Here is a 115,343-nt window from a genome sequence, read left to right on the forward strand (position 1 = left end):
GCCGAATTGGCCAAGGGCCGCAAGAATGCCTGCATCGTCGTTTGCGATATCACCCGGCCGGTTCCCAACGCACTGATCTTGAATGAAGTGCTGCCGATCCTCGAATCGGCCGGCATTCCGCGGGACAAAATCCTCATCCTGATCGCGACGGGGCTGCATCGGCCGAACGAAGGCGAAGAACTCGAACAAATCCTCTCTCCCGAGATCGTTCGTGCCTATCGCGTCGAAAACCACCACGGCCAAAACCTCGACGAACATGTGAACTTGGGAACGAGTCCGCGAGGCGTGCCCGTTTGGATCGACCGACGCTACGTCGAGGCCGACTTGAAGATCACCGTCGGCCTGATCGAGCCGCACTTCATGGCGGGCTTTTCGGGCGGCCGTAAACTCATCTGCCCCGGCCTGGCGGCCTTGGAAACGGTGAAAGTGTGGCACTCGCCGCAATTCCTCGAACACCCCAACGCCCGGGCGGGCACGCTGGAACAAAACCCCGTCCACGAAGAAAACACCTGGATCGCCCGCAAGGCCGGGTGCGACTTCATCGTCAATGTCGCCCTGGGTGAAGACCGAAGCATCCTGCACGTGAGCGCCGGCGACATGGAGGCCGCATTCCACGACGGGGTCGCCTTCGTACGGCAATGCGTGTGCGACACCGTTCCCGAACCGGTCGATATCGTCATCACCAGCTCGGCAGGTTACCCGCTGGACGCCACGTACTACCAGTCGATCAAAGGCATGGTGGCCGCCGAACCGATCGTCAAGCCCGGCGGCACGGTGATCATCGCGGCGGAAATCTCCGAGGGAATCGGTAGCCCCGAATTCTGCCGCATCTTCGAGGAAAACGACTCGATCGATACCTTCATGGCGAAACTCGAAGGCGGCGACTATTTCCGCATGGACCAGTGGCAATTGGAAGAGCTTGCCAAGGTTCTTCGCAAAGCCCGCGTGGTCATGGTCACCGAGGGACTTTCGGCAGAACAGCTCTCTCGACTGTATGTCGAATCGGCGCCCAGCGTCGCGGCCGCATTGGACGACTGCTTCGCCCGCTACGGACGCGACGCAACCATCGCCGTGATGCCGAAGGGTCCGTATCTGATCGCCGACGTCGCGAACTAAGGCGAAAAGCGGCCTTCAATCATCCGCTTCCTTTCGCACGACCACGATCCAACCGTTCGCTCGCAACGATTCGAGCCACCGGCGCATCCGCAGCGGCCGACGGCGATCTTTCCCCAACGGGATCCGCTCGATCACGTGCAATCGCGCCGCCCGGAGATCGACCAGCAGCTCGCGGCGGGTATACGCATGGACGAATACATTCCGCGCTCCCGCAAAGTGGAACCAGCGGTCGCCGAGTGCGCACTTGCCGCGCATCACCTCGACCAGGTGCCGCAAGAGCCACCTTCTTTCCAGGGAATCCCACAGGTTGAACCACACGTTGTGGACATGGAGAACGAGGATTCCTCCCGGTTTCAGGATGCGGTGGACATGCTCGAGAACCGCGCGGCGATTCGGACGGGGCGCGATCATCCCCAGGGTACTGAAAAGGCACAGCACAAAATCGGCAATATTATTTCGAAAACAGTTCAATTGCACGAGATTGGCTTGAACGCACGCCACGTCGAGACGGCGAGCGAGGGCCTTCTTCCGAACCGCTTGCAGCATTGTTCGCGACAGGTCGACACCGATCGCTCGAAATCCCCGCCCCGCAAGGGGTAACAGCGTTCTGCCCGTACCGCATCCCAGGTCGATTACCACCCCCGGCCGCGTGAGATACTTTCCGATCACTTGTTCGTCGAGCACGAACAGGTCGTTGGTCGCAAACGCATGGTCGTAAATATGGGGCAATTCGGGAGATTGGGCATACTCCCAAACGCCGTGGGGGACACCCGGCAGAGACCGATTTGCATCGTGTTCACCCATCGACGGCTCGATTCGCTGGTGGTTGATGGGGGTTCGCACCGCCAGTATAATCTGCTGTTTCGTACTGAGTTAACCAAAGCGTCCGGGGACGGCGCTTTCGGGAGGTCGGCTTCGTTAGCTCTTTCGAGGGATATCTCTGGTCAAAGGAGACGAAACAGTGGCGATTCGTGTTGGAATCAACGGTTTTGGTCGTATCGGCCGCTTGGTGGCCCGTCGCATCCTTCAATTGGGCGACAAATTTGAGATCGTCGGTATCAACGACATTACCGACAACAAAACCCTGGCGATGCTGTTCAAGTACGACAGCGTCCACGGCCGTTACCCCGGCGAAGTGAGCTACGACGACGCGAACCTGATCGTCGACGGCAAGAAGATTCCGGTCTCGGCCGAACGCGATCCCTCGAAGTTGCCGTGGGGTGATTTGGGTGCGGAAGTGGTCGTCGAAAGCACCGGTGTGTTCCGCGCTCGCGGCGGCGACGGCAAGCCCGGGTATGCATCGCATCTCGAAGCCGGCGCGAAGAAGGTCGTCATCAGCGCCCCGGCGAAAGACGATCCCGACCTGACCTGCGTGTTGGGTGTGAACGACAACCTGCTCACCGCCGAGCACAAGTGCGTTTCGAATGCGAGCTGCACGACGAACTGCCTGGCGCCGGTGGCGAAGGTTCTGCACGAAAACTTCGGTATCGTGCGCGGCTTGATGACCACCGTTCACGCCTACACGAACGATCAGCGCGTGCTGGACTTGCCGCACTCGGACCTGTATCGTGCCCGCGCAGCCGCCCAAAACATCATCCCGACGACGACCGGTGCGGCAAAGGCCGTCGGGTTGGTGATTCCGGAACTGAAGGGCAAATTGACGGGCATCGCGATGCGGGTTCCGGTCCCCACCGGCAGCGTGGTCGACCTGGTCGCCGAACTTTCCAAGCCCGCCACGGCCGACGCCATCAACGCCGCCGTCAAGCGTGCTTCGGAAAACGAACTCAAGGGCATCTTGGCCTACACCGAAGATCCGATCGTCTCCAGCGACATCATCGACGATTCGCACAGCTCGATCTTCGCGGCGCCGTTCACGCAGGTGATCTCCGACACGATGGTCAAGATCGTCTCGTGGTACGACAACGAGTGGGGCTATAGCTGCCGCACCGTCGATTTGATCGAGAAATTGGCCGCCCTGTAATTCGGCCCTGAATCAACACGGATTTGCACCATCGAGCGGGCCGTCGCTTGCAAGTGACGGTCCGCTCTTGCGTCTTCGGATCGACACGGCCAGAATCAGGAATTATGCGATTTGCGGCTTGCCGTCGCATCGCATCCGACACGGAACTTTTTACGAGGCACAAGCCAAGGCATGAATTTTCCGCTGTGGTGTTTGGCTATTCTGCCGTTGGCGTTCTACTTGGTGACCGTCGGCGCGTTGAACGGACGAAAGACGCCGGTGGTCGTTTCGGGAATGCGCGACTGGATGACGCTCGGGCTTGCTTTGGCCGGGCTGGTCATGGTCGGCCCGATGCAACTCTTCTTTCCGCTTCTGGCGTTCATCCACATGGGTGAGTTCGTGTGGGTGCTGATGCTCGCGATGTACCTGTTGCTGGTCGTCTTGGTGTCGCTGTTGGCACCGCCGCGGCTGATCATTTACAACATCGCTCCGCACGAACTGCGGCCGGTTCTCTCCGACATGGTCAAGCATCTCGACCCCGATGCCCGCTGGGCGGGTGACTGCCTGTCGATGCCGAACATGGGCATTCAGCTTTACGTCTCGGCTTGGACAAGCCTGCGAAACGTCTCTCTGATTGCCGTCGGCCGGCGTCAAAACTACCTGAGCTGGCAGCAGTTCCATCGCGAGCTGGCCCGCCGCCTGCAAGATGTCGAAGTCGCCCGCAATCCGCGCGGCCTGAGTATCATGGGCGTCGGCGCCGTCTTGATCGTGTGGACGGCCATCTTGGGTGTTTCACAGATTTCGGCCATCTTGCCGCAACTCCAGCTCGTCTTCCCCTGGAAGTAGCCGCCGCGATCGAGCCGATTGGCTTCCCCGCCTGCGCGCAAGTATCATGGGTTCGGCCGTACGCAACCGGCCGTGCTCGACCGCTTGGTCGTTTCTCCACTTCCATCGAGGAGCTCGCCATGTTGCGCATACCCTCGCTTGTGCTTGCCGCGCTGGTCGCTGCACCGGTCGTAGCCGGAACACCGGCTGAAAACCTGCTCAAGAAATCCGACGACTGGTTCCGCTCGGAAGCAGGCCGCGAAGCGATCGACAACATCCTGTCGTGGCAAACCGCCCGCGGCGACTGGCCTAAGAACATGGATACGACCGCAACGGCGTTTTCCGGCAAAGGCGAGAAGCCCGCGGGCACCTTCGACAACGGCGCCACGGTAGGCGAATTGAGGGCGTTGGCCAAGGCGTTTCGCGTTACCGGCGACGAGCGTTGTCGGACCGCCTTCGTGCGTGGCTTCGATCATATCCTCGAAGCCCAGTACCCCAACGGCGGATGGCCCCAATACTATCCGCCGGGCGACGGCTATCACCGGCACATCACTTTCAACGACAACGCAATGATTCGATTGCTGGAGCTCCTCCGCGACGTCGCCGAAAAGGACGAATACGCGTTTCTCGATGCGCCGCGTCGCGAGGCCGCCCGCCAAGCCGTCGAGCGCGGCATCGACTGTATTTTGAAATGCCAGGTGATCGTCGAGGGAACGCCGACCGTCTGGTGCGCGCAGCATCACGCCGAAACGCTAGAGCCGGTCCCGGCCCGCAGCTTCGAACCGGCGTCGCTCAGCGGCGCCGAAAGTGCCTGGATCCTCGAATTCCTCATGCGGTTGGATACTCCGAGCCCCGAGGTCGTGCGTGCGGTCAAGGCGGGCGTCGCGTGGTTCGATGCCGTCAAGATCGAGGGTTATCGCTACACGGGAAAAGGCACGGGCCCAGCCTTGGTTCCCGACCCCGACGCACCGACGTTGTGGGCGCGTTTCTACGAGATCGGTACGAACCGGCCCATCTTCAGCGATCGCGATTCGGTGGTTCGCTATCATCTCGAAGAAGTCGGTCCCGAGCGGCGGACCGGCTACGCCTGGTACGGGACCTGGGGCGCAAAAGTCCTTGAAATGTACGCCGAATGGCCCCATCACTGACGGATGGCGGACGCGCATCGCACCGCGTGCAACGGGGGTGTTCCGCACCGAAACCCTCACTCGACCACGAAGTCGCGCACGCTCTTGGTCGTGGAGCTACCGGCAACCAACTCGGCGACGATCGTGTACTTGCCCGGCACGGCGGGAATCGGAATGAGAACCGAAACCACCCTTTTCGACACCGGCATCAACTCGATCGTTTCCTCGAAGATCGGTTTCGCATCGCCGTCGTAGCGCACGCGTAATGTTCCGTGCCATTTCGATTGCAGGTCGTTGAGGAGGTACACGGCGACCTCGCGTTTTTCACCACGCGGCAGTTTTTCGTCCCACAAGTCGAGCATCACGCCGACCGGCGCAAAGGCATCGCGCACGTACTTCGCATAGTGCGGTTCCCAAACCAGATTTTCCACGTCGATCCAGTGGTCACTGGTGGCGCCGCCTTCGGGGCGAGGTTTGTCGCCGGGCCGGGAATAGCCCAACATGCAAAACTCGAGCACGCCCGCACACTTCCCCTTGGCCCGCCAAAACTCGGTCAACGCCGCCAAGTAGCGGGCATACAATTCCTGCCGCTGTTCGCGGGTCGAATTCGGACCGAGCAGGTTCTCGTAAACCTCGTGGGTGAGCGAGGTCGGATCGCCCTCGCGGGTGAGCCACAACCACGCATACTCGTTGATGATGATCGTTACATCGCGTTTCTTCTGCGGTTCTTGCAATCGCGGCGTGCCGTCGTGCCGCGCAAGTTCACTCAAGCGGAACGGCTCGCGGCCGGTCCAATCGCGAATGAACAAATACGGGTGCGATTCGACGCAATCGGTGTGGCTTTGCGGTTCGCCCCAACCGTTTTCCCAAGGCCGGTTCGACCGGTCGAGGTGCCGCACTTGCGAAAGTGCCTTGCCCGTTTCGGGCGTGAAACTCTCGTTCTGCGCGTCCCAGATCACGACGCACGGATGGTTCCACCGCTCGCGCATCCAGTCGCGATACTGCGGAACGAGCTTTTCGGCGACGGGATACTCGGGGCATCCGCTCTTCTCGCCGGAAAGCAGCCAAATAGGGAACTCGTCCTGGATCAGAATGCCTTCCTCGTCGGCGATGTCGTACCAGAATTCCGGCGGAAAACCGATGCAGTACCGCAGCGCATTCCAATGCATCTCTTTGCATCGCCGATGCAGCTTCCGAACCCATTCTTTGTTCCACGGCAAGTCGCCTCGCCGGTCGTCTTCGAAAAAGCGATACAGCGTGATATTGCTGCCTCGCAGCGGATACTGCTTTCCGTTGAGCAGCGCCCGCTTGAGAACGGGATCGAAACCGAACGACCGCATGCCGAAACGCACGCTCATCCCATCGGCCTCGGTGGTCACCGTCGCCCGGTACAAAAACGGATCTTCGGGCGACCACAAACGACAATTCGGAATCGATAGGACGACCTCGGCCGTCTCTTGACCTTCCGCGAGCGGAATGCGTTTTTCGGCGACGAGGCTCTCCCCGACGGCAGTCGTGATGCGGACGCCCAACGCCGATCGATCGGTCGCACCGTCGATTTCGGCAATCACACGGACCTGTTTCCGGTCGATGTCGGGCACGATCTGGACGTTACGAATCGCCGGCTTTTGCGTGAGGATCAATTCGACCGAGTCGTAAATCCCGGGAATATAGCGGTACTTTTCGAAATCCCAGCCCGAGGGAACGTCGGGCGGAATCGCCTCGCGATCGGCTCCCACGCGGATAATCAGCTCGTTCGTTCGCCCTTCCCCGCGAAGCGCCGGCTTCACGTCGAAATAGCCGGGCGTAAAACACGGCAGATGCTCACCGACGAGGCGCCCGTTCAACCAGACTTTGCTACCGTATTTCGCCTTGTGCAATTTCAACAGGGCGATCTCGGGCACCGGCCCGTCGATCGTGAATTCGCGGCGATACCAAAACGCCGTGCGACGCGAACTCTTCTGTCCGACCTGTTCGAACTTCGGTTCGGCCAGATCGACCAATCCCGGAACCGGCACCTGCGCAGGAAATTCGCCGGGGACCGTTTCCCAATCACCCTCGGCGATCTGCCATGTGCCGTCCAAGGAGATCTGCCGTCTTCCCCCGGCCGCCTCGACGGCAGCGTGAACCTCCGCAGCGATCGACGATACTGCAACCAACAACACGACGACCTTGACCGACACCGCGCGCATCGCGTTCCCCTTTCGTAGTCCGTTGCCTTCCCTCTCGCCTAGCGCACGCACACCGAAACATCAAGGCGCGGCAACCCAACGGATTGCCGCGCCTCGACGATGACATTCAGCAAATGGATCGGACATCCTTTGCCCTCGGAACGATTCAACCTGCCGTCGGGAAAAGGCTGCGCAGATACTTCTGATTGTCGACGTAGCATTCCTCCATGCTGCGTCCCTTCTCGGTGGCTCCCTCGATAATGAGCCAATCGTAGTAGCCGATCTCGCCCAAAACGTCGCGCACCTTCTTAAAGTCGATCGGTCCCTTGCCCAACAGGCACCCACGTTCCTTGCAGTGGATTTGGCAAATGCGATCGGCCCCCAGCGTGCGCAGCTCGGCGAAGATGTCGTAGCCGTTGTAGTGCATGTTCGCCACGTCATAGTAAACCTGCACGGCGGGAGAATCGACGCCGTTGAGGATCTTCAAGTGGTCGTCGACGTTCAGCGTGCTTTCGACGCCCAAGATGACACCGGCCTTCTCCGCCTTCGGGGCCAGTCGTTTGAGTTTGGCGATGACGGCCTCTTGCCGATCGGGCTTGCCGCGGATATCGCCCTTGCCGAAGAACGCCAACAAGACGATCTTCTGCCCCATTGCGGCCATGACTTCAATGCATTCTTCGACCCACTTTTCCGTTTGGGGCTCGGTTGCGAAGGGCACACCGTTGAGCACCCCCATCGCCAGCGAAGCAATCTCGACGCCCGTTTCTTTCGACTTGGCCAAGTACTGATCACGAACGGCCTTTTCCCTCAAGTCGAACGGCTTGCCGGGCTCGCTAAAGCTCACCTGCACTCCATCGAGGCCGATCGCCTTGGCGACGTCGAACGCCTCGATGTTCTGGCGTTTGCCGATCGACCAATCGCAGGCGCCGATTTTGTACAGTCGTTTTTCATCGGCGGCAAACAGGCGGACCAACGGCGACGCAGCCAATCCGACCGCGGCTCCCGCCGCCAACAACTCTCGTCGATTCATGGTGTGTGCCATGTCCCATTTCTCCTTGGTCGCAAACAGACTCGAACGATCGACGCTTCCGTCTCCGAAAGCGTGGTTAGTCTAATCCACCCGGATGTGGCGGACAATACTTTACCTGTTTTGCGCACCCGGGCCACATTGTCTTTCTTCGCTATCGGTTCGTCTTGACCGGTGTTCGGCGGTTCGCTAGAGTTCCGCCTCGATAGGCTCTTATTGGGTAAGATTTCGTCCCAGCGAACCTTCCGATTCGTTCTCCGGTCTCACGCCATGCCGACCGCCCGCACGGCCAACCAAGTCCCTACCGTCGCCTGGCAAGGGCTGCCGCAACGGCTGCGCGTATTGCACATTTGCGATAAACGCCGGACGGGTGGGTGGCTGGCCGACGCCCTGGCCCACGACAGCGCCGTCGAAATCGAACTGTGCGAAGCGGTCGGAAGCACGGCAGGCTTGAGCCGACTGCGGGACGAAGTCTTCGACGCCGTCCTCGTCACCCACGATCCAGGTGAACTCGATGCGCTTGATCTGACCGAGGGATTTCGCGCCGGAGGCGCCGACGAGCCGATCATCATCCTCGGCAGTCAATCCGAACAGGAAATGGCCGTCTACTGCTACGAGGCCGGGGCCGACGGCTACGTGTGCATTCACACCGGTACGACGCGGGGCCTGATTTGGATGGTCACCCGCGCCGTACAACATCATCGCTTGTTGCGGGAAAACAGGCGACTCGTCCAGGCCGAACGCCAACGGCTTCAGCGGGAACACGAAGAGGCCGAACGGCTGCTGCGCCAGCAACGGCAGCTGATTGCCGACGTGGGGACGCTGAGCGATCGTCTGCTCGATTCGCGCGACGAGGAAGCCCAAGAGACCGAGGCGGAAACGAGCCCCACCGAGGGCCGCGACGTTCACATTCCGGGCCTACCCGACGAATTGGTCGTCCACTATCGGGAACTGCTCCGCGCTTACGTGATCATGGGTTCGGGAAATCTGGCCGGCGAACTGGGGCGATTGGCCGAAATGTTCGCCGTCGCCGGAGTCGGATCGCAGCAAGTGATGCAGCTTCATGTGCATGTCGTAGGCGAGCTGATTCGCGGCCTGGGCGCCCGCAGTAGTCGGCACGTCATGAGCCGCGCCGACCTGTTGGCATTGGAGATCATGATCCACCTGGCCGAGGCATATCGGCTGCGTTACTACGAGCGCGCCCACCCGCCGCGGCAACCGTATCTACCCGGCTTCGAGGAATACTTCCGCCTGTAGCGGCATCGGCTCATTTTTCGCCGAACACGGCGAATTCCCAAATGCGGGCGATATTCCCGGGGGCGGCTGTAACCTCCAGACGCACGCGGTCGGTCGTCACCGTCGGCAGATCGACGATCCGATCCACGTCCTCGTTTCCCTCGACCGGCTCGCCCCAATCACGCCACGAGGTGCCGTCGAACCATTGCAGCTTGAAGGCTTCGATCCAAGCGCTGATTCGATCTCCCGGTTCCAAGTAGCCCGAGACGAGTCTCGCAGCCGTCAAGCGTTGCGGAGTATCGAACTTCAATTCGACGACGGCGGGCAGTTCGGCGGCACTCAGCCACCGACCGCCGTTGTCCAACAGGTCGATCTTGCCGTCGTTGATCCGCGCGGGCGGATTCTTGTCGGCGGCGTACGATTCGGATGTCGACAACGAGGCCTTCGGTGCCAGGTTTACACCGAGTGCGGCCACCTTTTCTGCCGGTTGCAGGTACTTCGCCACCTTTTCAGTGCGACGTCCCACCCCCTTGCGCATGAGGGCCTTGAGCTCCTCCAAGTGCTGCCGGTAAACGCCGCGAGGCGAGGTGTCGAACTTTTTGCAGAGCGAGGCCGCCATGCCGACGATCTCGCCCATGCACCCGCACGTCCGCATCACGCGAACCGTTCCCAACGCCTCGTGCGTCACGCTGATGCACCGTCCGGCCATGAACAAATTCGGCACATTCCGGCTGTACAAACAACGATACGGAATCCAGTAGGGCGTCGGATAACGGGTAAAGATCGCCTTCGAGATGAACGCGTCGCCTTCGAAGCCTTTGTTGTACCGCGGATCGGGAACGTGAATGTCGATCGACCAGCCGGTCGGTACGCACCCGTCGGGAAATTCACGGCCCGAAAGGATGTCTTCCTTCGTCAAAACGACGTCGCCCATCAAGCGGCGCGACTCCCGCGGACCGGCGATGTACGCCGCCCAACCGATCTTGTACGTCGCGTAGTCTTTGTCCACGTTCTTCAGCGCATCCCACGCGCCGTACATGGCGCGGAAGTTCCAATCACGAATGTATTCTCCTTTCACGATCGGATCGTGATCGAAACCGCTCTCCCAGAACCACGCGCCCAGGGCCTCGGGTCCTCGCTTGTCGGCGGGAACGTCGCCGATGGAGACATGCCTGCCGGGGAACGGCTTTTCGGTCAAGTCGAGCGCCCAGGGACACCGGGGAAACGACGTCGGCTTGCCGGTATCGTACACCCACCATAGGTTCGTGCAGCCCATGTGGCCGGGAACGGTCATTTCGAAGTCGGCCCCTGCCGCCGCACCGATCGTGCCGTCGCCGGTGCAGTCGGCAAACCACGTACCCCGGCAACGAATCCGCTCGGCAGAGACCGTCTCCTGGGCCAGTACCGCGGTGATGCGACCGCCTTCCGTCTCGACGTCGTAAGCACGATAGCCGGTCAACAAGGTCAAATTCGGTTCCGCCTTCACCAAGGCGAGACGTCGGTCGTCTTCGTAGATTTCGCCGGTATTTTCCGGCCCGTTGTGCGCCCGCTTGACGGGATCGAGCTCGGCGACCACGTCACCTACCCGCGGATACGGCTCGCAATTGATCGCGCCGTTCAACCACACCCGGACCTCGCTGCTGTTGTTTCCGCCGAGTACACGTCGATCCTGAATCAAGGCGACCTTCAGGCCCAATCGTGCGGCCGATACCGCAGCACACGTCCCCGACATCCCGCCGCCGACGACGACCAAATCGAACGGCCCCACGTCACGGGAAATCTCAGGCAGGCCCAAAATCTCGCGCCGCCACGCGTCGAGCGTTTCATCGTTCGGCGGCGGATTGTCCAAGTCGGCCGTGAAAACAATCGCATCGCACCGACCTTCGAAACCGGTCAGGTCGTGCAATCGAATCTCCAACGAGCGTTTGTCGGGATCGACGCGAATCGTCCCCCCGTCCTGCCAGTGCCATTCGGCACCTTCGATACCAAACACGGTTTCCAACGGCTTGCCGTCGACGAGCACCTGGAACCGCCCCGGAGCGCCGGGGGCGTCCCACGTAGCCACCCAGTCGCGGGTACGGACCCATACGCGGTAGGTACCGGGCCGGGGAAACGTCACTTCCGTCACGGCATCCTCGACCGGCTCGCCGAGACCGTGGGCCAGCAGATAAGGCGATCCCATCACGTGCATGAACTGCGTGTCGTGGCACCACCCTCCCCACGAATCAAATTGCTCGGCCTCGAGCAACACGACCGGGGGTTTTTCGGCGGCGGAGGCCGTTATCGACCATACGCCCCAGGCGATCACCGTCCAAACAGCCGTCCAAGCAAACATTCGTTTCATCGACGCGCTCCTGACAGATTCCGGAATCGATTACCCGCGTCGCAACCGCGAGGACGCTTCCGGCAAACTCCGGGCAACGACGGGAAGGCAAGCTACGGGGGGAACGGGTGCCGGTCGCTCGGCTCTCGGCAGGCCGAAGCCGTCCGGTGCGCACTTGCCGCACTCATCGACCGGCAAGACTAGGATTGTCCGACGATCGACGCGCGTCAATTCCCGAATGCGGCACACCGTTCATTTTGCCGCATTTTCTCACATTGCCTATGAATCGACGGCAGAAGCCTCGGCGATCTGTTCCCGAGGCAGGATTCCGAACCCGCCCCGCGGCGGGAATTCGAGTCGCCCGTGATCCAGCACGACGCCGTCGGCCCAATCCTGTGCCAGCAAGACGGCCCCGTCCAGGTCGAGATAGTCGGCCAACGGGGCGAGATTCGCCGCCGCCGAGATGCCCACGCTCGTCTCGGTCATGCAGCCGATCATCGTCGATAGCTGCAAGTGACGCGCGCGCAGCAACATCCGTCTTGCAGCCGTGGGCCCGCCGCATTTCACGAGCTTGATGTTCACGCCGTGGAAGTACGATACGCACCGGTCGATGTCGGCCTCGACGACGCAGCTCTCGTCGGCGATGATCGGCAACTCGCTTTGGCGGACGACCTCCCGCATGCCTTCCCAATCTTCAGCAGGCAGCGGCTGCTCGATGAATTCGACGTCCAATTCGGCCATCGCCTTGGCATTCTCGATCGTTTCCGCCGGCTTCCAGGCCTCGTTCGCATCGACGCGAAACCGCGCCTTCGTGTGACGCCGCAACTCTCGCACGATCGCCAGGTCGTCTTCCGTCCCCAGCTTGATCTTGATGACCGGCCAATCGGCGACTTCAAGGAGCTTCTCGACCATGCGATCGAGCGTATCGATGCCGATGGTGATGCTGCTGGCCGGCGTGCGATCCAACGGCAAGTTCCAGTAGCGCCAGATCGGTTGGCTGCGCAGTTTGCCCCACAGGTCGTAGCAAGCACAATCCAGAGCGTTCACGACCGACGGCATCGAAGGAAACAAGGCACACCACTTTTCCCACAACACGGCCGGATGCTTCACTTCAGTCCCGACGATCTCCGACCGCAACGATTCGATCTTGGAAATCGCTTCGTCGACGTGCTGTCCGTAGCATGCGGCCGGAACGAGTTCCCCGTAACCGGAAACCCCGTCTTGTGACAGCTCGACGATCGCCGCTTCGTAGACCTCGGTCGTGCCTCGGGAGATGGTGAACGGATGACGCAGCGGTAACGCAATCGGATGAATCTTCAAGTCCATGAAACTTCGTCTCCTATTTCAGCGTCGCCGGGGCATGAGCCCCCCTCGCCGAACCGCCGACCGATTGCCGCTTTCCACCAGCCCGCACCGGCGAAAACGACGACGATCGGACCGCATCGTGCTTATCGCGGCTAACGCGCATACCAGGCAATCAGTCGCCCCAACTCGTTCCGATACTCCACCGCCCGCAGCCGCTTGCGATAAGTCGCACTGCCCAAGGGCGCATGTCCCTCGCCTCGTTCGATCGTGATCACAGCCTGAACGACGTCGTCGGTCGCGACGGGACGTTCGAAAGCGGTCAATCGCAAGAACCACATGGCGGCGGCAAAACTCACGGCCACGGCGCGATACCGTTCCGTGAGAGCCCAGCCTTTTCGCCCGGCCACGGCGAACCGCTTCGTCTTCGCCAGCGATTCGAAATAGTCATCCAACGGTCGCAACACATCGGCCGAAAGTGTTCCCAAAGGGCTTTCGAGGTGCTTCCAATCGGCGGCCGGAAAGTCCGGGGCCAGCTCATGCATTGTACCCCTTCCTAGGGCCATTCGGATACCCAGCTTCGCCCAGCGGAATCGGCCTCGCCACGAATTTTCGAGCACGTACCGCGGATGTAAACGCAGATAGTCGGCCAGCACACGGCGAAAGATCAGCCGCGTCGCCCAACCAGGCGGCTTACGTTCCCGAAAGAAATCGGCGGCTTCCTCGTGCGATGCATCTCTCAGCAGCCGCAACAGCTCGGCATACTCGGCATTCGACAACGTCGCCAAACGACAGCCGTCCAGCGACCGGCAAAACGTCAATCCGGCCGCCAACCGCCGAACGATGGGAAAACGCCGATCGCACGTCAACTCTTCCAGCACCTCGGCGGCAGCCAGGAATCGCCGCCACGACACGCGGTAATGCCTGGTAAGCGGCGGCACCTGCTTCGGACGCGGACGCAGCCGGTCGGTCTTCACCATCGGCCGCCATTCGCTCTCCTGCTCGGCCAACGTCGGCCCCTCCTGGAGCGCGGCCGAGGGGCAATTTCGACGAACGGTCAGGTACGCAAACCGTTCGAGCGGCACGACCTGATAAGGAAACATCCGGCACAGTAAGGGTTTGGCCTCGGCCCCGAACTTGGCGTGAATGCTGCAGCGCTTTTCGTCGTTGAGGAACACACAAAAGCCGTCGGACCGATGCGCCAACCGGTAGACAGGAGGAAACAGACTCATCCGCACGAACAGCTTCTTGCCGCGAAAGCGAGGATCTTCTTCCCAGTGCTGATCCCGAATCCGGCGGTATTCCTCGTCGCTGAGCTTGATGATCACGCTGCGACAACAGATGCCGCATCCCCGGCAATCCCAGCGTTCGTCGTCGGCCAACAACCGCAGCGGCAATTCCATGGAATTCTCTTCGGCAAGTGACGACCGGCAAAAAACTTGCGTGCGGACGATCTCCCGTTCACGATTGTTTCATCGTAGCGTTCCGCGGGGCAGGGCGACAACTCGCGTGCGAACGCGGGCGAAATCACACTCCCAGGCCGACCTCGGTTCGTTTCCCCAAAACCGACACATTGTACACAACACACACCAGCTAGCCATATCAGAGGAGGACTTCCCGATGCGCCACCGTTGGTTCGATCGTTTCCGTCGCCTTCCGTCGATGTACTGGCTCATCGCGTCGGCAGCCGTCTTGCTGATCGCGAACGGCACAACGCCGCGTGTTTCGGCGGCCGAGCGGCGGCCCAACGTGATCTTCTTTCTGATCGACGATATGGGATGGACCGACCTGAGCTGCATGGGCAGCAAGCTGTACGAAACCCCGCACATCGACCGGTTGGCAGCCGAAGGAATGCGCTTCACCGATGCGTATGCCGCGTGTACCGTGTGTTCGCCGACCCGCGCCGCGGTGATGAGCGGCAAATATCCGGCCCGTCTGCACCTGACCGACTGGATCGCGGGCCACCGGCGACCGAACGCCAAGCTGCTGCCGCCCGACTGGCGAATGTATTTGCCCTTGGAAGAAACCACGCTGGCCGAGGCCCTAAAAGAAGCTGGTTATGCCACCGCCCACATCGGAAAGTGGCATCTGGGTGATCCGCCCTACTATCCCGAGCATCAAGGCTTCGACGTGAACATCGGCGGCGACCGGTACGGCCAACCTGCCTCGTACTTTTGGCCGTATGCCAACAAGCAGCGAAAGACACCGATCGAGGGTGGACACGAGGGCGAGTATCTCACCGATCGACTGACCGATGAGGCGCTCCGCTTCATCGACGCCCACGCCGAGGAACCGTTTTTCATCTACTTCGCCCATTATGCGGTACACACACCCTTGCAAGCCAAGGAGGAGTTGATCGCCCATTACCGGCAAAAGCTCGACTCGGGCATCGACACCGGCAAGCAACGTTGCGACGTGTACGCGGCAATGGTCCATAGCGTCGACGAGAGTGTCGGACGCATCGTCGCCGACCTCGACCGGCGGAACCTGCTCGACGACACGATCATCATCTTCACCTCCGACAACGGCGGGCTCACGTTGCCGCGATTGGACGGCATTCCGCCGACGGACAACTCGCCGTTGCGGGCGGGCAAAGGCTCCACCTACGAGGGCGGCGTCCGCGTCCCGGCGATCATTCGCTGGCCGAAACGCGTTCCCAAAGGAAGCGTATCGCACGAACCCATCATCACGACCGACTATTATCCGACGATCCTCGATTTGGCCGGGCTTCCGCCCAAGCCCGAACAACACGTCGACGGACTCAGCATCGTCCCCCTGTTCGACGGCGCCGAAACGCTTCCGCGCGACGCGATCTACTGGCACTATCCGCACTATCATCCCGGCGGGGCGACACCCTACAGCGCCGTGCGGGCAAGGGACTGGAAGTTGATCGAGTTCTTCGAAGACGGTCACCTCGAACTGTACAATTTGAAGGAGGACCTGCGCGAACAGCACGATTTGGCCGCCGAAAGGCCCGATCTCGCGAAGCGTCTGCGGGCGAAACTCCAGGCGTGGCGCGATTCGGTAGGGGCCCAGTATCCGCGGCCGAACCCGAATTACAAGCCGTCACCGACGAAATGACCGTCGATCCGAAAAATTCGAGCTCTTCCGTTTCGAAATCGCAGGGAACAGCCGACACGTCTCGTGCTTTCGGCACGAAACCCGAGAAGCGTCTGGAAGCCGACAAACGACGCCTGCTCGCCCAGCTGCGCAACCGCGGCATATCCGACGATCGTGTGCTCGACGCCATGCGCCGTGTTCCGCGAGAGGCGTTCGTTCCGCCGGAGCGACGAGCGTCGGCATATCTCGACAGTGCGCTGCCGATCGAGTGCGGACAGACGATCAGTCAACCGTACATCGTCGCGTTGATGACGCAGGAACTCGAATTGACCGGCAGCGAACACGTCCTCGAGATCGGCACCGGCAGCGGTTACCAGTGCGCGATCCTGGCACTGACGGCCCGATCGGTCGTGAGCATCGAACGCATTCCGGAACTGGCCGAGACCGCCCGTCGGCGCATCGCGGCGTTAGGTTTGGAAAACGTCGAAATCCTGTGTGCCGACGGCACGTTGGGCTGCCCTGAGAAAGGACCGTACGACCGCATTTTGATCACCGCCGCGGCACCGCGTGCCCCCGACAGCCTGCTGGCGCAACTGAAAGACGGCGGCATGCTTTTGGCGCCGGTGGGCGATCGCGATCTGCAACGCCTCGAGCGTATTCGTCGCCACGGCGACCGATTCGAGTCGGAATCGCTGATCGGCTGTCGCTTCGTGCCGCTGATCGGGCAAGAGGGTTGGTCGGCCGACGAGGTCTGATTCGTTGCAAACGTCGGGCGTTCGTAACGGGACGGCTGTTTTGCCTGCACGTCATCGGCAGGCGGTTGCGCCCGATTGCCGAAAGAAGAAGCGGCGGAGCCGCCTGCTCGAGACAGCACCGCCGCAATGCTTTTTTCAGACCGGCACGAGTCGGTTACCGCCGCGACGCCTGCAATGCAGGAAAACGACGGACCGATCGCCGATCGGCGTCAGACCAGCCGGGTGTATTGGCCGGGGATCGGAATCGGGTAGTCGCCGTTCTCGTCCTTTTGGACGGGAGCCGGCGTCTCCCACGAGAGCGGACCTTCGGGGAATTCCGTCGGGCCGTTGTTGACGATGTCGTCCCACTTGACGACCTTACCGGTGTAGTTCGCCACGCGACCGAGGACCGAGGTCATGCTGCTGTTGGCCGCATAGTAGCCCTCGTTGTAGCGTTCGCCGGCGCGCAACGCGTTCGACAGGTCGATCTGCTCTTGCTGGTGACCGCTGACGCCCTTCTCCTCGGTCTTCCACGAAGTACCGTCGAAGAACTCGATCGTACCGCCGCCCACGTTGCACACACCCTTGTCGCCGTGCGCGTGTTCCGACACCGAGTTGAAACAATTGCGCATGTGGCGGCACTGGCTGTACATCTTGGTGCCGTCGGCGAAGGTGAACTCGACGAAGTGGTGGTCGAAGATCTGGCCCGTGCCTTTGGCGTCGCCCAAGTAGCGGGCCGTGCAACCGCCCATCCCGTTCGCCTCGACCGGGTGCTGGTCGCCCATCACCCAGTTGCCCACGTCGAGGTTGTGGATATGCTGCTCGGTGATGTTGTCGCCGCTGAGCCAGCAGAAGTGATACCAGTTGTGGACCTGGTATTGGATTTCGGTCATGCCGGGCTCACGAGCACGATTCCAGATGCCGCCGCCGTTCCAGTAGACGCGGAGGAACTGGATCTTGCCGATCGCACCGTCTTGCAACCGCTTGACCGTATCCTTGTACCGCGGCTCGTGACGACGTTGCAATCCGGTGGCGACCATCAGGTTCTTCTCGTCGGCCAGCTTGCAGGCGTCGATCAACATGCGGTAGCCGGGACCGTCGACACAGCACGGCTTTTCCATGAACACGTGCTTACCGGCTTCGATCGCGGCCTTGAATTGGGTCGGCCGGAATCCCGGCGGCGTGGCGATCATGACCAGGTCGCAATCGACTTCCAGCACCTTCCGATATGCTTCCAACCCGGTGAAGGTCGTATCGTCGGTCACGAGAACCTGATCGGCGTACCGCTGCTTCAACGTATTCAACGAACCGCTCAAGCGGTTGTCGAATGCGTCGGCCATACCGACCAGCTTGTTGTTCTTGTGGGCGTTCATGAACTGGGCAGCCGCACCGGTACCACGACCGCCGCACCCGATCAAGACGAACTTGATCTCGTCGCTGCCTTGGGCATGGACGCTGCGGGCGAGGCTCAATCCGCCGAGTACCGACGCACCCGCCGTCACCGCCGACGACGTCTTCAAGAAGTCACGACGCGAAGGCTTGTTCTGATTCATCGTCAAACTCTCCCAAAGAAAACATTCAAACACGAAACACACGCGTGTATCGAAACGTCACACCACGCTGATGCAACGACTACGACAAAAAGCATCCTTTCCTTCGTTCGGCGATCGACGGGAAAGCCCACCGATTGGGGCGATTCCCGACCGAGGCGGGAATGGAGGAAACGACGAATCGTGGCGAGATTCCGTTGCGGAACCTCGGGCGGGGATGGAAATCGAAAGCTCCTGTCTCTCGAAGATGCAGGGCTTATTGTTGACACAAGCTACCCGTCTTTGCAAGGATTCGCACCAAGTTTTCTCAAACGCCGCAACACACGTCGCCGCGATCTCGCGTTTTGCGCAACGGCCGCCCCACCGGGTGCCGCATTTCCGTTTCTTGGTAAACTAGAGAAAATAGCCCGTCGGCAGCCTCGGCGGCGGAAGCCCTCGACGGCCGCCCTCCGACTCCGATAGATTGTGTGTACCGCCACTGACGCGGCGCACCGGCGCACGATTCGAATCGGCAGAAGAATCCGCAGGGAATGCGCACCGCAGAAGGCATGCCGGCCCGCGAACGGGGACGGTGGCCGAAATGTCGCCGTACCGGTTTGTTGATTTCCCGAATTCTTGAATGATCCATCACCGATTCGGCCGGCTGTCGCAGAAGATGCATACTTGGGACACACTATCGGCGCACGACGATGGCCGAATCCAATCATTTCGACGGTGCCCCCCGGACCGGCGCCACAAGGCCGCTCAAAAACGAACCGACCGCACCGATCGATGCGTCGGGAGCTTGAACGCGACATTACCGACAATGCAGAGATCACCGATCCCGCAACATTCGACGACTGCACAAAGCGTCTGCCGGTGTCCGCAAAACCGCACTCCGGTGCCGGAAGCCCGATCGTTGACGTCGGGCGTCGTGCAACGGACGGAACGACGCGAACCGGCTTGTCGGTTTCCGAGCGTGCTTGGAATGATGGTCGTGTCGTTGCTCGTGTTCGGTTGTCGGCCGATCGACGACACGGGAACGACAACCGGCACCGGCGAATCGGCCGCCGTTCCCAAGCGAATCGTCTCGCTGGCGCCGAGCATTACCGAAACGCTTTTCGCGCTGGGAGCGGGCGATCGCGTCGTCGGAGTGACCGACTACTGCGAATATCCTCCGGAGGCGAAAAGACTACCGACCGTCGGCGGCTACCTTACGCCCAACCTCGAGGCGATCGTCGCCCTGAAACCGGATCTGGTCGTGGTGCCGAAGGGCGAACAGTCGCCTGCCGAGGCCGTCGAACGGATCGGCTTGCCGATGTTGGTCGTCGAAAACCGGAGTGTCGAAGGTGTATTGGAAACGTTCGACGTTTTGGGCGAACGCCTCGGCGTTCCCGAGCGCGGACGCGCCTTGCGCCGACGTTGCGAGGCGCGCATGCAGGCAATCGCTCGCCTCGTCGAAGGACTGCCGCGACCGAAAGTCTTGATTACCGTCGATCGCACGGTCGACGGCAATCGGCTTCAAGACGTGTACGCTGCGGCGCAAGACGGATACCTCGACCATTTGTGCACGCTGGCCGGCGGTGAAAACGTGTGCCGCGCAACGGCCCGGTTTCCGATCGTATCGGCCGAGGGCATCTTGCAGATGAATCCCGAAATCGTCTTCGACCTGGTCGGCAAGGTGGCCCCGCGCAGCGACGACACGACCGAGCAGGCACGAAAGCGACGCGAAGAACTGTTGGCCGCCTGGCAACGTCTCGACCAAGTCGAAGCGGTGCGGACGGGCCGCGTCTATTTGGTCGGCCCCGACGTGACGGTCGTTCCCGGTCCGCGTTTCAACGAGCTTCTCGAATTCATGGCCCGGCGGATTCATCCCGAAATCGACTGGGATGCCCGACTCGATCCGACCTCGGCCACCGAAGTCCCGAACCCCGTTTCCGTCCCCTGACGCACGTTCGATGTCCGATTCGCCCTCGGCTGTACATCACGACAGCACGACACACGAACCGGCGATTGCGGTGAAAGGCCTCGCCGTTTCGCTCGGTCGAACCTCCATTTTGCGCGACGTGTCGTTTACGGTGCACCAAGGCGAATACGTGTCGATCATCGGTCCCAACGGTGCCGGGAAGACGACCTTGCTGCGGACCCTGCTTCGCCGCACGCAAGCGGAGCGAGGCGAAATTCGCATTTTGGGACGTCCGCTGGCAACGTTGTCGCAAGTGCAATTGGCTCGACGCATTGCCTACGTCCCGCAGGCCGAGACGACGGCCATTCCCTTTTGCGTCGAAGCGTTCGTGGCCATGGCCCGCTATCCGTACGGTGGTCCGTTCAAGACTCCCACCCGCGAAGATCGGCTGGCCGTCGACGATGCGCTACGGATCACCGACGTCGAACCCCTCCGGCACCGCAGGCTCGATACGCTCAGCGGAGGCGAACGCCGAAAAGTGTTCGTCGCCGCGGCCGTGGCCCAACAGGCTCCGCTGTTGCTTCTCGACGAGCCGACGACCTATCTCGACTACAAACACCGACACGAAATCCAAGACTTATTGGTGCGATTGAATCGCGAACAGGGCACGACCGTGCTCACGGTGACCCACGACGTGAACGGGGCCGTTCTGGCAGGAGGACGCATCATCGCCATGCGCAAGGGACGCGTCGTCTTCGACGGTCCGCCCGCTCGGCTGATGGAACCGGAACGCCTGCGGTCGATTTACGACACGCCGCTTACGTTGGTCGAGCACCCCACTGCGAAATTACCGTTGGTCGTGCCGCCGCAGCCGGGAGGTGCTGAATGAGGCGCGCCGACTGGATTCTGCTCGTGTCGGTTCCGACGGCGGTCGCCGTATTGGCGGGTGCGCCTTTGGTGGGCATGCACGACGTGCCGTTGCACGCCCTTTGGCATGACGACGGCACCGCGTCCCGCATCCTCTGGGAACTGCGGATTCCTCGCGTGTGGACGGGATTCGTCGTCGGCGCCGTGTTGGCGGCCGGGGGCGTCGCCTTCCAGGCCATGTTTCGCAATCCGTTGGCCACGCCGTTCACGCTGGGAATCGCCGGCGGCGCTTCTCTAGGTGCGGCGGTCGCCATCTTCGCCGGATGGTCGTTCACTCTGGGATGGCTCTCCGGCGGTGCCGCCTGCGCTTTCCTGGGGGCCGTGGCGACGATCGTGCTTGTATACGGACTCACGCGCATTCGCGCGGGATTCTCGACGGCCACGCTTTTGCTGGCCGGAGTGGCACTCAACTTTTTCTATTCCAGCGCCGTCATCGTGCTGCAATACCTGGCCGATCCCTCGCGCACCTACCGCATGTTCCGCTGGATGCTCGGCGGACTGGAAGGCGTCGTCGGCTTCACCGATCTGAAAAGCGTTCTCGTCTTGGCCGTGCCGTGTTTGCTTTGCCTGGCCGTGCTCCCGCGGGAACTCAACCTGCTGATCACCGGTGAAGAACTGGCGGCCGCACGCGGTGTAGCCGTCGATCGAATCAAAATCGTCGTGTTCACGGCCGTGAGTTTGATGGTCGCCGCCGTCGTGGCCGTCTGCGGACCGATCGGCTTCGTCGGCTTGATCGTGCCGCACGTGTGCCGATTACTACTCGGGCCGGACCATCGGCGGCTTTTGCCGGGAGCGATGATCGCGGGCGGCACGTTTCTGGTCATCTGCGACACCGTCGCCCGCACGGTCGTGGCCCCCACGGAGCTGCCGGTGGGCGTGATCACCGCCATGCTGGGCGGCCCCTTCTTCCTGCTGTTGCTGCTCACCCGCGGCGGGGAATCGGCCGTGTGACCGATCGCACGGAACATCGGTGGGACGGCCTTTCCACCCGACGGCCCCTCCATTCACCGCGCGGTTCCGAATTCACCGTGCATGCGCCGGAGGATCAAGCGCCCCTTTGCGATCGGCAAACCGATCGAGTAGGCTAGGAACGGTCGAGGAAGACGTCCCCGATCCGACCGGCCTGACCGCGGGACCATCATATTTTGGTCATCATCGCTGATATCCCACCTTGGAAGCGGGGAAGCGACCGCAGCAAAGACCGCCTCGGCGCGATGAGTACGCGCCGCCACGGGATGTCGGCCGATCGATAGATAGAAAATTTCGGTAACACTGCGTAGCGGCTTCTTGGGAAGGAGAACGATTCATGCAAAAGTTGTGGTTCTCAACCGCATTGTTGATGCTGGCGGCGTTGGTCGTCGGATGCCCCACCCCTCAGCCCAAACCGAGCGGCGAGTCCGGAAAACCGACCGCCGAAGAAGCGGGAACTGAAGTCGCCGAACCGGTCGAGCTGACGGAAGAACAGAAGGCCGCCGTCGCCCGAATCGAAGAACTTCGCGGCACGGTGACCTACGACGAGCAGGGGCGGGTGGTCGCCATCGACCTGTACAATCGGCAGACCTCCGACGCCGATCTCGAAACCTTCACGTGCCTGACCGACGTAGTCAAGATGGTTCTCTACGGGGCCGACATCACCGACGCCGGCATCCCCCACTTGACCAAGTTTCCCAAGCTGCGCGATCTCGTTCTCGAAAACACGAGTATCAGCAACGAGGGCACGGCCCCGCTGGGACAGATCAAGACGCTCCGCTCCCTGAACCTGCGGCGGAGCACGAATCTGACCGACGCCGGACTCGCCTTCCTCGCCGAACTTCCCGATTTGGAACAACTCGCGCTGTTGTACAACAACTTCACCGACGCAGGAATGGACCATGTGGCCAAGCTCAAGAATCTCAAGGTCCTCGACCTGCGCGGATGCATGCTCCTGACGGACATGGGCATGGAAAAGTTGACACCTCTCACTGAATTGCGGGCGCTCAAGTTGCGCAGCCAGGCTTCGCTTACCGATGCCGGCCTGGAACACATTGCCAAGCTCACGAAAATCAAGGATCTGTCATTGGAAGACACCGGTATCACCGATGCAGGGATGAAATACATCGCGAGCCTGCCCGACCTGGAAATTCTCGACCTGATGCGGGCGTACGGCGTCACCGATGCGGGGCTCAAGGAATTGGCCGGCTGCACCAAGATTCGCCGTCTACTCATCCGCGGTCTCTACATCGACGGTTCGTGCCTGGCCGAACTTGCCGCGTTGGAAAACCTTGAAGAACTTGATCTGGCCGAAACGATGGCCGGCGATGACGCCTTGGAGTCCGTTGCAGCGTTCAAGAAACTCAAAGTACTGAATCTGTGGAATACGCAGATCAGCGACGAAGGCCTGAAACACGTAGCCGGGTTGTCCGAACTGCGCGAATTGAACCTCGACGGTACTCCCATTACCGACGACGGCCTTGCCGCGCTGGCCTCGCTCGGCAAGCTCGAATCACTGGTCTTGGACAACGTCAAAGGAATCACCGATGCCTCGGTGGACGTGCTGGCCAAGCTGAAATCACTGAAGTCGCTTTCGGTGGTCAACTCGGGCATCAGCGAAGAAGGCGTCGCAAAGCTGAAAGAATTGCTGCCCGACTGCAAGATCAAGGACGTCTGATCGCCCACCGGCATATCCAATGGACGGTCGAACATCCGCGGGCCGAAGTCTCCCGTCAGACTTCGGCCCACTTTTGTGTGGCGTCTTCAACGGGCTTTCGGCCGGGAACGTCGTTCTGCTTCCCCGACTTCACAAGATCCGGCCTCTTGTAGCCGCGTGGGAGGCGAACACGTTCGCCTTGATGGAAAAACGGCGGCTCACTAGAATGCCCGGTGCCGTCAACCATGGAGGACGGCTGCGCGCACGGAGACCGCCTCGATGAGCCGGATTGCTCGCTGGTGTTACCTTTGGCCGGGCCTGTGGCCCCTCGTTCGGTCCACCTGCTGGTGGGGGGCGATCGTTGCGCTCGTCTTCGGTGCAGCCTTCAACTTGGCCTTGGCGGCTACCGTTCTCTGGCCCGAATTGCTCGCCCCTCGCGTGCGTACCGCGCTTTGGTTTGCCTTGGGAATGTGCTGGGGCCTCATGCTGATCGGAACGGCTTGGTGGAACCGCCGAGAAAATGCCCGACGGTCGGTTGATCCGAACACCGACCTGTTCCCCAAGGCTCAAGAGGCCTATCTGAAGGGCAACTGGTTCGAAGCCGAACGCATTCTCGCCCGGCTCCTGCGCCGCAACCGGCACGATGTCGAAGCAGCCCTGTTGTTGGCGACACTTTGGCGCCGGCGGGGGCGGCTGGACGAGGCGGGCCAACTGTTGGCACGGCTCCGGCGATTGGAGGCAGCAGCGGCCTGGTCGCTGGAAATCGACCGTGAACTCATGTTGATCGAGCGGGATCAATCCGAATCGCACGATTCGGAATCGCTTGATGCCCCTTCCACCGCAGAAAACACCGCCGCAGCGCACGAAGAGCAGCCTTCTGCCGCAGCGTGATTGCATCTTTCCCCACCACCCCATTTTTACACAAAACCGGTCAAGCCAGACCGAACACACAAGACAAACCGAGTTTTCCGGTCATTCCGGTTGCGAAGAAGAAAAATCCCGGTCGTCAAAACCCGTCCCGCCACGTAGAATGCCCATAGACCCGCTGAGAATTCCGCGGTGCCCCCGGCGGGCGGCCCAACGGAGCGGCGAGGGCCGTGAACCCTCCCGTCTCGGAAACCGTAATTAGAACAGATGATATTGTCCAAAAAATAACAACAGAGATGCCCGGACGGGCAACAAATTACGTAGTACATTTGGGAGGCATCCGCCGCATTGGGAATTGGTTGATGACGCGAGCCTCCCCTCGCCTTGGGGGTTCCCCGAGGAATTCGTAACCCGCAATCGGGTGTCGGCGAACTGCGAATCGCCCGCGATTCGGCCGATTTCGCCTGTCCCGTTTTCGATTGCGAACAATAGCTTGTGAAGGAGTTTTCGGATCCCATGTTTGAACGTTTCACCGACCGTGCGCGGAAGGTCATGCAGCTGGCCAACCAAGAGGCCCAGCGATTCAACCACGAGTACGTCGGCACCGAGCATATCTTGCTGGGGCTGATCAAAGAGGGGAGTGGAGTCGCTGCGAACGTCCTCCGCAACATGGATGTCGATCTGCGCAAGATTCGACTGGAGGTCGAAAAGCTGGTCCAAAGCGGCCCCGATATGGTCACGATGGGCCGGTTGCCGCTGACCCCTCGCGCCCGCAAAGTCCTTGAGTATGCCACCGAAGAGGCCCGCACGCTCAGCCACAACTACGTGGGCACCGAGCACTTGCTGCTCGGCTTGTTGCGTGAGCAAGAAGGCGTGGCGGCCCAAGTCTTGATGAATTTGGGCTTGAAGCTGGAAGACGTTCGAGAAGAAGTACTCAACCTGCTGGGACACGGCAGCGACAGCGGCGACGATCCGGAACGTTCCGGACGCACCGGCTCAGACGACGATGAATCGAGCGGCGAAACCCGCGGCGGCCGTTCCCGCACGCCGGCATTGGACAGCTTCGGCCGCGACCTGACCGAACTGGCCCGCCAAGGCAAGCTGGATCCCGTCATCGGCCGGGAAAAAGAAATCGAGCGGACGATGCAGATCCTCTGCCGCCGCACGAAGAACAACCCCGTCCTGCTGGGTGAAGCCGGTGTGGGGAAGACGGCCATCGTCGAAGGTTTCGCCCAACGTGTCGTCAACGGCGACGTCCCCGAACTGCTTCTTGATCGGCGGATCGTCGTCCTCGACCTGGCCATGATGGTCGCCGGAACGAAGTACCGCGGCCAGTTCGAAGAACGCATCAAGGCCGTGATGAACGAGGTGCGACGCGTCAAGAACGTGATCCTGTTCATCGACGAGTTGCACACGCTGGTCGGTGCCGGCGGTGCCGAAGGGGCCATCGACGCTTCGAACGTCCTCAAGCCGGCCTTGGCACGCGGCGAAATCCAGTGCATCGGGGCCACGACCCTCGACGAGTACCGCAAGTACATCGAAAAAGACAGCGCGCTGGACCGTCGGTTCCAGGTCGTGATGGTCGAACCCAACACGACCGACGAGGCGATCGCGATTCTGCGCGGACTGCGCGACCGGTACGAAAAGCACCACCATGTGCAGATCACCGACGACGCGATCGAGGCGGCCGTCGAGTTGTCGAACCGCTACATCAGCGGCCGATGCCTGCCCGACAAGGCGATCGACGTGATCGACGAAGCCGGTGCCCGCGTGCACTTGAAGTCGATGACCCGTCCGCCCGACTTGAAGGACATCGACGAAGAAGTCGAGCGGCTCAACAAAGAGAAGGAACTGGCCGTTGCAAACCAGGACTTCGAGAAGGCCGCTCATCTTCGTGACCAGGCCGACAAGCTCAAACAGAAGAAAGCGGCCATTACCCGCGAGTGGCGGGAAAAGACCCTCAAAACCGACGGCGTCGTCGATGCCGAGGTCGTCGCCGAGGTCGTCTCGAAGATGACCGGCATTCCGCTCACACGGATGACGACCGAAGACTCCATCCGCCTGCTCAAGATGGAGGAAGAGCTGCACAAGCGGGTCGTCAGCCAAGACGAAGCGATCAAGTCGATTTCGAAGGCCGTCCGGCGCAGCCGCAGCGGCCTGAAAGATCCCAAGCGTCCTACCGGCTGCTTCATCTTCGCCGGTCCCACCGGCGTCGGGAAGACGTTGCTGGCCAAGGCCCTGGCCGAGTTCATGTTCGGCGATGAGGACGCCCTCATCCAAATCGACATGAGCGAGTACATGGAGAAACACAACGTCAGCCGGTTGGTCGGGGCGCCTCCGGGATACGTGGGCTACGAAGAAGGCGGCCAGTTGACCGAAAAGATTCGGCGTCGGCCGTACTCGGTCGTCCTTTTGGACGAAATCGAAAAGGCCCACCCCGACGTGTTCAACATGTTGTTGCAGGTGATGGAAGAGGGCCGCCTGACCGACAGCTTCGGCCGGAACGTCGACTTCCGCAACACGATCATCATCATGACGACCAACGCCGGAGCCGAGGCGATCAAGAACGAATCGGCCTTCGGGTTCCAGAAGCCCGATGACGACGCCAATTACGAGAGCATGAAGGCTCGCGTACAGGAGCAGATCGAAAAGGTCTTCCGGCCCGAGTTCCTCAACCGTGTCGACGACATCATCGTGTTCCGGCACCTGACCCAGAAAGACCTGGGCGAGGTCGTGGAACTCGAACTGGCCAAGGTCCGCAGCCGGCTGGCCGAACGCGGCTTGTCTCTGGTCCTCGACGACGAGGCCAAGAAGCTGCTGATCAAACGCGGGAGCAACCTCGACTTCGGGGCCCGACCGCTGCGACGGGCGATCGAAAATTCGATCGAAGACCCGCTCTCGGAGGAATTGCTCCGCGGCGCGTTCGAAGGCGCCGACACGATCGTCGTAAAGGTGAAAGAAGTCGGCGACAAGAAGCAGTTCACCTTCGAGCCGATCAAGTCGGAGGAATCGAGCGAAGAAAAGCCGGAAGGCGAAGTCGCGGGCGTCGGCGGTGAAAACGGCGACGACTCGACCGCCTGATGCCGGATGAGCCGGCCGCCTGCGCCGGTTCGGCAAAACATGGACCGAGAAGGTTATCCCTCCTCCTTTTTCCTTGGCGGATCGTCCCCCACCGGCGATCCGCCAAGGTGTTTCTTGGAAGAACAAACCGGCATCTTCCTCGGTACACGTTCTCCACTCCTACGCGAAGACCTCCGGAGTAATCTATAATTAGGAGCATGGAGTTTATCGGGCTTGATTCTCCAATGTGGGTAGCAGCGAGAGTGGACGACGAACTTCTCTTGTTCGAGCCCCTAGCAGCAGGGACGTGTCCACGTGCTGACTTCGGCGACTGAGCTTACTGCTGTGAGGAAAAGGCATTGGCAACCATTCCTTATCAGCCCGTTGCACAAGCCGGTTTTGGGCATGGTTTGAGGTCGAATAAGGTCCGGCGGTAGTTTGGACCGCGCAAGGCGGAATATCGACAAACCGGCGTCACAAAGCCGAGCATGCGGCCCAATCGGCCGAATAGCGACGTGGTGTGAAGATAAACAGTCACAATGACAAAATAGAAAAGACAGACGACGCGAGTCAGGCTCCGCGGCGAGGCAAGGCCGAACAGCAAGCGCAGGATCACCGCCAGGTTGTAGCCCATCACCCGCACCAGGTACCATTTCCTGACTTCCGTCAGGCCCCGCAGCCATACCCGCCGACTACCGCCGGTATCGCAGACGTGCGCGAACGTCCGCTCGCAGACCACCGAGCGCTTCCGCTGAAGCCGTTTCCCGCGGGCTCCCAGGCAACGTCGACGGTTCGCGCGATACGCTTCCTCGTGCTCGCTCGGCTTGTCCGTCCAACGACGCTTGTGTCGAAGACGTTTTTCCGGAATGTACGTCCGCCAACCCTTTACGTGTTGCAGCCGCGAAAGTGTTTCCGCCTTGTGATAGCCCTTGTCGGCAACGACTTCCTCGGCCGGTTCGGTGTCCGCCTTGATCGCGACCTTGTCCGCCGCCTGCAGCGTCTGTTCGATGCTTGTCGTGTCGGGCGTGTCGGCCGTGTACACCTCCGCCGCCAGGATCATCCCCGATCCGAGTTCGACCGCGTGCTCCGCCTTGTAGGCCATGTGGGTCCGGCCGTCTTTCAGCTTGGCGATCCTCGCGTCCGGATCGACCGGCGATTCCCAGTCCCGGTTCGAAAGCCTCTTGTCTTGCCGCTGTCGGTCGAAACGACGCAGCTCGTCGTCGGTCGGTTCGTCAGCCTCGGGGTTCTCTTCCATGTAGATCTTGCGGACAAACTCCTTCCAGCTTTCTCCTTCCTCTTTATGTTGCAGCGACTTCAAGGCCGCATTGCCTTCCAGGAAGGTCGCGTCGACGCCCAAGGTCTTGCCGCGCAACAGGCCTTCTTTGCGGGCGATCTCGACGACCATGGCGAACAGCTCGAAAAAGACCTCCAGCGGCAGGCGTTGCCGCGTGCGGCTGAGCGTGCTGTGGCACGGCGTCGGTTCCGTGATCTCGCAGCCCAAAAAGATTCTGGCCGAGAGGCTGTCGGCACAGCGGGCGGCGATCCCGCGTTGCGAGCCGATGCCTTCCAGAAAGCCGAACAGGAGCATCCGGATTACCACGCCGATCGGTGTCGAGGGGCGGCCGGTTCGGGCATAGTACGGGGCACACAGTGCTTCTGCTCGTCGGTCGAAGTCGTGTTTCGCCAGAAGCGCGTTCAGCTTGCGATAGAACGCGGCACCCGGCGGTTCGGGGATTTCATCCCGGCGGATAAACAGCGTCGGCTGTCGAAGCCTTTTTCTGCGTCCGAGCATCGTGCCGTCAGAATCTTGGTCCCAGAGGCTTATTCCTTGTCGGTTCGTGCCGCTATTTTCTACAATCAGCCACTGGCTGCAAAGAGGTTTTACAACGGGCTGTTATCGACCCTCGATTGACGGAATGCGATGCATCGCCGTACTGGGAGTGCTTCTATTCCATTTCAACAAAGCCTTCCTGCCGGGCGGCTTCGTCGGCGTCGACGTCTTCTTTGTAATTTCCGGCTATTTGATAACCTCCATCGTTTATCGCGAGTGCCAATCTGGCGTTTTCTCATTAGCCAGATTTTACCAACGCCGAATTACCCGTATTTTTCCTGTTTTACTGGCAACAATTGCCGTCACATTGGCTGCTGCTTCTTACATCTACTCCCCGCAGGACTTTGCTTCTGCAGGCGCCGTCGCCACGGCGGCTAGCCTGTCTCTCGCCAACGTCAAGTTTATGCTCCAAGGCAACTACTTTGAGCTATCTCCCGACGCGCAACCGTTCTTGCACTTCTGGTCGCTTTCCGTCGAAGAGCAGTTTTACGTATTCTTGCCGCTCTTTCTGGTACTCACTACGAAATCACGGCTTACGGCCAAACAAGTACTAGGCAGCCTACTCGCAATCTCCTTGGCCAGCTTTCTCGGTTGCGTATTGCTAACTCAAACCAACCCAACCTGGGCGTTTTACTTGTTGCCGACACGAGCCTGGGAATTGCTGGCTGGCGCCGCCTTGGCCGTTTTTGTTGCTGAAAGAAAGACTCCCCTCAGGTATCACAGTTCTGTGGCACTGCTTGGGCTCGCCATGATTTTGCTTTCTTTCGCTTTCTTGCGCGAGTCAAATTCTTTTCCCGGATTTGTAGCCGCTCTACCGGTGATTGGCACAGTATTGCTGATCGGCTGGAATCCTGATTCCTCGCCATTCACCGAACGCGTACTTGCCCACCCTGCTCTAGTCTACGTCGGCAAGTTGTCGTACTCCCTTTACCTCTGGCATTGGCCCATCTTTTGCTTCGTGGACTACCACCTATTTGCAGCAAGCCCTCCTGTTCGATGGGCACTCAAGATCTGCCTCATGCTGCTAGTTTCAACCACCTCGTATTATGTCCTAGAGCAACCAGCACGTCGGCTATTGAATCGACCACACATGCGATCGTTCGCATATGCCGGTTTTGCTGTCGCCACAATTACACTCACGCTCGTAGGGTATTCGGTTCGTATGGATAACTACATCAACGCTTCCGTAGACACAATTGCACATGGTGGTCGAACTTTTTCAACTTCCCATCGTGCGCCACATGTCGTGTTAATGGGCGACAGTGAAGCATCAATGTACGGCATCATCATGAAGAAACTGGCGACACTGTACGGGATTAACGTGAATGTCATCAGCGTCGCCGGTGGAAATCCATTCCCGGGAAACCGACAATATGAGGAATCAATTCGTTTTCTCGCTGAAACGCGACCGGATGTAACCGTGTTTGTTGCGGCATGGGCCAGCAGGGTCGACACGGCTGGATTCGAAGACAACGTAAAAGTTGCTGTAGAAGAGATTCTAAAGTATTCCTCTCACGTCATCCTAATTTCGCAACCACCAATTCTTCCAAAGGACGCTTCGCGAGCATCTTTTCGCAAAACCGGTATGCATCCGGTTTGCGAGGAGGAGCGAAACACCGAGAAGCGAGAAAAAGCACGCCGATTTCTCGATTCTTTGGAATCCAAGCGCGTTCATGTCGTACACGTGGATGATTTGTTCCTGGACGAACAAAGAAATATCCGCTTTTGCGACGAACACGGCCACCAGCTCTTCCACGACCGCATCCATCTTTCGGGGTTCGGAGCAGCTTATGTGGAAAGTCGAGTGCTCAATGCGGTTCTTGCCATTCTAGAAACCAACAATCAACGCCAGCCGGAATCTACCGTGTGTGCCAAACGACTGTCCTCATCTGACGACAGCACGGTAGAGCGCAAGGAAGAATAGTTGCTCCCGTTCAGGAAAAACCACCGTTATCAGCCCGTTGCACAAGCGGGTTTTGGGCATCGTGTGAGGTCGAATAAGGTCCGGCGGCGGTTTGGGCCGCCCAAGCCGAAATTGTGCCATTCAAGCGAGAAACGTCAGCGGACAAATCCTTTTCCTACGTCCGAGCATCGTGCCGACAAAAAGGTTGTTTCTCGCCGTTTCGTGCGGCTATTCGCTACAATTGTCCGCGGGTCGCAACGAGGTTTTGCAACGGGCTGCTAGGCATTCCGGCGGCACGAACAGGGGGACACCAGCCGTATTTCGACCGCCCCTATCCCAACCTGGCAGTAATAGCGGCCGCAAGCGTGCACCGGGCGAGTTCTCGTAGTCTGTTCGGCTTGTCACCCCGACGCGATTGACATCAGACAATGCGTGAATGACACTGCAAGGCGCTCGGGCGGGGCGGTGAGATCCGCCGGCAAGTGGACACTTCGCCCCCGGCCGGCCTGCGGTGTGCAAGACTTTTTCGGCGAGAGTATTGTTTCGAAACCAATTGCCCACTGTTCAAGGGAGGTCACCATGCGAGCCGTGATTGTTGTACTCACACTGATTGTGTGGACGATGCCGGCGCCGGCCCCGGCCGACCAGTCAGCCCAGGAGCTGATCCGCACGGCGGGTGTGACCGGCGGCGTGATCGTTCATGTCGGCTGTGGCGATGGACAACTGACCGCCGCGCTGAGAACCGGTAAGGCCTTCGTGGTCCAAGGACTGGATACCGATCCAGTCAAGGTGGCGACGGCCAGAGAGCACTTCGCCGAGCTTGGCCTCAATGGCAGCGTCTCCGCCGCGCTCTTCGACGGCCGACAGCTTCCCTATGTGAACGACGTGGTCAACCTGGTGTTGGCGGAAGATTTGGGCGAGGTACCAATGGCGGAAGTGTTGCGGGTGCTGCGTCCCGGCGGAGTAGCCCTCATCAAACAGGGGGAAGCTTGGCGCAAGACCGTCAAACCTTGGCCCGAGCAGTTCGATGAGTGGACACATTATTTGCACGACCCCGAGGGCACCGCGCTTTCGCAGGATCGCGTGGCCGGACACCCCCGGGGGCTACGCTGGACTGGCGGTCCATTTTGGGTCCGCAGCCACGAGCATACGGCCAGCATGACCGCCATGGTCTCGGCATCTGGGCGAGTTTTCTACGTAATGGACGAAGGCCCGGTGGCTTCGATCCAGTTGCCGCCGGCGTTTTATCTGACGGCACGCGATGCGTTTAACGGGGTGGTGCTGTGGAAACGCCGACTGCACGACTGGTGGAATCCGCTGTATCCGCTCAAAGCCGGTCCGGGCTGGCTACCGAGGCGACTGGTGGCGGTCGGCGATCGGGTGTACATCGCACCGGGAGTGGGACAGAATTTGCTGTGTCTGGATGCGGTCACGGGCGAAGTCCTGCGGGAATACCAAGAGACGGCCACCACATTCGAGTTGATCGTCTCCGACGGCGTGATCTTCGCCGCAGTGGACCCTGAGTCTACACTGTGTGACTATAACCAGCAGAACGCGAACTGCTGGACCGAATCCAGGCGAGCCAACAATTACTGGGGCTGGCGGCCTGAGAGCGGCGAGCGCGTGCTAAAAGCCATTCGCGCCGAGGATGGCGAACTCCTCTGGCAGCATAAGATGCCCGTGGCCCCCATGAGCTTGGCAGCCGACAGCCGCATGGTCTGCGTCCATGACGGCGCCTCGCTGGTAGCCTTCGACCGTAATACAGGCAAGCAGCTCTGGAAGACGCCCTCGGTGGAAATGCCTTTGATCCCCACCGGATATGCGGGCCCGCGACTGATCCTCTGCGGTGACCGGGTGGTGTTTGCTCCCAAGGGCTGGATCGTCACAGTCTCCGCCCAGACCGGCGAGGTCCTCTGGGTGGTCAAGAACAAGCCCCAGTCCGGTCATTTCAGCCTGGAGGACTTCTACGTCATCGGCGACAAGGTTTGGGTGCTTGGCCGAAACAACAATGGAGTGTTTACCACTTATAGCCTGAAGACCGGCGAGAAGTTGGCCGAATACCGCAATCCCATTGAGTCCTTCTATATTCACCAACGCTGCTATCCCGGTCGGGCCACGGTGCGCTATCTGCTGCCGCCGATCATGGGCATCCAGGTTTACGACATCGAACAAAACGAATGGTACGACAACCACTGGGTACGCGGCGGTTGCATCTACGGTGTCATGCCGGCTAACGGTATGGTCTATGCTGTACCGCATGCCTGCGCTTGTTACTATCAATCGAAGCTCAACGGTTTCAATGCCCTCTCGCCCGAGCCGCAATCGGCCCAGGCACCCCCGGCCGAGCTGCGTCTGGTCAAAGGTCCTGCCTACGGCCAAGTCGGCAAGCGGGCCGAATATGCAGCATCCGAATGGCCGGTCTTTCGTCACGACAACACGCGCAGCGGCTATGTCCGCACCGAAGTTTCGCCGGAGGTGAAACCCGCCTGGGAGAAACAGTTCGGCACCAAGCTCAGCCAGCCGGTGGTGGCCGAGGGCAAACTACTTGTCAGCGCAGTCGATCAACACGCGGTGTATGCCTTCGACGCCCGAACCGGCGGGCCGCTCTGGCGCTTTGTCGCCAGCGGCCGGGTCAACTCGCCGCCGACGATCTATCGGGGCATGGCCCTGTTCGGTTGCGGCGACGGTTGGGTTTATGCCCTGAAGCTGGATGACGGCCGGCTGGTCTGGAAGTTTCAGGCGGCACCTAACGATCGCCAGCTGATCTCCTACGGTCAGCTCGAATCGGTCTGGCCCCTGCATGGCAGTGTCCTCGTGGAGCAAGATAAACTCTACTGTATAGCCGGTCGCTCGATGTTCCTCGACGGCGGACTGCGCATGATCATCCTCGATCCTTCCACCGGCCGCCTGCTGGCCGAAAACGTGATGGATCGCCGCGTTCCGGGCTCCGATCAGATCCTCGACGATCTGCTCATGGGCAAACACATGCCGGTGGCCCTGCCCGATATCCTTTCCAGCGACGGCAAATACGTATATATGAAATCGCAGACCTTCACACTCGACGGCCGACGCGTGCGAATCCGGCCGCTGCGTCCGGATACCCAGTATGACGAAGAGGTCCATTTGTTCGCCCCCATCTCCTTTCTCGACGATGCGTGGCACCAGCGCACCTACTGGCTGTTCGGCCGGGCGGCCGGCGAGGGCTGGGCTGAGTTCCAGTTGCCGCCCAAGCGCGTGCCCTACGGCCGGATCATGTGCACCGACGAAACCAATGCCTATGCCTATGGCCGCGATCCGGAGCTGCTATGCAACACTTCGGTGACGGAATACCGCCTGTACTGCGCGGGCAAGTATCCGACGCGCAAGGTGGGCGTCCGCTCGCTGGAAGGCCAGTGGATCAAAGGCAAGTATCCGGCCACGGTTCCGCTGGCAGGTCAGTCGGTGGACTGGAAGAAGCTTGCACAATTGCCGTCCGAGCAGCTTACGGCACTGGACTACCAATGGATTCACGAAGAGCCGGACGTAATGGCCCGGGCCATGGTCTTGGCCGACGATCGGCTGTTCATTGCCGGGCCGCGCGACGTGGTGGACGAGAAGAAAATGTGGGGCCGCTCAAATGAAAAAATCTTCCAGCAAAAAATGGCCGAGCAGGCGGCTTGGCTGCGCGGAGAGTACGGTGGGGTGATGCAGGTTTTCTCCAAGACGGACGGCAAGAAGCTGGCCGAAATGAAGCTGGATCGGTTGCCGGCTTTCGACGGCCTGATCGCGGCCGACGGTCGGCTGTATATGGTCACAGTCGACGGTGCACTGATTTGTTTTGAGGAAAAGTAAACGCTGGAGAGACTTGCGTAAAGAGTATGCCCGCACAATTGCTGCCAGCTGCGGAGGCGCAGTGCAGACAGTCTCGGATGCACAAGCCGACGGTGTTCCTCCGCAGGGTCGAACAGAGCCGCGATCGGTCTGTAGTTGAGAAGCACGGCTCGACGGCCGGTGTCGCATCCGCATGGGGCGTTTTGCTCCAACAGGCACGGTAATTCGAAGGGCGAGCAAATGGTATCTCCCCGACAGAGACCTGGGTGGTCAGCGATGCGGACTGCCGTCCAGCGTTGCCTGGCTCGCATTTGCCTGTTGCCCCTGAGCGGGGCGATAGTACTGGCGGCGAGCGGCACCGCACCCGCAACGAACGACAACCCTTCGGCGCAGGCACCGTCCACCTGCATGGTTTTGGCCGACAGTCGCCTGGAGGAACCCTTGCGGGCTATCCTCGACCAATACCAACGGCTTACCGGTGTCGGGCTGCGCGTGGAGTTTCTGGAGATCGCAGAGCTGACGCGTCGCCTGGAAGAGGATACAGCCGTGACTGGCGTGGTGGTTTGGATGGAGCGGGGCCCAAAAGTGCCCGAAGGCGTCCGCAGCCGCGCTGCTGCCCGGCCGGTCGCCTGGAAGTATCCCACCTTCGAACCGGTGCGCGCCGCGGCGTTGACGGCCGAGCCGGAGACAGCCCGTGTGGTTCGCTTTCTCGGAAGTCCTCAGGCGCACCGCCTGTGGTCCCAGTCCAAGGCAGGCTTTACCATCGTGCCGGACCGCAGCGCGGCCTCGTATGAGTGGGTGGTGGAAAACCGACTGGCCCATACCTATCCGATGACGGCCCAGCGCATGTTGGGCGAAATTGGCGGGATTCGCCAGGGAGTGCTGATCGATGTGGGCTGCGGCACCGGCCAATTGGCCGTTGAGCTTGCCCGGCGCTCGGAGTTCACGATCCACGGGCTGGATATCGATCCCGAGATGCAGCCGCGGTTCGAAAAGACGGTGCGCCGTGCCGGCCTGTCGGACCGCATCTGCTTCGTTCTGGGCGATGCCCAACAAATGCCGTTTCCCGACGATTTCGCCGACGTGATTGTCAGCCGGGGCACCCTGATCTTCATTCCCGATATCGCCAAGTTTCTGCGCGAAGTGGATCGCGTGCTTAAGCCCACCGGCGTGGCCTTTGTGGGAGGTCGTTATCTCTATGCCCCCCAAGCCCACAAGATCAGCACCGAGCGCCTGCGCAAGATTGTCGAGCAGTCGGGCGTCAAGGGTGCCGAGGTGATCGAGCAGCGTGGGCAGTGGGTCAAGATCGTCGGCCCCAAGGCCCCCGAAGCAGCACGCCATTTCCAGGCCGGACCGCAAATGCTGGCTGGACGCCTGGTTGCCGACTATGGGATCACCGCGGGACGCTGCCTGTTGGTCCATCGGAGCGACGGCGCTCTGGAACAAGCTCTCCAACAAGGCTTGATCGAAAGCACAGAGCTGCAAATCACAGCGATTTATCCGACCCAGGAAGCCGTCGAAAGTGCCCAGCAACGGCTGCGCGATGCCCGGCTCGACAGACGCGTGCACTGCCGCCTCGGTTCTATCGAAGAGCTGCCCTTTCCCGCAGAGAGCTTCGACCTGGTAGCCGGTGTGGGGCCGGTGCTGATCTGGAGTGATCGGCCTCGGGCCGTCAAGGAGCTATACCGCGTGTTGCGCCCCGGCGGCGTGGCGTTCGTCGGCGGAAGATACCTGGGCATGCCCCAAAGTCGCCGGGTCTCGACCGAACAGTTGCGCCGCAGCATCGAACGAAGCGGCGTCGCCTCCGCACGCGTGATCGACGACGATATGGGCCAGTGGGTCGAAATCGGCAAGGGCATCAGGTAACGCTGCCATACACGGCACAGTGGGCCAGATTGTGCTTCGCGAAATCGGCGATCCCGACTTGCGGTTGCTGTTCGTGTTGGCCCGCTGGGGCGGCCTGCGAGTGATTAGCGAGCCGCGGGAATTGACGTGGGATTGCGTGAACTGGGAACAAAAACGGCTTCGCGTTCCAAGCCCCAAAACGGAACGTTACGGCCACGAATCGCGAGTTATCCCGTTGTTCCCGGAGCTGGTTGAACCGCTTGAGCGGGCTTCCGAAGGCGAAACGTTCATCTTGCCGAAGTTGCGAACCACTACACTGGGCACCCTGCGTACGCGCCTACTGGCGGCGATCCGGCGGGCGGGGCTGGAACCGTGGCCGAGGTTGTGGCACAACCTGCGAGCGTCGAGGCAGACGGATTTAGAACAACGGTTTCCGTCGCATGTGGTGTGTACGTGGATGGGAAACAGCCGCGCCGTGGCAAGTCGCCACTATCTGCAAGTGCTCGATTCCGACTACGAAAAGGCGGCGCAAAATGCGGCGCAGTACACGGCGGAACCGCCTGGGAACATGCAGAAAGCCGACTCCGCCGGTTCGACGACAGTCGGCTTTTGTAAGAGTTTGCGGGTTGCAAAACACCCAAGTGACCCCGACGGGATTTGAACCCGTGTTGCAGGCTTGAAAGGCCTGTGTCCTAGACCTGGCTAGACGACGGGGCCAGCATGCAGTGGCGAAACGCCCACCGCGAAAGATCTAAATATATAGCTCCTCGAAGGTGGAATCGTCAAGGGGGGAGGGGCGTGACTTCCTTCGGATCGAGGTATTGCGCACAAGGTTTCGATTTTCGATTCGCGATCCTCAAGAAACAAAAAACGGAGGGCCGCGGCCCTCCGATGGTGTGCACTTCGGTGTCACGTCGAAGGACCGGGGTCTTTCGGTGCGTTTTCCATGCTCCGCTGGATGGCTTCGAAGACCTCCCGGCGGTGGACCGGCACTTCCTTCGGTGCTTCCACGCCGAGACGGACTTTGTCTCCGCGGATGTCGACAACGACGATCCGAATGTCGTCGTTGATGACGATACTTTCGTTTTTCTTACGCGACAGAACCAACATACCCGTCATCCTTCGCTGCGAGCGACATCGACCACGCCGGGGACACACCCCCCGCGCGCCGAGCGCAGACGGACCACATGTACTGTAGAATAGATCGGAACTTGCGTACAGTCAAGCAAATCACGGTTTGATTACGGAAAACACCCTAGCCCGCTCAGGGGGGCTTGCATGAACAACCCGACGACTTTTCGTTTTTGAGGGTAAATCCCCTGCCTGTCGCAACTTAAGCTGTTGCGGGGCAAGGCCTCGCAGCTCACCTATTCACCCTGCTTTAGCTCCCCAGGATTGATGGTTCGGTACCACGGTTATCTCGTCGCATCGGTTGCCAAAGTGTCGCGGACGCCGTGTCTAACATGGACACCTGGATTAGCGAGAATTGTGTTGATTTTCGGGGCTGCTTCCCAATAATGAACGGGCAACCGAGGTTCGCTCGCGCGGCACTCGGCGGCCGCGGTGGAGGATGGTCGTATTGTTTCCGGGAACGAAAGACAGGTGACGGCAATGACATCAATGTGGGCGTTCAAGTTCGGCCGAAATGTGGCGACACTTGCTGCGGCAGGATTGGCCTTGGCGTTGTGGACGACGGGCTGCACCCCGCCGCCCAGTGAAGCACCGGTCGAAGGGGTCACGGGTACCCCGGTCGACGACGGCGACAGCGAGTGGCGGTTGGAAAGCCTTCCACCCGAAGAAGAAACCGCGGCTCCCGCCGAAGAAACGGCAGAGGAAGCTGCTCCGGCTGAAGAACAGCCCGCCGTCGAGTTGACGGCACCCGAAAATGCCGAGCCGACGGAAGCCGAGGAAACCGAACCGGCGCCCGCGGAAGAGGCGGAAAAACCGGCAATGGAACAGCCGGAAACAGAATCGGCGGCCGAGCCTGCCGAAGTGACGGCGCCGGAAGCGACCGACGAGCAGTCGCCGGCCGAATCGGCGGAATCGGAAACCAGTGAGGCTGAAAGTGCGGCGGAGCAGCCTTTCGAGATCCAAGTTCCAGCCGGATTGCCGCCGGTTCCCGTACCCGACGACAATCCAATGACCACCGAAAAGGTCGAGCTGGGCAACTTGCTCTACTTCGATCCGCGGATGAGCAAAGACGGAACGATTTCGTGCGCCACCTGCCACGATCCGAAAAAGGGGTGGGCTGAACACACGCCCACCAGCACGGGAATCGGGAAGCAGGTCGGCGGCCGAAATGCACCTACCGTCCTGAATGCCGCGTATGCCCCGGCCCAATTCTGGGACGGTCGCGCGGCCTCGCTGGAGGAGCAGGCCGTCGGTCCCGTGGCCAACCCGATCGAAATGGGGAATACGCTGGAGAACATGGTCGAGACGCTCAAGGGAATTCCCGGCTACGTCGACCGATTCGAAAAGGTGTTCGGCACCGAGCCCACCGCCGACGGTTTCGCCAAGGCCGTAGCGGCTTTCGAACGCACGATCTTGGCGGGGAATTCACCCTATGATCGTTATCAGGCCGGCGACGAGTCGGCGATGTCGGAAGCGGCGGTTCGCGGCATGAACCTGTTCGAAGAAGTCGGATGTGCCGACTGCCACACACCGCCGTTGTTCAGCAGCTACGAATACTACAACGCGGGCGTCGGTATGGATAAAGAAAACCCCGACATCGGTCGGAAGGAAGTGACCGGCGACGATGCCGATACCGGCGCGTTCCGCGTGCCTTCGCTGCGGAACGTGGCCGACACGGCACCGTACTTCCACGACGGCAGTGCCGCGACATTGGAAGAGGCCGTCGCCTTGATGGCCGCCGGTGGAAAAGACAACCCGCACCGTTCCGATATGTTCGACACCGTTCGGGAAGCCAAGATCACGCCTGAACAACAGAAGGATCTGGTCGAATTCCTGAAAGCCTTGTCGGGCGACATTCCGGCGGTCGAACCGCCCGAGTTGCCGTAAAGCAAATTCATAATCCCCGGTAATTCACCCCAATCGTGTCCGTTGCGGCGACGGTGTGGTCACGCGGCTTCCGACAAGCCGAGGCTTTTCACCGACCGCATGCGACCGGCGACGCGGCACGATCGTTCGTCCTCCAACTCACGCCTTGGCCGTCATCCGGCGGTCAAGGCCTTTTCAATTAGGGGGCATTGGATGCGGCTGCCGGCTCTCAATCCAAGCGAACGATCGCCGGTGCGCCGACGAACAGCAGGCGAATCGAGACATTTTCTTCGGGCAGCTTCAGCCATGCCGCGGCCGCCTTGCGGTAAGCCTCCAGTTGCGGCCGATAGAACTCGACGCGATCGGTGAACACGTCGCCCGAATCGGGCGAGACGCCGTCGCTTTTGTAGTCGATGATGTCGGCGGCAACACGCCGGTCGCCGTCGAACAGGATCATCAATCGGTCGATCGAGCCGCGGCAGAGTTTGTCCTCCACCCGCACGGAAAACGCCGATTCGGTGCGCAGTTCCCAGCGGGGATTTCGGACGGCGTCGGTTACGTGGACGGCGCTGGATTCATGCCGGTCGGCGGGCGGCTTGCCGCGGTATGTTTCGCGGGCCAACACGCGGCGAATGAGCGGTTGCGCAAGCATCCGCCGAAATTGTCGCAAGATGTCGTCGATCTCATGGGCGGGAAACTCGAGGCGTTCGCCGATTTGTCGCAGGAGCGACTCGTCGGGTTCACCTTCGTCCAAGAAGCGAACTTGCTCGAACCATGCGTGCAGCAATGTACCGCGGTCCGCGGCACCTGCGGCGGGGGCCTGGATGTACGCACCAAGCGGTTTCGTGCCCGCGCCTTCGAGATGCGACGGCGAAAAACCTTCCAGCTCCCGCACGCGGCGGGACGGTTGCAGGCGGACGACTGCGGGCGCGGTCGGCGCGTCGGTCGGTGGTTGTTCCGGCGGCAAAGTGCCGTACCATTTCGGATCGCCGCCCTCGCACAACAACGCATCGGGCGTGCGGGGAACGTCGCGTGCCAGCGCCGACGCCAAAATGGCCGCCGCCGAGTCCGAGGCGCTGCCGTGCTGTTTGATCGATTCGATGCGACCGTTTTCGTCTTCCACGACGGTCGGGCGAACGAGCATCGTCACCGAACGGATCGCCCGCGTGATCGCCACGTAAAGCACGCACAACGCCTCGGTGATATTTTCGGCCAGTTTCCAGCGGATGGCCGCTCGCAGCTTGTCGGGCAAGTGCGGCTGAAGCTCGCTTCGAACGTACCGTGTTGCGACCTCGACGACGCTTCCGTCGTCGTTTTCACGATACATGACCCGGTCCGGGCGTCCGAGCAACGACCGGTCCAAGTCGGGCAGGATGACCGCGTCGAATTGAAGGCCTTTCGAGTTGTGAATCGTCATCACGCGCACGACGGCGGCCGACGGGTCGGCAATCTTTTCGGCGTCGATCTGGTCGAGAAAATCGTCGGCATGGAGGCCACCTTCGGCGTCGAAACGGTAGGCGCGTTCAAGGAGTCGTTTCAGGCTTGCCTGGTCGCCCTTGTCGACATGCGGCGCAAGCGCGGTTACCCAATCGCGCACCGTGCATCCCATGCCGTCGCGCTGAATCTTGCGGCGGATTTCGAACGACACACGATTCCGCCGTCGTTCCTGTTCCGATTTCGTGAGCGTGGGATAGTCGGCCAGACCGAGCAACGAGGCCAGCTCGGAATGGGCCGTCAAGAACGCCGCGGCGGTGTCGCCCGGATGTTCCGACAGTTGCAAAGCCGCCAAAATCAAACGTACGGCAAACGATTCGCTCAAAGGCGTTCCGCCTTCCTGACTGGTGGGAATGCCGAGCCGTCGCAGCCGACGGCAGATTGCGGGGATGTGCTCGTTCGCCCGCATCAACACCCCGATCGAAGCGCTCGGGGCCTTCTCGCGCAATTCCGCGACTTCGCGAGCCGTGGCGGCAATCAGCACGTCGACGTCGGTTTCGTCGTCGGTCGGCAGCGGAAAAGTCTTCAGGCACCAGTAGCCCGTCAGGTCGTCGCGGGCGGTATCGTGCTCGCGGAAACGTTCGTGCCACGCCGTGACCGATGCTTGAAAGGCGGCCGCCTTGTCCGGTGTGTCGCCCTCGATTTGTTGTCGAATGGTTCTGTTGCCCGGCAAATCGCCGAATACGGTGTTCACCAATTCGATGATCGGTCGCGCGGAACGGTAGCTTTTCTCGAGGGATTCCCCCGCCAGGCCGGGAAGCTGTTTGTCGATCAGGTCGAAGATGCGGGCGACGCCGCCTCGCCAGCCGTAAATCGCCTGCTTGACGTCGCCCACGCAAAAGAAGGAATGCTTGCCGTCGTGGGTGGAACACACGCGTTCTGCGAACGGACGCAGCACGCGCCACTGTTCCGGCGAGGTGTCTTGAAATTCGTCCAACAACAGATGCCGAACCAGACCGTCGAGGCGATAACCGACCCGATCGCGTGAAACGAAGCCCTGCCCCTGTTCCAGGGCGTGTGCCAACATGCGTGTCACGTCGCTGAACGACGCCCCGCGGGCATCCTGCTTGACTTCACGAAAGGCACGATCGAAGCGGGCCAACAGTTCCCGCGTGGCCCGGTTTTGCGAGACCACCAGATTGATTTCCAACGCCAAGGCGTGCTCGATGAGCGGCCGATAGACGACGGCGACCTCGTCGGGAATCGGTTTGTTGAAGTAACCGGCACCGGCCAGGATTTTGGGGGCCAAGCCCGTCGTGAGGAGTCTTGCCCAGTCGCCGGCGGTGATCTTTTCGATGTCCTTTTTAATGGCCGTGTTGAGACGCTTGTTTGCAAGATCGGTGTCCGCCAATCTTTGCAGCGAATCGAGCGCTTGGTCGATCTCGGCTTGCGAGAGCGCCTTGCGGGGCTGCAACACGTCCCAGGCGTCGGGGGCACAACGGAGGAATACCCGCTCGTAGATTGCCTTCGCCAACTCGTTCAATTGACGCGCCACGCCCCGTTTTGTCTTTCCCTTGTCGAGCAGGCCCATCCAGGCGGCCATGTTCTTGGGGGAATCGTAAGCCAGCGCGCGGGCGACGGCCTCGTAACGCAGCGATTCGAGCGTCACTTCGTCGAGAATCTGCCAACCGGGCGGAAGTCCCAGCTCGAGTTCGAATGCCTTGGCGATGCGGACGGCGAAGCTGTCGAGCGTGCTCACTTGCAGTCGATGCAGCTTCGCAAGAACCGTGCGGAGCAGGGCGCGGCAGGTCGTTTCGGTGAGGGAAACGCCGATCGCTTCGCCGAGTTCGGCGGCCTTGTCGGCGTCGGCCGCAGCCTCGGCCAACCGGCGGATCACCCGATCGAGGATTTCCCCCGCGGCGGCGCGGGTAAAAGTGGCCGCCAAGATCGATTCGGGCGGATGCCCGTCGGCCAAGATGCGCAAGAACCGGTTGCTCAGTCGGTACGTCTTGCCGGTTCCGGCGGAAGCACGAATCACCAGGTTGTCCATCTGCCCCGTCTTGGAAACCATCGGCAGTCCCTCGGGCGAGTCGGAGCCGTCGTTCACGCTGATAAGATGCAAGATCGGCCGCGACACATCAAGGCGCGCCGCGGCCGGTGCCGGCCGGAATGCGAGTCGGCGCGATCAGCGAATCGACTCTTCAGGAAGTTCCGTCTTCACGCCTTCGTCGATCGGCATGCGATCGGGCAGGGCGCCGGTTTCTTCTTGCAGTTTGTGCAAGAGTTTCTTCATCCGGGCGAGCACGTCGGCGTACTCGGGATCGTCGATCAGGTTGTGCCGCTCGTACGGATCGTTTTTCAAGTCGTACAGTTCGGCCTTGTGGCGATCGGGGCCGCCGTCACCATGCGGATAGTGGACGTACTTGAAACGATCCGTCCGCACACCGCGGACGTTGGGCGTGTAGGGGAACTGCTTTTCGTAATTGTACTCGTAGTACCAGGCCTTGCGCCAATCGACGTCTTTGCCTTCCAGCAGCGGTTTCCACGACATACCGTGCACCTTGGGCAACGGCGGCGCGTTGCAAATGTCGAGAACGCTGGGAGCCATGTCGATGTTCAAAACCATTTCGTCGACGATCGTGCCCGGTTTGACCAGCGGCGGATAGCGCACCAGCAGCGGCACACGAATGCTCGGTTCGTGCATCGTCCGCTTGTCGGTCATGCCGTATTCGCCCAGGAAGAAACCGTTGTCCGAGGTGAAGATCACGAGCGTATTGTCCAGCTCGCCCATCTCTTCAAGCGTTTTCAGGATGCGGCCGACGCTGTCGTCCACCGACTTGATCGTCGCAGTGTACGCCCGGACGAAGCGGGCGAAGTCTTCTACGGCTTCGGGGCGAGTATCGGGGAATTTTTCGCGGAATCCGAACAACGGGCCGTAGATTCCATGCCACGTGATCAACCGCTCCTTCACCCACTCGGGCTTGCCTTCCAGTTGGAACGCCGATTGCGGATAGCGGATATCGACATGATCGTAGATGTGTTCGTACTTCGGTTCGGGGGTGAACGGCGTATGCGGCGCCTTGTGCCCCAGGCACAACAGGAACGGCTTGTTGCGCGGCCGCTTCAACCAGTCGATTGCCAGGTCGGTCACGCGGTGTGTGTAGTAGCCTTTCAGTTGTACCCGCTTGCCGTTGATGTTGAACTCGTTGTCGAAGTACTTGCCCTGCCCCCGGTGACTGGCCCAATAGTCGAAGCCGGGGCGCGGCGAATCATCGTCTTCGCCCATGTGCCACTTGCCGATGTATGCCGTCTCGTAGCCGATGGACTGCAATTGCCGCGGAAAACTGGGCAAGTCGCGAGGATAATCGGTGAAGTTGTTGATCACGCCGTGCGTATGGGCGTACAACCCCGACATGAAACTCGCCCGCGAGGGCGAACAAAGCGAGGTCGTGACGAACATGTTCTTGAAGCGGGCGCCTTCGGCCGCGATTCGATCGAGATTCGGCGTTTTCAGGAACGGGTGACCTTCGCAGCTCAATTCGTCCCACCGCTGGTCGTCGGTAAGAATGAAGACCACGTTGGGCCGCTCGGGGGATGCGGCTTCGGCCGGGGCCGGCGCGGCCGCCATTCCCAAAAGGATGGTCAGTGCTGGCAAAGAAAACATCGCGAGGATACCTCCAACCTGGTGCAACAACGAGACCCTCTCGGGACCGGGGAAACGCAACTTTGCAGGATTCCGACGTGCCGACCGGGCTGCATAAAACGTCGGCGTCTGCTCGGAAAGGTAGTATACACGAACCGCCGCGGGTCGCCACTCGCCGAGGCCCGTTGGGGTGGTTTGCGGTGACATTGCAAAATGGGACGGCGCGGCAACTTTCCCTTGGCAGCGGCTTCGGCGCGGACTATCTTGGAAAGCATCGGATGCCCGCGCATGCCGTTGTCCGTGCGCGCCGAGCGCGCCGGAACGGTCGAGGGCAGAGGGTACTCGCTGTGCCGAAACGCTACGTCGCTTCGATCCTCGTTTTTCGGAGAATACGCAAATGAAACGTCGTGAATTCTTGGCGACCGCCGGTGCGGCGGCCGTGCTGTCGGCTCTTCCGTTCCGGTTCGCGAAGGCCTCGTTCAGCAAGCCGTACAAGGTGCTGTATTACACGCGGTCGGCGGGCTTCCAACACTCGGTCGTCGCTCGTAAGGACGGCGAACTGGCTTTCTCGGAAAAGGTTCTTACCGATCTCGGTAAAGAATACGGCGTCGAGGTCGTTTGCTCGAAGGACGGCAGCGTGTTCGACGGCGACCTGGATCAATACGACGCGATCGCCCTGTACGCGACCGGCGACTGGTTGAAGCCCGGCAAGGCTGACAACGCCGTACCGGTCACCGAAAAGGGGTTGGAAAACTTCTTGAATGCCGTGAAAGCCGGAAAACCGGTCGTCGGCTTCCATGCCGCGACCGACGCGACCGGCGGCCCCGGCCCGGTCTCGCCCTACACGCAGATGATCGGCGGTCGTTTTGCGGGCCACGGAAAGCAGCAAGAGGCCACGAACACCGTCGTGCCCGGCTTCCCCGGTTTGGAGAAGCTCGGTAAGTCGATCCGCATGCTGGAAGAGTGGTACACGCTGAAAGACATCGCCGAAGACATGCACGTGATCCTCGTGCAAGAGACCGAAGGCATGGAAGGCCAGCCGTACAATCGGCCGCCCTTCCCCGCCACCTGGGCCAAGAAGTACGGTGAAGGCCGCGTCTTCTACACCTCGCTCGGCCATCGGGAAGACGTGTGGACCAGCGACGTCATGCGGCAAATCATCGTCGCCGCCTTCGCCTGGGCGTTGGGCGAAGTCGACTTCGATCCGGTGCCGAATTTGAAAGAAGTGTGCCCCGGTGCCAATCAGTTGGCCAAGTAGCCGAGAAGCCCCGCTTGCTTCGGGGTGATCAGACTCGCAATTCACGCGCGATCGCGGCGATCGGCCATCGAGCCGGTCGCCGTGTCGTTTTGCGCCGCGACAGTTTTTTTGAATGCGTTACGGCACGGCGCGAAAGCGATAATTGAGAATTCGCGGTCCGCCGATTTCTTCCGCCCGCAACCAAAGCGTCTTGCCGATCAACTCTTGTCCGTTGCTCAAGCGAAAGATGGTCACCCGGCGCCCGGTTCCCTGCTCGGTGATCGTGGTCGTCATGCGGCGTCGGTCGGGAGCAAACAATTCGCAGCGGAAGCTCACCGGTACGGCGGTGTCGTTGACGAAATGCTGTTCGACTTCCAGCTCGCCGTCGGCGTTCAGGTGGGTAGTGACTTCGAGATAGATATCGCCCAACCCGACGTCGATATGGCGGAACACGCTGAATCGATACGTGCGTTCGGCCCGCACGAGAAAATCGATGCGGATCGGTTGCCGTCCCGACGTCGCATCGTAAGGAAGCGTGATCGTGATCGGTTGAACAGCCTGTTCCTGCTCGGTCAGCTTGAAGGGAATCACCGCCGGCTCGATCATCCAGCCTTCGGGGGCGACGATGCGGGCGGTGCCCGACACACCTTGGTTGAATCCGTTGGTGAAGATCAGTTTGTTCAAGAACGGACGACCGTACACGCTGGGAATGTTGTCCGACTCGAGTCGGCACGATTGCCGCCACTGAACCAAAGGGAGCTCGACGCCGACGACGAATCCCGGCAAGGGTTCGGCAACGACGCGTTGCCGGCCTTCGTGCGTCTCGATGGGGCGGTTTCGGCCCCAGACGTCGAATTGACGTGCGTCTTCGCCGAGATATAGCTCCTCCAGGGTCGGGCGTCGGTTCCACAAGACCATCACGGCCTGATCCTTTCGACGGAAGATGCGGTTTTCAGACCCGCCCGGCAACCGCATCGAGCCGACGTATCGACAACCGCTCAGCACCAAGGCGGTCGTGCGCCACGGCAAATACAGCTCCGTCGGTGTCCCATCGCCCAGGAACAACCCTCGTCGATTGTTGATCGGATCCACAAGGAAGCTGACATCGGCGCCGTTCATCTTGGCGGCCATCATTCGCTCGACCAGGTCGCGCACGCGCACTTCCAGCGGATAACCGTCGCGGTCGAGCGGATCGATCGCCGTCCAGGTCTCATGTTGCGTCGACCGGACATGCGGCAGATAGGTTTCCAGCTCGGACGCCGTCAGCGGCGGGTCGGCGGTGTACGAGAGGAAACGCCACACCTTCTTGCCTTCGTTGTCGGGAGGGTCGGCCATCCAATTCCACGCCATGCCCAAACGAACGTCGTAGACGACCTTGTCCAAGGTCTCTTTGATTCGGGCCAACCGGTCGACGACGTGCGGATAGCCGTTGAAGCTGGTGTCGTGATCGTGCCCCACTTGCCACCAATTGATGAGCGTACCGAAGCGGGAAAGCGTCCACTCGACCGACGGATACCACGTTTCCGGTTCCGCCGAAAACACTTCGGCCGCAAGCGGCGGTGTACCGTGCCCGAACACGTCGAGCACGCTTTGCGGCGGATCGCACAACTCACCGACGACCATGATTCCTTGGGCCACCAACCGCGACACGAAATCGGCCAGATCGTTTGTTGCGTCGGCGGGCGTCTGATCATCGATCCATACCGGGTATTTGATCCACGAAACCCCCGAGTTGGCAATCAAGAACGCCAATTCGCGCAAGGGAATGCGGGCCGGTTGCGCAGTAAACGACCAGCCGAACTCACCGTCGGAAGGGATCGGTACCGGTTCGATGACCGCCAAGGCGACATGCCGCCGGTACGTCGTTCCATCGGGCGCTCGCAAGGCCGCCGTCAGCCGGTAATATCCTGGTTCGTCGAAAGAGGGCTTCCACTTCGCCGTGCCCAGCATGGGCGGATGTTCCCGCAGCGTCGGATCCAACGTCAGCTCGCCGTGTGCAAACGCGGGTTCCAAATCCAAAGGTACGGTTTCTGCTGCAATGACGTTGCCCAGAATATCGACGGCCTCGAAATCGATTTCTTTCGTTCGGGCGTCGATGCCCGCGACGTTCGCCTCGAGTTCGATGTCGGCGGGCATCAGGTACACTTTGCGCGGTTGGTTCAAACTCATCGACAGCCGCGGCACGCGTCCGACCCAAATGCCGCCGAACAACACCCGCCCGGTCAGGTCCGCCCGCGAACCGGGAACCACGTGCAGCCCCAACACCATGCGGTCGGCCTTTTCATCGTCGAATTCGAACGGTCCCAGCCGCAGTCGCCGCCAGCCGTCCGTCTGCCGAACGGCCGCTGAGTGAAAACTCTGTAGCGGGGTCTCTTTGGCATCCACGACGTTCGCCGAGATGAACACCGAGTCGTATTTCAACTCCTCGGTTTTCACCCACACGTCGACAACGTAACCGAACATCCACGAGACTCGAATCGCATCGGTGTAGATGGCCGCTGCGCCGCCGTCCAATCGCACCTGTAAGCTGCGGACGCTTTCGGGCGAAGGTTCGTCGACGATTTCGATCTTGAGATAGGCGGGGTAGCCGTCCCCGGTCCGGCGGGTCCATTCGTCGGGCCAGGTGTCGTAGTTCACGTCGCGAGATTCATCGAAGGCGCAATGGTAGACCTCGACGGCCCCTTCGGGATGCGCAGGAGCCTGCCCGGTATTCGCGAAGACCAGCAACAGGGGTAAGATGAAATGCATCGACAAAGCCGCGTCACGGATGGACAACAAAAACGGCCGTCACTGCGGAGAGCGCGCACGCTTCCTCATTGGGGGCTATCGGCCGTGCGCGTCGGAAAAGTCGCCCGATTTCGTTAGGGGCGGTGTTTTTTGTGTGTTCAGCAAAATCGGCCTTTTCCGGCGGTGTGCCGAACGCGGCGGAGTGTGCATCGGAACGTATCGTCGTCGGCACCCGGGAACACGAGGCAGACATGCTGCGGATCAAAACCTCGGTCGACTTGGAAAGTACGAAACTGCCGTTGCGCGAGGCGATCGACCTGGCGGCCAAGTCGGGCGCCGAGGCGGTCGTCTTTCCGCTGACGCCTCCTTTGCGCCCCGAGGAGTTCGGACGCACGGCCGTCCGCGAAGTCCGAAAAATCCTCGAAGACCGCCGCTTGCAGGTGTCGGCCGTCCGCTTTCCCACGCGGTACGGCTACGACAGCCCGATCCGCATCGAAGAACGGATCGCCGGCACGAAACTGGCGATGGAGATCGCCTATCAACTCGGCGCGGGCAAGGTCATCAATCGCCTCGGAAACATTCCGCCCGAAGACGATCCCGCCCGCGCAATACTCACCGAGGTGCTCCATGATCTCGCTCGGCATGCCGAACGTGCCGGTGCGGCGCTGTTGGGCGAGACGGGCCAAGAATCGGGCGTCGATTGGAAGCCGATTCTCGACGAGTTGCCCGAAGGAGCGATCGGGCTCGATCTGAACACGGCGCACCTGGCCGTCCATGGACACGATCCCGCCGAAACGGTCCGCGAGGTGGGACATCGCATCTTTCATGTTCACCTGACCGACGCATCGGGCACGCGCGGATTAGGAGCCAAACGTCAAGTTCCTTTGGGGCAGGGCGACCTCGATCCGGCGGAAGTGCTCGGGCTTCTCGAAGAGCACGATTATCGCGGCTACTTCGCCGTTCAAACGGTGACCTCGCAAGTCGAGGGGGAATTGCGCGAGGCGGTCGCGTATCTGAAGCGGTTTTGATGTTGCATTGTGGTCAATGCAAACTGCGACTGCGATGTACCGGGGCGCGCTGCGCGTGGACAACGACGTGGCGGCGTTTTTCCGGAATCTGCGATTGGCGGCGAACTTCGTGCGTCGCCGGCTCGCCCACTTTGGTAGGAGTTGCGCGAATACTGCGTATGCGTGTTCTTTTTGGCTTGTTGTTCGTTCCTCAACGTGCCGGACTCCATTCTCGGAGCCGCAAGGAACCAAAAACCAACAAAATAATGTGACACCTTTTCTCGGCGTGCCATGAAAAGAATACAGGATCAAAATATTTGATTTCGCGCACCGAGGAGGTGTATACTGAGCATACGGTGAGGTTGGGCATCCCCTTAAGAGAGCCTTCTCGTTCGCCGCGGAGGCGATCCTGCCGATCGCGTTCCTAACGAGATCCCCTTTCGGTCGACGCGTCGATTCGTCGCCGGTTGTTCTTTTTTCTTGTTATCGGAGGTTTCGTCCATGCGCATCCGTTCACTGTCCCCCCGACGCGAAGGCGGCTTCACGCTCGTCGAGTTGTTGGTCGTCATCGCCATCATCGGCATCTTGATTGCCTTGCTGTTGCCCGCCGTGCAAGCGGCCCGCGAGGCGGCTCGTCGATCCCAATGCACGAACAATCTGAAGCAGATCGGCATTGGGTTACACAACTACCACGATACTTTGGGCGTGTTCCCGCCCGGTGGTCTGTGGTACACGAACAACGTCAGTGCCGCGAACTTCGCGAAGAATCGCGGCTCGATGTTGTTGCACCTGTTGCCTTACGTCGAGCAAAACCAAACCTACCAGCAGTTCAAACCGATCGACGCGTATGCGTTCCAACAGTTCACGACGCCGGTCAGCGGCCAACCGCCGTACATCGCCGGGACGATCATCTCGGTGTACCGATGTCCCAGCGACGCGGCTCCCGACCGCAATGACGAGAACGTCGGTCCCGTACCGAAAGACAATTTGGCCTTGTTCAGCTACGCAGCTTCGAAGGGGCCGACGCTTACCGGCGATAACCCCGCCGGGAGGTGCCCCGAGCGTGCCGCGTGGGCCACGTATGCCTTGAGTACCAGCGACAAGAAGCCCGCGGGTCCGTTCACCCGCCGCGGACGTGACTATTGCGCCCGCATGGCCGATATTCTCGACGGAACGTCGAACACGATCTTCGTCGGCGAGATTCGCGGTGACTCGGCGAAGACTGTCCAGCGTGGATGGGCCCATGCCAGTAACGGCCAAGGAATGATCAGTACGATCTATCCGATCAATTACGACACCAGTTTCAAAGATCAGTCGCAGGGGCCCTGCCACTGGTATGCGAACTGGAGCACCGAGTTCAGCTTCAAGTCGCAGCACCCCGGTGGTGCGAACTTCCTGTTCGGCGACGGATCGGTGCACTTCCTGCCCGAGACGATCGACCACTGGACGTTCCAGTATCTCGGCGGAAAAGACGACGGCCACACGGCCAAGATTCCGTAACGCTCGGGGAAACTCCACCTCCGAAAGGCCGAAGCCGGACCGCACAGGGCTTCCGGCTTCGGCGACGTTCGGGATCCCGTGCGGGCGTGTCTTTGGTGCGTGAATACGTGCCGAATCGGGATGTCTCGCGTGTAGACGCAAGTTTTTTTCGACGCGAAAGAAAGGTACATACGACGATGATTCATCGTGTGGCAAGTTTCACTTTGGTGTTGGCGGCGGTCGGAGGACTTTCCTTGACCGGATGCGGCAAGAAAGGACCTCAGCTCACGCCGCTGGAAGGTGTCGTCACGCTCGACGGACAGCCGTTAGAAGGGGCGACCGTACTGTTTGAGCCGCAGGAAGGCGGAAGGCCCGCGACCGGCGTGACCGATGCGCAGGGCCGTTTCGTCCTGCAGACCTACGAACCCGGCGACGGCGTCCAGGTGGGGATGTGCGCCGTGGCTGTCACGAAAGAAAAAGAAAACCCCAATGCCCCGCCGGTGGAAGAGGGCGAAATCGTGCCCATCGAGTACGAAACGCCTCCTCTCTACGCCAGCCCGAAAACGTCCGGGATTACGATCAACGTGCAGCCGGGCATGGAACCGGTGACGATCGAGTTGAAGTCGTCCGGTCCGCAGTCATGATCTTTGAAACGGTCGTCGATTCTCATTCGACGGCATGAAACGAGCAAACGCCCGCACGTACACGCGACGCGCGGGCGTTCTTATTTGGCATCGGCATCGAGATTACGCAGCAGGAAACGGCAATCCGCGGCAGCGATTCACCGTCTCGTACAGGGCCAACAGGTTTTCGACGGGTGTTTGGGCCTGAATGTTGTGCACCGAATTGAAGACGAATCCGCCGCCGGGCGAAAAGACCGCGATGCGTTCTTCGACTTCGCGTTTCACATCGTCGGGCGTGCCGAAAGGAAGCGTTTTTTGCGTGTCGACGCCGCCGCCCCAGAAGGTGATGCGGTCCCCGTACTTGGCCTTGAGCGTTTGCGGATCCATCCCCGCCGCCGAACACTGCACCGGGTTGAGCACGTCGAACCCCGCCTCGATGAAGTCGTCGATGAAGGCGACCACCGATCCGCACGAGTGGATGAACGTCTTCCATGGCGTGTTCTCGTGGACCCAATCGTTGACCGCCCGGTGAAACGGCTTGTACAGCTCGCGGTAGGCCTTGGGGCTGATGAACGGGCCGTCCTGCGTGCCGAAGTCGGTCCCGGTGACGAACACGACCGACACCCGATCGCCCACCGCCTCGTAGATTCGCTTGAGATTTTCGATGCCGATCTCACATTGTCGGCGAAAGACCTCGCGGACGTAGTCGATCCGCGTGACGGTGCTCATGTACCACTCGGCCACGTCGCGAATGCCTTTGGGGTGCTTCAAGAAGGGAGCCGGCACCAAGGCGATGTCGCCGAAGGCCGTTCCGCCGAAGTTCGCGGCGATCGCCTTGTCGGTCTCGCGGTACAACCGATCGGCCTCGGTCGCCAGGTATTGCAACTCGTCGTCGTCGATCGGCCCGAATTCTTCGAGGTTGTCTTTCGGATCGAGCTTGTCGTCGTCGATCGGCTCTTGGCGCACGATCGTGTCGAAATAGAAGCCGTCCTTGGGCATTCGTCCCGAAGGCGGCGCCGAACGATCGCCCTCGGGATACATCAACAGGTCGCCGTTGGGTTCGGGTTCGGTGTTGAAGTCGCCGGGGACCAACAGGGGCGTGCCGTCCCAAAAGGTCCACGGTTTCCAATCTTTGTTTTCGAAGCCGAACATGTTTTTGCGTCGTCCCAGCGGAACGACGTCGACCCCCAAAGCATCGATCAATTTTTCGTCGATCTCGCCGAGCATCTGGTACGGTTCGACGACCTTCACCGGCGTTCCCGGCGGATCGAGCTTGAGTGCCTGGCGTAACTTGTAGACGCTGGTCACATGCATGCCCGTGACGGGCGTGCCGCCGAGGTCGAGCGGTAGAATGTCCGGTTCTTCGTGGCGAATCGCCTGTTCGACACGTTGACGCGACGTCGAGGCCATAACAGAAGTCCCCCTCCGATGTTTGAACGTCCAGGCCTCGGTCCGTGACTCGGCAGAACGGCGTCACCCGTTGTCGGTCGCCTTCGCCTTGCGGCGGACGATTCTGCGTCGTTTGGGCTTCGGCTCAACCGCATCCAGTCGCCGCCCTTCAGCGGTTTTCGGGACGCTGGTCAGCGGATTTTCCGATCCCTCGAGGGGATCGCCCGGACGAATCGCATCCAGGCGTTCCTGCATCAGTCGGACGTAATTCTCCGAAATGTCGAACGCCAGGTACCGCCGCTTCAGCTTCTTGGCGACTGCGGGCGTCGTCCCGCTGCCGCCGAACGGATCGAGGACCAATTCATTCTCGCGACTGCACGCCTTGATGATGCGGCCCAAGAGCTGCTCGGGCATTTGACAGCCGTGCCTGCCCGTCCGCTCTTTGAACGTGCCGCATACCCGCGGAAAGTACCACACGTCTTCTTCGGGACCGAATCCGTCGACGACGTCTTGCGGCCGCAAAATCCACGTGTTGTCGGGCAATCGGCCTGTCGGATTCGCACGCGAATCGCCGTAGACCAGTTGCCGAGCCGAGGGTACGCGGATCTCATCCGGCAAGAACGTATAGCGTTTCGGATGCTTGACGAAGTAAAACAAATGCGTGTGGGAACGCGCGAAGTTCTTCTTGCAGTGCACGCCGAAGGTGTAATACCAAATGACCCAGCTTCGACACACCATCCGGTGTTCCCGCTGAATCATCACCTTCAAATCAGCGGCGTATTCGTCGCCGATCGCCAGCCAGAACGTACCGTCGGACTTGAGGACGCGACAGATTTCGCCGGTCCATTCGCGGCACCAATCGAGGTACTCTTCGTCGTCGCGCTGGTCGGGGTACACGTCGTATTTGTAGCCGATGTTGAAGGGGGGATCGGCAAACACCAGATCGACGACGCCGTCCTCCAGGCGACGCATCCCTTCGATGCAATCCATGCAGTAGACGGCGTTTTCTTTCAGCGCCATGCAGTCGCTCCGGCCGATGTTGTCGGCTGCTCGAAGATTCACGCTCCTGTTTCGGCGGTGCAATCCGAGACTCCCGAAACCCGACCATGCGGTCGGGCGGGGGACACCATCTGACAGCATACCCGAAAGCGTGCCTTCGCGCAAGCTGTCGGTACGGCATTTCCGGCATGAAAACACCGGGAGAGGCGTCCCCAACGCGCCGACGAGTCGGAGGAGGTATTCGGCTCACGTCGGAACTCATTCGACCAGCGGATCGCCGACTAAGGGCCAACCGTTCTCCGTCCAGCGCATCGGTCGCACCTGAAGAATGCGGTGTCGGTCCAGATGCCGCACGTCGTAGGTGTGGTGGATCATCCACCATCCTTCGCGCGTGTGCACGATGCCGTTATGACCGGGGCCTTTCCATCGCCGGTCGCCCTGCAACACGACTGTTCCGCCGCCGTCGAGCATCCGGCGGCCCGCGGCATCGACGTAGGGGCCGAGCACGTTTTTCGACCGGCCCACGACGACCTTGTAATCGCTGTTCGCACCGTCGCAGCAGCGATCCCACGAGGCGAACAAGTAGTAGTATTCGCCGCGGCGAATCACGTAGGCGCCTTCGATGGCGTGCGTCGGATGGTTTGGCCGCGACGCCACGGGCACGAGCGGCGCATCGGCTTTCGGCTTGCCCGAAGTCCGATCGAGTTCGATCGCCTTCAACCCCGACCAGAACGAACCGAAGAACAAATACCACCGACCGTCGTCGGCGACGACCAGGTTCGGATCGATCGCGTTGTAGTCGCACTTGCCGGGGAGCGATTCGATTACTTTCCCGCGGTCGATCCAGCGATAGTCGGGATCGTTTGGATCGATCGCCTTGTTGACGGCCAGCCCGATCACCGAGCGTTGACTGCCGAAGGTCGAAACAGAGTAGTACAGGTAATACAGACCGTCATGAAAACTGAGATCGGGCGCCCAGATTCCCGTACTGCCGGGCACTTCGCGGGCGGCCCAGGAAGGAACCGCCTTGGGGAAGACGCGCCCCACCGGCTCCCACGACCTCAAGTCGGTCGAGTGCAAGATCGGAATCCCGCGACCGGTGACGACCGCGTAATAGTCGTACTTCGTTCCTTCGGGCGTTTCCCGCGAGATCGCCACCGCCGTCGGGTCGGGCCCGCCGATCAGCACGCCGCCCGGCGACTCGGCAACGACGGGCGTGAATCCGGCAAACACTACCCACAAGATTCCCGGTGTGCACAGATGCAACACGCAGCGCAAGTGCATTCGACCATCCCCCACAACTTGTTTGCGAAAACCGCCGATGGGACAACCTCTGCCCACGGTATGATCGTCGCCCTATTCTGATTCGACGCCGAAAGGGCCGCAACCGGGCGAAACGCAGGTCGCGAACGCGGAGCGATCGATCGCCCAGATCGAACGAGCGGCGAGGCGGCAACTTTGCTTTGTCGGTGCGTCCGGGGCGATTCAGAAGCCCGCAGGATGAACATCAACGATCGTGAGGCGAAGCCGCAGCCGCCTCGAGGGGCGGTTTGGGCAACGCAAACACGGCCGTTCCGCCCTTCCAACCGGCAAACGGTCCCGGCGGTTCGTCGCCTGCGAACGGCTTTCCGAGCATGTCGACCGTCACGCGAGGATCGCGAGGAACAGCAACGCGGGCGGCTTCGTCGGGCAACGTCAGCGTCAACTGCCAGGTTTTACGATCCACAAGACATCGGCTCGACGCCGTGACGCTGTGCGCATCGAAACCGGTCAGGCGCCGCCATTGGTCGATCGTCAGGCGATAACCGTCGGCAGCTTGTCCGGGATTCGCAAACGGAATCGGATCGTCGCCCCGACCGCGTATTGTCGCTTCGATTCGTTCGAGCAGCTCGGGCAACTTCTGCCCCGCATCGCCGCACCAGGCCGTCAACGCGAACCGGACGTCCGACGGTCTTCCGGGGTAAACGTTCGCGTCGAAGCGATTGTGGTGCGCGGTCGGAGGGTGATCGGCGGGAAGGCAGACGGCCGTCAAGTCGCCCACCAACAAATTGCCCGCGGCCTCGATGTACGCCGCCCCGCCTTTGCGATTGGTAATCTTGCGGAAATAGAATCCGTAGCCGCTTCCGGCGATCAAATTCCGCACACAACGGACGCCGTCGGCATCGTGGCCGTAGATGCCGACCGACCAGGGACGTGTGGGGATCGTCTGTGATTCGTCCGGCTTGCCGCCGGGGTTGAAACGCGGCGGTCCGTTCAAGAACACGTTGCAATCGACCAGGCACGCCGTCTCGGGCGTGTTGTCGTCCATTTCGAGGAACAAGCCGCGTCCACGATTGTTGACGAAGATATTACGAGACACGCGGCAATTGCGCCAGGTGTTGTCGAGCCACACGCCCATACAGCGGTTGTCGACGAACCAGTTCTCTTCGATGCGCAGTCCGAAGGCCTGATGCGTCTTGATGCCGCCGGTTTCGTAGGCGGTGTTTTGCAGTCGATTGTTGTCGAAAAAGAGGTTTCGGCGGATGACGACGTCGCGGTGACCGCATCCCATCGCACCGACGGCTCCGTTTGCGCAGATGATGTTGTTCTCGATGCGGTGGAAGCCGGACTGTTCGCGGTCGGGTTCGGCTTGTGCGGGCCGTTCGTTGTCGTAGACGGAGTGCGATCGGCCGCCGCTGACGCCGAAGGTGAGTCCGACCGACTTCGCGTAGCGGATGATGTTGTCGGCGATGACCCAATGATGCCCGCCGCGCGTGCCGACCATTCCGCTTTGCGCATTCGAAGCCTTTTGCCAGAACTGGGCCGGAAATTGGTTTCCGCAGTGCTCGAACACGAAGCCGCGGACCTCGATGTATCCTAGCCCTTTTTTCAACGGTCGAAACACGCCGCGGCGAGTCGTGAGTTCGATCAAGTGCGCCGCAGGAGTGTCGCCTTGCAGATGGATCCAAATGCGGTTCGTCTCGGCATCGTATCGCCACGAGGCGGGCGCTGCGACAAGCTCGTCGTGCGACGATGTTTCCCGCAGCGGGCGGCCGTCGACAAACACCTGACCGAGCGTCCAGTCGACTTTTTTGAATGGATAGGGGGGACGGTTGTTTCGCTGTTGGTCCCAATCGTACGAAATACGATACGGATTGCCGCCGTCGACGTAGCCGGTGTCGGTGAACATCGTCGGATCGACTTCCGCCGAGAACAGCCCGCCTTGTTCGTTGCGCCATGCGGGTGTCCACTCGTCGGATCCCTTGACGATCGCGCCGTGGCGGACTTCGCTGCGATAGACGATCGGCTTGCCCGGTTCCCCGCCGCGTGGCGGCATCACCCGTTCACGATACACGCCGGGCAACACGTGGATCGTGTCGCCGGGCATGGCGACTTCGGCGGCCGCCTGGATGGTTGCGAACGGTTTTCCGCGTGAGCCGTCACCCTCGGCGGTCGTGTTCGCGTCGACCCACCAATCAGCGGCCGAGACCGCTCCGCACAGGAGGAACGCCCAGGCGACAAATGGTCCGATCGCACGGAAGACGACCAGCGGCGTTCGGCAACACCGCTGTTGCAGGAAGGCGGCAAACGTGTCGAAACGATGAGCGTGTTTCATCGATTGCATGGTCGAACTTTCATTGGCTCGGTAGGAAGGGACGATGGAGGACGTTCGAAGGCGAGATCACTCCGAGAGGGCGTCGGCGACCGTCTCCCAGGCGGATGTCTCGCGTCGTCCGCACTCGGCGGGCGACATTTCCGGGGGGACCAGCGGATCGACATCGCGACACGATGCCAGCAAATCGGAAAGCAACTGCCGGTATTCGTTTCGCTGAAGGCGGGCAAGCTCGTGATGCACGCGCAGGGCCAGCAGGTGATTCGTGAACATCCGACGGTGCGACACGACGAACTCGACCGCCGGAAGCATCGCCAACGCCAGTTCCGTACGACGATGCGGCTTCGCGGCGAACTTGCCGAGCATGTCGCGCAAAGAACGCCGGTTCGTATGCACCGCGATGCGCAGGGCACGATACGTTTCGTCGTCTTCCAGCGGATGCGGCGTCAGCCGGGTGAATACCTTATGCTGGAGGCAGGCGTTCAGCCGCGGGCGGTCTTCTTCGGCTCGGTGCTTCAGCCGCTTGAGCCGGTGCTTCTTGGCCTCGGAAAGCGGACCGTCGGCCAGGTCGGTGAACACGTCGTAGCCCAAGGAACCGTCGACGTATTCCGGGTCGTACATTGCCCGCAATGTCGAAGCCGTGACCAGTTGCGGCCACACGAATCGGTCGACGATACGGAACATCTCGGTGTCGTTGTCGCCGAAAATGCGCCAAAGAAGGCGCCGTCGGTGGTACAACACGGCGGGCTTGGCTTGGGGGCCGAAGTCGGCGATCCAGGCCTCCTCTTCTTCTCCCGGCCAAAGGATTGCTTGGGCGTTGAAGGCATCGGTGTGAAATTGCCGGTTCAGGCATTCGACCGACTCGCCGATTCGCATTTCGACGGCCCGGCACAGCATGGCGAACCAAAACCGGCCGAAGAGCGTCAACGGCAGATCCGCCAACGAGGTCGTTCCGCGATAACCGGCGGCATTGCGCACCTTGACCAACGTTGAAGCTGCCGCGAACTGCTCCATCAACTTGCGGTCGCTGGGGTCGAAGTACGCGCCGTTGTACCAATCTTCCAGGTAGCGCAGGTCCAACCCCAGATAATAACGCTGCCGCGGCTCGGGCTGATCGCGATCGAGCGCGAACCGCGCACGCCGCAAGAATTGGTCACGGCCGGTTGATTCGTCGGTGGGACCGTCCGGTTCGGTGTCGTAGATCTCGGGGGGGCATTCTTCCGGATGCGGGCGGATGCGGCAAACGTGCGTTCCCAACTGCCATTCAAACCGGTAAACGCGTTTCCACAACGATTCGAGATGGCGTTCGCGTCGCCACTTGCGGTAGTTCTCCATCAAGTCGAGGTCGGCGGCCTGGGCGACCGTGACCAGCCGCGACTGAATGAGACTGGGAATTATCTTCAGCAGGAGGCCGAGGGTGATCGTCGTACCGCCCACGCACAGCGGCAACAGCAACGCCACCTTCGCCGGATACGTCTCGACGCCGGGCAGGAGATTTCCCAGGTAACCTACCAACGCCACCGTGGCCGAGGCCACCGTGTACCGCAAGCTGCGCTTGTACAAGAAATTGCCGACCACATACAGCGCATCCATCACGCTGAAGAGTCGGCAAATCTGTTTGGCCCACGCGACGATCACCAGCTACGGCTCCCGGTATCGAGAAGACGGTCCGCCGCCCCGGAAAGACGATTCTCGGCGCACTGTACGACCGACGCCGAATGCGCGCGACGACGCCCCCTTTCAACGATCCATGATTTCCGGGATGACGGCGTTCGGGAACCTCGCCGGACGCGACGCGCCCGGCGAATGCCCCGCTTTATTGTTACACGTCACAAATGCGGACGCACTTTTCCAGTGAAGCCAACGGATCCGGACCGGTCGGGATGAACTCCTGACCCACGTAGCCGGTGTAGCCGGTTTCGACGATCGCCCGCATCACCGCGGGATAATAGATCTCTTGCGTTTCGTCGATCTCGTGACGCCCCGGATTGCCGCCGGTGTGGTAGTGTTTGAGGTACTGGGCGTTTTCCTTGATCGTGCGAATCAAGTCGCCTTCCATGATCTGCATGTGATAGATGTCGTACAACAGGCCGAAGCGTTCCGAGCCGATCATCTTGCACAGCTCGACGCCCCAGGCCGTGTGATCGCATTGATAATCTTTGTGGTTGACCTTGCTGTTGAGCAGCTCCATCACCAGGTTGACTTTGTGCTTTTCGCACAGGCCGATAATCTTCTTGATCCCTTCGGCGCAATTCTTCAGGCCTTCTTCGTCGCTGATGCCGTTGCGGTTGCCCGAGAAGCAAATCACGCTGGGGATGCCGTGTTTCGCCGCCGCCGGGATCAGCTCTTCGTAGGCCTTGATCAAGCGTTCATGCTCGGCCGGATTGTTGAATCCCTTGGTCAGTCCGGTTCCCGACTGAGCGATGGCGCAGGTCAGTCCGTATTCTTTCAGCACGGGCCATTCGTTGGGGCCCAACAGTTCGATCGACTTCAAGCCGATTCGCTTGGCCGCTTGGCACAGGTCTTCCAACGAAATCTTGCCGTAACACCAGCGGCAGACCGAATGATTGATGTTTCCCTTCAGCGGCTCGGCACCGAAGGCAGGCGTGCGACCGCCGCGGACGAACGCCGCGACTGCGGCACCCGAAGCCAGCATCGTTCCCAAAACGCCGCGACGCGAAAAGCGAGTCTTCATGAGTTCATCTCCGATGTGTAGTGAGGAATGTGCGGGACTGGATCGACTGGGAAGGGTGGGAAACGCTTCTTTTCTATGGTAGTCGCGTTGGCGAGTGAAGGAAAGCAAAGCCCGGCTTCTGCGGGTGCCCAACCGCTTGCAGAATTCGGAATTGGCATCCCGATCAAGAGGTGATTATCGTAAGGCGATACGAATCCGACTCGGACGAATTGCGTTCGAGCAACGTCTTGCACGAATAGGCACATAGGAACGGGGAGAGGACATCCATGACGTTCGTATCGATTGGCTTGCGGCAAACGTGCATGCGGCTGGTTTGTATTGCCGCAGTCGTACTGGCGGCGAGCTGGGTGCTTTGCGGAAATTCAACCGTCTTGTTTGGCGAGGAATCCCCTCGGCTGATTCCCGCCGACGAAGGCACCGTGCCGATCCGCTTCGATTGGGAACGGTTCGACGAATCGGTGCTCGACTTGTCGCCATACCTCCAAGCGCCCGCGGGCAAGGAAGGCTTCGTCCGCGTCGAAGGCTCGCACCTGGTGACGGCTTCGGGCAAGCGGCTGCGTCTGTGGGGTACGAACGTATGCGGGAGCGACTGCTTTCCCGATCACGACCAAGCCGAACGAATCGCCCGCGACTTCGCGCGGCTGGGTTTCAACATCGTGCGTTTCCATCATCTCGATTCGACTTGGGGCCGGAGCATCTTTCCGGCGGACAGCGACACCACCCGCACGCTCGACGAAGAAAACCTCGAACGGCTCGACTACTTCGTCTACCAACTGAAACAACGCGGGATTTACACGAACTTGAACCTGAACGTGTTGCGCCGGTATCGGCCGGGCGACGGCGTCCGCGACTACGAGTATTTGGGGATCGGCAAATCGGCGACGTATTTCAATCCGCGGCTGATCGAATTACAGCACGAGTATGCGCGCCGGCTCTTGACGCACCGCAATCGGTACACGGGCAACGAGTACCGGCATGAACCGGCGGTTGCCGTCGTCGAAATGGTCAACGAGAACTCGGTCCTCGAAGGGTGGGTGAATTGGCGCTTGGTCGGCAAAAACGAAGAAAGCCCGAGTACGTGGTCGCCGATCCCTGTTTCGTATGCCGCGGAACTGACCGAGCTGTACAACCGGTGGTTGAAGGAAAACGTCGCGCCCGACGTCTTGACTCGAATTCGCAACGAGTGCGGTACGGCCGAGGGGGAACTGATTCCGCGGTTGCGGCCCGACCAGTTCGGGCAGGCTTCGGCCTTGCGGTTCGGAACCGAAGCCCGTTTTTACATGGATGTCGAACGCCGTTTTTTCGAGGGGATGCGCCGCCTGCTGCGGGACGAATTGGGTGTCCGCTCGCTGCTGGTGGGAACAGCCGATCACAACGATCGCTACGCCGCCTATGCCCATATCGCGTCGAATATGGTGTTCGATTACATCGACGGGCACGGTTACTGGCAGCATCCGTCGTTGGGCGAGAAAACCCGCATTCAAAATACGCCGATGGTGAACGATCCGCTCGATTCGACGGTGGTGCAGTTCGCCCGCTCGCCGGTGGAAGGATTGCCGTTCACGATCTCGGAAACGAATCATCCCTTTCCCCACGAGTATGCCTGCGAAGGTTTTCCCATCTTGACGGTCTACGCGCTGTTTCACGATTGGGACGGCATCTATTGGTTTTCGTGGAGCCGGGGCCGGTACAACGATCCCGCGGCCGGCATTCGGAATCGGGGATGGTTCGACTTCAGCGTCGATCCGATGAAGGTCGTGAACACCGCGGTGTGCGGCCTGATTTGGCACCGCAAGGATGTGGCTCCCTCGCGGAAGACGGTCGTCCGTCGTTACGACGAGCAGACGATCGTCGAAGCCCTGCGGATGGACCGCAACGAGAGCCCGTTCTTCACGCCCGGCTTCCCCCGCAGCGCGGGCCTGGTCCACGCAACCCGATTTGCGCTCGACGGCCGACCGAGTGATCCGTTTCCGCAGGCGGCGCCCGAGAGCGAGATCGTCTCGGATACGGGCGAACTACGATGGCTCGACGCGGATAAGAACCGCGGGGTTGTTACCGTCGATTCGCCCCGCACGCAAGCGGTCGTCGGATATGTAGGAGGAACCCCCCATCGCACGACGTGCCTGGCGCCGCAGGTCGAAACCGAGTTTGCCGCGATCGTCCTGACCAGTCTGGACGATTCGGCGATCACGCAGGCCACTCGGTTGTTGTTGGTTACGACCGCCAAGACGTGCAACACGGGCCAAAAGTGGGAAGCCGATCGAAAGACGCTCGCCGAGTGGGGACGAGCCCCGATTCGAACCGTCCCGGTCACCGGCCGGATTCGCCTGGAGGGCATCGACGCCGCAGGCGTTCGAGCGGTTCCCCTGACCACGGTCGGCGCGCCCACCGACCGATCCATTCCGCTTGCTCGATCCGGCGACGGCTGGGAACTCGAACTGGAAGACTCCGGTACGTTGTGGTACGTGCTCGAAGTGAGCCGCTAGGCGCCGTTGCGGTTCTCGCCGACACCACACTCAGATTGCGGTAGTCCCCCGCCCGGATTATTCTGGACAAGTTAGGCAAAACAGGGCATCCTTGGCGAGAGCAGCATGTTTTCGGACCTGTTCGGTGATCCGCACCGGCGTCATTTCTTGTTGACGGTGTTGGTCGGCGCGGGCTTGGCCGCGTATGTGACCGGTTCGGTCCGCGCGCTGATGGGCTTCGACCTGGCGCTGATTCTTGCCCTCGTCGGGGGGTATCCCATTTTTGCGACGGCGGTCGGTTCCCTCTTTCGGAGGAAGATCACCGCCGATCTGGCCGTGGCCCTGGCGGCCTTGGCGGCGCTTTGGATCGGACAGTACGACGTCGCCGCCGAAGTCATCTTCATCATGCTCATCGGCGAGAGTCTCGAGCACTACGCCGTGGGTAGGACGCGGGCGGGAATCGCTTCGCTGTTGGCGTTGCGGCCCGAGACCGCACGTGTGCGGCGCGACGATGTGGTGATGGTCATTCCGGCCAAGGAAATCCAAGCCGGAGATGTCGTTCTCTTGCGGCCGGGCGACAAGATTCCCGTCGACGGTCGCGTTCTTACCGGGAATTCCGCCGTCGATCAAAGCACGATCACCGGCGAACATTTGCCCGTCGACAAGGCACCCGGTGACGAAGTGTTCGCCGGGACGATCAATCTCAACGGTTCGTTGGTAGTGGCCGTCGAGCGATTGGGGCACGAAACGACGCTCGAAAAGATCATTCATCTGGTCGAACACGCCGAAGAAGCGAAGGCACCCGCCCAGCGATTGGCCGATCGTTACGCCTCGTGGTTCGTGCCCATCGTGCTCATTGCAGCCGCCGCAGCGTACCTGATCACGCGGGACGTGAGCCGCTCGGTCACAATCTTGGTAGTTGCCTGTCCGTGCGCACTGGTGCTCGCAACGCCGACCGCCGTGGCCGCGACGCTCGGCGGCCTGGTTCGCAAGGGCGTGCTCGCCAAGGGCGGCGCCGTCCTCGAGACGCTCGGCCGTGTGCAGGCGGTCGTTTTCGACAAGACGGGCACCTTGACGCAAGCCAAACTCCGATTGGCCGAAGTAGCGGCCTTCGACGGCGTCGAGAAGTCGGACGTGTTGGCAACGGCGGCGGCCGTCGAGTCGCATTCCGAGCATCCGATTGCGCAGGTCATCGTCGAGGCGGCCGAGAACCTCTCGGTTCCGCCGGTCGAAGCATTCGAGGCCCTGCCCGGTTTGGGCGCCAAAGGCGTCGTCGACGGCAAGCTCGTGTGGGTGGGGAATCGACGACTCGTCGAACAATGCGGCGCCGCATGGAGCGAAGACGTTTCGCAAACCGCACAACGGCTGGCCGGCGAGGGAGGGTCGGTGGTGTACGTGGTCCAAGAGGATCGCGTCATCGGTCTGATCGCCGTGGCCGACACGTTGCGTCCCGAGGCCCCGACCGCCGTCGCGAGGCTTCGTCGCTACGGGGTCGAACGGATCGCGATGCTCACCGGCGACACCCGCCCTGCTGCGGCGATGGTCGCCTCGCGTTTGGGGATCGACGACGTGCGGGCCGAGCTGTTGCCCGCCGAAAAGGTCGAGGCGATCCGCGACATCCGGCGCAACTATCAACCCGTGGCGATGGTGGGCGACGGGATCAACGACGCGCCGTCGCTGGCGGCGGCCGACGTCGGAATCGCTCCGGCCGAGATGGGCGCCGACGTCACCATCGAAGCGGCCGACTTGATCCTCGTCGGCGACGATCTCCGCAAGCTGGCCGAGGCCGTCCGCCGTAGCCGCTTGATGCTCAAGGTTATTTGGCAGAACATCATCGCCTTTGCCTTGCTGTTCAACATTGCCGCGGTGCTGGCCGCCGCGATGGGCTGGATCAGCCCGGTGGCCGGGGCGATCATCCACCAGGTCAGTTCGCTGACGGTCGTCCTCAATTCACTGCGATTGTTGGTCGACGGTCACGAGATCAAGCATCGGTGGAAGCACTTTCGCGAAGACGTGCGACGGCGCCGCCCCTTGTGGGCCGGAGGGACCGTTGCAATCGCGTTACTCGCGTACGCCGCCTCGGGCGTATACGTCGTCGGCCCCAACGAGACGGCGATCGTTCGGGTGTTCGGAAGGTACGTCGGCGAGCCGGTCGGGCCGGGCTTGCACGTCACATGGCCGTATCCGTTGGGCAAGGTGGATCGCGTGCGGACCGCGTTGACGCGCCGCGTGCCGATCGGTTTTCGCGTGCAGGAAGGCTTGGCCGCCGAACCGCCTTCCTACGAATGGAACGTGCAGCATCGCGGCGGGCAATACACCCGCGTGCCCGAAGAAGCCGAGTTGTGGGCGGGCGATCAGAACCTCGTCGACATCAACGTGATCGTCCAGTACCAAGTGGTCGATCCGGCGACCGCGTTGTTTTCGGCCGGAGGAAGTGACGACACACGACGCCGCCTTGCGACCGATTTGCGAAACGTATGGTCGGCCTTGCTCGGATGGGTGCGCCGTCCGCCTGTCGAACCGAAGCCTGCGGCGCCGGTCCCAACCGACGCCGCACAAACCGCGACGGCTTCGGAGCCAGTCCCGCCGCAGGTGCTGCCCGATGTGACGAAAGAAAACCGCTGGGATCGTCTCGTGCGTGCCGCCTGCGAGGCGTGTTTGCGGGAAGAAATGGCCCGCCGCGAAAGCGACGCCGTACTGGCCTCGGATCGTCACGAGTTGGAAGACATGATCGCCGCCGCGGCACAGGCAAAACTCGATGCGTGGAAGACCGGCTTGAAGATCGAATCGGTGTGTCTGGGCGACATTCATCCGCCGCTGGAGGTCGTGTCGGCGTTCCGCGACGTAGCCGCTGCCATGGAAGAAAAAGAAGCGGCCATCAGCGAGGCGCTGGCCTACCAGGCCGAAAAGGATCGGCAAAGTCGGGCCGAAGCCGCCGCAACGAAAGCCCGCGGAGAGGCGGAAAAGACACAAGCGATCAGCGTCGCTCAGGGCGAAGCGGCACGTCTCGGGGCCTTGGCCGAGGCCTATCGAATCGATCCGCAAGCCGCCGAATTCCGGCACCGGATCGAGACCCAAGAATCGATTCTGTCGGGCAGGCGGAAGTGGATTCTCGATGCCGGCACCGGTTCGCGCCGCGTGTGGTGGTGGCCCGGTGCAACAGGGCTGTTGCCGCAACCGAGCCCCGTCGAACCGGAACTCCCACCGGACGCCTACAATCCGTGACGATACCCGATTACCGCTACCAACGTCGAATCGTGATAGTCGAGAACGTCCCATGAAACGGGTGTGGATCTTGTTGCTGTTTGGGATCTTCATCGTCGCCGGCGTGCGCAGCGTCGTCTTCGTCGACGAAACCCAATACGTGATCGTGACGCAGTTCGGCAAGCCGGTGGCGGTCCTCGACGATCCGGGATTGCACGTCAAGCCGCCCTATCAATCGGCGTTGCGGATCGACAAGCGGCTGCAAATCTACGATCCGCGGCCTTCCGAATTCCTGACCGTCGAAAAAAAGAACCTCGACCTGGACCTGTTCGTGTGCTGGAAAGTCGCCGATCCGATGGCGTTCTTGAATACGGTGGGAGACGTTTCCGGAGCCGAAGCGAGACTGCACGACATCGTCTTTGCCGCGATGGCCGCCGAGATCGGGCGCACCCCGCTCGACGAGCTGGTAACCGATCAGCCCGAATCACACCGACTGGCCGAGCATGTCGAACGCGTGGCGGAGGCCTGCCGCAAGCAAGCCTCGGAAAGCTACGGCATCGCGCTGGTCGACGTGGAAATCAAGCGGATCGGGTTGCCCGCCCAAGTGCGGGAAAGCGTCTTCCAGCGGATGCGGGCGGAACGTGCCCGCCTTGCTCGCCAGTATCGCGCCGAAGGCGAACAACAGTCGACGCAAATTCGCGCCGAGGCCGACAAGAACGCCCAGATCTTGATCGCCCAGGCCGAAGCCGAGGCCGCCAAGCTCCGCGGCGAAGGCGAGGCCGAGGCCGCTCGACTGTACGCCGAAGCGTACGCCAAGGATCCGCAGTTCTTCGAATTTCTGCGAACGCTCGAAGCGTATCGCAAGATCCTCGACGAAAAGACGACCGTTTTCCTGCGCGGCGATTCGCCGCTGTTTCGATACTTGAACGGCACGCTGGAATCGAGCGACCAGGAGGCCGTTTCGGCAGAGCCGGTATCGAACGAAACGGCCCACTGAGTTGCAAAGAGTTGAACAGCGCGTTGAACGCCATGTAGAAACGGAATACCGACCGTGCACCGGACGTATCATCCCGAACCCGTTCGACCGAAAAAGCCTTTCCCGTGGGCGGCGCTGGTGTTTTGGGGCGCGGTCGTCTACGCGGCAACGGGCGTATACACCGTCTCTCCCAACGAGCGGGCGGTGGTGCGCCGATTCGGTCGCGTGTTGTCCGAGATCCGGCAGCCCGGTTTGCATTTCGGTTTGCCCTGGGGACTGGATCGCGTCGATCGGGTGCGCGTTTCGGAGCAAAAGCGGGTGACGGTGGGCGGTTCGATCGTCGATCGCGACTTGGGGCGGCCCACCGATCAGCAGGCTGCCGAGTATCTGACCGGTGATCGAAACCTCGTCCAGATCACCGCGGTGGTCCAGTATCGGGTTGCCGATCCGAAGGCTTATTTGTACCATGCGGCCGATGTTCCCAAGATCGTCGCCGATGCCGCCTCGGCCGCCTTGGCCCGCGCGGTCAGCGGGAAGACCGTCGATGCCGTTCTGACCACCGAACGGCCGGTCGTCCAACAGTTCGTTCGCGACCGGGCCATGCAGGAGCTTCGCAGTTACGACCTGGGCGTCGAGATCACCGGCGTGACCTTGGAGCGGGCCGCCCCGCCTCGCGAGGTCCAAGAGGCATTTCGCGACGTCACCGCCGCACTGGAGGACAAGCAGCGACTCGTCCGCGAGGCCGAGGGCTACGCGGCAAGCCTGAAGCCGCAAACCGAAGGCCGCATCGAACAGATTTTGGCCGAGGCGACCGGCTACCGCGAAAGCGTCCTCGCCAAGGCCCACGGCGATGTCGAGCGGTTCGAATCGCTGCGAAACGAATTGGCCTTGGGGCGGGAACGCATCGAACGGCGTCTGCTGCTGCAAACCCTGGAAGAAGTCGTACCGCGCATGCAAAAAGTGATGCTTGACGACAAGGTCGCCGACCGAATGGAACTCAACGTGTTCGAGGCCCGACCGTGAAACGCCGGGGATGGCAAATCGCACTGGTTGCCGCATTGATCGTGTTGGCGGTCGTGCTTCAGCGTCGAAACCGGTTGCCCGACTCGCCCGAGCGGGCCGTCACCGCCTTTTTCGACGCCGCCGAGGCCGGGGACGATTCCGCTTACCTGCGGTTGACCGACGGCGAACTGAAGAATCGGCTCGAAGCGACACGGCGCGAGCAAGGGGCGGATGCTTTCCGGCGCGCTTTGAAGCAAACGGCACAGGGGCTCAAGGCCCTGAACATGATCCGTGCGCCCGAATCGTCGGAAGAACGTGTCGTTCTCGATGTGGACCTGGTCTACGAAGATCGCAGCGAGCGCCAGCGTTTTACGCTCGAAAAACGAAGCGGCGGCTGGATCATTACGGCCCTCGAATCCGCCGAATACTACCAGCCTGAGATTCCTTACGGTACGCCCGTGTTCGAGGTACCCTTGCCCCAGCGCAACGGCGCCGATGCCGCCGAAGGAGCCGACGGAAGAACGTCCGCCGGCAAGTGAAAAGACGCGCCGCACACTACGGCAACAATCGCAGAAGATGCGGCGTAAAAACGATCAAGCCGACGACGGCCGCGCCGCACGAGGCACACAGAACCGCAGCGCTGGCGACATCCAGGGCCGTGCGGATATGGTCGTCGTACTCTTCGGTGATGGCCGGGGCCAGCCACTCCAAGGCGCTGTTGAACAACTCGGCGGCAAACACGCCGACGATCGCGGTCGCCAGCAAACACCATTCGATCGGCGACACGCGCAACACCAAGCCGCAAATCACCACGATCGCGGCAACGACGAAATGCACGAGAAAACTACTCTGCCCTGCAATCCCGTACCACAAGCCGCGGAACGCATCCCCAAACTTGCGACTCCATGTTCGGACGGGTTTGATCGGCGGTTTTCGCATGACGGCAGTTCGTTGATTCGGTAGGCGGAAAGGGGGCGGTGGATGCACGGCGCGGCCTTCGCCCCTTCCGTCAATGGTAGCACATGCTGCATGCGCGCACACGCAGCCCCGCAGGTCGACGGTTTGCCGGGAAGTGCGCCGTATCCGGTCAGGCTCGGCTTCGAATGGGCGCCTCAGCGCCGAGAGAAGGGCCACCAGCCCTTGCCCGAACGGTCGTTCGATGTCGACGCGGGCTTGGTCGGAGTGCTGAAGCTTGGCCTGATGGCGATGTCGGGTTGTTCATCCGACGGTAGGGCGTCCTGTTCGACGTCGTCGGCGGCAGGGGCCTCTTCACTCGCCCCTGCGGCTTCGACCGGTTCGGTGTCCGACGCTTCGCCGGTGACGACCGGTGACGTCGGTTCGCTCGAAACCTCGTACGGCGGGTTGTCCCATGCCGCGGCCAAGGCGGAAAAGTCGGGCAGTGCACCGTCCGGCGGTGCGATACCCGGCGGTTCGGTGTCCGCTTCGTCCGTTGTTTCGGGCGATGCTTCCGGTTTTTCCACTTCGGTGTCGTCGGCGGCGTCGGGCGAAATCTGCACGTCGGAATCGCTCTCGCCGGGTTCCGGGGCGATCGACGGCGCCGAAACGTCGTCCGGCCCGTCGCCTTGTTTCGCTTCGCCGTCCACCGAGAATTCCTGTTCATTCTGCGGTGCAACGGCCGGCAATTCGGGCGGGGACGTCGCCGGTTCCGCTTCGCCGGGCGATTCGGCGTTCTCTTCCAAGGCGGCAGTCGCGGCCGGTTGCGGTTCGGTTTCCAAGTCGTAATGTCGCTCGCGCGAATGTGACGAGGCGACACCCGAGCCCACGACCATGTCGGAAAGCTGCTCCTCAGAGAGCGGCCCGACATGACATTTGTCGGTCGATTCGGAGGACGGCTTGGGCTCGTAGTCGACTTCGAAGGTCATGGGCCCGATCGTGAGGAGATCGCCGGGGCGGACGATTTCATCGTGGATTTGACGATCGCCGAGGAACGTACCGTTCAGGGCGCCCAGGTCGCGCACCCGCACCAAACCGCCCTCTTCACGCAATTCACAGTGCCTCCGGCTGATCATCGGATGCACGATCGTCAAGTCGGCCTCGCGGCTGCGGCCGATGACGGCCGGCAACAAGAGTTGCACCGACTTTTTGTCGGTCTTGCCTCGAACGACGGTAAGACGAATGCGCATGGTCAACGGAATCGCGTGGCAGCGAGGCGAATCTGGCAGGTACGGTAGGCCATAACAATCCGGCGGGGCGCCGATCGGGGGAGCATCTGTCGGGTGATTACGGCAACGGTACAATGCAGGGCGACCCACGCCGACACGAGGGATACGGTAGTCGGCGAGACCACACTCCCGAAACGGCAGGTTTCAATCGGAGTGAGGATTGACATTGCATGCAACATGCAATTGCCCTCACGTTCGGCCCCCCCCTGACTACCATAAAAAATTCTAATTCCCCCCTTGCCTCTCCGCAAGCAATAACCATCGAATTGCCAAGCGCTTCGGGCAAACGGACACAGCCGAAACGCCGGATTCAGCCCGTTTGTCCTGTGTTCAACACAAGCTGCGTATATTACACATACCCCCCATCTTCTCGCTGCGTTCGTTACCGAGCCTTCCCTCTTTGCGGCGTTGCCGTTTTCGATTGGTTCGCGAGCGGGGACGATCTCACCCAAGCCGGGTTAACGCGGCCGGATTCTTTTGGTAGTCTGCGGAAGGTCGGCGGAAGGATTTCGCGTGGATTTGGATCGGCACCGGCCGCGCGATGGCCCGTTGGGCCCTGCCGGACCGAGGGCTGACGGTACCTCGCTTTTCGTTCACAAGGCGTGAGTTTTCTCCTTCATTCTCGTCGCACGGAGCCGACACATGGATCAACGCCGCGTTTGGATGCTCTTGATCTTCAGCGTTGCCGTCGGCGTTCCCTATGCCGGGTCGGGAGTCGAATTTCGTGTCGAACACGAAATCTATGTGGGATCGAAACAAACTCCCTCCACCCGCAGCGTCACCCTCTTTCAGGGCGATTTGGTCTACGACTTTCTCGAATCGCCGCAAGAAATCATGGTATTCGACCTGAAGGCCGAACGTGTCGTGCTGCTGAATCCTGTCCGGCGCGAGATGACCGAGTTGGAATTCGACACGGTCGACAAACTGACCGCCGAGATGGTCACCTGGGCATCGAAGCAGGACGATCCTTACTTGAGATTCTTGGCCGATCCGACATTCGAGGTCGAAACCGAAAACGACGGGGCCACCTGGATTTTCGACACACCTTGGCTTACGTACACATTCGACACGGTCGAAGCCGAATCGAAAGAAATGCTTGCCCGCTACTGGACCTTCAGCGATCTGTCGGCGAAGGTGAATCCGTTGTTGACGCCGGGTAGTCGTCCGCCGCTTTTACGCTTGGAAATCAACAAGAAGCTGCGGTCGGCGAAACGGTTGCCCGTCTCGGTGCGATTGCGACAAAAGCCGAAGAACCTGCTCGATTTTCTCCCCAAACGGCCCAAGACGGTCTTTGCCGAACACCGATTCGCCGACGCGCTTTCGGTGGCCGACAAAGAACGCATTCGGCAAGTCGAAGAGTATCGTCGCATCTTCCGGTCGATACCGTTCAACGAATACCTGCAATCGCTTTAGCGGCGGTAACGGGCCGCGCAAAGGGGAATTGTCTGCGAAACCGGCAATATCGGTAGTCTTGCCCGGTCGGCGCGGCCTACAATGGATATATGAGCCGGTGACGATCGCTGCGATCTGGGCGGTACAGACCGCGTTGCCTTCCGCGGCGATTCGTCGAACTCTTTCAAATGGTGAGCCATGGCGTCGATACTTGGTGATGCGCGCGTTCGAACCGCCCTCGTGCGATTGATTGTGGTGTGCGCACTCGGTGGGCTTTGCGGCCCGGTGCAGGCGGTCGATGTTCCGGGAAGCCGGATAGCGCAGGCTGCCGAGGCATCTGAGGATGCGGCCGAATGGGTTCACCGGTTGGGCGATCCCGATTATTACGTCCGCGAAGAGGCGCAGCGTCGGTTGATGGAAATGGGGATCGCCGTCCGCCCCTTGCTGCGTCAAGCGCTGCAAAGCGACGATCTCGAGATCGCGACGCGGGCGGAATACATCCTTCAACGGCTCAAAATCGAATGGGTGAAACCGACCGATCCGCCCGAAGTGCAGCGCCTGATGGCGGCATACGGTCAAACGGAGTTGGCACGTCGATTGGAGATCATTTCGCAACTGGGCGAGCTGGGCGATTACCGCGGCCTGGCGGCGCTCGCACGGATCGCCTACTGTGAAACCGACGAAGGGGCTGCCTTCACCGCGGCTTACGAGTTGCTGTACCGGCGACCGGCGGGGCGTCGTGAGTTGGCGGCCTATTTGACGGCCCTAGGCGAGCTGCCCGATTTCCAGGCCGATTTGCCCGCGGCGGCGGTCGCTGCTTTTCAGCGGCTGCACACCGACGCCGACGGTATCGCCTTTGCCGAGGAAGTGCTCGATCGGTTCCGGCGGAACGAGGGCGGCCTTACCGGCGACGGAGTTCGCATCGATGTGTTGCTACTGTACGAAACGGCCGAGCAATTGCGCAAGGCCGGACGCAACGACGATGCCGAACGCTATGTCCGCGAAGCTCGGTCGCGGATGGGGACGATCGACAGCGAGTCTCTCGAAGCCCACCTCACGGCCGGTTACAAGTTGCGCGAGCGCGGCCTGATCGATTGGGCGGCGGGTGAATTCGAAATCCTGTGCAATTCCGACGAACTATTGGCCGGGCGATTCGGGTGTTCGGCACTGGCCGAAATGCGGCACGACCAAGGACTCGACGAAGAGGCCGCCAAGACGGTCGACGCCTACTTCGCCAAGTTCGGGGATACCGTGGAAAACCTGCAATTCGGCCGGGACGAACTGTTCCGCGAATTGCAGGCACGCGGCGAATACTTCCGAGCATGCAAGTATGCCGCCGAAGGCGACGCCGAAAAACAACTCGCGTCCTTACGGCGAGCGTTGGAAATCTATCCCTTCGAGATCGACACGTTGATCGCCTTCTATCGGTTTAGCGAGGATCGCCCCGACCTACGGAAAGAGATCGTCGACAAGATCGCCGCCGCCGTCGATCGCTATCGCGACGAGATCGAGTCGAACCCCAAGTCGCCGACCAATTACAACCAACTGGCTTGGTTGTTGGCGAACACCGAAGATCCCTTCGGGGAAGCGGTGCGTTTGGCCGAGACGGCGGTCGAACTCGAACCGAATACCTCGGCGTATCACGATACGCTGGGTCGCGCGTATTTCCGTCAGGGATTGCTCTCGAAGGCGATTCAATCGCAGGCTCGAGCCTTGGAGTTGGAACCCCACTCGGGACTGCTCCGAAAACAGTTCCGTGAGTTCGTAGAAACCTGGCAGAAGCGGTTTTCGGGACGGCCCTTGCCGCTCGATCTCGAAACGCTTTCGCCCGAAGTCGCCGAGTTCTTGCAATCGATCGATGCCGCGGCCGGCGAGGTTGCGGACGACTCGAGTTCATGAGCCGCGGGCTTGTCGGGCCGTTTGCGGCCGACGGCGGTTTGCTATAATGATCGGTTCGTCCGACGCGAATGCTTGCGTGCGGGCGACGGCGAGAAGCCGTGAACCGGACCACTCAGGAACCGAGCGATAACCGACGGAAAGAACAGAAATGGCCGTACCGCGAGAATACGTCGATCGTGCCCGGGAGCTTCGCGAGCAAATCGTCGAACTGCGGGACTCCCTTTGACTACGCCCGCAAACGTGAACGGGCCGATGAAATCGAACAGGCGATGAGCAGCCCCGACTTCTGGAACGACCAGGAGAAAAGCCAGGAACTCGTCGGTGAATTGAAAGGGCTGAAGGCGATTCTCAAGCCGCTCGACGAAGCCCTCGGATTGCTCGAAGAAGTCGATACCATGCTCGAGCTGGCCGAGGAAGACGAGTCGTTTGCCGCCGAGGTTCCCGAAACGCTCGACAAACTCGAAACGTTGCGGGAGCAGCTCGAAGTCAAGGCCCTGCTCAACGGTCCCCATGATGCGAACAACGCGATCATTGCGATCAACGCCCGCGACGGTGGAACCGACGCCAACGACTGGGCCGAAATGCTCTTGCGGATGTACATCAACTGGGCCGAAAAGAACGACTACGAAGTCGAGTTGCTGGACCGGCAAGACAACGAAGAGGCGGGAATCCAAAGCGCGACGATCGCCGTCCGCGGACCGATGGCGTACGGTTACCTGAAAGGGGAGACGGGCATCCACCGCCTCGTGCGAATCAGCCCGTTCAACGCCGAAGGCAAACGCCAGACCAGTTTTGCCGCGGTCGACGTATCGCCGGAGATCAACAATCAGGTCGAAATCGAAATTCGCGACGAAGACATCCGCGAAGACGTTTTCCGCGCCGGTGGGGCGGGCGGTCAGCACGTGAACAAGACCTCCAGCGCCATCCGGCTCACGCACCTGCCGACCGGCATCGTCGTGCAGTGCCAAAACGAACGGAGCCAGCACCAAAACCGGGCTACCGCGATGAAGATGCTTCGCGCGCGGCTGGCTCGGCTGGAAGAAGAAAAACGCGAGGCCGAAGAGGCCGCGAAGTACAAAATGCAGCCGAAGGTCGGCTTCGGCTCGCAAATTCGTAGCTACTTTTTGCACCCCGAGCAACGTGTGAAAGACACGCGAACGGGGCACTTGGTTTCCAATTTTCATGCCGTGATGGACGGCGAAATCGACGGTTTTCTCGAATCGTACCTGCGGTGGCGCGTGCAGAACGCCCCTGCGAGCTGACCTCCGTTGCGGAACGAGCGGGAAGTCGCCGGCACGGCTCGAATCTCGAAAGCGGGATTCTTCGGGCAACGCCGAACGACAGCGAGGATTCTCGATGCACGAATCACGCTGGGAGCAACTGCAAAGCGAATACGTCGGCCGGGAAGTGGTCGTCGATGCCGATCCGGCACGCTTCGGCCGATTTGCCGGAAAGAAGGGGCGCGTGGTGGCCGTCAACCGCAACGGCCGCGTACTCGTCCGTTTCGAAGGTACCGCCGACGCCGGCTGGCACGACTTCGACCTCGACTACGTAAAGGTGTACGAACCGCCGCGCCCGCCGGTCGATGCGGGACCGGTCGGTGCCGAGAGCGACGGTACGGAAGGTCTTCGCCCCTCGACGTTGGAATTGGCCCGCCGCGAGCGCGACGCGGCCAGAGCAAAGGAATCCTCCTGACGTCGAACGCGGCCTGCGCCGGCAACGGCCGTGTTGCCGAAACAGCGCGCGAAAGCCTCATTCGCGACTGCGCCGGATCAGTCGTCGCCCCGTTTTGCCCAGAGTGCGTCGAAGGCGTTTGAATCGGCGGCCCACATTGCTTCTCAACACCTGCTCCAATCGACTCAGCGCCCGGTCGACCTCGGCCGCCTGTTCGATGCTCAACGGATGCGCCCCGTAACGAACCTGGTAATAGGTTTCGACGATGCGAACAATGCCGGGCGTCAGGTCGCTTTCTCCCGTTTCGGCAGCCAGTTGAGCGCCGACCACTTCGATGAACCGCTGCGGCGTTTGATTGATCGGTCGTTTCATGCCGTAGCGGGCCAAAAGACGTTCGAGGTTGCGATAGAATTCGATCGCGATTCGGTCGGCGTCGGCCCAGCGCTTGGGTCGGAAACCGAACTTTCGGTACAGCCACAAGAGGACGCGATACTTGTTCCGCAACGCCCGCCATAACGTGATCAGTAGTGCCGCAACGATCAACACCGCCGATCCCATGAAGATCAGGCGTCCGCGATTTTGCGACGCGTAATGTATCCACCCGGCGCGAAACCGCGCCCACCATTCGCGGTCGAACGCCGATTTGACTTGCTTGGTTACGGTTTCGGCCAACGGGCGGTAGATGGTTTGCTCTTGGCGGCCCTGGTCCAAATCGGCGATGTAATGCACCCAAAGGTAGTCCAGCCAGTTCAAGGCGCTGCCCATACGCACGAAGATGTTGCGTCGGGCAATCTGCTCGTCGCGGGCGTAGGGAGTCGGATCCAAACGCAGCCAGCCGCCGCGCAAGTACCGGTCGCGGGCGTTTTCTCCACCGGCCAGCAGATACGAAGGAATCTTGTTCGGACCGAGGTAGATTTCGACCCACGCATGGGCGTGTAATTGCCGTACCTGGTAGTACTGGCCGAAACGGTTGAATTCGTCGGTCTTGTATCCGACCACTACGCGGGCGGGAATTCCGCGGCTGCGGAGCATCAACGCGAGTGCCGTCGCGAAGTATTCGCAATGTCCCTGCCGGTGAACGAAGAGGAAGTCTTCGATCGGATCCACCTCGGGATCGCGTTCCGGCGGATTGAGCGTGTAGGCGAACTCGTTCGAATCGCGAAATCGTGAAGTGAAATAGATCGCCAGCCGGTAGTGATCGTCGGGAGGAACCTCCGATTCTTCAGCCCATTGGGCCGCCAGTTCCCGCAGCCGACGCAACCCGAACTGCGTGGGATCCTGCGGCAATTGCATGTGGACCCAAATGTTGAACAGTTCGGTCGAAGGGGTGAGCGCATCCAGGTCTTGTCCGCGAAAGGCGGTCGTTCCCAGCTCGTAGGCGAACCGCTGGTTCGTCAGTTCGCGAGGCCGAAACAACCGTTGTCGCAAGGCGTCGTAATACACGCGCTGTTCTTCGCGGATGTTGAAGCACGGCCAGACGGCGAACAGTTCGGGGCGTTCGCTCGGTTCGATCGTGATTTGCTGAATGGTGAAGGGCTTGTCGGCGTCCGGGCCGATGGGGCCCGATTCGAGGCGACGATACCGGCGTCCGCCGGGGCCGTGATGGGCCCACAGTCCGCGGTAATACTGCGTCAACACCGCGCCGCGCAGATACAACGGGCTGACGGCGCGGAAGGTCTTGTTCGTGTCGGTACGGATGAGTTTCACCCGCATGATCGGCCGCGGATCTTCGATGATTTCGCCCAACTCGCCGAGCCGGACGGTCGGTGAGAACCCGACCATCGACGCGGGCCGCGTCTGATGCCCTCGCCACGGTTCGCCGCCGATGCGGGGAATGATGAAAAACATCGCCAATGTCAGCAGGATCGTGCCGAATCCCAGTCCCAGCATGCGGCGCCACAACGGCCAGCCCAGGCGAACCTCGGCGGCATCGCCGGAAGGAGGTGCCCCGAAGGTGCGCGTCGGCGGTCGCTTTCCGTTGCCTTCCGAAAGTTCACCGGTACTGCGGCAATACTCGTGCACGAACCGCAATTCGGTCTCGTGCATTTGCAGCAGCAGTAACGTGGCGATCCCCGTTCCCAGGTACAGCAGCAGCAAAAGCCCGAACAAGGCCCCTTGAACGAATGCCGCGGCCGAAACGACTTGAAACAGGCTCAGGGCGACCAGGTAGCGGTAGGTTTTCAACGTCTTTCGCCGGAATTGCAGAATGACCTGCAAGTAGACCAGCAAGTTCGCCGCACTGAAGACTTGCAGCGTTCCTTGGAAGGTGAACACCTGCCACACGACGACCGCCAGGGCCGCCAGCATGGCGACGTTGACCAACGTGCGGCTGAGGTAAAGCTTGCCGCCGATATCCGTCCACCACAGCGAGACGATCGACGCCAAGACGGCCAGAACGGGCAGCCACGGGTTTTGCGCACCGATGCCCAACATCGTCGTCGCCAACGCCGCCAAAATCGCAACGGCAATCTGCAACAAACGCTCGATCCGCGTCGTCCGTTCCGGAAACGTCTCGTCGAGATTCGTGTTGTCGGCGGGGACCGCAATGCTTGCCACGGGATGCTACCTGGTTCTTCGAACCGACGTTGAACTCGATCGCAGGAGCCTTTCGGCTACGGTTTCCTTTCGTCGCGGTCGCTCGACACGGCGACCGGCTCGGGCTCTTTCGTTTCGGTCGACGACGTCGATTTCGTTTGCCGTCGTCGCGGATTCGTCTCTTCGCGTATCGGCGAGAAGAATCGGAACACCTCCGATTGGGACGTATCGACGATTCGTAATCGCGGCGCGGGGACGGTGGCGGCCACGCGCTGCATGAGTCGATCGTACGCCTCGCCGACGACCGGCCGGGTGGAAACCACGATCACCTCGCCTGCGGCGAATGCCCCGTTGCCCGCCTTGTTCAGCAATTCGGGCAGTTGCGACCGTTCGGCCGGTTGGATCGTGGCCAGGGTTTCCATCGCCATGCCCAACATGCCGCTGGAGACGGGGCCGCGGATCCACGTCGCCTTGTTGCCGCCCAATCCCAGGGCGATGCCGGCACCGCCGCGCCGACTCAAGCCGTCGATCAAAGTGGCGGTAAGCCCGACGGCGAGTTCTACGGGATCTTTCGTATCCTCCGTGGGACGTTCACCGTCCGCGTCGCTCCAGTGCAAGTCGAGCAGCACGACGACGTCGCGGTTGCGGGGTTTTTCGAATTGGCGGACGACCAATTCGCCGTGCTTGACCGACTGTCGCCAGTGAATGTATCGGGCACTGTCGCCTTGCTGGTATTCACGCACGCCGAAGAAATCTCCCGTGGCCCGATGCGCCCGCGTCTCGCGCCGTGTTCGACCTTCGAAAGCGTGATGACTGGGAAACCAATCGGGACGCAAGGTTCCGATTCGCGGGAAGACGATCACTTCGTCGGGCAACTCGACCGTCCGCACGACGCGGAACAACCCGAAGGGGAAGCGTGTCGAGATGTGCACGGGGCCTACTCGATAGCGTCCTCGCCGCGAAAGTCTCGCTTCGTACGAGAGGGCCTGCCGTTTGCGAGGCGTCAGGTACCGAAACAAGACGGCGCCGCGGACGAGTTCGGGGTCGCCTGCCTCGGGACCGGTGAGAACGTCTTCCACCACTACCGACCACACGCCGCGCAAACGATAGCCGCTCTCGAGGTCGATCCGAACGACGAGCGGATCGCCGACGCACACTTCGCGCGGCAGTCGGCGGCGGACGGAGAGACGCTTCAGATTCGCCCTTGCCGTCCACCAACTCAAAAACAGCGGTCCCGATACCAGGCCGCCGATCAACAGCATCAAGTTGACCTGCCGGATTGTCGCCGCGGCGATCACCGCGCCGGCCAGCACGAGATAGTACCAGCCTACGCGGGTCAGTCGGGTACGCCACGTCGATTTGAGAGTTTTCGGCCGAGCCATGATGAGGATATCCGTTCACCGCCGCAGTGCCGACGAGCGATCGTCTACGGGCTGTCGTCCAATGCGGCGATCAATGAGGAACGGGAATGTCGTCGACCAAACGCTGCACGATCGCCTCGACCGCCTCACGCTGGCCTCCGTGCAGGTATCCGTGTGCGATCACCCGGTGCGCCAACACCGGCACGGCCAATTGTTTGATGTCGTCGGGCACGGCGTAATCTCGGCCGTTCAGCAGCGCCAAGGCCTGCACGGCACGATACAGGGCAAGCGATCCGCGGACACTCACGCCCACCCGCAATTCGTTGCAGTTTCGCGTCGCCTCGACGATGTCCATGATGTATCCGGACAGCGAGTCGTCGACTTTTACGTTGCGGACGAGTTTCTGCAAGTGATGGACTTCTTCGGCACTCAGGACCGGTTCGAGTTTGTCGACCGGTTCGCCGTCACGATGGTCGGAAAACAACCGCCGTTCTTCTTCGCGACCGGGGTACCCGATCGATACACGCAACAAAAATCGGTCGAGCTGACTTTCGGGCAACGGATAGGTTCCTTCGAATTCGACCGGGTTCTGGGTCGCAATGACCAGGAAGGGACGCGGCAGGTCGTAGCTGTTGCCGTCGACCGACACACGACCCTCCGACATCGCTTCGAGCAAGGCGCTTTGGGTTCGCGGCGTCGTGCGGTTGATTTCGTCGGCCAGCACGATGTTCGCAAAGATCGGCCCTTCATGAAACACGAACCGCTGTTCGCGGTTGTCGAACATCGAGCTGCCGGTGACATCGGCCGGCAGCAGATCGGGCGTGAATTGGATGCGCCGGAACTTGCCCGAAACGCTCCGTGCAATCGCCCGGCCCAACAACGTCTTGCCGACACCGGGGACGTCTTCCAACAGCAAATGCTCGCCCGCCAGCAAGGCCAGCAGGCACATGCGGACGACGTCGTCCTTGCCGAGGACGACACGGTTGATGTTTTCGCGCAGCCGCTCGATCTGTTCGACGGCGGCCGGAATAGATTCGTCGTTCATGGAAGCGACCGGCCCTTGATTTCGGGAATTTTTCATTTCACCCTTGACAGAACCGCCAGACCAATCGATCGGGGTGGTCGTTGAGGGCGAATGGGTCGTCGAGTCGGTTTTCATCGTCTATGGTCTCGCGAATAAGGATGCTACGCAAGTGTACGCCGGAACTCGTGATTGGGCGAATCACCCGATGAGGGGTAATCCACCCCCGTCGTACGACAAATGACTGTCGAGTCGTCAAAGCCGCCCTTGCCGCCGGATGTGGACAACGATTCATTTCGCGTGGTGGTGGGCCCGGTGCCGTGTTTCCCCCAACAAAACCGCTTTGCGGCGCGGGACGACCTTCGAATCGGATAACGAGAGAGCGGGAATCCCCTATAACTGCGACGGCACCCCCCCCGATCGGTTCGAGAAACGATCGGGACAGGACAGCTCGTTAGTTTTCGTTTCGGCTTTCCGTCGCGGGCAAATGCGCGGCGCTCCCAATGAACCCAACCCGGTGCCACGGCGCAAGGTTACGACTGATCGCAATTTTGCCGAATATTCGGTGTCGGAGGGCGAATCTTCGGCATAGGAACCGCAATGCGGCCGTGAAACGCGTCCTCATTTCGGCAACTTCGGCGAACTGCTCTCGATGTGTTGCTCACTACCGCAACGAGGAGTTCGCCTAGGACTTCCGGCACCATCGCCGTTATAATGGGGAGACAGGGCAGAAAACGTCGTGACAACACGTGCGGCCGTGGGGTCCTTGGAGTTCGCAGCACGGCCCGGCGTCTCATCGGTCTACTTTTCTTGAACGTATAGGACACGATTGTTCGGCGATCGCGGCAAACTGCCGACGCGCGAGAGCGATCGCGTGGTCGCGGCGGGTTCGGCGATCGAACGGACTTAAATCCCGGCAGGCATGACTCGGCTAAACGAATCGAGCACCGAATTAGACGGGCCGAGTTCGGATTCGTCGGTCGAAGCACCGAGCGAAATCTGGCTCGACGGCGGCGTGCTGGCGTGCGCCTGCCCCGAATGCGGTGCGCCGATGTCGATCCGGCTTTGGTTGGCGTTGGCCGATTGCTTTCGCTGCGGGACGAGTGTCGAGCTGACCGAAGAGCAAGAAGAATACGCTCGTCGTTTGCTCGACGATTGGCAAAAGCGACAGGCCGCCGAGATCGAAGGGGCCTCGCGAATTCGCTCGACGATGCGTCGCGGTCCGGCGGGCAACGGGAGCGCGCCGGTCGCAGCCCCGCAACCGGCACCGGCACCGCATGTTCCCGAAAGGCGGCTGCGAAAACGCCGCGAATCGCCCTGGAGCGATCCGGTCGAAGAATCGCCGCCGGTGTCGCGAGCCGACGTGCTGCGGCATGTTCTGCATCCCGCCCGGTGGCGAAGTCTCGGCGAGGCGATCCTGACCGACTTGCCTGCCTGGCTGATCAGCCTGATCGTCCACTTGATTTTCATTCTATTATTGGGCCTGTTGAACATCGCGTACGAGCCGCCGCCTCCGAGCATCACGTTGTCGACGTCGATCAATTATCGTGATACACCCGGTGAAGAGGGGTTGCTGGAAGAACGTCTGGCGGAGCCGTTCGAATTCGAAGATGCCGGCGATTTCGAACCGATGGATTTGGTCGAAGAGTTCGCCCCCGGCGCGGCCGAGGTCAATCTGTCGGGTATCTCCGACATCATCCCGCAGGTTCCCGACGATACCGAAATGGCCCTCGACGTGCCCGAGCCGTCGCAGGAACCGGCTCAAATCGGGTACATGTTCGCCGGGCGAGATCCTCGCGTCCGCTCGCGATTATTGAACGAGCAAGGGGGAACGAACGCGACCGAAGCGGCCGTCGCCCGCGGCCTGCGATGGCTCGCCCGTCATCAAAATGCCGACGGAAGCTGGAGTCTCGACAAGTTCCATATGGCTCCCGGGGCAAGCGGTTCGGAAACCGGCCAAGGCCAGAAAAGCGATACCGCCGGCACGGCGCTTGCCTTGATGGCCTTCTTGGGGGCCGGGCAGACGCACGCCCAAGGCGATTACCGTTTCGTCGTGCTGCGCGGATTGAATTGGCTGGTGACGCACCAAGGCAAAGACGGCGACTTGCGAGGCGAAGGCATCGGCGACATGTATGCCCACGGCCAGGCCACGATCGTCTTGTGCGAAGCGTACGCCCTGACCGGCGACAAGCAACTTCGCGAACCGGCGCAGAAGGCCGTCGATTTCATCATCAAGGCCCAACACAAGAACGGGGGTTGGCGATACAACCCGGGCCAGGCGGGCGACACGAGCGTGTTGGGATGGCAATTGATGGCCTTGCGCAGCGCCCGCATGGCGTATTTGCGCGTTCCCGATTCGGTGTTCGAAGGGGCTGCGCGATTTCTCGATTCGGCGCAGACCGACAAGTACGGCGGTCGTTATTCGTACTTGCCGGGCAGTTCACCGACCATGACGATGACCGCCGAAGGGTTGCTCTGCCGCCAATACCTGGGCTGGCCTCGCGACCATCGCGGCCTGAAAGTGGGAGTCTACTACCTGCTGAGTAACCACATGCCGCCCGCCGAATTCGATCGGTCGGAGCCCTGGTTCTATTACATGTATTACGCCAGCCAGGTCATGCACCACATGGGCGGCGACGTGTGGAAACGCTGGAACCCGGCCATGCAGCGACTGTTGTTGAGCACGCAGCGGACGGACGGTCCCGACGCCGGAAGCTGGGACCCGATCGAGCGGTTCGGCAACCAGGGAGGACGCATCTACTCGACCGCCTTGGCCGTCTGCACGCTCGAAGTCTATTACCGGCACATGCCGCTGTACGATTCGAGCCCCGCGATCTACCTGCGCGATGCGTTGGACGAAGACACCGCCGAGTGAGGCTCCTCCGGGGAGCACGCGACGGTCTTCGATGTGTCACGTAAGCACGGGACACACGTCGAACCATTGACGGCCTTCCTGCGCCATCCACTTGTTCGCGATCGGGGGGCCCCAGCCGCCTTCTTCGTACAATTCCAGGTGCGGCGGTCCGCCCGCGTCCCACGCTTGCTGAATCGGATCGATGATTCCCCATGCCAGTTCGACTTCGTCGGAGCGGGCGAACAAGCTCGCGTCGCCGGTGATCGCATCGAGCAACAAACGCTCGTACGCCTTGGGCATTTCTCCGGCGAATTTCTCTTGAAAGTTGAAGTCGAGGTCGGTCAGCCGCAACTTCATGCCCGCGTCGGGGACTTTCGTTTGGAAATGCAATTGAATGCCCTCGGCCGGTTGGATTTGCAGCACCAACCGGTTCGATTCGTGCAAGCGGCTGCCTTCTTCTTCGAACATCATGTGCGGCGGTCTGCGGAACTGGATCACGACCTGGGTCGTGCGGCACGACATCGCCTTCCCCGACCGCAAGTAGAACGGTACCCCCTGCCACCGCCAATTGTCGACGTACAACTTGACCACACCGTAGGTTGCAGTTTGGCTGTCGGGAGGAACGCCGGGTTCGTCGCGGTACTTGCGATACTGTCCGCGCAGCGTGTGCGAGGCGATCCGTTCGGCATCCAGCGGCCGAATCGCCCGCAGCACCTTCACCTTTTCGTCACGAATCGCATCGGCATCGAGTCGCGACGGCGGCTCCATGGCCGTCAACGTGAGCAATTGCATGAGGTGATTCTGGAACATGTCGCGGAGGATGCCCGCGGTCTCGTAGAACTCGGCCCGGTAACCGACGGTGACCGATTCGGCGGCGGTGATCTGCACGTGGTCGACGTAGTTGCGATTCCAGATCGGCTCGAAAATCGTGTTGGCGAATCGCAACACGAGAACGTTCGCGACCGTCTCTTTGCCCAGGTAGTGATCGATGCGGTAAACCTGATGTTCGGCGAATACGCGGTGAATCGCATCGTTGAGCGCCCGGGCACCGGCCAGGTCGCGGCCGAAGGGCTTTTCGACGACCAGACGTCGCGGTGCTTGTTCTTCGACCGCCAGGCCCGTCGCTCCCAGGTGCGCAACCGCGGGTTCGTAGAACTTCGGGGCCGTCGACAGGTAGTATACGCGGACGGCCGGTCTGCCGCCTTCCACTTCGTCGAGAAACGCTTTCAAGCGGTGGAAGTCGTCGACGTTCGTGATGTCGCCGGGAAGATAATACACTGCCGGACAAAAGGCGTCCCATGTCGCCTGGTCGAACTTGTCGCCTAGGAATTCCTTGGCGTGCTCGGCAAGTTTGTCGCGCCACGCTTGATGCTCGAACGGCGTGCGCGAAAAACCGACGATGCGCGTCTGCTCGGGCAACCGCTTCTTGCGGAACAGCTCGTACAGGGCGGGAATCAGCTTGCGGCGCGTCAGGTCGCCCGATGCTCCGAAGATGACGATCGTGTTCGACATCGGCTCCGTCTCCTCCGTGGCGGTCTCGTCGTTCGGTCGAAAACCCGTTCGACCGTCGATTTCCAATGGACGTGCTCCGAGGGATGTTCGTTACACGAAAAGGATGACGATCGCCTCGCGTCGGTGATTACTCGGCGGTGTTCGGCGGCGTATCCGGCATTTCCATCAAGATTTCGGCATGGGCGGCGACGCCTTCGGGCGAGGCGAGCGCTTCGGCTTTCAATCCGCGAAACCAAGTCAATGGAGGCGTCAAGAATCCTTGGGGGGCCTTGGCAGAGAGAAAACCGTCGCCCTCTCCCGGCCGCAGTGCCGTCGAGGTCCATCGGCCGATTCCGAATTCGTCTTGCCGGTACTCGTACTCGCCGCCCAAGGGACAGCGCAGTTCGACGTCGAGCAACATCTCGGCCAGCGTCTTGCAGTCTTCGCCGGGTACATGAAGCTGCTGTTCGAGCGAATGCAACAGACGAATGTTGCCCAGCGAGGTGCGGCGCGTCCGCCAGTACACGAAATCGTTGACCAAGGGAGTGATGCGGGCCTGGGCGATGTTGCCGATCTCGATGCGGCCATGCACTTCGTGGTCGGTTTCTTCGTAACGCAATTGCGACGTCGCATGGGCCAGCACCTCGGGCTGGAAGGAAAAGACGGTCGCCCCCTGCATCTCACGGCGCCACAGGCCGAACAATCCGACCGTGTAGCCATTTTCGTCCGGCGGACGACTGAACCATCGGTTCATTTGTCCCAGCCATCCCACCTCGCCGGTTGTGCCCAGATAGCCGACGAAGATGTCCCGCAGACGCCCCGTAGGAACGATCTTGCCCTGTTCGATTTCGAGCGGAGGCGTCATGTCCATCAAGCCGCCGAACAGGCGCCCTCGATTCAAAATCACCTCGAACTGGGCGATGTTTCCTTCGATCGGCGCCAGGCGGAAACGGTCGGCCGGCCCCAGTTTTTCCATGACCTGCCGATAGTTTTCTTTGGCGAAGGGGGTGATGCGGGCGTCGACGATCAAACGCACCGGCCCTTCTTTCGGTTCGTCGCGGGCAAGGGCGACGGTGATCGGATCAAGCCGTTGCCACTCGCGCGCATAATGCGAGAGAAACCGCGCGTAGATCTCGCGCTCGTGCGGAGTGATCCGTTCGACGGGGACATCGGCGATCGGGACGAAGGCCCCGCGCGCACCGCGGACCGAGTCGACGACGTCGCCCGTCTTGCTGAGAACGGTTCGGCTGCCGTCGGGACGCGGTCCGAAGTCCTTGGGCAGCCATCCGCCTTGTTTCAGGTCTTCGATCGTGGTGATGTCGTGGCCTTCGGAGGCGGCCGCCAGCAACGCCAGTTGGAGCATGTCCATGTCGGCCAGCGCCTGCAAACGGCGTTCGGTTTCGATGCGGTATGCCGGGCCGGTCAACCCTTGCAGGAACGGCCGCGACAGATACACGAAGGCGGTGTCGTCGCGCGCGACGGGGAAGAGCTTGCGGGCATGGCGGAACTCGGACAGTCCCGCCAACGCCCCTTTACCCGCTCCGGCTTCGAAAAACCGTTCGACGATCGTCCGACTGGTCGTCACCAGGTGAAAATTGCCGTCGGAGGCGAGATACGAGCGGATCCGCCCGTCCGGGGAATGCAGGTACGAAACTTCATGTCCGGCGATCTGAATCTTTTCGTCGACCGCTTCACCCCGCTTCACCCGTTCGGCCCGGCGATTGAGCAAGTCGGAAAGAAACAGCGGTCCGTTGTTCACCTGGAACAACAGCCCGAACGACGGGCCTTCCTGAAAATACAAGTCGCGGCCGATCATGGCCACATCGGCGACGATCGCTCCGCCGAACATGCGGGCCAGCGCGCTTTGCTTGACGACCAATTGTTGCTCGATCTTTTCCTTGACGCCGTAATTCAGCGATCGTAGGGCCACGAGGTTTTGGAAATCGCCGCCCCAGCGGGCCATTGTATCTTGTAGCCAAAGAAAATTTTCGAAGCTGCCGAAACGAATGTAGAAACATTCCTGCGGTACGTGCTCGGCGATCGGCTCGACCTCGACCTTTTCGGCCTCGGGAATTTCGACAGGGGCCGATTCGTCCCACGGCTCGGGCAACGGCTGATCGGCCGTCTGCCGATAGGCGTCGCCGTGGAAAAAACGGTCGCGGATCATGTCCAACCGCAACGGCTCGCTGCTGAGCGCCAGTCCCAGTTTCGAGCGAAACCATTCTTCCCACGAGTCGTCTTCGGCGGCAGGCGGTTTCAGTCCGAAGCGGTAGGCCAGCATCGACCTCAGGTACACGTCGACGAACGGCGGATAGTCGGATTGCGATTTCTGACCGGCGTATTTTCCCCACCAAGCATCCAGCAACCGCATGTAACCGCGGGGATCGGTTCGGGGCTGAACGACGACCGCCACGGGCTGCCTGCCGACGAGCGTGATCTGCAAGGGAGTCTGTCCGCGAAACAAAAAATAGACGGTCCCCGGCGGTGCCGCGCCGACCAAATCGGCGAAGAATCCGCCCAACGGCGGACCGGCGACGACCGGATACAGCACCCGATCGTCTTTTTCCTCGATCAACACACCTTGGACGCCGAGTCCTTCGGGGACGAAACGGGCATCGGCGGGAAAGTCGATTTTCGCCACGCCGAAGGGGTTACCCAGGTAGGCTTCGCCCCGGATCTGACCGTTCACCGGGCCGGTCGAAACAACCGCCGCGAGATACACCACCAGGCACGCGAGCAATCGCGTACCCGTCCATCCGTGTCGGCAATACATGGCAAGCTCCAAAAAATCGGCGAAAAAGCGGCCAATCGAAGGGATCTTTGAAGAAAGAGTCGCCAAGATAAAGGTACCCTTTGCCCTTTCGGCGGACAACTACACCTTTCCCCGACGAAGGCCGACGACAGGTGACGGAGCCTTTCGCCCACACCGACGATCGTCGCCGGCGATGGTTCATCGATGAGGATGCCCGAATGTGGACCGACGCACTTCGTTATTGGTTGCCGCGGTTTGTAGGTTCACTGTACGCCGTTTTTCTGGCATTGTTTGCGACGGACGTCTTCGGCAGCGGCCGGCCGTTCGGCGAGACCGTCTTGGCCTTCGCGATTCATTTGATTCCGGCGGCGATTGCCGCAGGGATACTCGCGACGGCGTGGCTACGGCCGAGGGTCGGTGCGTGCTTGTATTGGCTCGCAGCGGCAGGGTACGTGGGACTGACGTTCGATCAAGGCGACGTCGTCGCCTGGTTGCTGATCGCCGGACCGCCGGTATTGGCCGGGCTGTTGTTTTGGGCATCGCCCGCACGGAAGGGGGCTTGTTCCAAGCCGGACGGCGGTTGACATGATCGCCGAGGGTCAGCCTTCGAAGTCGTCGATTTCTTTGACCCAGCGTTCCAGATCGCTGAGCGGTGTGATCCATTCTTCCGATTCGGCTTCGGGGTCGGTCGGCTTTTGTTCCCGCAACGCGGCGGCCCGCTCTTCGGCGGCCGTACTCGGATCGAGCCGTCGGTCGCCGTCGTTTACACTACGGCCCGAGACGGCCGGATCGTCGTGCCGAGGAAAGAGAATCGCACCCGTGGGACACACCCGACTGCACGCGGGACAGCCCGGCCGGCACTCGTCGGGCATCGCCACGAAGATCCGTGAATTCTCGTCGAGATCGTATACGCCGAACAAGCAGAAATTCAGGCACTCGTAGCAGTCGGTGCAACGTTCGAAATCGACGACCGGATACCAACGTTCGGACACGGCCTCGTCGCGTTCGATCTCGACGGCGCCCACTGCATCATCGCCGACGGCGTCGAGATCACCGATCCACCGTCGTACCGCCGTCGTCAATCGCTCGATTCGGGGTTCCGGCGGCACGGTGATACAGCGAATTTCCGGTGCATCCTCAGGCCGCGTGCGTTTGCGATCGTTCGTCAGCGGAATGCCGTCGATTCCCAGGTAATACCGCGCGTCGATTCCGCGGGCACGAAGCAACCAGTAGATCGCCCGCGGTGCCAAGTGCGAAACGATGCCGATCGGTCGCGTTTCGCGGGCCAACTGCGCGAAAAGTGGATGGGTGTCGGGAAGATCGTACAGCGACGGAATGCGAGACACGTCGACGCCGTCGATTTCGCCCAACTCTTGCGCAATGCGGTCGAGCGCCTTTCCGGCGGCGAGCGAGCGGGAGTCGGACGATATCAACATCAACACGCGGGCCATGACGACCGGTCGCAAAAGGGGCGAAGGAGTGTGACGAAGTCGGTGTCGATCCAATCGCATTCCAGTGTAACGGCAAGTATACCCTGGTGCGAACACCCCGGCGAGGGTGAGCCTGGAACCTGATTGACCAGTGAATCGGTGAAGTTTTTTCTCGATTACAGGTCGAAGATGATCTCGGCCCGCCAGCCTTCCGCTGTGCGTTCGACGGTAAGGCCGTGATAGGTCACCGCCTTGATTTCCAAGTCGAGTGTATGGCGATCGGCGTCGAACCGTTCCCCTTCGAGCACGCCGTGGAGCTCGCCTTCGTGGAAGGATACGTGAACGCGGCAGGCGAGAAACCGCTCGACATCGAAGACGTACAACACTTCGGCCAGCCAATCGTGCAGCAATTCGGCGTAGTCGGGTTCGCAGGCTTCGCCCGCCGCGGCCGGAAAGGGGAGGACGATGTTCCGCCTTTCCTCAGAACGAACACTTTCGAGGTCCGGGCACAAGAGAGTGTACAAGCCGAGCGTCGCCTCGGCGAACAGGTCCTTGAGGGTATCGGCGGCGACCCGCAATCCGATATCGGCGGTGTGGTCGAAGGTTTCAAACATGATGTGGTTTGCACGTAGGCTTGCGATCACACGGCACAACGGAGGTTCGACGTTCTTGGGGAAGCATCAACGGCCGCTCGGGTTCGCTTCGCGAAACGACAACGTCCATCGCGACGGCGCCTCGGCAGTCGTCGAGGCCGATAGTTCGAGAATTCCTCGCAACAATCGCGTTTCGACCGCCAATCGCAGTCGGCCGTCTCGCCGCAAGAGGACGACGTAGTCGCCCGCGTCGCAGCGCGACACGGCGCCGCGATTGTCGCTGATCGGGCCTTCGTATTCGAGGTAGCGTCTTCGGTGATCGGGCAGACGTTCGACCGGCATGCGCTCGCGTTTCACCCAATCTCGGGGCGGCTCGGAGACGGCAAACGTCCACAGCCGCGTGTGGGTTTCCAGAAGTAAGTCCCAATGCAGGCCGCGGGGCGCATCGTGTTTCAAGACAACCAATCGCGGCATGACGGCATCACGCAAAGCAGGAAGAAGTCCGCCGTCTCGGTGCTCGGCGGCGATTCGCTCAGGGGGCCCCGACGACGGTCGTCGTGACCTGTCGGACGACCGGAGACAGTCCGGCGGCTTGGACCTCGGCCGAGACGACCGCCTCACCCGGCGATTCGGCCGACATGACGACATTGTACTCGACCTGTTCGCCGGGGCCGAGGGTCGACATCGGTTGAAAGATGATCGACTGAGCCGAACTGCGGCCGTCCAAGGCGGTCGGTCCGCGGCTTTGAACCCGATCGAGACGGAGCGAGGGCGAACTTTCGACCTTCAAGACGACATCGTTCGCCGCGGTCGAGCCTTGGTTGATCACCTTGAAGACGACTTGTTTCGTGCGACCGACGGCAATCGGGTTGTACCGATCGACCACCGACAGCAGGAGCGGATCGGCCGATCCGCCCGGTGCCGCAGGCGGCATGGTCGGTGAGTCGCTCGCCCCGGTCGGCGAGGCCGGAACACCGGTGTTGCCCTCCGGCAAAGGAGTTTCGGTGCCGGGTGGAAGCGTGCCGGGAAAGCCGATCGGTTCGACGCGGGTGCAGGCCGTTCGTTCGAGTTCTCGCCCGTCGGGAATCGAGATTTTGACGTTCACACAGGCCTGCTCTTTGACCTGCGTCGCCTTGCAGTTGAGCGTAAGACGCACGCCTTTGTTCGGTTCGAGATCGACCACCCATTGCAAGGCATTGCCGACGAACGTGTAACCGCTGCTGCCGTGCGTCGGTTCGAGGGTTTCATCGTAGTCGATCAGCACGCGCACGCCCTCCAGCGAGGTCGTGCCGCGATTGATGATTTCGACCTGGTAGCGGGCCGACTCGCCCAAGCGCACGTTCGGGCTGCCGGTGAAGGTGACATCGACAGGCGCCGGTCCCGGCGGCTGCACGGCGGAAGTGCCGGAGCCGGTTTCCGGCGGCATCGCTCCGGCGTTCGTTCCCGGCAACGGCGGCAAAGTGCCGGCAGACGCTCCGGTCGACGTTTCGCCGGGCGTCGACGGTCCTCCCTCGCCGACAGCACCCGTTCCCGACCCGCCGAGCGGCGGTGTCGTCGGAACGCTTGGGGTAGAAGAACCCGGCGGGGGCGACGTTCCGGGTGAAATTCCGATTCCGCCTTCCAGCGGGCTCGTGCCGGGGTTGCTGGTTGCACCGGGCTGCGGCGTCGGCGGTGCGGCGCCGGTCGCACTCGGTGTCGGTTGGGCAGGTTGCGGCGCCGCCGAGGCCGTCAGGCACATCTGGCGGCTTGCCGCGGCTTGTCCGTCGGAAAAGATCGTGACCGTGTGGCACCAGCTTCCCGCTTCGACCACGCGGAACGTGATGCTGATGCGTTTTGTCTCGCCCGGATTCACGCCGCCGGGTAAGGCGCGTTCGATGCCGCCGACCGCCGCCGGATGCTGCAAGCCGCGATCGAACGTATCGCGAACGACGATGTTCGGCGCGGCAACCTGTCCGCGATTGATCAGTTCGACGATGTAGGTGACCTCTTGACCGACGGTTGCCTGGTCGGGGCCGCGAACGACCAGTTCGAGTTGCGACGTGCCGACGGTCGTGTTGGTGCAGTTTTGCGCCGAGAGTCCGCCGTCGGCGGTGGCCTGGGCGCAGCACGACAGCGCGCCGGTATTGGGGAACGAGTAGGTCACCTGGAAGTTTCGCGTTTCGTGCGCTGAAAGGGTTCCGACCTGCCATTGCAATTGGGTGCCGGAATTGACGGCCGGAGGACTCGACGCCTGGAACATCGCCCCCTGCATGACCGGATGGGTGAGCACGACGTTTTGGGCGGGCAGATCGCCGGGATTCGATACCTCGATCGTGTACGTGCCGCTGCCGCCGCGTCCGACGACGCCCGGTCCCGTGACGCGAACGCTCAATTGCGGCGCCGACCAGGTGACCATCGTCGAACCGCAACCGATATTCAATTGTTTTCCGCCCGCCCCGGGGGCGTCGCCGGGACGGATGATTTGAATGCGAACCTGCGTCGTGCCTCCGAGGGCTTGCGTCTGGTAGACATCCACGGTCGCCTGGCCCATCGAGTCGACGGGCACTTCGGCGACCTGGCCGCCCGAAGGCCCGAACGCCGCCGCAGCGCCGCCGGTGATTTCGTACCGCACCTTCCAGCCCGAACAGGGGCTGCCGTCGCTGCGATGGGTGACCTTGGTCGTCAGCGTTCCGCGTCCTCCGGCCGGCAGAATGACCGGCGAAGGGAACATCCATTCGGCATCGACCCAATGAATGACGGCCGTTTGCACGCGGCGCTGCCAGTCTTGAACGCAGGGAGCGTACGCGCTGACGACGCTCGTTCCTTCGACGTGTGAAGTGACCGTCACCCACGCTTGACCGGGACGAATATAGACGTCGTCGTCGGGCGAAACGGTGCCGCGCGTGAGTTGGAGATACTTGCGGACGGAACTGGTGACGACGAACCGGTCGGTGATCTTACGCGGACGCGTAAAGTCGCCCACCAGATAATCGGTCAAACCGGCTTTGGCAAAATCGACGAACTCGCCGACACTTTCCGGCGGGATCGTCCACTCGACCCGCTGGTTCGTGACCATGTAGTCGTCTTTACCGACGACGCTGGCGATCAAAACGACTTCACTGCCGACCGGCATCGCCGTTTCGGCCGGCGTGACGACCAGATCGGAACATAGCGAGCCGCGCGAAGGGACCGCGCGATACGGACCGGGGTCGATCACTGCGTTCGCCGGTGAGCCGGGTTCGACGGGCGTATTGGCCGGGATGAACAGTCGTTCGCCGGTGGGGTCGATGCGGTAGCCCAGGCATCCGACCAGCGTCGTCGCGCAGACGCCAAGCGTCGCCGCAATCGCAACTAGTCGGTTAAAACGGCCGGTGTATTCCCGTCCGTCCATGGATGGGCCCCCGCCATAGGAAAAGTCGTCAATCCGTTCACCGGGGAAAACCGAGGCGCAGAGGGATCCGCCAAGCGTCTCGGCATCGCAGGCATGATAGCGAACCGACGTCGATCCACAAAGGCCAATTTGGGGGTTTTGGGAAGAAAACGAGGTTTCGTCGGTCTCGGCAAGATCCGGCGGGCTTCAAAGAACGCCCCGCAGCGGTTGGTGCGTTCGCTCGGCCGATTTCCTTCGCCCTTGGGGATTTGCTATGATAAGAGCGGTCCGCGTGGGCGGAAGACCGGATAGCAGCTTTTTCACTTTGCAAGGAATCCGACGATGCGTACGTTCTGTCTTTCACTCGGTGTGCTTTTGTGCCTGGGACTATTCACACTGGGGTGTCAAAGGCCGGCCGAACCGGCGGGTGGAACAACCGATGCGGCCGAAGAATCGACGGCCACACCGCATGATGCTTCCGGTGCTGCAAGTACCGATGAAACGGCGGCCCCGGCCGATGTTCAAGACAGCACCTCGAACGCCGACGAAACCGGCATGAGTTTTCCGGCAGCCGCCACGGAAAGCGCTGCGGATGATGCGGCTTCCGATGACGAAGAAGGCGAAGTGCGACTGGAACGTGTTTTCGGCGTGTTCGGAAAAGCGGCGGTCGAAACGGCGGAAACGGCGGGAGGAAGCTTGGGCATTCCGGCGCCTCCCAGTGGAGACGGGGGATATCCGGCAGATGCACCGCCCGCCCCGGCGTTCAATCCGTAAACGCAACATAAGAAGGCAAGAATCGGACGGATACCCGCGCGCCGTGTGCTACGCGGCGCGTTCTTGTTTGCGCGTCACGCGGGGGCCGACCGTCACGCTCATCGGCAAGAGGGGCGTCGCGGTACACACCCATTGCGGCAGGGGAACGTTCGCACGCGACTGATCGGGAAGCGACCAAATGCCGCGCTTGGCGGCGCGGGCTTCGGCCTCGGCGCGGCGAAGGCGTTCTTTGACGGCTTCCGAAAACGTGTACCGGTCTTCGACGGTCGCCAAACCTGCCCGCACGATCAGTTCCGAAAGCAATCGCTCGCCGTCGTCTTCGGCGATCCACACGTGGGCCAACGTGCGGCCGAATTTGTCGGTGCGTGGGCCGTCGTATTCCAGCCGCACGATCATCTGCGACGCGGCTAGTTGCTCTTTGACGAATCGGGTTGCTTCGGGGCCGAAGGGTTCGACGGGCCGGTTCGGCGCCACCGTCTCGGGGGTGTCGATACCGATCAACCGCACGCGCGTCCCGTCGGCCAGCAGAAGCGTGTCACCGTCGACCACTCGCTCGACGACGGCGTAGTCGGGGTCACTGCGGGTTTCGATTCGAGAAATACGCTGCCATCGCATCCAGAGGGTGACGGCGACGAGAATTACGACCAGCAGCGTCATCCCCTTCGGGGTATCGAGGGGGATCTTGCGACGAGACATCCGGATGCGCATCGGGTTCCTTCCTCACGGCATACGATGACGGAAACCGGCCCACAGCCGGGAACGGCATCGTGTTCGGCGTATGGTGCGAATCCCTTCTTCCCGCCGCTGCGGATCGCGTTCAGTTTTGACTGAAGTCCAAGATCTTGCTCGAATCTCGTCCTAGCGGGTTGCGGAGAAAACGCTTGCGGCACTCGGGGCAAAGATCGAAACGGAAGTTTTGGACGGCCGGTTCGAAGATGCCGTCCCGCTCGTCGGCCTCCAGGCGGCAGAGCAGTTCCTGTATTTCTTCCAGGTGGTCGCGATCATCGTCCTCATCGTCGACCGTCGGATCGAAGGCGGCGGAGACCTCGATCTTGACGACGTATCGGCATTCGAGATCGGGATCGATTTCCCGCCTACAAAGGTCGCACGAGTAACGAATCATCGGCCCGCTCTCCCGGTGACGCCGTTACCGACGTCACGCAGATCGAAAATACGAATGAGGACACACCCAACAAATCCATCGTAACGGGAGCGAGCGAAGCATCGCAAGAGAAACGCGACCGAAAAGCAAGTCGTCGCGCAGGCATTCTTTCGTGCAACTCTTGACAACCGGAAAACTCGCTGATCCGGAAACGACGAACGATCAGCGCGCCTGCGGCGGAAAGCGCAAGGCCTTCATCCATTCTTCGAGAACCCACCCGACCTTCGCCATGCTCAAGGCGGAACAATTCGCCGGGACATCGGCCTGTGTGTGCCACGGCGGGTAATCGAAGTCGATCACGTCACAGGCGGGGATGCCGCCGATGTTGTGCAGCGCCAAATGATCGTCGCGCACTTCGTGCTTTTTGCGAGGAATGAATTCGCGAACCTGCAATCGCGCCGCCGTCGCCCAAATGTCTTCCGAGATCCAGCGTGAATCTCGCCACCAGACGCTGTTCCGCTCGTAGTACAGTTGCAGGTCTTTGTCGGAAACCATGTCGAGCAACACGGCCGCGCGATAACGGTAGTTGCGGCGCCCTTCCCGATACTTCCGCGAGAAGTATTCCGAGCCCCAAAAGTACTTGTCGTAGGGGCTGAAGATGAACTCTTCTCCGTCGAAGAAGACGAAATCGACACCGTAATCGAGTTTCATATCGGGAATGCGATTGCCCAGTTCCATCAAGATGGCGACGCCGCCTGCGTTGTCGTTCGCGCCGACGAACGTTCCCCGCGGATTCTTCGGATCGAGCATCGGAAACGGCAGCGTATCGTAGTGCGCGGCCAGCAACAGACGCTCGTTGCTTTCGGGATGCCAGCGGACGATGAGATTCGTCATCTTGACGCGGCGGCGTTCCCGCGGATGCGGTACGTAGAACTCTTGGCGTTCGACTTTTGCCCCCAACGCCTCGAAGTGTTTGATCAGGTATTCCTGTTGCCTGGCCATGCCGGGCGAATCGCTGGGCCGAGGACCGATCGCACAGAGCGCTTCGAGGTAGCCGAAGGCCCGCCTGCCGTCGAAGGGAATCTGATCGAGCGTCAGGTCGGAGACGTACTGCCCGGCCGAAGAATTGCCGCCGGCGTACCACCACGTTCCGACGGCCGCTCCGGCGACCAGCAACACACCGATCGTCCCGTAGACCCAACGTCCGAATCGCGGCGGCACGTCGGCCGATGCGTTTTGGGGTGCGGGCGCGTCTTTCGGTTGGCGTGCAGCACGGCGGCGCTCGGGCCGACGTTTCGTTTTCGAGGAGGTTTTCCGGTGGGCGGCCGTCATGCGATCGTCTCCGCTGGATCGTCGCGGCGAAAACCGCGACGGGGGTTCTTTTCTTTACAAGCACACGCCGAGCCCGCATCGCTTTTCATCATCTTACCCCCATGCGCAGGAAACGGACAACGCGAATCGGGGCGAATGAGAGGCGGTCCCGCGGAACAGTTGATGCACCCGGCGCGCACCGAGACGCATCGTCGGCGTTTTTTCGGGCGAAAAAGGCGGTCGTCAGAGTGTGCCTTCTTCGACTTCGGGAACGGCGCCCTCGGGCACCATCGTCAATCCGTCGGAGGCCCGCAGCGTCACTTTGTAACGCACCCCTTCACGGACTTTCAGGTAGACGACTTGCCCGTGTGCGGCACGAATGCCCGCATCGCGAGACTTTTCGACGTCGGCTGCGTATTCCCAGAACTTCGACCACAATTCGCGCTCGAACGGCGACATCGGGTTGCCTGTCGCGTAGGCTGCGGGGCGATCGCCCTCGGGGTCGAGGCGAAATCCTTCGGCCGGGGCCTGCTTTTCGCCGTACACGCGCTGGAACAGGCACAAACTGGTCGCCCGCAACGGGTCGCCTTCTTCGACGAAATGGTCGTCGAATTTGATTACCAGCGCATCCAGAAACACCTTGTCGCCCTCGACGGTGAATGTGCGCGATTCGGCCAGGGGCTTGCCGCTGTCGTCGACCTCGACGAACCGGAACTCGGTGCGGACGATATTACCCTGATCGTCGCGATCCTGATCGAGAACATCCACAAACGCCACCCGGCGATCGACCTTCAACAACTTGACCGCGGTTGCCAGACGCTTGATTTCCTTTTCTTTCTCCCGGAGATCTTGTTGCAGATCGGCGACGGTGCGGTTCAGCTCTTCAATGGCGACGAGCTTGCTGCTCAATTCGCGCCGGAGATCGGCCAGTTCTTGCTTGCGTTCGTTGAGTTCCTTCCGCAGATCGTCGGAAGCCTGCTTCTCGGCGTAGTAGTTCGAATAGACCCACCAGCCGCCTGCGGCCACGGCGCCCAAAACGACGACCGTCAACACCAGGCCGAGGAAGGCATTGATCGCTTGCAGGAATTTCGTCACGGCCGTTTCTCCTGGGAATCGGGCGGCGCTCGGTGCGTGCCGGACGGCAACCACCGGGCAGCTTGCCGCCGATCGTGGTGCTATTTACGGCACATTCCGCCGAATCGATACAATCGCGGCAATGCGCCCAGCGTAACAAGTCCTCTACCCATTTGTAGCACACCACAGGGGGAAGGAAACCCAAAAAACGCGACCGGCCGTGAGGCGGTACGGCTCTCCCCTCTTGCCGGGAACGCGAGGTTATTCACTTTCTGCCAAGAACCGTTCGCCGCCGGAAGCAATTTCTTGCGCCAATGCTTCCCAATCGGTGTCGGCCGAGACGGGCACGAACCGGCATTCCGACAGGCTGCGAAACCACGTGCGTTGGCGCTTGGCGAACTGGCGGGTGTGGCGGATCGTCCATTCGCGGCAGCGGTCGAGATCGAACCTTCCCGCCAGGTGATCGAGAACTTCGCGGTATCCGATCGCTTGCGAGGCCGTGGGGCCCAGCGGATGCGCCCCCGCTTGAATGCGGGCGACCTCGTCGACGAGCCCTTCGGCAAACATGCGATCGACGCGACGGGCGATCCGTTCGGCCAGCTCGTCGCGATTCCAGTCCAACACGAATACGCGACATTCCCGAGTCGGAACGGGCCGGTCGAACTCCCGTTGCAGCGCGCTGATGGGGCGGCCCGTCAAGCGATACACTTCCAACGCACGGATGATTCGCTTCGTGTCGTTCGGATGCAGGCGCGCCGCCGATTCGGGGTCGACCTTCGCCAACTCGGCGTGAAGCCGGCCGGGCAGTTGCGATTCCGCCTGCCTGCGCAATTCTTCACGCAACGCCGGATCGGCCGGAGGGCCTTCGAAGATGCCTCGCAACAACGCCTTCAAATACAACGGCGTTCCGCCCACGAAGATGGGCGTCTTGCCCCGCGCAAGCACGTCGGCGACGGCGGCCGCGGCGTCGTCGAGATAGCGGGCGAGGCTGTAGGCTTCGTCGGGCCACACCAAGTCGATCAGGTGATGCGGCACGCGGTCGCGCTGCTGCGCGTCGGGCTTTGCCGTTCCGATATCCATCAGGCGATAGACGCTCATCGAATCGAGCGAAAGAATCTCGCCGTCGAGCCGTTCGGCCAGCAACAGTCCCAGCTCGGTCTTGCCCGAGGCGGTGGCGCCCGAGAGGATCCAACAGCGGTCCAAGGGAATGCGCGAAGCCATCTCGTTGAAGTCGAATCGCGTTTCGAGTGCGGAACACCGGTGTTGCCTTCGACCGGGGGTGTCGAGGTGACCCGTCAGGCGGGATCGCCGAAAGGAACGAGTCGCCGTCCCCGTCGGTAGATCGCCTGCAATTCACCCCCATCGAGAATTGCATCATACCACGTGTCGGCCCGGTCCGAGACCCTATCGCCGTCGCCTTCGACGCGCCACACGAGGAAATCGGCCTGCGCCCCGACGGCCGGAAAAAGCGGCCCGTGTGAAAGGGTCCGCCCCGTGCCGATTTCCCACAAGCGCATTCCCCGGGCCCATCCCCATGCCCGGAGGCGTTCCAACGAGGTGGAAACCCGCAACACCGGTGACGATGCGCGGCTGTCGCTGCCCACGGCGACGTTCGGCAGCTTCGCAAACGCGACCGGATACGCCTCGCGGCCGAATTGCTCGTGCGTGAGCGGACACACGACCAACGCCATTCGGTCGGCATGTTCGGCGACGAACCGTAACTCGGCGTCGCGCAGGTACCGGCCGTGAATGATTCGCGCGGCAGGAGCGCGGGCGAGTTCGCGCAGGTAATCACCCATCGTGATTTCGCGAGGTCGCAGCGATTCGTTCCACAGACCGCGCTCTTCCAGCAATCGCCGAAACGGTCCCGTGCGATGGGCGAGTAACTCGGCTTCGGCAGCGGTTTCGGCGACATGCATCGCTACCGGCACGCACTTGCGACACGCCAGGTCGATCACCTTTTGCAGCACGGGAAAAGGCACCGTGTAAGGCGCATGCGGCGACAATCCCGGCCGAATACCGTGCCGCCGGCAATCGTCGATGAAGGCTTCCGCTGCGGGCAACCATTGTTCTTCGCGGTCGCCCCCCGGATCAATGATCTCGAAATAGGCCGTGATGTCGATCGGAATATCTTCGCCGTCGGATTCGCCGGTGCGGCAACACCCCTGTTGCCGTGCGATGCGGTAATCGGCGCCGGTGGTGCCCGGCTGGGCGATGTCTTCGACGGCGAGCGTCCCCGCCGCGAGACATTCTGCCGTTCCCTCGGCAACGGCCGCGCGGCGATCGTACGCCTCACTTTGCCGAAAAGCGATCACGCGGCGCACCCACTCGGTGAACGATTCGCCGCCGGGAAGCGGCTCGTTCCATTGCGACAGTTCGAGGTGGACGTGCGCATCGACGAACGCCGGAGTGAGGACGACTTCGCCCAAGGCGTGCCGCTCGAGGTGAATGAGGGCGTCATCCGAGGGAATATTGCCGATCGCAAACGGTTCGCCGCCGGTGCCCGCAACTATTCCGGTGATACCGACGACGCGACCGGCTTCGGTGTACACGCGCGCCCCTCGAAGGCTCGGTATCGCGTCGATGCCCGCCAGTCGAGCGGCCGAAAAGACATGAACGGTTCGCTTGCCGGAAGGCACAGACACCTCCTTGCCGCTTGCCGAGAGCCGGTTACGCGGCGCGCAGCGCTCGGCGTCGCGACTTGGCCGCGTTGCGGAACGCATACAAGATCAAGATCGCCAACGAGAAGCTGGTCATCACGACGGGCCAGCGGACGAGGATTTCGCCCTCGCGAAACAGGACGAAGTGTTCCACCCAACGGTTGTGGAGGAACCAATCGGCCGATGCCCGCGACCACAGTACGCCCAATGCGTTGTGCGTAAAGTGGAACGCCATGCACGGCAAGATGCTGTCGGTCTTGACGGCCAACCAGCCGATGACCAGCCCGACGAAAAAGGCGATGATCGCCTGTTGCAAAATACTGTGACCGGCGGCAAAGAAGAAAGACGCCAGCAACACCGCGTGCCATTGCGAACGCATTCGCCGAGCGCCAGAAAGGACGAACCCGCGGTAGGCCAGTTCTTCGACCAATGCGGGCGTGACGGCCACGACCAAAAGCATTTGCCACAATGGGATGTCGACCTGCATGTACGCCTGTAGGGCGGCTTGCAGCTTCGAATTCATCGGGTATAGCCGCATGACCCATTGTTGCAACGTCAGCACGGCCGGATGCATCAGCAAGGCCAGGCCGATCGCCGCCGGAACCGCCCACCAGCGCGGCAGACGCAACAACAACGTTTGTTTCGGGCTGGACGTCATCGCGAACGTCATCAGCAACACCGGGGGCAAGAGGAGGCCGATTTGCGTGACCAACGCGAGTTGCAGGAAATCGAGTTTCGCCGCCCAACTGCCCAGTGCGTTGGTTGCGAAGAACCGCAAGAAGATGATGACCAAGCCGCAGGTAACCGCTGCGGCCAAGGTCGGTGTCGCCTCACGACGGGCGAAGGCGTACCGAAGCCACGGTCCCAGTTCCAAACGCTCCCCGCCGCGGAACAGGGCATTTTCGGAGTTGAACTGCTCGACTGCCCAGCGGACCGAAAAATACACACCCGCCAACGTGACCGCCGAAACCGGCAACACGTAGGGAAGCGTCTCGGCGTAGTTGCCCTCGATCAGATTTTTGAGCAAGAGGACCAATCCCGTGACGGGGATGAGGCTGTTGCCCAGGTTCAGCTCCAGCCGCTGTGCAACCGGCAACCCGACCAAGGGCAACGTGATGAACAGCAGCGGCATCAGGTAGTATTGGCCTTCCTTTGTGCTGCGGGCGAAGGCGGCGATCGCCAACGCCAACGCGCTGAACACGGCTGCCGCCGGAGGAAGCGCCAACGCCAGCCAAACGACGGCCAACAACGGCGGACGCCCGAAATTGCCCACCTGCGAAAAGGCAAATACCCCGGTGATGCCCATGCTCACCAAATTGAGCGCAGCAGTGACCATGCTGAAGACCATCACCGCGCCGAGCTTTCCCAAGACGATTTCGGATCGCCGCGCCGGACTGGAAAGCAATGTTTCGAGAGTGCCGCGTTCCTTTTCACCGGCACACAAGTCGACCGCCGGATAGAACGCCCCGGTGAGCGTCCATACGACCAGCAGCACGGGCAGAATCTTCGACCACACCACCGCGCCGCGCAGTCCCGTGTGTTCGGCGACGTCTTCCTGCCGTACCTGGAACGGCCGCACGGCCTTGGGCGACAAGTTCTTGGCCGCCAGGTTCCGCTCGCCGACGCGGTCGAGCCATTCGCGGATCACCGGTTGTAATCGCTGGACGGCCAGTTGCGATCGCTCGGTGGCCGTCGAGTGGATCACCTCGGGGCTGGGAATCTCGAGTGTGTCGTCGCCGACCGGCACGCCGCTCGATTCGCCGTCGGCATCGAGTGTGTCGTCGATTTCCACGGCGTCTGCCGTGTCGGTTCCGTCGATTTCACCTCGTCGAATGGCCTCGCGGAAGGCTTCGAGACGATCGGCGAATCCCGGCGGAAAATAGAGCGCCGCGTCGTATTGGCCGCCCAAGACAGCTCGCCGAACTTCTTCGCGCGACAGCTCGCGCCCTTCGGAACGGGCGAAGACGATTTCAATATCCCTCGCCTGCTCGGGCTTGGGAAACAAGTCGGCGGCAAAGCGATTGTTTTCAAATAGCGGCGGATCCCCCAGTTCCCGCGCACCGACTACCAGTACACGACTGGGTTTGTCTTGCATGAACTGCGAAATCTGGAAGAAGCTGATCCCCAAAAGCGGATAGAGCAGCACCGGCAACACGGCCACCATGAATACCGTGCGCCGGTCCCGTAGCTGGTCGCGGATCTCGCGACCGAACACCAATTTCACGTTCCGCCAGGTCATGTGGATCGTCGACTCGCTCATCCGCCCAAGCGTCGCCGCTTGAGGCGATCAGGATTCCACCGTTTCGCCGAGTTCCGCCTCGTGTTGCGAAATTAGGTCGAAAAACAAATCTTCCAAATCGTTTTGTCGGTACGTGTCCCGAAGTTCTTCCAAGGTGCCCGAAGCCAGCAATCGCCCGCGGTAGACGATCGCAATGCGATTGCACAGCCGTTCCGCCTCGCGCATGATGTGCGTGCAAAAAAGGATGCACTTCCCCTGGTCGCGCAACTCGGCCACGGTATTCAGCAGCGACCGCGCGACGAGCACGTCGAGGCCGACGGTGGGCTCGTCGAAGATGACGACCGGCGGATCGTGCACGAGGGCGCGGGCGACCGAGACCTTTTGCTTCATGCCGGTCGACATCTTTCCGCCCATGCGGTCCCGGATGTCGTTCATCTTCAGCCGGTCGAACAGGTGTTCCATCCGCCGATGCAATTCGTCCTTGGGAATGCCGTATAGCAGCCCGAAGTATTCGACCATCTCCCAGGCGGTCATCCGGTCGTACACGGCCGTATTGGTCGACATGAAGCCGATGTTGCGGCGCACCTGGTCGGGCTGCGCGACGACGTCGTAACCGTTGATGCGTGCCCAGCCGCCGGTGGGCCGCAGCAGGGTGCTCAGGATGCGGATGGTCGTCGTCTTCCCCGCCCCGTTCGGTCCCAACAACCCGAAGACTTCGCCCGGTTCGGCGCGGAAGGTCAGCCCGTCGACGGCCTTGAACGTTCCCCGCCGGTAGTCGGTGTAATGTTTTGTGAGGTGATGGACTTCGATCATCGCAGCGCGATCGCATCGGTTGCCGGAGAACGCGGGCCCGCCCTCGCCGAACCGATCGGTCGAGCGTGCGGGCGAGTCGAGGCACCGCAACATAACGTCGATTGTACCCGCTGTGCCCGACGGGCGCACAAGCCCTTGCTTTTCCCGGACGTGTTCCCCGGTCATGCCGTTGCGGCAGGGGCGATTGTAGCGATTGCAATGGGTGGCGGCAGTTACCCCGGACCGATCCCGCGGTTCGAGACCGCGTGCCCCTTCGGCAAGTCTAGCTCTCGACGAGCCGGATACCCGACCGGAATCGACCGTTCGTCGCCGCCTACACGGTAAGGAAAAGGACGTGCATTCGGCGAAATCCCTTTCGCCTGCACAACCGAACGGCTCGGCGAATGACTTCACCTGCCGGTACCGATGAGGGCTTCCTCCGATAGGGAGGGCAAGCGAAACGCAACATCTTCTTCGAGAGAGCCGGAGGCCGAAGGCCGGCCCAAGAGGGGATAGATTGCCGAGTCCGACCGGCGAATGCCTGCAACGCGAGCGGCAATCACCGGCAGTCGGCTTGTCATCGCGACCGGCCGCACCATATGTCGGTGAGCTTAAAGCGGCACGCCCGGCTGCGTCATATTCGGAGGGACGCGGACATCATTCGCCTTCGACCTTGAGGCATTCTTGAGGGGTGATGACCCCGTCGTTGTTCAGGTCGTAGCGGGCGAATTCGCGGGCGGTCTCCTCGTCCCAAAAGCCGGTGTACTCGTTCATCATGATCTGCCCGTCGCCGTTCTCGTCACGGCTGCGGAACCAGTCGGGCAAACCGGAGGGCAACCGTTCGGTGGGCGGCGTGTACCGGTAATGGCGACGTTCCGAGTTGCTCGTCGACGAACCCGACGAGGACGACGAGCCGGAAGAACTCGAATTGGACGATGAACCGCGGCTGTAGTTCATCAACCGAAGCGTCAGCTCGTCGAGCGTGATGACGCCGTCTTTGTCGCGGTCGGCAGCGGCCGGGTCGCCGCGCATTTCGGACCATTCGTCTTTTTCGAGCTTGCCGTTCTTGTTCTTGTCGTAGCGATTGAGCAGCCCTTGCGCGTAGCGTTTTACGCGTTCATCCAACTCGGGAGTCGATTCTGGTTTGGCATCGCCCCCGCCGGAACCGGCCGAACCGGAGCTCGAACTGCTTCCGGTGCTCGTCGGTCTGGGCGGGAGCAAGGGGCCGCCGACGGTGTAGCCGGGTTTGGCATCGGTCCCGAAACCGGGGACCTCGGGAAGCGTTCGCTCGACACCGAAACCCGGGACCGAGGGTGTCGCCGTCCCGGAAGAAGATCGCGAACCGCCCGACGACCGGTCGCCGCCTTCGGCCTCGCGCTTGTAGTACTCGACGAGTTTGCTTTGGGCATCCTTGATGCGGATCCCTCTTGAAGGGTCCATGCCGGTGCGCTCCTTCAGGCGGCCGGCAAGGAATTGGCCCATGCGATTTCCTTCAATTTCTTCGCGGGAGAGCGTTCCATCATGGTTCTGGTCAAGTCGGCTCATGAACTCGGCAAAACGCCGTGCCCGCTCTTCGGGGTCCTCGGACCGACCGCGATCGTCCCCGCCACGCCCGCGGTCGTAGCCGCCGCCCCCCCGAAAACCAGGGGGCTGGCCGATAGCCAGGCTTGCCGCCAAAAGGGGGATTAGAGCCGCCCACAAGTATTTCGTCTGTCGACGGAACAGGATGGATACAAGCTGCATGGGGACACCTCCGCTTCGGGGGAGCCGCCGAGTCTCGACGATCGAGCCGAACGGCCGGCTTCGCGCGCACGCCGAACCCAGACGTCCGTCCTACCTATAGTAACCCCAATCCGGCCGAGCTGGTGACGCACAATCGGGAAGAAAACGACCATATTGGCGGAACCTCGTTCGACGTATCGGGTTTAGAAGCGTTGTCACGCGGGCTGTTCGCGCGTGGTGACGGCGTTTCCGGTCGGAAGGTCCGACCCGTTTGGTCAAATGTGAGGAGGTCAGGACATGGTCAGGTGGTTCAAAGTTGGTGCAGCGCTGTTGGCGCTTGCCGTGGTCGGAATGATCGCCGGATCGGCGATGGCGCAACCGGGTGGTCGCGGTGGTCCCGGTGGCGGCCCGGGCGGACAACGCGGGCCCGGCATGTTTGCCGGCCCAGGCGGGCCCGGCGGGGGCGGTATGGGAATCTTGGGGCTCCTCCGGATCGAGCAAGTCCAGAAAGAGATCGAGCTGTTGGACGATCAAAAGGCCGATCTCGAAAAGCTGGGTGAAAAAGCCCGCGAAGCCATGCGGGAAGTCTTCGGCGACTTCCGCAACCTCAGCCGCGAAGAGATGCAACAGCGGCGAGAGGAAATCCAAAAGAAGATGCAGGAGCAGCAAAAGAAGCTTCAGGCCGAAGTCGAAAAGATCCTGCTTCCGCACCAGCTCGAACGCCTCGAGCAGATTCGGATCCAATTGATGGGCATCCAGGCCCTCAATGATCCGGAAGTGGCCAAGAAGCTCAACATCACCGACGCCCAGAAGGAAAAAATCCAGAAGGTGCAAGAGCAAGCCCGCGAGAAGATGCGGGAAGCCTTCCAGGGCATGCGCGGCGGCGATGGGCAACGGCCCGATCCGGAAGCCATGCGTGAACGATTCACCAAGCTGCGCGAGCAGATCGAAAAGGACGTTCTCGCCGTGTTGACCTCGGAACAAAAGAAGAAGTTCGAGGAACTCAAGGGCGAGCCCTTCGAATTGGATCGGAGTGCCCTGTTCCGGGGTCGCGGCCAAGGCCAGGGGCCCGGCCAGGGTCGGTTCCAAGGACGCGGCGGTCAAGGCGGTCCCCGGGGCGGCGGTCCGCGCGGGGGCAATTGATCGTCTAAGCCGATCGTGAAACAAGCCATCCAGCGTCCCCCCGAACTGTTGGATAGGCGATAGCGCGGAACGCAAGGGAGATGCCCGGATCGGGTGTCTCCCTTCCCCTTTATGGAAGGGGGCAGGTGGTTTTCTAACGACCCCGGCGACGGTCGAGGTGTATCAATAACGTGGCAATGCGTCCTGTGCGGGATGCGTTCGTCGAGATATTCGGTTTCTTGCGGTCCGTTGCTCCCGGATACGGGGTTGGAAATTTAGGGAGGTTTCGAACCGCGCCGCGGACCTGCGTTGCGCGAGTTTTTTGCTGGATTATCGGCCGGGCACGCTTTACGTTGAGAATTGAGGTCGCTTTTCGGCGAACACGTTCGTGAAGCGGGCTTGGCGCTTCGAACGGCGCCGGGCGACGTAGGCATTCCACAGTGCGAGCGAACGCTCTCCTCGGAAGCGCGGGAATCGGCTTGCCTTCCCTCCGGATGGACCAAAATCGGATCCCGTGCCCAAGGGCGGGATCGAACGATCGAATATGATATCGAAATGCGCGGGATGGTGGCGGCCGCGGCCGACAACGGCTCCGTTCCGCCGCGTCGCACGAATCAGTAAAGTCAGTGAGTGTCATGGAAGCCGGTGAAATCCTGTTACGCAAAGGCCTGCTGAGCGAAGAACAACTCAAACAGGCGCAGCGCGCCAAGTCGGAAGACAAGCGTCTGGACCAGGCGGCGGTCGAAATGGGACTGGTCTCCGAAGAACAGGCCCTGCGCGCGCTCGGAGAAGAATTGGGAATCGAATTCGTCGACCTGGTCGATGTGAAAGTCGACGAAAAGCTGATTGCGAAGTTTCCCGTCAAGTTCATCTATCGCGAAAACCTCTTTCCGCTGCGGGAGGAGAACGGGGCGGTCGTCGTCGCCACGAGCGACCCGTTCAACCTGTACCCCTTGGACGAGCTTTCGACGACGCTCGGGAAGACGGTCCAGCCGGTCCTTGCCGCACGCAGCGAGATCGACAAGCTTATCAAGCGGCACTTCGGCGTCGGCAGCGACACGATCGATCAGTTGATCGCCCAGTCGGAAGACGAAGACGTCGAAATCCTGGGCGAGATGGAAGGCGACGGCTCCGAGCTGTCGCAATTGGCGCAAGAGCCGTCGGTGGTCCGGCTGGTCAACGAAATCTTGTGGGAGGCCGTCGAGCTGCGGGCCAGCGACGTCCATATCGAGTCGCAGCCGTCGGGGCTTTCCATCCGTTACCGCATCGACGGCGTGTTGCACAAGCAACCGGTTCCGCCCGAGATCAATCGTTTTCGGGCGGCGATCATCAGCCGCTTGAAGATCATGGCCCGGTTGAACATCGCCGAGCGACGCTTGCCGCAAGACGGCCGCATTCAGTTGCGGGTGAAAGGACGCGAGGTCGATGTTCGTGTGTCGGTCATTCCCATGGTGCACGGCGAGGGCATCGTTCTTCGTTTGCTCGACAAGAGCGCCATGGAGTTTAGCCTCGCCAAGCTGGGGATGGAAGCCGACAACTACGCCCAGTTCCGCAAGCTCATCCGGTTGCCGCACGGGATCATCCTGGTCACCGGCCCGACCGGTTCGGGTAAATCGACGACCTTGTACAGTTCGCTGTTGGAGATTCGCAGCGAGGCCACGAAGATCATCACGACCGAAGATCCGGTCGAATACCAGCTGGAAGGTATTTGCCAGATCCAAGTCCATCCGAAGATCGGGTTGACGTTCGCCAACTCGTTGCGAAGCATCCTGCGTCACGACCCCGACATCATCCTGGTGGGTGAAATCCGTGACTTGGAGACGGCCGAAAACGCCATTCAGGCCTCGCTGACGGGGCACTTGGTGTTCAGTACCTTGCACACGAACGACGCCGCCGGGGCCTACACCCGCTTGACGGATATGGGGGTCGAGCCGTTCTTGGTCTCGAGCACGGTCGAGGCCGTGATGGCCCAGCGGTTGGTACGCACGCTGTGTCCGGAGTGCAAAGAGCCGTACGTTCCCGCCGAAGACGAGCGTCCGCCCGACTTCCCGAAAGACGCCCTCGACAAAGGCGTGACCTTCTACCGCGCGGTCGGTTGTCGGGCCTGTCGCAACGTGGGATACAAGGGGCGATTGGGTATTTTTGAACTATTGCTCACGACCGAACGCATTCGCGAATTGGCCCGCGAGCGGGCAAGCAGTTGGTCGATTCGCCAGGCGGCGATCGAAGAAGGAATGCGCACGTTGCGGCAAGACGCCTGGAAGAAGGTCCTCGACGGGAAGACCTCGATCGAAGAGATCGAACGCGTTACCCGGGCCGAGGAATGGTGATCTGCAAACCGTCCGCGACGGCGGAATGTTGAGTCGACACGCTCATGCCTGAATTCCAATATACGGCACTCGACAGCCAAGGGAAGAAGGTCGACGGCACCGTTTCGGCGGCGACGAAACGCGAGGCCGTCGCGGCGATCAGCGCGCGCGATTTGTACCCGGTCTCGGTCAGTGGTGAAGAAATCACCGAGGTCCGCAAACGCGTTCGGCGGATTCCCGCCCAAACCATGGCCGTCGTCTACGGCCAGTTGGCCGATCTGCTGAAAAGCGGTGTTCCGTTGTTGCGGGCAATCAACATCATCCGCTCGCAGACGTCGCACCAAGGCTTGAAGGACATTCTCTCGGAAATCCACCGCCGCGTAGAAGACGGAGCGGGACTGGCCGACGCCATGCTCCGCTTTCCGAACGTCTTCGACGAGATGTCCGTCAGCATGATCCGTGCCGGGCACGAAGGCGGGTTTCTCGAAGAGGCCTTGATGCGCGTGGCCGAATTCACCGAGGCCAGCGACGACTTGAAAAAGCGCGTCGTCGGTGCGATGGCCTATCCCGTGCTGCTGATGGGAATGGGCACGTTGGTGATCATCGGCCTATTGGTATTCTTGGTGCCGAAGTTCGAAACCTTGTTCGAGAACTTGCGACAGCGCAACGAAATGCCCGCCTTGACCGAATGGCTGCTGGGTGTGAGCACCTGGCTGCAAAGCTGGGGGCTTTGGGTGTTCCCGGCGGCCATTTTCGGCGTGTGGGCTTTGCGCCAGTGGTTTCGGACCGACACCGGCCGCATGATCTGGGATCGCTACATCATCATGGTGCCGATGGTCGGATCGGTCGTGCTGAATTTTGCCGTCGCCCGCTTTTGCCGTGTGTTGGGAACGTTGCTGCGCAACGGTGTACCGATCTTGCGGGCGTTGGATATCGCCGCCGATTCCACAGGAAACAAAGTGTTGGGTGAATCGGTCCGCAAAGCGACCGAGAATGTTTCGGCGGGGCAGTCGCTGGCCGGACCGTTGGCCTCGGGCGGATGTTTTCCCCAAATGGTCGTCGAGATGATCTCGGTCGCCGAAGAAGCCAACACCCTGGAAACCGTATTGTTGGAAATCGCCGACTCGTTGGAACGTCGAACGTGGCGCCGGTTGGACATCGTCGTCCGGTTGCTCGAACCGATCCTGTTGATCCTGCTGGCCGGCGCCGTGTTGGTCGTCGTCTTGGCCTTGCTGCTGCCGGTGTTCAAGATGGGTATGTCGATCTGACGCCGCGGCTTCGAGCCGAGATCGACCGTCGACGTCGAATCCGCATCGTAATCACTGATTGTTTGGAAAAGAGGTTCCTTGCATGCAAAAGAAACGACGAAACACGCGACGCGGCGGGTTCACCCTCGTCGAAGTGTTGCTCGTACTGGTGATCCTGCTGATCATCGCTTCGCTGGCGGTGACGGCCTACGTTCCCATGCAGCGGCGCGCGTACAACAACGCGGCGCGAACGCAAATCAAGGCATTCGAACAGCCGCTCCAACTGTATTACCAAGACATGAACGAGTTCCCCAGCACCAGCCAAGGACTCGAAGCGTTGATCGCTCCGCCGGCCGACGCGACGAATCCCGACGCCTGGCAAGGGCCGTATCTCGACGCGCAAGCTGTGCCGCTGGATCCGTGGGGACATCCCTACCAGTATCAGTATCCCGGGCAATACGATCCCGAGAAGCCCGATATTTGGTCATTGGGAGCCGACGGCCTCGACGGAACCGAGGACGACATCACCAGTTGGCAGTAACCGACGTCGCCGGGCGCAGGATACCGTCACGGCGGCTTGACGTGTTGCGGTGAACAATGATCGCCGGTGGATCGCGGGCAATTCGCTCCGACCGACGGTCGCCGCCGGTTCGGCGCGACGGCCCGCGGTTGTGCCTGCGCACTCGTCGCCGGGGCTTCACGCTGGTCGAAGTCTTGTTGGTCGCGACGATCATCCTCATCGTGGTCGCCCTTACGCTCAGTGCGATGACGCGGCCGGTCGCCTCGCGACGCTTGGCGATCGGGGCCGAACAGGTCCGCGCGGCATGGAGTCGCGCACGAAACCGGGCGATGGCCGCCGGAACGCCGTTCCGCTTCCGGTGCCTGTTGGAAAGCGATCAGTTCATCATCGAGTACGTGCCCGCCGACGAGAGTTCGACGACCATCGACGCGGCGGCCTGGTCGGGGCAAACCGTGAATACCGAGGGCGGATTGCCGCCGATCTTCCGCACGGTCCAGCATCTGCCCGAAGACGTCGTCTTCGCCGAGGTCGAGGTCGATTGGACGGCGCAAAGCGATGCCTACACGACCGACGATACCTCGCTGGTGAACACCGCCGTCACCGATTCGGCTCTCGGGCTCAGTTGGGAGGAACCCGAGCCGGGTGAGCCGCCTTTGGGGACCGAGGCGCAACCCATCCTGTTTTATCCCGACGGCACCGCCACCGCCGCGCGGGTGGTCTTGAAAAACCGGTACGGGCAGGCGATCGAATTGTCGCTTCGCGGGCTGACGGGCACGGCGGTCGTCTCCGACATGTTCCGCATCGAAGGTGAATCGCAGCAAGGAGGCTACTGATGCGACGTCGCCTTCGAACACGCCGCGGATTCACGCTCGTCGAGGTCGTTCTCGCCCTGGCGATCTTGTTGTTGTCGCTGGCGATTCTCGTCCAGTTGAACTACCTGGCGATGCGCAACGCCCGCATCGCACGCGAACAGTGCACCGCGCAGCTCGCTTGTGCCAGCATCTTGGCCCAACTTCGTACCGGTGAATTACCGCTGGAAAGCGTGTCGGACAGTCCCTTGGACGAAACGCTCAACGAAGAGACCTTCGCCATGGACGACACGGCGTGGTTGTACTCGGTCGACGTGACGTCGATCGACGATTACGGCCTGTTGAGCGTGACGGTGACGGTCACTCGCGATCGTCCGCAAGATTCGCAACCGGTGAGCTTTTCGATGACCGAATGGATGATCGACCCCGAAACCGAATTTCCCGAGATCGGGTACGATCCCTACGCCGAAGCGACCGACGAATTGGGGCTGGACGACGAAGGCACCGACGAATCGACCGAGGGAACGGAGGGTGCGCTATGACGCAGTCGCCGATCGCCCCTCGCCGAACGCACCTGTTCGCCGCTCGCGGCTTCACCTTGATCGAGGTGATCTTGGCCCTGAGCCTGGTCGCCATCTTGGTGGCCGCGCTGGGATCGGCGATCGACTTTCATTTTCGCGCCGTGGCCCACGTGCGATCGCAGATCGAAGAACAACAACTGGCGCGGGCACTGTTGGAACGTATCGCCCGCGATATTCGCGGGGCGGTGCCGTATGATCCGATCGACTTCGAGCAACTCGTGCCGGGCATGGTGACGACCACCAGTGCCGGAGACTTGGGGGAAGTAGGCGAGGAGGGCGGCTTCGACTCCGACATTCTGTTCGGTACTTCCACCGGCAGCAGCACCGAAGACGAAAGCACGACCGACGATTTGACGGCGCTCACCTTGCCGCATCCCGTGCCGGGCTTGTTCGGCGACAGCAGTTGGTTGCAGGTCGACGTGAGTCGGCTTCCGCGTCCCGACCAAATGACGACCGACGTAATCTATTCGGCCGACGGGTTGACCGTCGATCGGGTGAGCGACGTGAAGTCGGTGGCCTATTTCGTGGTCGATGCCGACTCGGCGAGCAGTTACACCTATTCGAATCGGCCGGGCATCAGCGACTTCGAAGAGTCGGGCGGCCTGGTGCGTCGTGAGCTGGATCGGGCGGTCACCCAATACGCAAGTGAAAGCGGTTTGCTCGACCTGGTCGACGAAGAACTCGAACCGGTCGCGCCGGAAGTCGTCGATATTCAATTCTCGTATTTCGACGGTTCGACGTGGCAAAGCTCGTGGGATTCCGATCTCAACGGTTCGCTGCCCACCGCGGTCGAGGTCGTGTTGTACCTGCGTTCGCGAGACGTGGCGCCCTCGGTCCTGCTACCGATCGACGAAGAGGAAGGAACAATCCACGCCTATCGGCGCGTGGTGTATCTGCCTGCGGCACATCCGGTCGGCGAGTTGAACGTGACGGCGTTGCCTGCTTCCGAAACGGAATCCGGCGGCTCGGCAGGAAGCGAATCGGGCGGTGAAACTCCGGAATCCGGCGGCTCGGGCGGATCGCAGCCCGTCCCCGATGTGCCTTCCGGCGACGGTGGTTCCGGAGGCAATGCGCCCGGTTTCGATCGGCAGATTCCGCAACCGACTCCGTTGCCTGCGCCCGATTCTTCCGGCGGTCCCGGAGGAGGTGGACGATGACGCGAACCGTGCATCGCCGACATTCCGTCCGGTCGCGACTGCGGCGCTGGATGCGTCGCCGGGCGATGGTATTGTTGATCGTTCTCGTCACCGTCTCGTTGCTGGCATTGGGCGGCTTGAGCTTTTCGGAGCTGATGCTCGCCGAACGGGAAGGCGTCGACATGTCGGGGCGCCTGATGACTGCGACGGCGCTGGCCGATTCGGGCGTCGAGGCCGCGCGTTATCTCGTGTCGCTCGATCCGACCAGCTTGGAAGAGATGGGCGGTTGGTACGACAACCCGGATTGGTTTTCCGGCGTGCTTGTACAGGATTCGCTTTCGCCGCAGGACCGGGGCTACTTCTCGGTCGTCGCCCCCGACACGACCGACAGTTACGCGCAAAGCATCCGTTTCGGTCTGGAGAACGAGTCGGCAAAGCTGAACATCAATAGCGTGCTGTTGGCCGACAAGTACGCCGAGAACGGCGGCCGGACCGTGCTGATGGCCTTGCCCGGCATGACCGAAGACGTGGCCGACGCCATCCTCGACTGGCTCGATGCCGACGACGAACCGCGCGAGTTCGGCGCCGAGATCGAATACTACGGCACGCTCGACCCGCCGTACGCACCGAAGAACGGTCCGTTGGAAACGATCGAAGAGTTGCTCCTGGTGCGCGGCGTCACGCCCGCGTTGTTATTCGGTGCCGACACGAACCGCAACGGCATCATCGATGATGGTGAAACCTACCCCGACTCCTTCGATTCGCTCGACGTAACGGCGACGCTGGTCGACCCGAGCGATCCGTCGATGATGCGGGGCTGGGCCGCGTACTTGACCCTGTACGGCATGGAACTGAACGTGCGGCCCGACGGTTCGGCCAAGATCGATCTCAATAGCGACGACCTGGAGACGCTGTACGATCAGCTCTACACCGAATTCGGTCCGGTGTGGGCGGCATTCATCATCGGGTATCGCCAGAACGGTCCGTACACGGGCAACGACGAATTGCGTCCGATGTCCGAGGATGTCTATCCCGATCTCTCGAAACCGGCGAAGTTCCAGTTGACTTCGGTGCTCGATTTGATCGGGGTGAGCGTGCGTATGAACGTCGAAGGAGAGGACGATCCGGTGGCCTTCGAACCGGTCTTCCCCGACGATCCGTTGGCCGCTTCCCTGTATCTGCCCACGGTGATGGAGAACATGACGGCGAACTCGGCGCAGGTGCTGGCCGGGCGGATCAACATCAACGAAGCGCCGGACATCCTCTTGTACGGCATTCCGAACATGCCGCCCGATGTGGTCGACGGCATCTTGAGCATGCGACCGCTCGATCCCGAATCGACCGACGATCCGAACTATCAGCACGAAACATGGTTGTACACCGAAGGTCTTGTGAGCCTCGACGAGATGAAACAACTGATGCCGTTTGTGACCTGCGGCGGAAGCGTTTACAAGGCACAAGTGGTGGGTTACTTCGAAGAACGGGGGCCGGCCGTGCGGGTGGAAGCGATCCTCGACGCCACGGTTCGCCCGGCCCGCATCCTGTTCTGGCGCGATTTGAGCCACCTCGGCCGAGGGTTCTCGGTAGAAACCCTACAACTGGGCTACTAGCTCTTTAATGGGGGCTTTAGTTCACCCTTTTAGGGGCTCCGAAGGGTTCGGCACGCACTTTTTCGGTTTGTGCGGCAAAATAGAGAATTTCTGCGAATCCGCGCCTCCGGTTCGTGGGTAAAATCAATAGGGGATTCCCTCTCCGAAGGGTATCGCGTTCCGTCCGCGTCGCGGCGGAGGTTCTACCCCCCCTGCTGTCGAAGGGGGGAGGGCTTTCCGCGCTCGTGTTTTTTTGCTGGTGGTGGAGATCATGGCTTCGAGAGTCATCGCCCTGGAATGGGACGACGAAGAACTCCGGTGTGTCGTCGCGACGAAGCGGCGCAACCAGATGTGCGTCGAGCACGCCTTCAGTGCGCCGCTGGCCGGTCGGGTCGTCCTTCCCGATGAATCGAACGACGACGGCACCGTGCCGGAGGATCCCGAAGAAAGCGGCGAGGTGGCCGCACTTCAAGTCCTATCGCCGGCCGAAGTGGGCGAAAAGATCGCCGCCGCGATGGCGGCTCATCGGGTGGGCAAGGGCGAGGTCGTCGTGTCGATCAGCCGCTCCTTGATCGAATTGCGGCAGATGTCGTTTCCGCCGGCTGCCGATACCGACCTGCCCGAGATGGTTCGCTTTCAGGTCGAGCGAGAGTTTCCCCACGTCGATGCCGACTGGTTGGTCGATTATCTGCCGTTGGACGACGATCCTTCGCAGCCGCGTCGCCTGCTGGTGGCCGCCATGCCGCCGGCGATCCGCCGTCAAATCGAAGAAACCGCCGACGCCGCAGAATTGAAAATCGCCCGCATGATGTTGCGGCCGACCGGCGCCGCCGTGCTGGTGAATCGCCGTTTGTCGCGAACCGCCGACGAGGTCACCTTGTTGGTCGACCTGCTGGCGGAGGAAATCGACCTGACCGTGCTGGAAGGGAATCGCGTCGTCTTGATGCGGACCGCGCGGTTGACCGGTGATCCGCTCGCCCCGAATGCGTCGATTCTGTCGCTGCAAGGCGAGATTCGCCGGACGATGGCAGCCGCGCAAAACCAGCTTGGAGGCCGTCCGATCGAACGGATCGTTTTGTTCGGGGCCACATCCGCCCACGAGCAGTTGGCTTCGCGATTGGGCGAGAAACTGCGTATCCGCGTCGAGTGCTGCGATCCGTTTGCTCCG

The 115,343-nt window shown here is 61.4% G+C and carries 81 protein-coding genes and 1 tRNA gene (2 of these 82 cut by a window edge); 43 read left to right on the forward strand and 39 right to left on the reverse strand.

The genetic code is table 11. The features are described from left to right. A protein-coding gene (locus ACYQ2I_RS16895; RefSeq protein WP_460168207.1) for a nickel-dependent lactate racemase family protein crosses the window boundary here: on the forward strand, positions 1–1,116 show its 3' portion. 159 nt of this gene lie to the left of the window's left edge; only the last 1,116 of its 1,275 coding nucleotides appear in the window; its start codon lies beyond the left edge, outside the window; the stop codon is at positions 1,114–1,116. A 15-nt stretch (positions 1,117–1,131) separates the two neighbouring features. Here the strand turns inward: ACYQ2I_RS16895 and ACYQ2I_RS16900 are convergent, their stop codons facing one another. After that, entirely contained in the window at positions 1,132–1,920 is a 789-nt protein-coding gene (locus ACYQ2I_RS16900; protein WP_460168208.1) for a class I SAM-dependent methyltransferase, read from the reverse strand. 157 nt (positions 1,921–2,077) lie between these two features. Here ACYQ2I_RS16900 and gap point away from each other — a divergent pair, with 157 nt between their 5' ends. The 3 genes from gap to pelA all read left to right on the forward strand — a co-directional run bounded on the left by gap (position 2,078) and on the right by pelA (position 5,049). Beyond that, positions 2,078–3,097, forward strand: a complete 1,020-nt coding sequence (gap, locus tag ACYQ2I_RS16905; protein ID WP_460168209.1) for a type I glyceraldehyde-3-phosphate dehydrogenase — start codon at positions 2,078–2,080, stop codon at positions 3,095–3,097. Positions 3,098–3,268: 171 nt separating this feature from the next. Further along, complete coding sequence (locus ACYQ2I_RS16910) at positions 3,269–3,922, forward strand: hypothetical protein (RefSeq protein WP_460168210.1); 654 nt, start codon at positions 3,269–3,271, stop codon at positions 3,920–3,922. Positions 3,923–4,041: 119 nt separating this feature from the next. After that, complete coding sequence (gene pelA, locus ACYQ2I_RS16915) at positions 4,042–5,049, forward strand: pectate lyase (RefSeq protein ID WP_460168211.1); 1,008 nt, start codon at positions 4,042–4,044, stop codon at positions 5,047–5,049. A gap of 56 nt (positions 5,050–5,105) precedes the next feature. Here the strand turns inward: pelA and ACYQ2I_RS16920 are convergent, their stop codons facing one another. Together ACYQ2I_RS16920 and ACYQ2I_RS16925 are read right to left on the reverse strand one after the other, a co-directional pair. Continuing rightward, complete coding sequence (locus tag ACYQ2I_RS16920) at positions 5,106–7,220, reverse strand: glycoside hydrolase family 2 protein (protein WP_460168212.1); 2,115 nt, start codon at positions 7,218–7,220, stop codon at positions 5,106–5,108. A 145-nt stretch (positions 7,221–7,365) separates the two neighbouring features. After that, positions 7,366–8,241, reverse strand: coding sequence for a sugar phosphate isomerase/epimerase family protein (locus tag ACYQ2I_RS16925; RefSeq protein ID WP_460168213.1), 876 nt, complete (start codon positions 8,239–8,241; stop codon positions 7,366–7,368). 255 nt (positions 8,242–8,496) lie between these two features. Here ACYQ2I_RS16925 and ACYQ2I_RS16930 point away from each other — a divergent pair, with 255 nt between their 5' ends. Beyond that, on the forward strand, positions 8,497–9,483 hold the full coding sequence (locus tag ACYQ2I_RS16930) for a PleD family two-component system response regulator (protein WP_460168214.1): 987 nt from the start codon (positions 8,497–8,499) through the stop codon (positions 9,481–9,483). 10 nt (positions 9,484–9,493) lie between these two features. Here the strand turns inward: ACYQ2I_RS16930 and ACYQ2I_RS16935 are convergent, their stop codons facing one another. From ACYQ2I_RS16935 to ACYQ2I_RS16945, 3 genes are all read right to left on the reverse strand, one after another. After that, on the reverse strand, positions 9,494–11,806 hold the full coding sequence (locus ACYQ2I_RS16935; protein ID WP_460168215.1) for an FAD-dependent oxidoreductase: 2,313 nt from the start codon (positions 11,804–11,806) through the stop codon (positions 9,494–9,496). A gap of 258 nt (positions 11,807–12,064) precedes the next feature. After that, the gene (locus ACYQ2I_RS16940) at positions 12,065–13,111 is read right to left on the reverse strand and encodes a dipeptide epimerase (protein ID WP_460168216.1); all 1,047 of its coding nucleotides are present in this window, start codon (positions 13,109–13,111) and stop codon (positions 12,065–12,067) included. Positions 13,112–13,242: 131 nt separating this feature from the next. Then, a complete protein-coding gene (locus ACYQ2I_RS16945) occupies positions 13,243–14,490 on the reverse strand; it encodes a YkgJ family cysteine cluster protein (RefSeq protein ID WP_460168217.1) in 1,248 nt (415 codons plus the stop codon). A 217-nt stretch (positions 14,491–14,707) separates the two neighbouring features. Here ACYQ2I_RS16945 and ACYQ2I_RS16950 point away from each other — a divergent pair, with 217 nt between their 5' ends. Further along, a complete protein-coding gene (locus ACYQ2I_RS16950) occupies positions 14,708–16,168 on the forward strand; it encodes a sulfatase (protein ID WP_460168218.1) in 1,461 nt (486 codons plus the stop codon). After that, positions 16,165–16,902 carry a protein-L-isoaspartate(D-aspartate) O-methyltransferase gene (locus tag ACYQ2I_RS16955; RefSeq protein ID WP_460168219.1) on the forward strand — a complete coding sequence of 246 codons (738 nt, stop codon included), beginning with the start codon at positions 16,165–16,167 and terminating at the stop codon, positions 16,900–16,902. Before ACYQ2I_RS16950 ends, ACYQ2I_RS16955 begins: the two co-directional genes overlap by 4 nt. Positions 16,903–17,111: 209 nt before the next feature. Here ACYQ2I_RS16955 and ACYQ2I_RS16960 read toward each other — a convergent pair whose 3' ends face one another. Beyond that, positions 17,112–18,434 carry a Gfo/Idh/MocA family oxidoreductase gene (locus tag ACYQ2I_RS16960; protein WP_460168220.1) on the reverse strand — a complete coding sequence of 441 codons (1,323 nt, stop codon included), beginning with the start codon at positions 18,432–18,434 and terminating at the stop codon, positions 17,112–17,114. A 964-nt stretch (positions 18,435–19,398) separates the two neighbouring features. On the opposite strand from ACYQ2I_RS16960, the gene ACYQ2I_RS16965 reads away from it, so the two are divergent. The 6 genes from ACYQ2I_RS16965 (at position 19,399) to ACYQ2I_RS16990 (ending at position 27,817) form a co-directional block, all read left to right on the forward strand. Next, the gene (locus ACYQ2I_RS16965; RefSeq protein WP_460168221.1) at positions 19,399–20,358 is read left to right on the forward strand and encodes an ABC transporter substrate-binding protein; all 960 of its coding nucleotides are present in this window, start codon (positions 19,399–19,401) and stop codon (positions 20,356–20,358) included. 10 nt (positions 20,359–20,368) lie between these two features. Beyond that, positions 20,369–21,205 carry an ABC transporter ATP-binding protein gene (locus ACYQ2I_RS16970; RefSeq protein WP_460168222.1) on the forward strand — a complete coding sequence of 279 codons (837 nt, stop codon included), beginning with the start codon at positions 20,369–20,371 and terminating at the stop codon, positions 21,203–21,205. After that, positions 21,202–22,194 (forward strand): FecCD family ABC transporter permease, encoded by a 993-nt coding sequence (locus ACYQ2I_RS16975; RefSeq protein WP_460168223.1) that lies wholly within the window; start codon positions 21,202–21,204, stop codon positions 22,192–22,194. Before ACYQ2I_RS16970 ends, ACYQ2I_RS16975 begins: the two co-directional genes overlap by 4 nt. A gap of 355 nt (positions 22,195–22,549) precedes the next feature. Further along, positions 22,550–23,890, forward strand: coding sequence for a leucine-rich repeat domain-containing protein (locus ACYQ2I_RS16980; RefSeq protein ID WP_460168224.1), 1,341 nt, complete (start codon positions 22,550–22,552; stop codon positions 23,888–23,890). 258 nt (positions 23,891–24,148) lie between these two features. After that, entirely contained in the window at positions 24,149–24,760 is a 612-nt protein-coding gene (locus ACYQ2I_RS16985; RefSeq protein WP_460168225.1) for a tetratricopeptide repeat protein, read from the forward strand. Positions 24,761–25,252: 492 nt separating this feature from the next. Continuing rightward, complete coding sequence (locus ACYQ2I_RS16990; protein ID WP_460168226.1) at positions 25,253–27,817, forward strand: ATP-dependent Clp protease ATP-binding subunit; 2,565 nt, start codon at positions 25,253–25,255, stop codon at positions 27,815–27,817. Positions 27,818–28,172: 355 nt separating this feature from the next. On the opposite strand, the gene ACYQ2I_RS16995 is transcribed toward ACYQ2I_RS16990, so the two are convergent. Beyond that, a complete protein-coding gene (locus tag ACYQ2I_RS16995) occupies positions 28,173–29,588 on the reverse strand; it encodes a transposase (protein ID WP_460168227.1) in 1,416 nt (471 codons plus the stop codon). Between the two features lie 46 nt (positions 29,589–29,634). Between ACYQ2I_RS16995 and ACYQ2I_RS17000 the strand changes: the two genes are divergently transcribed. The 4 genes from ACYQ2I_RS17000 to ACYQ2I_RS17015 all read left to right on the forward strand — a co-directional run bounded on the left by ACYQ2I_RS17000 (position 29,635) and on the right by ACYQ2I_RS17015 (position 37,846). Beyond that, a complete protein-coding gene (locus ACYQ2I_RS17000; protein WP_460168424.1) occupies positions 29,635–31,551 on the forward strand; it encodes an acyltransferase family protein in 1,917 nt (638 codons plus the stop codon). Between the two features lie 558 nt (positions 31,552–32,109). After that, entirely contained in the window at positions 32,110–35,361 is a 3,252-nt protein-coding gene (locus ACYQ2I_RS17005) for an outer membrane protein assembly factor BamB family protein (RefSeq protein WP_460168228.1), read from the forward strand. 255 nt (positions 35,362–35,616) lie between these two features. Further along, positions 35,617–37,206, forward strand: coding sequence for a class I SAM-dependent methyltransferase (locus ACYQ2I_RS17010; RefSeq protein ID WP_460168229.1), 1,590 nt, complete (start codon positions 35,617–35,619; stop codon positions 37,204–37,206). Positions 37,207–37,237: 31 nt separating this feature from the next. After that, on the forward strand, positions 37,238–37,846 hold the full coding sequence (locus tag ACYQ2I_RS17015) for a tyrosine-type recombinase/integrase (protein WP_460168230.1): 609 nt from the start codon (positions 37,238–37,240) through the stop codon (positions 37,844–37,846). Here the strand turns inward: ACYQ2I_RS17015 and ACYQ2I_RS17020 are convergent. After that, positions 37,828–37,902, reverse strand: a tRNA-Glu gene (locus tag ACYQ2I_RS17020). The genes ACYQ2I_RS17015 and ACYQ2I_RS17020 overlap by 19 nt on opposite strands. Positions 37,903–38,094: 192 nt before the next feature. Next, a complete protein-coding gene (gene csrA / locus ACYQ2I_RS17025) occupies positions 38,095–38,295 on the reverse strand; it encodes a carbon storage regulator CsrA (RefSeq protein WP_460168231.1) in 201 nt (66 codons plus the stop codon). A 501-nt stretch (positions 38,296–38,796) separates the two neighbouring features. Here csrA and ACYQ2I_RS17030 point away from each other — a divergent pair. After that, positions 38,797–40,203 carry a cytochrome-c peroxidase gene (locus ACYQ2I_RS17030; protein ID WP_460168232.1) on the forward strand — a complete coding sequence of 469 codons (1,407 nt, stop codon included), beginning with the start codon at positions 38,797–38,799 and terminating at the stop codon, positions 40,201–40,203. 208 nt (positions 40,204–40,411) lie between these two features. Here the strand turns inward: ACYQ2I_RS17030 and ACYQ2I_RS17035 are convergent, their stop codons facing one another. Both ACYQ2I_RS17035 and ACYQ2I_RS17040 read right to left on the reverse strand, forming a co-directional pair. Continuing rightward, entirely contained in the window at positions 40,412–43,687 is a 3,276-nt protein-coding gene (locus ACYQ2I_RS17035) for a UvrD-helicase domain-containing protein (protein ID WP_460168233.1), read from the reverse strand. 114 nt (positions 43,688–43,801) lie between these two features. Continuing rightward, on the reverse strand, positions 43,802–45,280 hold the full coding sequence (locus ACYQ2I_RS17040) for a sulfatase family protein (protein WP_460168234.1): 1,479 nt from the start codon (positions 45,278–45,280) through the stop codon (positions 43,802–43,804). 376 nt (positions 45,281–45,656) lie between these two features. Between ACYQ2I_RS17040 and ACYQ2I_RS17045 the strand changes: the two genes are divergently transcribed. Beyond that, entirely contained in the window at positions 45,657–46,517 is an 861-nt protein-coding gene (locus ACYQ2I_RS17045) for a ThuA domain-containing protein (protein WP_460168235.1), read from the forward strand. A gap of 117 nt (positions 46,518–46,634) precedes the next feature. On the opposite strand, the gene ACYQ2I_RS17050 is transcribed toward ACYQ2I_RS17045, so the two are convergent. After that, entirely contained in the window at positions 46,635–49,244 is a 2,610-nt protein-coding gene (locus ACYQ2I_RS17050; protein WP_460168236.1) for a hypothetical protein, read from the reverse strand. A 230-nt stretch (positions 49,245–49,474) separates the two neighbouring features. Here ACYQ2I_RS17050 and ACYQ2I_RS17055 point away from each other — a divergent pair, with 230 nt between their 5' ends. The 3 genes from ACYQ2I_RS17055 (at position 49,475) to ACYQ2I_RS17065 (ending at position 52,353) form a co-directional block, all read left to right on the forward strand. Continuing rightward, complete coding sequence (locus ACYQ2I_RS17055) at positions 49,475–50,251, forward strand: sugar phosphate isomerase/epimerase family protein (protein ID WP_460168237.1); 777 nt, start codon at positions 49,475–49,477, stop codon at positions 50,249–50,251. Between the two features lie 480 nt (positions 50,252–50,731). After that, positions 50,732–51,730 carry a DUF1559 family PulG-like putative transporter gene (locus ACYQ2I_RS17060; RefSeq protein WP_460168238.1) on the forward strand — a complete coding sequence of 333 codons (999 nt, stop codon included), beginning with the start codon at positions 50,732–50,734 and terminating at the stop codon, positions 51,728–51,730. Between the two features lie 176 nt (positions 51,731–51,906). Continuing rightward, a complete protein-coding gene (locus ACYQ2I_RS17065) occupies positions 51,907–52,353 on the forward strand; it encodes a transthyretin-like family protein (protein ID WP_460168239.1) in 447 nt (148 codons plus the stop codon). A gap of 102 nt (positions 52,354–52,455) precedes the next feature. On the opposite strand, the gene ACYQ2I_RS17070 is transcribed toward ACYQ2I_RS17065, so the two are convergent. From ACYQ2I_RS17070 to ACYQ2I_RS17095, 6 genes are all read right to left on the reverse strand, one after another. Continuing rightward, positions 52,456–53,742, reverse strand: coding sequence for a uroporphyrinogen decarboxylase family protein (locus tag ACYQ2I_RS17070; protein WP_460168240.1), 1,287 nt, complete (start codon positions 53,740–53,742; stop codon positions 52,456–52,458). Between the two features lie 63 nt (positions 53,743–53,805). Further along, entirely contained in the window at positions 53,806–54,783 is a 978-nt protein-coding gene (locus ACYQ2I_RS17075; protein ID WP_460168241.1) for a DNA-methyltransferase, read from the reverse strand. 195 nt (positions 54,784–54,978) lie between these two features. After that, on the reverse strand, positions 54,979–56,004 hold the full coding sequence (locus tag ACYQ2I_RS17080; protein ID WP_460168242.1) for an arabinan endo-1,5-alpha-L-arabinosidase: 1,026 nt from the start codon (positions 56,002–56,004) through the stop codon (positions 54,979–54,981). Between the two features lie 223 nt (positions 56,005–56,227). Further along, positions 56,228–58,324 (reverse strand): right-handed parallel beta-helix repeat-containing protein, encoded by a 2,097-nt coding sequence (locus tag ACYQ2I_RS17085; RefSeq protein ID WP_460168243.1) that lies wholly within the window; start codon positions 58,322–58,324, stop codon positions 56,228–56,230. A gap of 57 nt (positions 58,325–58,381) precedes the next feature. Beyond that, positions 58,382–59,950, reverse strand: a complete 1,569-nt coding sequence (locus tag ACYQ2I_RS17090) for a hypothetical protein (RefSeq protein ID WP_460168244.1) — start codon at positions 59,948–59,950, stop codon at positions 58,382–58,384. Between the two features lie 184 nt (positions 59,951–60,134). Beyond that, positions 60,135–61,007 carry a hydroxypyruvate isomerase family protein gene (locus tag ACYQ2I_RS17095; RefSeq protein WP_460168245.1) on the reverse strand — a complete coding sequence of 291 codons (873 nt, stop codon included), beginning with the start codon at positions 61,005–61,007 and terminating at the stop codon, positions 60,135–60,137. A 266-nt stretch (positions 61,008–61,273) separates the two neighbouring features. Between ACYQ2I_RS17095 and ACYQ2I_RS17100 the strand changes: the two genes are divergently transcribed. The 5 genes from ACYQ2I_RS17100 (at position 61,274) to ACYQ2I_RS17120 (ending at position 69,193) form a co-directional block, all read left to right on the forward strand. Continuing rightward, complete coding sequence (locus ACYQ2I_RS17100) at positions 61,274–63,493, forward strand: glycoside hydrolase family 5 protein (protein ID WP_460168246.1); 2,220 nt, start codon at positions 61,274–61,276, stop codon at positions 63,491–63,493. 105 nt (positions 63,494–63,598) lie between these two features. After that, positions 63,599–66,697: a cation-translocating P-type ATPase family protein gene (locus ACYQ2I_RS17105; RefSeq protein WP_460168247.1), complete on the forward strand. Its 3,099-nt coding sequence runs from the start codon at positions 63,599–63,601 to the stop codon at positions 66,695–66,697. A gap of 52 nt (positions 66,698–66,749) precedes the next feature. Then, positions 66,750–67,673: a protease modulator HflC gene (gene hflC / locus ACYQ2I_RS17110; RefSeq protein WP_460168248.1), complete on the forward strand. Its 924-nt coding sequence runs from the start codon at positions 66,750–66,752 to the stop codon at positions 67,671–67,673. 54 nt (positions 67,674–67,727) lie between these two features. Then, positions 67,728–68,675, forward strand: a complete 948-nt coding sequence (hflK, locus tag ACYQ2I_RS17115; RefSeq protein WP_460168249.1) for an FtsH protease activity modulator HflK — start codon at positions 67,728–67,730, stop codon at positions 68,673–68,675. Beyond that, the gene (locus ACYQ2I_RS17120; protein WP_460168250.1) at positions 68,672–69,193 is read left to right on the forward strand and encodes a hypothetical protein; all 522 of its coding nucleotides are present in this window, start codon (positions 68,672–68,674) and stop codon (positions 69,191–69,193) included. Before hflK ends, ACYQ2I_RS17120 begins: the two co-directional genes overlap by 4 nt. A 16-nt stretch (positions 69,194–69,209) precedes the next feature. Here the strand turns inward: ACYQ2I_RS17120 and ACYQ2I_RS17125 are convergent, their stop codons facing one another. Further along, positions 69,210–69,593, reverse strand: a complete 384-nt coding sequence (locus ACYQ2I_RS17125) for a diacylglycerol kinase family protein (protein WP_460168251.1) — start codon at positions 69,591–69,593, stop codon at positions 69,210–69,212. 173 nt (positions 69,594–69,766) lie between these two features. Further along, a complete protein-coding gene (locus tag ACYQ2I_RS17130) occupies positions 69,767–70,798 on the reverse strand; it encodes an FHA domain-containing protein (RefSeq protein ID WP_460168252.1) in 1,032 nt (343 codons plus the stop codon). Between the two features lie 681 nt (positions 70,799–71,479). On the opposite strand from ACYQ2I_RS17130, the gene ACYQ2I_RS17135 reads away from it, so the two are divergent. From ACYQ2I_RS17135 to ACYQ2I_RS17150, 4 genes are all read left to right on the forward strand, one after another. Further along, positions 71,480–72,250, forward strand: a complete 771-nt coding sequence (locus tag ACYQ2I_RS17135) for a hypothetical protein (protein WP_460168253.1) — start codon at positions 71,480–71,482, stop codon at positions 72,248–72,250. A 177-nt stretch (positions 72,251–72,427) separates the two neighbouring features. Beyond that, the gene (locus tag ACYQ2I_RS17140) at positions 72,428–74,128 is read left to right on the forward strand and encodes a tetratricopeptide repeat protein (RefSeq protein ID WP_460168254.1); all 1,701 of its coding nucleotides are present in this window, start codon (positions 72,428–72,430) and stop codon (positions 74,126–74,128) included. A 148-nt stretch (positions 74,129–74,276) separates the two neighbouring features. Next, positions 74,277–75,390 (forward strand): peptide chain release factor 2 gene (prfB, locus tag ACYQ2I_RS17145; RefSeq protein ID WP_460168255.1). Its coding sequence is split into 2 segments (ribosomal slippage): positions 74,277–74,351 and positions 74,353–75,390, totalling 1,113 coding nucleotides; the frame shifts between segments, so codons are not numbered across the junction. Between the two features lie 94 nt (positions 75,391–75,484). After that, positions 75,485–75,823, forward strand: a complete 339-nt coding sequence (locus tag ACYQ2I_RS17150) for a hypothetical protein (protein ID WP_460168256.1) — start codon at positions 75,485–75,487, stop codon at positions 75,821–75,823. 57 nt (positions 75,824–75,880) lie between these two features. On the opposite strand, the gene ACYQ2I_RS17155 is transcribed toward ACYQ2I_RS17150, so the two are convergent. The 3 genes from ACYQ2I_RS17155 to ACYQ2I_RS17165 form a co-directional block, all read right to left on the reverse strand. Beyond that, positions 75,881–78,358, reverse strand: a complete 2,478-nt coding sequence (locus ACYQ2I_RS17155; RefSeq protein WP_460168257.1) for a transglutaminase TgpA family protein — start codon at positions 78,356–78,358, stop codon at positions 75,881–75,883. 56 nt (positions 78,359–78,414) lie between these two features. Next, positions 78,415–79,719: a DUF58 domain-containing protein gene (locus tag ACYQ2I_RS17160; RefSeq protein WP_460168258.1), complete on the reverse strand. Its 1,305-nt coding sequence runs from the start codon at positions 79,717–79,719 to the stop codon at positions 78,415–78,417. Positions 79,720–79,789: 70 nt separating this feature from the next. Next, positions 79,790–80,743 carry an AAA family ATPase gene (locus ACYQ2I_RS17165; protein ID WP_460168259.1) on the reverse strand — a complete coding sequence of 318 codons (954 nt, stop codon included), beginning with the start codon at positions 80,741–80,743 and terminating at the stop codon, positions 79,790–79,792. Between the two features lie 1,027 nt (positions 80,744–81,770). On the opposite strand from ACYQ2I_RS17165, the gene ACYQ2I_RS17170 reads away from it, so the two are divergent. After that, positions 81,771–83,594, forward strand: a complete 1,824-nt coding sequence (locus tag ACYQ2I_RS17170; protein WP_460168260.1) for a prenyltransferase/squalene oxidase repeat-containing protein — start codon at positions 81,771–81,773, stop codon at positions 83,592–83,594. 36 nt (positions 83,595–83,630) lie between these two features. On the opposite strand, the gene zwf is transcribed toward ACYQ2I_RS17170, so the two are convergent. Both zwf and ACYQ2I_RS17180 read right to left on the reverse strand, forming a co-directional pair. Next, the gene (gene zwf / locus ACYQ2I_RS17175; protein ID WP_460168261.1) at positions 83,631–85,085 is read right to left on the reverse strand and encodes a glucose-6-phosphate dehydrogenase; all 1,455 of its coding nucleotides are present in this window, start codon (positions 85,083–85,085) and stop codon (positions 83,631–83,633) included. A 127-nt stretch (positions 85,086–85,212) separates the two neighbouring features. Beyond that, the gene (locus ACYQ2I_RS17180) at positions 85,213–87,837 is read right to left on the reverse strand and encodes a hypothetical protein (protein WP_460168262.1); all 2,625 of its coding nucleotides are present in this window, start codon (positions 87,835–87,837) and stop codon (positions 85,213–85,215) included. A gap of 197 nt (positions 87,838–88,034) precedes the next feature. Between ACYQ2I_RS17180 and ACYQ2I_RS17185 the strand changes: the two genes are divergently transcribed. After that, positions 88,035–88,400, forward strand: coding sequence for a DUF7670 domain-containing protein (locus ACYQ2I_RS17185; protein ID WP_460168263.1), 366 nt, complete (start codon positions 88,035–88,037; stop codon positions 88,398–88,400). Between the two features lie 15 nt (positions 88,401–88,415). On the opposite strand, the gene ACYQ2I_RS17190 is transcribed toward ACYQ2I_RS17185, so the two are convergent. From ACYQ2I_RS17190 to ACYQ2I_RS17205, 4 genes are all read right to left on the reverse strand, one after another. Continuing rightward, positions 88,416–89,267: a hypothetical protein gene (locus tag ACYQ2I_RS17190; RefSeq protein WP_460168264.1), complete on the reverse strand. Its 852-nt coding sequence runs from the start codon at positions 89,265–89,267 to the stop codon at positions 88,416–88,418. A gap of 155 nt (positions 89,268–89,422) precedes the next feature. Then, complete coding sequence (locus ACYQ2I_RS17195) at positions 89,423–89,860, reverse strand: archease (RefSeq protein WP_460168265.1); 438 nt, start codon at positions 89,858–89,860, stop codon at positions 89,423–89,425. A 66-nt stretch (positions 89,861–89,926) separates the two neighbouring features. Continuing rightward, positions 89,927–90,313, reverse strand: coding sequence for a DNA polymerase ligase N-terminal domain-containing protein (locus tag ACYQ2I_RS17200; protein WP_460168266.1), 387 nt, complete (start codon positions 90,311–90,313; stop codon positions 89,927–89,929). Between the two features lie 58 nt (positions 90,314–90,371). Continuing rightward, positions 90,372–93,209 (reverse strand): COG1361 family protein, encoded by a 2,838-nt coding sequence (locus tag ACYQ2I_RS17205; protein ID WP_460168267.1) that lies wholly within the window; start codon positions 93,207–93,209, stop codon positions 90,372–90,374. 321 nt (positions 93,210–93,530) lie between these two features. Here ACYQ2I_RS17205 and ACYQ2I_RS17210 point away from each other — a divergent pair, with 321 nt between their 5' ends. Continuing rightward, positions 93,531–93,962, forward strand: a complete 432-nt coding sequence (locus ACYQ2I_RS17210; protein ID WP_460168268.1) for a hypothetical protein — start codon at positions 93,531–93,533, stop codon at positions 93,960–93,962. Between the two features lie 48 nt (positions 93,963–94,010). Here ACYQ2I_RS17210 and ACYQ2I_RS17215 read toward each other — a convergent pair whose 3' ends face one another. From ACYQ2I_RS17215 to ACYQ2I_RS17255, 9 genes are all read right to left on the reverse strand, one after another. Next, positions 94,011–94,670, reverse strand: coding sequence for a thermonuclease family protein (locus ACYQ2I_RS17215; protein WP_460168269.1), 660 nt, complete (start codon positions 94,668–94,670; stop codon positions 94,011–94,013). Positions 94,671–94,779: 109 nt separating this feature from the next. Next, positions 94,780–95,085 carry a hypothetical protein gene (locus ACYQ2I_RS17220; protein WP_460168270.1) on the reverse strand — a complete coding sequence of 102 codons (306 nt, stop codon included), beginning with the start codon at positions 95,083–95,085 and terminating at the stop codon, positions 94,780–94,782. 201 nt (positions 95,086–95,286) lie between these two features. Then, positions 95,287–96,396: a M28 family peptidase gene (locus ACYQ2I_RS17225; protein ID WP_460168271.1), complete on the reverse strand. Its 1,110-nt coding sequence runs from the start codon at positions 96,394–96,396 to the stop codon at positions 95,287–95,289. Positions 96,397–96,618: 222 nt separating this feature from the next. Continuing rightward, positions 96,619–97,470: a hypothetical protein gene (locus tag ACYQ2I_RS17230; protein ID WP_460168272.1), complete on the reverse strand. Its 852-nt coding sequence runs from the start codon at positions 97,468–97,470 to the stop codon at positions 96,619–96,621. Positions 97,471–97,710: 240 nt separating this feature from the next. Further along, on the reverse strand, positions 97,711–98,670 hold the full coding sequence (gene miaA / locus ACYQ2I_RS17235) for a tRNA (adenosine(37)-N6)-dimethylallyltransferase MiaA (protein WP_460168273.1): 960 nt from the start codon (positions 98,668–98,670) through the stop codon (positions 97,711–97,713). Positions 98,671–98,744: 74 nt separating this feature from the next. After that, on the reverse strand, positions 98,745–100,088 hold the full coding sequence (locus ACYQ2I_RS17240; RefSeq protein WP_460168274.1) for an amidohydrolase family protein: 1,344 nt from the start codon (positions 100,086–100,088) through the stop codon (positions 98,745–98,747). A 31-nt stretch (positions 100,089–100,119) separates the two neighbouring features. Further along, positions 100,120–102,369, reverse strand: a complete 2,250-nt coding sequence (locus ACYQ2I_RS17245) for an ABC transporter permease subunit/CPBP intramembrane protease (RefSeq protein ID WP_460168275.1) — start codon at positions 102,367–102,369, stop codon at positions 100,120–100,122. A 27-nt stretch (positions 102,370–102,396) separates the two neighbouring features. Next, positions 102,397–103,161: an ABC transporter ATP-binding protein gene (locus ACYQ2I_RS17250; RefSeq protein WP_460168276.1), complete on the reverse strand. Its 765-nt coding sequence runs from the start codon at positions 103,159–103,161 to the stop codon at positions 102,397–102,399. Between the two features lie 636 nt (positions 103,162–103,797). Continuing rightward, positions 103,798–104,883, reverse strand: coding sequence for an EF-hand domain-containing protein (locus tag ACYQ2I_RS17255; protein ID WP_460168277.1), 1,086 nt, complete (start codon positions 104,881–104,883; stop codon positions 103,798–103,800). 276 nt (positions 104,884–105,159) lie between these two features. On the opposite strand from ACYQ2I_RS17255, the gene ACYQ2I_RS17260 reads away from it, so the two are divergent. The 9 genes from ACYQ2I_RS17260 to pilM all read left to right on the forward strand — a co-directional run. Next, positions 105,160–106,005, forward strand: a complete 846-nt coding sequence (locus ACYQ2I_RS17260) for a Spy/CpxP family protein refolding chaperone (RefSeq protein ID WP_460168278.1) — start codon at positions 105,160–105,162, stop codon at positions 106,003–106,005. A gap of 614 nt (positions 106,006–106,619) precedes the next feature. Further along, entirely contained in the window at positions 106,620–108,314 is a 1,695-nt protein-coding gene (locus tag ACYQ2I_RS17265; RefSeq protein ID WP_460168425.1) for a GspE/PulE family protein, read from the forward strand. 44 nt (positions 108,315–108,358) lie between these two features. Then, positions 108,359–109,561, forward strand: coding sequence for a type II secretion system F family protein (locus tag ACYQ2I_RS17270; RefSeq protein ID WP_460168279.1), 1,203 nt, complete (start codon positions 108,359–108,361; stop codon positions 109,559–109,561). An 82-nt stretch (positions 109,562–109,643) separates the two neighbouring features. Continuing rightward, entirely contained in the window at positions 109,644–110,081 is a 438-nt protein-coding gene (gene gspG / locus ACYQ2I_RS17275; protein ID WP_460168280.1) for a type II secretion system major pseudopilin GspG, read from the forward strand. Between the two features lie 56 nt (positions 110,082–110,137). Then, positions 110,138–110,893: a pilus assembly FimT family protein gene (locus ACYQ2I_RS17280; protein ID WP_460168281.1), complete on the forward strand. Its 756-nt coding sequence runs from the start codon at positions 110,138–110,140 to the stop codon at positions 110,891–110,893. Further along, positions 110,893–111,411: a prepilin-type N-terminal cleavage/methylation domain-containing protein gene (locus ACYQ2I_RS17285; RefSeq protein WP_460168282.1), complete on the forward strand. Its 519-nt coding sequence runs from the start codon at positions 110,893–110,895 to the stop codon at positions 111,409–111,411. The genes ACYQ2I_RS17280 and ACYQ2I_RS17285 overlap by 1 nt, the downstream gene beginning before the upstream one ends. Then, positions 111,408–112,607 carry a prepilin-type N-terminal cleavage/methylation domain-containing protein gene (locus tag ACYQ2I_RS17290; RefSeq protein WP_460168283.1) on the forward strand — a complete coding sequence of 400 codons (1,200 nt, stop codon included), beginning with the start codon at positions 111,408–111,410 and terminating at the stop codon, positions 112,605–112,607. The genes ACYQ2I_RS17285 and ACYQ2I_RS17290 overlap by 4 nt, the downstream gene beginning before the upstream one ends. After that, a complete protein-coding gene (locus ACYQ2I_RS17295; protein ID WP_460168284.1) occupies positions 112,604–114,196 on the forward strand; it encodes a type II secretion system minor pseudopilin in 1,593 nt (530 codons plus the stop codon). Before ACYQ2I_RS17290 ends, ACYQ2I_RS17295 begins: the two co-directional genes overlap by 4 nt. 250 nt (positions 114,197–114,446) lie before the next feature. Then, on the forward strand, positions 114,447–115,343 hold the 5' portion of the coding sequence (pilM, locus tag ACYQ2I_RS17300) for a type IV pilus biogenesis protein PilM (protein WP_460168285.1). The gene runs 654 nt beyond the window's last position; 897 of the gene's 1,551 nt are visible here — the first part of the coding sequence; its start codon is at positions 114,447–114,449; the stop codon falls past the right edge of the window.

The organism is Thermostilla marina, from assembly GCF_054657455.1.

What these genes read in the sequence shown, in the direction of transcription:
- ACYQ2I_RS17165 (WP_460168259.1), bottom strand. Translation starts at nt 80,743, where the DNA reads ATGAACGACGAATCTATTCCGGCCGCCGTCGAACAGATCGAGCGGCTG.
- ACYQ2I_RS17190 (WP_460168264.1), bottom strand. Translation starts at nt 89,267, where the DNA reads ATGGCCCGCGTGTTGATGTTGATATCGTCCGACTCCCGCTCGCTCGCC.
- ACYQ2I_RS17255 (WP_460168277.1), bottom strand. Translation starts at nt 104,883, where the DNA reads ATGCAGCTTGTATCCATCCTGTTCCGTCGACAGACGAAATACTTGTGG.
- ACYQ2I_RS16990 (WP_460168226.1), top strand. Translation starts at nt 25,253, where the DNA reads ATGTTTGAACGTTTCACCGACCGTGCGCGGAAGGTCATGCAGCTGGCC.
- ACYQ2I_RS17295 (WP_460168284.1), top strand. Translation starts at nt 112,604, where the DNA reads ATGACGCGAACCGTGCATCGCCGACATTCCGTCCGGTCGCGACTGCGG.
- ACYQ2I_RS17280 (WP_460168281.1), top strand. Translation starts at nt 110,138, where the DNA reads ATGATCGCCGGTGGATCGCGGGCAATTCGCTCCGACCGACGGTCGCCG.
- ACYQ2I_RS17140 (WP_460168254.1), top strand. Translation starts at nt 72,428, where the DNA reads ATGGCGTCGATACTTGGTGATGCGCGCGTTCGAACCGCCCTCGTGCGA.
- ACYQ2I_RS16985 (WP_460168225.1), top strand. Translation starts at nt 24,149, where the DNA reads ATGAGCCGGATTGCTCGCTGGTGTTACCTTTGGCCGGGCCTGTGGCCC.
- ACYQ2I_RS17010 (WP_460168229.1), top strand. Translation starts at nt 35,617, where the DNA reads ATGCGGACTGCCGTCCAGCGTTGCCTGGCTCGCATTTGCCTGTTGCCC.
- gspG (WP_460168280.1), top strand. Translation starts at nt 109,644, where the DNA reads ATGCAAAAGAAACGACGAAACACGCGACGCGGCGGGTTCACCCTCGTC.
- ACYQ2I_RS17285 (WP_460168282.1), top strand. Translation starts at nt 110,893, where the DNA reads ATGCGACGTCGCCTTCGAACACGCCGCGGATTCACGCTCGTCGAGGTC.
- ACYQ2I_RS16975 (WP_460168223.1), top strand. Translation starts at nt 21,202, where the DNA reads ATGAGGCGCGCCGACTGGATTCTGCTCGTGTCGGTTCCGACGGCGGTC.
- ACYQ2I_RS17265 (WP_460168425.1), top strand. Translation starts at nt 106,620, where the DNA reads ATGGAAGCCGGTGAAATCCTGTTACGCAAAGGCCTGCTGAGCGAAGAA.
- ACYQ2I_RS17050 (WP_460168236.1), bottom strand. Translation starts at nt 49,244, where the DNA reads ATGCATTTCATCTTACCCCTGTTGCTGGTCTTCGCGAATACCGGGCAG.
- ACYQ2I_RS17160 (WP_460168258.1), bottom strand. Translation starts at nt 79,719, where the DNA reads ATGGCTCGGCCGAAAACTCTCAAATCGACGTGGCGTACCCGACTGACC.
- ACYQ2I_RS17135 (WP_460168253.1), top strand. Translation starts at nt 71,480, where the DNA reads ATGGATCAACGCCGCGTTTGGATGCTCTTGATCTTCAGCGTTGCCGTC.
- ACYQ2I_RS16950 (WP_460168218.1), top strand. Translation starts at nt 14,708, where the DNA reads ATGCGCCACCGTTGGTTCGATCGTTTCCGTCGCCTTCCGTCGATGTAC.
- ACYQ2I_RS17260 (WP_460168278.1), top strand. Translation starts at nt 105,160, where the DNA reads ATGGTCAGGTGGTTCAAAGTTGGTGCAGCGCTGTTGGCGCTTGCCGTG.
- ACYQ2I_RS17005 (WP_460168228.1), top strand. Translation starts at nt 32,110, where the DNA reads ATGCGAGCCGTGATTGTTGTACTCACACTGATTGTGTGGACGATGCCG.
- ACYQ2I_RS16965 (WP_460168221.1), top strand. Translation starts at nt 19,399, where the DNA reads ATGATGGTCGTGTCGTTGCTCGTGTTCGGTTGTCGGCCGATCGACGAC.
- miaA (WP_460168273.1), bottom strand. Translation starts at nt 98,670, where the DNA reads ATGGCTTCGCGCATTCCCTTGGACCGCTGTTGGATCCTCTCGGGCGCC.
- ACYQ2I_RS16925 (WP_460168213.1), bottom strand. Translation starts at nt 8,241, where the DNA reads ATGGCACACACCATGAATCGACGAGAGTTGTTGGCGGCGGGAGCCGCG.
- ACYQ2I_RS17130 (WP_460168252.1), bottom strand. Translation starts at nt 70,798, where the DNA reads ATGCGCATTCGTCTTACCGTCGTTCGAGGCAAGACCGACAAAAAGTCG.
- ACYQ2I_RS17250 (WP_460168276.1), bottom strand. Translation starts at nt 103,161, where the DNA reads ATGATCGAAGTCCATCACCTCACAAAACATTACACCGACTACCGGCGG.
- ACYQ2I_RS17195 (WP_460168265.1), bottom strand. Translation starts at nt 89,860, where the DNA reads ATGTTTGAAACCTTCGACCACACCGCCGATATCGGATTGCGGGTCGCC.
- ACYQ2I_RS16945 (WP_460168217.1), bottom strand. Translation starts at nt 14,490, where the DNA reads ATGGAATTGCCGCTGCGGTTGTTGGCCGACGACGAACGCTGGGATTGC.
- ACYQ2I_RS17035 (WP_460168233.1), bottom strand. Translation starts at nt 43,687, where the DNA reads ATGGTTTCCAAGACGGGGCAGATGGACAACCTGGTGATTCGTGCTTCC.
- ACYQ2I_RS17105 (WP_460168247.1), top strand. Translation starts at nt 63,599, where the DNA reads ATGTTTTCGGACCTGTTCGGTGATCCGCACCGGCGTCATTTCTTGTTG.
- ACYQ2I_RS17210 (WP_460168268.1), top strand. Translation starts at nt 93,531, where the DNA reads ATGCGTACGTTCTGTCTTTCACTCGGTGTGCTTTTGTGCCTGGGACTA.
- ACYQ2I_RS17270 (WP_460168279.1), top strand. Translation starts at nt 108,359, where the DNA reads ATGCCTGAATTCCAATATACGGCACTCGACAGCCAAGGGAAGAAGGTC.
- hflC (WP_460168248.1), top strand. Translation starts at nt 66,750, where the DNA reads ATGAAACGGGTGTGGATCTTGTTGCTGTTTGGGATCTTCATCGTCGCC.
- ACYQ2I_RS16980 (WP_460168224.1), top strand. Translation starts at nt 22,550, where the DNA reads ATGCAAAAGTTGTGGTTCTCAACCGCATTGTTGATGCTGGCGGCGTTG.
- ACYQ2I_RS17040 (WP_460168234.1), bottom strand. Translation starts at nt 45,280, where the DNA reads ATGTTTTCTTTGCCAGCACTGACCATCCTTTTGGGAATGGCGGCCGCG.
- ACYQ2I_RS17085 (WP_460168243.1), bottom strand. Translation starts at nt 58,324, where the DNA reads ATGCAATCGATGAAACACGCTCATCGTTTCGACACGTTTGCCGCCTTC.
- ACYQ2I_RS17215 (WP_460168269.1), bottom strand. Translation starts at nt 94,670, where the DNA reads ATGCGCATCCGGATGTCTCGTCGCAAGATCCCCCTCGATACCCCGAAG.
- ACYQ2I_RS17095 (WP_460168245.1), bottom strand. Translation starts at nt 61,007, where the DNA reads ATGAAGACTCGCTTTTCGCGTCGCGGCGTTTTGGGAACGATGCTGGCT.
- ACYQ2I_RS17055 (WP_460168237.1), top strand. Translation starts at nt 49,475, where the DNA reads ATGCTGCGGATCAAAACCTCGGTCGACTTGGAAAGTACGAAACTGCCG.
- ACYQ2I_RS17150 (WP_460168256.1), top strand. Translation starts at nt 75,485, where the DNA reads ATGCACGAATCACGCTGGGAGCAACTGCAAAGCGAATACGTCGGCCGG.
- ACYQ2I_RS17200 (WP_460168266.1), bottom strand. Translation starts at nt 90,313, where the DNA reads ATGCCGCGATTGGTTGTCTTGAAACACGATGCGCCCCGCGGCCTGCAT.
- ACYQ2I_RS17170 (WP_460168260.1), top strand. Translation starts at nt 81,771, where the DNA reads ATGTCGATCCGGCTTTGGTTGGCGTTGGCCGATTGCTTTCGCTGCGGG.
- ACYQ2I_RS16940 (WP_460168216.1), bottom strand. Translation starts at nt 13,111, where the DNA reads ATGGACTTGAAGATTCATCCGATTGCGTTACCGCTGCGTCATCCGTTC.
- ACYQ2I_RS17125 (WP_460168251.1), bottom strand. Translation starts at nt 69,593, where the DNA reads ATGCGAAAACCGCCGATCAAACCCGTCCGAACATGGAGTCGCAAGTTT.
- ACYQ2I_RS17185 (WP_460168263.1), top strand. Translation starts at nt 88,035, where the DNA reads ATGTGGACCGACGCACTTCGTTATTGGTTGCCGCGGTTTGTAGGTTCA.
- ACYQ2I_RS17080 (WP_460168242.1), bottom strand. Translation starts at nt 56,004, where the DNA reads ATGCACTTGCGCTGCGTGTTGCATCTGTGCACACCGGGAATCTTGTGG.
- ACYQ2I_RS16935 (WP_460168215.1), bottom strand. Translation starts at nt 11,806, where the DNA reads ATGAAACGAATGTTTGCTTGGACGGCTGTTTGGACGGTGATCGCCTGG.
- ACYQ2I_RS16930 (WP_460168214.1), top strand. Translation starts at nt 8,497, where the DNA reads ATGCCGACCGCCCGCACGGCCAACCAAGTCCCTACCGTCGCCTGGCAA.
- ACYQ2I_RS17060 (WP_460168238.1), top strand. Translation starts at nt 50,732, where the DNA reads ATGCGCATCCGTTCACTGTCCCCCCGACGCGAAGGCGGCTTCACGCTC.
- ACYQ2I_RS17030 (WP_460168232.1), top strand. Translation starts at nt 38,797, where the DNA reads ATGACATCAATGTGGGCGTTCAAGTTCGGCCGAAATGTGGCGACACTT.
- ACYQ2I_RS16955 (WP_460168219.1), top strand. Translation starts at nt 16,165, where the DNA reads ATGACCGTCGATCCGAAAAATTCGAGCTCTTCCGTTTCGAAATCGCAG.
- ACYQ2I_RS16920 (WP_460168212.1), bottom strand. Translation starts at nt 7,220, where the DNA reads ATGCGCGCGGTGTCGGTCAAGGTCGTCGTGTTGTTGGTTGCAGTATCG.
- ACYQ2I_RS16995 (WP_460168227.1), bottom strand. Translation starts at nt 29,588, where the DNA reads ATGCTCGGACGCAGAAAAAGGCTTCGACAGCCGACGCTGTTTATCCGC.
- ACYQ2I_RS16900 (WP_460168208.1), bottom strand. Translation starts at nt 1,920, where the DNA reads ATGGGTGAACACGATGCAAATCGGTCTCTGCCGGGTGTCCCCCACGGC.
- ACYQ2I_RS17045 (WP_460168235.1), top strand. Translation starts at nt 45,657, where the DNA reads ATGAAACGTCGTGAATTCTTGGCGACCGCCGGTGCGGCGGCCGTGCTG.
- ACYQ2I_RS17100 (WP_460168246.1), top strand. Translation starts at nt 61,274, where the DNA reads ATGACGTTCGTATCGATTGGCTTGCGGCAAACGTGCATGCGGCTGGTT.
- ACYQ2I_RS16970 (WP_460168222.1), top strand. Translation starts at nt 20,369, where the DNA reads ATGTCCGATTCGCCCTCGGCTGTACATCACGACAGCACGACACACGAA.
- ACYQ2I_RS17225 (WP_460168271.1), bottom strand. Translation starts at nt 96,396, where the DNA reads ATGACGGCCGCCCACCGGAAAACCTCCTCGAAAACGAAACGTCGGCCC.
- ACYQ2I_RS16960 (WP_460168220.1), bottom strand. Translation starts at nt 18,434, where the DNA reads ATGAATCAGAACAAGCCTTCGCGTCGTGACTTCTTGAAGACGTCGTCG.
- ACYQ2I_RS17180 (WP_460168262.1), bottom strand. Translation starts at nt 87,837, where the DNA reads ATGTATTGCCGACACGGATGGACGGGTACGCGATTGCTCGCGTGCCTG.
- csrA (WP_460168231.1), bottom strand. Translation starts at nt 38,295, where the DNA reads ATGTTGGTTCTGTCGCGTAAGAAAAACGAAAGTATCGTCATCAACGAC.
- ACYQ2I_RS16910 (WP_460168210.1), top strand. Translation starts at nt 3,269, where the DNA reads ATGAATTTTCCGCTGTGGTGTTTGGCTATTCTGCCGTTGGCGTTCTAC.
- ACYQ2I_RS17290 (WP_460168283.1), top strand. Translation starts at nt 111,408, where the DNA reads ATGACGCAGTCGCCGATCGCCCCTCGCCGAACGCACCTGTTCGCCGCT.
- ACYQ2I_RS17205 (WP_460168267.1), bottom strand. Translation starts at nt 93,209, where the DNA reads ATGGACGGACGGGAATACACCGGCCGTTTTAACCGACTAGTTGCGATT.
- ACYQ2I_RS17070 (WP_460168240.1), bottom strand. Translation starts at nt 53,742, where the DNA reads ATGGCCTCGACGTCGCGTCAACGTGTCGAACAGGCGATTCGCCACGAA.
- pelA (WP_460168211.1), top strand. Translation starts at nt 4,042, where the DNA reads ATGTTGCGCATACCCTCGCTTGTGCTTGCCGCGCTGGTCGCTGCACCG.
- ACYQ2I_RS17220 (WP_460168270.1), bottom strand. Translation starts at nt 95,085, where the DNA reads ATGATTCGTTACTCGTGCGACCTTTGTAGGCGGGAAATCGATCCCGAT.
- ACYQ2I_RS17245 (WP_460168275.1), bottom strand. Translation starts at nt 102,369, where the DNA reads ATGAGCGAGTCGACGATCCACATGACCTGGCGGAACGTGAAATTGGTG.
- ACYQ2I_RS17065 (WP_460168239.1), top strand. Translation starts at nt 51,907, where the DNA reads ATGATTCATCGTGTGGCAAGTTTCACTTTGGTGTTGGCGGCGGTCGGA.
- zwf (WP_460168261.1), bottom strand. Translation starts at nt 85,085, where the DNA reads ATGTCGAACACGATCGTCATCTTCGGAGCATCGGGCGACCTGACGCGC.